Source organism: Qipengyuania polymorpha, from assembly GCF_019711435.1.
GTDB classification, from domain to species: domain Bacteria; phylum Pseudomonadota; class Alphaproteobacteria; order Sphingomonadales; family Sphingomonadaceae; genus Qipengyuania; species Qipengyuania polymorpha.
The window spans coordinates 110,918-220,932 of the sequence record NZ_JAIGNK010000002.1; the positions used below are offsets into that span (position 1 = coordinate 110,918).

A 110,015-nucleotide genomic window follows, 5' to 3' on the forward strand; every position below is an offset into this window, starting at 1 on the left:
CGACCAGCGCCTCGCTGAGGGCACGCACCCTCGCATAGTTGTCCGCAAGTGCGCCTGCGGTGACGTGCTGACTGGCGTGGAGACCACCCATCGCCCTGCTCTCCCCTTACGGTCGCCTCGGACCGGCAACCGCCAGGTATCATGGCGCATTCGGGTGACAGTTTAAAGGCCGAGCGGCGAAAAAAGGCTTATCCTATCAAATGTTAGGCCTCAGGCGGCCTGCGCCACCCTGTTCCGCCCACCGCGTTTGGCCTCGTAGAGCGCGGCATCAGCGCGTGCGAAGAGGATGAGCGAGGCATCGCCCGCCTCGATTTCGGCGTGACCTGCGCTGATGGTGATGGAGGGTATCGGCGCGCTGTGCGTGCCTGCCTCGATCGCCCAGCGCAGGCGCTCCGCCGCGCGCAGGGCCGCCTCGCTTTTGCAGTCGGGCAGGATCCAGAGGAATTCCTCGCCCCCGATGCGGCCGACGATGTCGAACTCGCGCGCCTGCCGCGTGGCAATGTCGCCGACCATGGCGATAACCTTGTCGCCGACCGGGTGGCCGTGGCGGTCGTTCACCTGCTTGAAATGGTCGATGTCGAAGACGATGACCGAGAGCGGCTTCTCGTCACGCCGCGCTTCCATCACCGCGCGGTCCAGCTCGGCCATGGTGTAGCGCCGGTTGGCAAGGCCGGTGAGCGCATCGGTATTGGCTTCGCGCTGCGCCTGCGCTGCACGTTCCAGCGCCTCGTCGCGGTCGCGGCGCAGCGCATAGGTTTCGGACACGTCCTTCACGACCATGAAGACCTGCTCGCGAACGCCTTCCGCCGAGAACACGTTGCGCGCCCTCGCCCTGAGGATGTGCAGGCCCTCACCCCGCTCGGCGACTTCAAATTCGATGGCGAAGGGTTCCCGGTCTTGCGCGTGAGCATCGAGCACCGTTTCGATTTGCTCCATCCCCTCGGGCATGATGCGTTCGAGGATATCCTCGCGGGGCGGCGTGCCCGGCGGGAGGCCGGCGAGGTGGCACATCTCCTCCGACCACAAATGCCGGCGTGGCTCGATTTCGATGCACCAGCGGCCATATCCCGCGAGCCCCTCCGCGGTTTCGAGCTGGTCCACGCTGCGACTGAGCTTCGCCGCATCTTCACGGATTTGCCGCGTCGTCAGCCGGTTGCTCATGCAGTTTCCCGCCAGCAGCGCAAAGGCACTGGCGAGCAGGAGGGCGCTCATGACGGGACCGGGGCTGAACATTGCCATCACCGCCAGCAGGCCGGACAAAGCCCAGACTCCCAGCGACAGGGATCGCTTCGATGACAAAGGGACGTGACGCACAAGGCTCTCCTGCTCTGAGGAGAGTTCTGCCAGCCACGCGGAAAGGAACCGTCGCCGGGAGGCTCCGGCCAATTACCTAGGCGGCGTCGGCCTGCATCTGCGAATGCTCGGCATTCAGCGTCTCGGCGATGAGGAAGGCCAACTCCAGCGATTGCGCGGCGTTGAGGCGCGGGTCGCAATGGGTGTGATAGCGGTCCTTCAGCGCCTCGTCGGTGATGGCGACAGCGCCGCCGACGCATTCGGTTACGTCCTGCCCGGTCATCTCGACATGGATGCCGCCCGGATGCGTGCCCTCGGCGCGGTGGACCGCGAAGAAGCCCTTCACTTCCGACAGGATGCGGTCGAAGGGCCGCGTCTTGTAACCGCTCTCGGATTTGACGACATTGCCGTGCATCGGGTCGCAGCTCCAGACAACCGGGTGCCCTTCGGCCTTCACCGCCCGCACGAGGCGCGGCAGGCCTTCTTCGACCTTGTCATGCCCGAAGCGGCTGATGAGCGTGATGCGCCCCGGCTCGCGCGAAGGATTGAGCGTGTCGAGCAGATTGAGCATCGCATCGGTCTCGAGGCTGGGCCCGCACTTCATGCCCAGCGGATTGCCGATGCCGCGCGCGAATTCGACATGCGCGCTGCCTTCGAAACGGGTGCGGTCGCCAATCCAGACCATGTGCGCGCTGGTGTCGTACCAGTCGCCCGTCAGGCTGTCGCGGCGGGTCAGCGCCTGCTCGTAGGGGAGCAGCAGCGCCTCGTGGCTGGTGTAGAAACTGGTGCCCTGCAGCTGCGGCACGGTCGCCGGGTCGATACCGCAGGCTTCCATGAAATCGAGCGCTTCGCCGATGCGGTCCGCCGTCTCGGCAAACTTGTCCGCCCAGGGGCTACGGCCCATGAAGTCGAGCGTCCACTGGTGGACCTGCCGCAGGTTCGCATAGCCGCCGCCGGCAAAGGCGCGCAGCAGGTTCAATGTGGCCGAGGCCTGGAAATAGGCGCGGACCATGCGCTGCGGATCGTTGTGCCGGGCGGCAGCGTCGAATTCTATGCCGTTGACGTTGTCGCCGAAGTAGCTCGGCAGCGTCACATCGCCCTGCGTTTCGGTGTCGGAGCTGCGCGGCTTGGCGAACTGGCCCGCCATGCGGCCGACCTTCACCACCGGCTTCTTGCTGGCGAAGGTCATCACAACCGCCATCTGCAGCAGCACGCGGAAGGTGTCGCGGATGTTGTTCGGGTGGAACTCGGCGAAACTCTCGGCGCAATCACCGCCCTGCAGCAGGAAGGCATTGCCGGCTGCGACCTCGGCAAGGTCGGCTTTGAGCGCCCGCGCCTCGCCCGCGAAGACGAGCGGCGGATGGCTGGCGAGTGCGCTCGTCGCTTCGTCCAGCGCATCGGCGCTTTCATAGCGCGGCAGGTGCTTCGCTTCGAAACCTTGCCAGCTATCGGGTGCCCATTCGCGTGCCATCATTCGTCCATTCAATTATCATTCGGCCGACAAGCCAAGCCGACGCGCCCTTTTCGCGCAAGCAGCATAAACTTGGCCAGTGCAAAAAGGCGATTGCCCTGATCGGATTAGCGCCCCGACTGCGCACTCTGCCTTGATGCAGTCGCAAGGGTCTGCCCCTCTGGGATGACCGCCATGCGCCAACTCGGCTTGCCGCCGAAATATTCGCGCGCCAGCGCCAGCATGGTCTCGGGCGTAGTCACCGAATAATCGTTCAGGAAACCGCGCAATGCCCGCATCCGCCGCGGGTCCTTCGTCGAGCCCTGCAGTTCGAGCAGCAGGAAGTAATTGCTCGTCGCCACCCGCTCGTAGCGATTGCGCAGCGGCTCGGTCGCACGGGCGAGTTCGTCGGCAGTCGGCGGGGTCTCGGTCAGCTCGCGGGCAATCTGCTCGGCCTTGGCAAACAGCACCGGCACGTCCTTGGGTTGCATCTGCGCGAAGCCGAGGATGGTGCCGCCGCTATCGACGTCCATCGGCCAGTCGAGCTGCACGTTGGGCGCATAGCTTGCGCCAGTCTCCAGCCGCATCGCGTCCATCAGCCGGTTGTTGAAGACTTCGGTCAGGATGGTGAGCTGGCGCGACTTGCGCGTGCCGCCCATCCCGCCTCCGACGGGCCATGCGAAGACCGCAGCCGCCTGGTTGGCATCACCCTTGTGATAGCGGACCACGGTCTCGCTATCGTCCGAGATATTCCACTCACGGGCGAGAACTTCGGGTGAAAGGACACCGCGATCAGGCAGAGCGCCGAAAGTGCGCGAGAGCGCTTCGATGGCTTCCTCGCGATCGAAATCACCGAAGACGAGCACTTCGACCGGACCCTTGGTCAGGATGGGCTCCCACACCTCGCGGAAACCCTCGAGCGTTACGCTATCGAGCGCTTCGGGCGTCGAGGTCTTGAACACCGGATTGCGGTCGTAGAGCAGGTATTCAAGGTCGCGCGTCAGCACGCCTCCCGGCTGCGAGGCATAGCTTTGGTAGGCAAGCTCCGCAGCCGCTTTGGCGCGCACGAAGGGGGCCCTGTCCCAGCGCGGCATGCCAAGCTTGGCGGCGAAGAGGTACAGCTGGTCGGCAAGGTCCTGCTTGCGTGTCATGGCATCGAAGGAGAACACGCCCTCGCCAATATCGAAATCGAAACCCAGCTTGCGCCCCGTCGCTACGCGGTCGAGTTCCTCGGCACCGAGTTCGCCCAGTCCCGACGAGACCAGCGCCGCCTCGCCCAACGCGATATAGGGCGCATCTTCTGCATCGAAGGCACGCATACCCGCACCGAAGCGGACCTTTACAGCAACACGGCCGGGTTCATGGTCGTTGGCGAGCACCAGCGCCGTGACGCCGTTGGCGAATTCGATACGCTCGACATCGCCGATGGCATGCGGCTCACGCGCGACGATATCTCCGGGCGTCCCGATGGCCGGAAGGTCGGCGAAGTCGATAGTCTGCGCCGCAAGGCGCGCATTGGCGTCGGCCTCGACGGGAGCCAGCATCGCCGTCCGCAGTTCCGCTTCGGTCGCGTCCCCGGCATCGGGCGTGATGTAGGTTGCGCGGATGACATTGCCGCTGAACAGCTTGCGGGTTTCTTCGAGCACCATTTGGGGCGTGGCTTTCGCGCGCATCGAGTTGAACACCATGAGGAAGGTCTCGGGGGCCGCGATGGCCTCCCGGATATCGACCGCGCCGACCAGCTCGTCTGCGTAAATGGCGCCTGCGCGATTGACGCGCTGCTCGACCATGTTGGTGTAGGCGACTTCCATTCCGGCAAGCTCGCGATCCATTTCCTCCTGCGTCGGGGGATTGGTAACGGCATCGGCGATGACGGCGCGCACTTCGGCGAGCGCGCTTTCCCAGTCCTCGGTCAAAGGCACGAAGTTGACGATAGTTGCATGGGTCGAGCGGCTGATCTTGGCTTCGCTGACGTTCGCTTCGAGCAGGTTCCCGCCCGCACGCGCCTTGGCCTCGAGCCGGCGGTCGATGAGCTGGAGCGCAAGTGTCTCGCGCAGCCTGCCCTCGTTGTAGACGATGGTATCGTCGACCTGCCTCCACGGGCGGAAATAGCCGTAGGTGAAGAAGCGCTGCCATGTCGGCTCGACGATCACCGCGACATCGCCGACCGGATTGGCAGGGTCGGCCCCTGCCGGGGCCAGCGGGTCGCCGAACGCGGGGGCAGGCGCTGCCTTGCCCTCGACGGTCCAGCCGGAGAAATATTTCTCGACCATGGTGGCGAACAACACGGGGTCGAGGTCGCCGACGACCGAGACGACCGTGTTTTCCGGTCGATACCAGCGGTCGTAGAAGGCCTGGACCGAGGCGCCGTCGGCTGCCTGCAGGCTGTCTTCGGTGCCGATGATGATGCGCTCTGCCAGTCGCTGTCCAGCGAACAGGGTCTGCATCCTCTGCTCGGTCACGCGCTCGGCAATCCCGCCTCGCTCGCGCTTTTCGGCCAGCACGATAGGCACTTCGGCGCGGACATTGGCGTCGGACAGCACGGGCTCGCGCACCATGCCCGACAGCAGCTTCATGCTCTCGTCGAGCTTGGCGACATCGACCTCGGGAAGGTCGAGCTTGTAGACCGTATGCGTCGGGCTGGTCTCGGCATTGGTATCGCTGCCGAAGGTCGCACCGAGACGCTGCCATGCGTAAATCGCCTCGGACTGGCCAAGGTACTTGCTCTCGCGGAACAGCAGGTGTTCGAGCAGGTGCGCATAGCCCAGCTCGTCATCGTTCTCGTAAAGCGAGCCGGCATCGATGCGCACACGGATCGAGACCTGACCCGGAGGAACGCCGTTATGGCGAACGCCGTAGCGAATGCCGTTGTCGAGCTTGCCGAACAGCCACTCCTCGTCGCGCGGGACATCGCTGTTCTCGTAGATCCACGGGGTCTCGCCTTCGGCCTGGAGCGATTGCGGGCGCGGAAGGGGAACGACCGCGACTTGGACATCGTCCGCCGATGCTGCGTCCTGCGCGGTGAGGCCCTGCGGTGCGAGCAGCGCGAGCGGGAGACAAAGAGCGAGACGCCAGACGGCGCGCGTGGAAACTGTCATGGCGCGGGATATAGGAGCAGGGGGTGTGAAGCGCCAGTGAATGGGCCGGTAAATCAAGGCGTAGTTTTCGTGCCTTGTGTGCGAGACGCCCCGCTCCTACATCGCGGCCCATGTTCATCGAGACCGAAACCACGCCCAATCCCTCCAGCCTCAAGTTCCTCCCCGGCCGCCCGGTCATGGACCAGGGAACGCGCGAATTCGCTTCTCCCGAAGCTGCAGAGGCGAGCCCGCTTGCGCAGGCCATTTTCGACACCGGCGAGGCGACCAACGTCTTTTTCGGCGGCGACTTCGTCACCGTGACCGCGGCGCCCGGCGTCAACTGGTCGGATCTGAAGCCGCTGGTGCTTTCCATCCTGCTCGACCACTTCGTATCCGAAGCCCCGCTGTTTGCGCCGGGTACTGCAGGCGGCATCTCGGTGCCGGGCGAGAACGAGATGATGGTCGAAGAAAGCGCCGACGACGCCGACATCATCACCCAGATCAACGAACTCCTCGAAACGCGCGTCCGCCCGGCGGTTGCCGGCGATGGCGGCGATATCCAGTATCGCGGCTACAAGGACGGGGTGGTCTATCTCCAGATGCAGGGCGCATGCGCCGGCTGCCCCTCCTCCTCCGCCACGCTGAAGCACGGCATCGAAGGCCTGCTGAAACATTACGTGCCCGAGGTCGTTGAGGTCCGCGAAGCCTGAATTCCAAGCCAATCTCCAAGGATTTTGCATGACCAAGCAGTTCCACGATCAATCCCTTTCCGCCGATGCCCTCGACCAGGTTTTCCGCGAGGCGCGCAGCTACAATGGCTGGCACGACAAGGAGGTGACCGAGGAACAGATCGAGGCGATTTACGAGCTGCTGAAGATGGGGCCGACCTCGGCCAATATGCAGCCGGGTCGTTTCGTGTGGTGCAAATCGCAAGAATCCCGCGACAAGCTCGCCGAATTCGCATCGGAGGGGAACAAGGAAAAGATCAAGACCGCGCCGGTGGTGGTCATCATCGGTTACGACATCGATTTCCACGAGGAACTGCCCTGGCTCTTCCCGCACACCGACGCCAAGAGCTGGTTCGAAGGCGACGAGGAAGGCCGAAAGGAAGGTGCCAAGCGCAACTCGGCGCTACAGGGTGCTTACCTGATGATTGCCGCCCGCGCGCTGGGCCTCGATTGCGGTCCGATGTCGGGTGTCGACCTCGACAAGATTACCGAGCATTTCTTCGCCGACAGTCCGCGCCACCGCGCCGACTGGGTCTGCGCCATCGGCTATGGCGACAAGGAAACCATCTTCGGCCGCAGCCCGCGCCCCGATTTCGACAAGTTCAATCGCATCGACTGACTTGATGCAGGCGCGGTGGTGAGGCAGGGCGCATTGCGATGCGCCTGCTAGCCATAGAAACCGCCACCGAAGCCTGCAGCGTCGCCCTGTTCGAGGACGGGGCGCTGCTCGACGCGCGCCATGTCGAACTGGGCCGCGGCCATGCCGAGCGGCTTGTCCCGATGATTGGTGAACTGCCCGACCGGGGGCGCGCCGACGAGATACGCGTATCGCTCGGCCCGGGAAGCTTTACCGGAGTGCGCATCGGCCTCGCCGCAGCGCGCGCGCTGGGACTCGCATGGCAAGCGCAGGTGCGCGGCTATCCGACGCTCGCGCTCATCGCCGCCATGGCCCGAGAAACAGCGGCCGGGGATATCGGCGTGTGCATGAATGGCGGGCATGGCGAATGGTTCGTGCAAAGCTATGCTAGAGACGGAATGCCGAGCAGCGAGCTTGCGTCTCTCCGCCCGGAAGAGGCGGTGAATTCGCTCGGACAGCCAACCATCGCCGGTGATCGTGCCGAGCAGTTCGCAGAGAAAATCGGCGGGAGCGTAGTACCACTCCCCATGCTTGCGGACGCACGCCATGTGCCCGCCATCCCCGAGGCGCTCCTGGCCGACAACCTCTCTCCCATTTACGGCCGCGCGCCGGACGCCAAGGCTCCTGCCAAGTGAACGACGTCGACCGGCTCATGGACGTCATGGAAGCGAGCTTCGACCCGCATTACCGCGAGGCCTGGACCCGGCGGCAGGTGGAAGACTCGCTCGCCCTGCCCTCCACCTACATGCTGCTCGTCGGCGAAGACGGGACGCCTCCTGCAGAGGGCGTGGACGCGGCAGGCTTCGCCCTTGCGCGACAGGCCCTCGACGAAATCGAACTGCTTCTCATAGCCGTGCGCCCCGAACTGCGCGGCAAGGGTCTGGGCCGCGCGTTACTTCGCCAGTTCTTCGACAGCGCCCGCGAGAGAGCCGCGGTAAAGGTCTTCCTTGAAATGCGCGCCAATAATTCGGCCGAAAAACTCTATCGGGCCGAAGGTTTCACTCAAATCGGCCAGCGCCGGGACTATTATCGCACCATAACAGGTCACTCACTCGACGCGCTGACCTTCGCTCGCGAGGTCTGAGCGGCCCTATTTCCACTGGAAGTTGTAAGCATGCGACAGAATTGGCGGAAATTTACAATTTAGAGTAGACTTTATCAAATGACGTACATATCCCGCCCTAAAAGGTGGAGTTTGCTCAATGGAAGAATTCGAAACCGATATGACCGAGACGCTGATTACGCTAACCTCGGATATTGTCGCGGCCCACGTTTCCAATAACAGCGTTGCCGTCGATGACGTACCTGCGCTGATTTCCAATGTTTATTCAGCCCTTTCCGGCCTCGGTGGTGGTGGTGCGACCGAGGAAGCGCGGCCAGACCCCGCCGTTTCGGTGCGCGCGTCTGTCAAGAAGGACCACATCATCTGCCTCGACTGCGGCAAGAAGATGAAAATGCTCAAGCGTCACCTGTCGACCGAACACGACATGACGCCTGATGAATACCGCCAGCGCTGGGACTTGCCCTCGGATTATCCGATGGTCGCCCCCGAATATGCCGACACGCGCCGCGATCTTGCCAAGAAAATCGGCCTTGGTCGCAAGCCCGGCCAGAAGCGCGGACGCAAGAAAGCCTCGTAACGCCAAGCTGCTGAGAATTATCTCGAGAATACACAAGCGGCAAAAGCCCTTCGGTTCGCCTTGAGATAGACGCCCCGGCCCGATAAGGGTGCGGGGCGTCACTCATTTGGGAAGATGAATTGCACCAGCGTATCGACCTCGAACAGCTCTGCGCCGACAAGGGCCTGAGGATTACCGAACAGCGCCGCGTCATCGCGCGCGTGTTGTCCGAAGCCGACGACCATCCCGATGTGGAAATGGTTCACGAGCGCGCGAACAAGATCGATCCGGGCATTTCCATCGCCACGGTTTACCGCACCGTCCGCCTGTTCGAGGAAGCCGGCATTCTCGACCGCCACGATTTCGGTGATGGCCGGGCCCGTTACGAGGCGGCACCCGAAGCGCATCATGACCATCTCATCGATGTCGAAAGCGGCAAGGTGGTCGAATTCGTCGACCCCGAACTCGAAGCGCTGCAAAAGCAGATTGCCGAGAAGCTGGGCTATCGCCTCGTCGACCACCGCATGGAACTCTATGGCGTCCGGCTCGACCGCGAGAGCTGAGCGAAGGCTCGCCAAATACACCGCCAGGCGACTGGCGGCGGCACGGGGCGAGAATGTCCCGCTGACAATTGCGGGCTGGGTCCGCTTCGTCCTGCGCACCATCGGCATCCTCGTGCTGCTGCTGATCTTCGTGCCGCTGCATTATGCCTTTCGCATCTTCGCCTACGGCTCGCCCTTCCCCATGCTGTTCCTGCGCTACACCGCGCGGGTCATCGGCGCGCGGGTCAAGGTGGTCGGCACACCGCTACGCCGCGATGTCTTCTTCATCGCCAATCACATCTCATGGATCGACATCCTGGCAATGGCAGGCGCCAGCGGGACGGCCTTCGTCGCCAAGTGGGAACTGAGCCAGGTCCCGGTCATCGGCTGGCTGTGCAGCCTCAACCGCACCGTGTTCGTGAAACGCGAACACCGCATGGGCGTGGCCGAGCAGATCAACGCGCTGAAAGAGGCGCTGAAGGACAACTGGTCGGTGACGGTGTTCCCCGAAGGCACGGTGACCGACGGCCATTCGCTCCTTCCCTTCAAATCTTCCATGCTGTCGGTGCTCGAACCGCCCCCGCCCGGTGTCATGGTCCAGCCCGTTGTGCTCGACTATGGCGAAAATTCGGAAGAAATCGCCTGGGTAGGTGAGGAAAGCGGCCTGCATAACGCCATGCGCGTGCTCGCGCGTCGCGGCACTTTCCGGCTGACGATCACCTATCTCGAGCCCTTCTGCCCCGACGTGCACCGTGGCCGCAAGGCAATCGCGGCCAAGGCGCGCGAGGAGATAGAGGAGCAATTGCTGAACAACCTCGGAAAGCCGTTGCGCGACTATCAGCATGTGGTGGATGCGGTCCGTTACACACCGCCAGCGAGGGATGCCGAGGGTTAGAGCCCGGCCTTGACCAGCCAGTCGTGGAACAGCCGCACGGGGCGTTCTTCCAGCGCGGTCGGCTTGCATACGAACCAGTAGCTGTAGGGGCTCTCGACCTCGACCCCGAAGAGATTGGTAAGGCGATTGTCGGAAGCGCGCTTCAAATGGTCGTCATGCATGATGGCGATGCCGAGGCCCTGCGCGGCTGCTTCGAGCATGAGCTGTCCTGAATCGTAATGGTCGATCGCAGCAGGTTCGAGGTCATGCAGCGAAAGCTCGTCCTTCCACGCGCGAAAGCTTTCGGGAAGCTCGTTGTGGATTAGGAAGGTCTGCTTGGAGAGCACGGTCTCGTCGGGCTGGCCGCCGATCTTTGCCGCCAGTTCCTTGCTGGCGATCGCGTGGACCATGTTGAAATCGAGCCGCACGGCATGAAGCCCGCTCGCAGGCCCGCGCGAAAGGATGATCGCCGCGTCCAGCGTGTCGCCCACGCGGTCCTCGAGGTGCGGTCCGGTGTCGATATCGATGTGGAGGAGCGGGTGGCGAGCACGCAATTCGCCCAGCTTGGGAAACAGGCGCTGGCTGCCGAACAGCGGCAGCACGCCAAGATGCAGGCGCAGGACAGAAAGGTTTTCCGACTGGCTCTCCACCGCCCTCGCCAGCGCTTCGAGCTGGGGGTTCACGGCTTCGTAGAACGCATGCCCGTCGTCAGTGAGTTGCATCGCCTGCCGCGCACGCGTGAAGAGCTTCTTGCCAACGAAGTCTTCCAGATTGCCGATGCGGCGGGACAGTGCCGAGGGGCTTAGCCCCAGTTCGTCGGCAGCCGCCCGCGCGGAGCCAAGCCGCACGGTGCGGACGAAGGCTTCGAGGGCGCGGAGAGGAGGAAGTCGGCGAGTGGCCATGGCTCTGGCCTATTCACCAAACCCGCCCCTGTCGAGGGTCAATGTTCGCTTTCATGCAACTGACGCACCAAGCCAAGCCAATGTGTCTCGACTTCGCTCGACACGAACGGAGCGTGTGCAAGTCCCGTTCGTATCGAGCGAGGTCGAGATACGCACGCGCTAGGCTTCCGCTTGCGCGTCTTCCGGTGCGTGGAGGCGAAGGCGAGTCACGTGCGTTTCGTCGCCATCGGTCACCTCGATGCGCCAGCCGCTCGGATGTTCGAGCACCTTGCCCACCGGCGGGACCTGTTCGGCCAGGACGAAGGCCAGACCGCCCAGCGTATCGACCGCTTCCTCCACCTCGGCGAGGCGCGGGTCTATCTTGTCGGCCACATCGTCGAGCTCGGCACGCGCGTCGCAATCCCACATGCCCTCGCCGATGGAGGCAATCCAGATTTCGGGCGCGTCGTCGTGCTCGTCCTCGATTTCACCGACGATTTCCTCGACCAGGTCCTCGATGGTGATGATGCCATCGGTCCCCGAAAATTCGTCGAGCACTATCGCAAGATGCATGCGCTGCGAGCGCATGTCGGCCAGCACGTCGAGCGCGTTGCGCGTCTGCGGCACGTAGAGCGGCTGGCGCATGAGCACCGTCCAATCGGCAGGCGGGGTCTTCTTCTCCGCAAGGAAGGGGAAGATATCCTTGATGTGGATCATGCCGATGACATCGTCGAGCTGGCCGCGATAGACCGGCATGCGCGAGTGGCCGTGCTCGGAGAAAGTGGCAACCACCTCGTCCCAGGTCGCATCGGCATCCATGGCGATAATCTCGCCGCGCGGAACCGCGACATCGTCGGCATCATGCTCGCTGAAATGCAGCAAATTGCGCAGCATCTGGCGCTCGACACCCGAGAGATCGCCCTTGGCGGTGTCCTCGGTGTCTGCGGAGCCGTTCTCGCCCTCGTGTTCGTCGATGGCTTCTTCGAGCTGGGCGCGCAGGCTCCGCTCGCCACCTTCGGCGTCGAACAGTTTCCGAATCGCGGGCCAGAGCCCGCTGCTACTCTCCGCGTCTCCGGCGGGGGGTGAAGTGTTGGCCATGGGCCGGGTCGTAAACTCCAAATGCGCCTCGAAATGAGGCTAAGCGCGGTCCCCATATGGGTCCGCTATACCCAAGATTGCAAGCGCTTCGATTTCGAGCTTCTCCATCGCTGCGGCCTGTTCGTCGGAATCGACATGGTCATGCCCTGCAAGATGCAGGAATCCGTGAACGAGCAAGTGCGCGGTATGGTCCCGCAAACTCACACCCTTCTCGGCGGCCTCGCGCTGGCAGGTCTCGCAGGCGAGCGCGATATCACCCAGCATTTCGGGCGGGCCGTCCGCCTCCAGCGCGAGCAAATCCTCGCGTTCGAGCATGGGGAAGGAGAGCACATTCGTCGGCTTGTCCTTGCCCCGCCATTCCTTGTTGAGCTCGTGCACCTGCTCGTCATTGGTAAAGACGATGCTGGTCATCAACCGCGCATTTGCAAGCCCGGTTTCTACCGTGGACACCGCCTGCCGGGCCTCGTCAGCCAAGGCCTCCCAAGTGCCCTCGTCGGGCCAGCCATCAATGTCTATGTCCAGTTGCACTCAGACCCCATAGCGATAAATTTCGAGCACGCCCCAGAAATTGCTGACCGCGTGGATCAGGATGACCGGAAGCAGCTTGCGGTCGAATGCGATGTAGAGCGCGCCCATCATCAGCGCGAAGATACCCGTGGACACCCCGCCGGCAAGGTCCTGGTACAAATGTCCCACCCCGAATGCGACGCTGGACAGGAGAATAAGCGGAACCGCCGCTTTCATACCGAACAGCCTTGTCCCCCAACCGACGAAAAAGCCGCGAAAGGCGATTTCCTCGACCACGCCACCGAACAGCATGGCCACGATGAGCAATTCGATGAAAGCACCGTCATTGCCCTCGACATCGGCGAATTGCGACAGGTCGATGGTGGTGCCGGTGATTGCCTCGGCAAACCCGTCCATGAGCGGGTTCAGAGCTAGCCCCACGAAGCTACCCACGAGCAGCCCTATGGCCAGCGTCACCCATATGTTGCGATAGACCATGCTGAACACGGCTTCGCGCGCGGAGCGGCTCAGCCAGAGGATAAGCGCAGTGCCGCCAAGCCAGAGCGGAGCGGTAAGGTCGCTCGGCAGCAGCAGCGGAACTGCCGGGAGCAGCACGAGCGTCTTCTGCGCCCAGTCTGGCAATTTCCCAATCGCGTCGAATGCCAGCTTCATCGTAAATCCCTGAAATGGTGAGGCTTAGACGCGTGGCATGCGGGCTCGACGAGACCAGAGCTTCTCGACCAACGGCATATTGAGTTAGGCGGAAGGTCCCTCGTAAGCCTCGACGATACGGCCCACGATCGGGTGGCGCACCACGTCGGCCGCGGTGAAGCGGATGGTGCCGAAGCCTTCGGTTCCCTCCAGCTTGCCGACCGCATCGGCGAGGCCGCTCATGCCGTCGCCGCCGGGGATGTCGACCTGCCGCGGGTCGCCGCAGATGACCATGCGGCTGTTCTGGCCGAAACGGGTGAGGAACATCTTCATCTGCTCGCGCGTGGTGTTCTGCGCCTCGTCGAGGATGACGAAGGCATCGGCCAGCGTACGGCCGCGCATGAAGGCAATGGGGGCAATCTCGATTTCGCCCGAGGCGAGCCGCCGCTCGACCTGTTCGGGCGGCATGCAGTCGTAAAGCGCGTCGTAGAGCGGGCGCAGATAGGGGTCGACCTTGTCCTTCATGTCACCGGGCAGGAAGCCCAGCTTTTCGCCCGCTTCCACCGCAGGACGGGACAGGATGAGGCGCTGGACACTGCCATTGATGAGCTGCGCGACCGCCTGCGCCACGGCGAGATAGGTCTTGCCGGTACCTGCGGGCCCGAGCGCGAAAATGATGTCGTCGCGCACGAGACTGCGCATGTAGGTCGCCTGCATGGCGCTGCGCGGCACGATGGTCTTGCGCCGCGTGCGGATCATGATCGGCGGGCCTTCGGGCTTGCCGTCCATGATGCCGTCGAGTGTCGGTTCGTTCGACATGGCAATCAGCGATTCGATGGCACCCGCGTCGAGGTCCTGACCCAGTGCGAGGCGGTCGTACATCTCGTTGAGCACGTCACGCGCGCGGGCCACGCTGTCTTCCGGGCCTTCGATGTGGATGGCGTTGCCGCGGGCGGAGATGAACACGCCCAGCCGGTTTTCGACCTGCACCAGATTGGCATCGAACTGTCCGAAAAGCGCGCCGAGCAAGCTCTGGTTTTCGAAGTTCACATCGACCTGCGCGCGGCGAACCTCGCGCTGGGGTGCGGGCGGTTTGGTCAGGGCCGGGTCGGCCTGCCGGACTGGTTTGCGAGCCATCTGCTCCTTTCGCATTAGCTGTCGAGTCGGAAGGTTACTCTTCAACGCGTATCGCGCAAGAAGGGGGCCATGTGATGGCGGTGGAAAGTCACGGAAGCGTAATCAGGCCGCGACCGTTTCCTTCAGTTCCCCTGCCAGCGAGTTTGGCCCCGCCTCGACCAGTTCGGCCTGCACAAGGTCGCCGATTGCGGCATCGCCTTCGAACCACACGCTCTGGAGCCAGGGCGACTTGCCGAGCCATTGACCTGCATGCTTGCCCTTGCGTTCGACGAGGACTTCGCACGTTTTTCCGACGCTCGCCTGATTGAAGGCCAGCTGGTCGCGGTTAAGCGCGGCCTGGAGGCGCTGAAGGCGTTCGTCCATGACCTCTTTCGCGACCTGACCGTCCATCGTCGCAGCGGGCGTGCCGGGGCGCGGGCTATACTTGAAGCTGAAGGCTTGGGCGTATTTGACCTCGTCCACCAGCGCGAGGGTTTCCTCGAACTCGGCATCGGTCTCGCCGGGGAAGCCGACGATGAAATCGCCCGAGAGCGCAAGGTCGGGCCTTGCGTCACGAAAGCGTTCGAGCAGCTTGAGGTAGCTCTCCGCAGTGTGGCTGCGGTTCATGGCCTTGAGGACACGGTCGCTGCCTGCCTGCACCGGCAGGTGGAGGAAGGGCATGAGCTTGCCCACCTCGCCATGCGCGGCGATCAGGTCGTCGTCCATGTCGGCCGGGTGGCTGGTGGTGTAGCGGATGCGCGCGAGGCCATCGACCTTGGCAAGATCGCGGATCAGGCCCGCTAGGCCTACGCGATGGCCCTTCTCGTCCTCGCCGCCCCAAGCCGAGACGTTCTGGCCGAGCAGCGTGATTTCCTTCGCGCCAGCGTCGACCAGCTTCTTCGCTTCGGTCACGAGGTCCGCATAAGGACGGCTGATTTCCGCGCCGCGGGTATAGGGCACCACGCAATAGGTGCAGAACTTGTCGCAGCCTTCCTGCACGGTGAGGAAGCTCGCCGGATTGGTGCGGCGGCGCTCGGGCAATGCGGCGAACTTGGCGATTGCCGGCATGTCGGTATCGGTCGCCCGCTCGCCCTTCACGGCCTTGTCGAGCATCTCCGGCAGGCGGTGATAGGCCTGCGGGCCGACGACCATGCTGACCGCCGGAGAGCGCTTCATGATTTCCTCGCCCTCGGCCTGCGCGACGCAGCCCGCGACCGCGATCAGCGGCTCCTTGCCGGCCTCGCGCCCCGCCTTGGTCAGGCGGCCGATGTCCGAATAGACCTTCTCCGCAGCCTTCTCGCGAATGTGACAGGTGTTGAGCACGACGAGGTCGGCTTCCTCGCCTTCGGGCGCGGGCACGATGCCCTGCTCGCCCAGCATCTCGGCCATGCGCTCGCCATCATAGACGTTCATCTGGCAGCCGAAGCTCTTGACCCTGTAGGTCTTGGGGGTGGTGGTTGGTTTCATTCTTCGTCTATGGTCGGGAGATACAGATCTACGTCTACGCCAAGGTCTTCCAGCGCCAGGAAATGCCATGGAAAAGGTTCGGTATGCTCTTCATACCAGACATCCTGAAACGCTCTAATGACATCCCTCTGTGGCACAAGAAGCGTCACGTCGTCAGGAGTGAACTTGAGCTGATCTGTTTTGACCCTCCATTCTCTTTCCCAAGTATAATCAATGGAACGGTTGGTTCCGATGAAGAACCTGACATGCAGATGCTTTTTGTCGTCAGGAAGCTTTTCGTAATCGGGATCTGGCTGGTAGATTACCGGCCTTCCACCAGCCTTGAAGATGAATCGCTTTGAAAAAATGAAGCCGTACGGTCGATACTTGAACTGCTTCTTTTCATGCCCGAGAATAAATGGAAGCTTCGAGACTGGCGCTTCTGAAAAGCAGACGCACTGATGCTGGCCTTTGATAAAGCCAGTGCCACCACGAAGGCGTCTCTCGTTGACAATCTTTTCGAATGTAAATGCTGCATCGTCCCCCTTAGTGAGGTGAACTAGCTTATTCGAGAGATCGTCTCGTATTACGGAATCAGCCAACAGTCGCCTTCACGATCTTGCCCGGGTTTGCCGGCGGCTCGCCCTTGGGCAGCGCGTCGACGTGTTCCATGCCGCTCTCGACCTGGCCCCAGACGGTGTACTGGCCGTCGAGGAATTCCGCATCGTCGAAGCAGATGAAGAACTGGCTGTTGGCGCTGTCGGGCACCTGGGTGCGGGCCATCGAGCAGGTGCCGCGGGTGTGCGGTTCGCTGTTGAATTCGGCCTTGAGGTCGGGCTTGTCGCTGCCGCCCATGCCGGTGCCGGTCGGATCGCCGCCCTGCGCCATGAAGCCGGGGATCACGCGGTGGAAGACCACGCCGTCGTAGAAACCCTCGCCCGCCAGCGTCGTGATACGCTCGACATGGCCGGGTGCAAGGTCGGGGCGCAGCTTGATCACCACGTCCTTGTTTTCGCCGTCGCCGGTGTCGAGGGTGAAGGTGAGTTTGTCGGCCATGCGGCGAATCTCCAGTATCTGGTTTGAACTTACGCCGGCCCACATAGGTCGGCAGCCCGCATATGGCTAGGCCGCCGACCCTTGGGGGAAGCAGCTAGCCGCCCTGCCCCATATGCGCGTTCATCTGCTCGACGTTCTCGCGAACCTCCTGCAGCAGCCCGTCGAGCGCCGCGCGGTCACGCAGTACGCCGCCCTGTATGACCGCCTCGATTGTGGTCGTGTGTTCGATGGCCGCCAGCGGGTCGGCACGAAGCAGCACGAGGTCGGCGACCTTGCCTTCCGAAATACCGCCCAGCTCATCGCTGCGGCCAAGGTACTCGGCAGGCACGCTGGTCGCCGCCTGCAACGCTTCCATCGGGGTTAGCCCCGCATCGACGAGGAAACCGAGCTCGTCGTGCAGGCTGAAGCCGGGGAAGACCATCGTGTCGTTGGCATCGGTGCCCGCCATGATTTTCACCCCTGCCTCATGCGCCATGCCGGTGGTGGTGAGGCCGAGCTTGAAGAAATCCTCGAGGTCGGCGGTCTGCTCGGGCGAGGCCTGAGCGGTGCGGTCGAGGTCGCGGGTCCAGTCTGCCACCTGAAGGTCCAGCAGGTACCGGAGGCGCGGGTCGTCGCGGTAGCTCTCCTCGCCCGCGCGGTAGTCCATCTCGCGGGTGAGATGTGTGGGGACGTACCAGACGTCGTTCGCCACCATCGCCTCGATATGCGGCGCGCATAGCGCCTCGTCGAAGGTGTCTCTAACGCCTGCAGGACGCTTCGAGCGGTCGGGCCAGGGAATGTCCTCGCCGCGCACCTTGCGCATGATCTGGTCGCGGAAGCCCTCGCCGAATGTCGAGCAATCGAGCGGCAGGTCGCGCGCGTGCTCGATCGTGTCCATGCCCATGCCCGCCACATCGGCGATGCTGAACATCATCGGGATGTGGCCGCCGACGCGGACGCCGCGCTCCTCCGCCTCGGCCATCAGGCCGGTGAAGGCATCGGGGTGCATTTCCTGCGAGACCTTGATGAGATCGGGACCGCGTTCGGCGAGGCCTGCCACGGTGGCGCGTCCATCATCGGCATCGAAGGGTGCGTAGAGCACTTGCCCCTCGCTTGCGTTGGGCGGACGGTTGCTGTCGACCTTGAAGGTGGACAGTACCAGCAGCCGCGGCCCGACCATCTCGCCGGCCTCGATTTTCGCCGCGCTCTCGCGCATCTCGCCAAGGCACATGTAGACCGTGCCAGGGGAGACGCAGTCACTCCCCATTTCGCGCACGCCGGTGACACCATTGGCGGTCATCAGCTTGAGCGAATTCTCGTGAACGGGCCGGATGCTGGTGTGGACGTGCATGTCCATCAGTCCGGGAATAAGGAACTTGCCCGAACCATCCACCGTGGCCGCAGCCTCGAATTCGCCCGCGCCCGAAGCGACAACCGCCACGATGCGCCCCTCGTCGATAACGACATCGCGGCCTTCGCTGCGGGTTTGCGTCTGCGTGTCGATGACCGTGACGTCTTCGATGACCAGGTCGACCTCCTTCGCCAGCGCGCCGGTCGAAACCGACGCCAGCAAGGCAAGCCCAAGTCCAAGGGTGCGCGCGTGCATTGTGTTCTCTCCTCCCGATTGAATGCAGCGACGACCTACGTGTGTTGCTGAGTTAATACAATACATTTCTTCACGAAACTTGCTTTTCCGCCCATCGCTTATAGAGCCGCGAACATGGCGGAGGACGAGCGCACCCTCGATGGCGATGATACGGCTCTGGCGGATACGCCGGAGGAAGGCGCGCGCCCGGACGACCGCATCGACGACGCGCGCATGGACGAGGAAAACACGCTGAAGCGCGAGTTCGTCCGCTCGGTCGAGGATGCGCTCGATGCGGGCGCGAGCGGCGAGCTCTACGACCTTGTCGAACCGCTCCACCCCGCCGACGTCGCCGACTTGCTCGAACTCTTCGACAAGGACGACCGCCACCGCCTCGCCACCGAAATCACCGATTTGATGACTTCGGAAGTCGTTGCCGAACTCAACGACTACGTGCGCGAGGAGATGATGGAGGCGCTGCCCGCCGATGCGGTGGCGCAGATTGCCGAGCAGCTGGAAACCGACGACGCCGTCCAGCTTATCGAGGATTTGGACGAGGACGACCAGAAGGCCATCCTCGCCGAGCTCGACCCCGAAGACCGCATCGCCATCCAGACCGCGCTCTCCTACCCGGAAGAGACCGCAGGCCGCCTGATGAGCCGCGACTTCGTGGCGGTGCCCGAACACATCACGGTCGGCGACCTCATCGATTTCCTGCGTGACGGGCGCGACTTGCCCGACGATTTCTTCGAAGTCTTCGTCATCGACCAGCGCATGCATCCGGTCGGCACCTGCCAACTTTCCTGGATCCTGCGCACGCCGCGCGACGTGCAGCTGGGCGACGTGATGAAGCGCGACCAGACGCTGGTCCCCGCCATGCTCGACCAGGAAGAGGTCGGGCTGATGTTCCAGAAGTACAACCTCATCAGCGCTGCCGTAATCGACGAGGACGGAAGGCTGGTCGGCCAGATGACGGTCGACGACATCGTCCACATCATCGCCGAAGAAGCGGGCGAGGACGCCCTGCTGATGTCCGGCGCGGGCGAAGGCGACATCAACGAGCCTATCCGCGAGGCCTATTCCAGCCGCGTGCGCTGGCTGGTCGCAAACCTCGGCACGGCGCTGGTCGCCAGCCTCATCATTGCCTTGTTCGGTGCGGCGATCGAGCAGCTTGTTGCGCTCGCCGTCCTCATGCCCATCGTCGCCAGCATCGGCGGCAATGCAGGCACGCAGACCATGGCAGTGACCGTGCGCGCCATCGCGATGAACCAGCTGACCAGCTCGAACACGGGCCGCATATTGTGGCGCGAATTCCGCGTGGCGATGCTCAACGGCGTGACTATCGCTGTGCTTATCGGACTGGCGACCGCGGTCATCTTCACCCCGCTGCTGGGCGCGGTGATTGCGCTCGCCATGGTCATCAACGTGGCGACTGCGGGACTTGCCGGCGTGCTGGTTCCGGTCGCCTTCGAACGGCTCGACCAGGACCCTGCCGTGGCGAGCAGCGTCTTCGTGACAATGATTACCGATTCGATGGGCTTCTTCGCCTTCCTCGGCCTTGCCGTGGCGATGCAGGTGGTTTGACTTGAGGATGCTGGGAAAGGCCCTACATCCGGTCCCATGCCGCTCCACCTGACCAAGATCGCTTTCGGCGCGCAGAGCTTCGGCGATATCGAAAGCTGGTATGCGCAGCGGCGCAGCCCCAACCTCACGACGCGCTATCGCCCGACCAGGTGGGAAGAGTGCATCGGCGGCTCGCTCTACTGGATCCACCAGCACAGCATTGTCGCACGCAGCGAAATTCTCGGTTTCAGCGAGACTTCGACCGGGCGCTGGTCGATCGACCTCAAACCCGAACTCGTCCGCGTCCATCCCCGCCCCAAGCGCGCCCACCAGGGCTGGCGCTACCTCAAGGGCGACCCCCCGCGCGATCTCGAGCCGGGTGAGGACATCGGCGATGTTTTGCCCGGAAAGCTTGCGGGCAAGCTTGAACGCCTCGGCCTCATCTGACTGCGCGGCGCGGAACCCTCTTCTCCACATACCGTTGTGCAATCATCGACTTATCCGCGGAGAGTGGTCGGTCCGCACATTGAGGAGAGAGACAATGAAAAAGCTGCTTATGGTCGCCCTCGGCGGAACCGCATTCCTGCTTTCGGCCTGCAACACGGTGCAAGGCCTTGGCGAAGACGTCGAGTCGGTCGGCGAATGCGCTGACGGTATCGAAGGCAACTGCTGACACGCCGATTACGCAAGGACACGACAAAAGGGCGCTGCTCCGACAAGGAGTGGCGCCCTTTGTCTTTGCAGCAGAGAAGCCGAGCCTCAGCCGCGATGAATGGCGGAACATGGGCGCGCCCTAGTCCGTTGATAAGGCAAAGGAGATTTACCCATGCCCGAACGCCAGTCCATGCACCCCGACAATGAACTCATCGACGAGATGACCGAATACCCCACGCCTTCGCAGCAGAGCGCATCGGGTGGCGAGGTGAACCGCCAGGTCGGCAGCCGCGCAGAACTCAATCGCGCCTTCGACCCCGACAATCGCGAACCGGAAATCGGCTCCGATAATCCGGCACAGGATGCCATGAAGGGCGAAAAGACCCGTCAGGCCATGCAGGACAGCCGCTCGAGCTAAGCTGCCCCAAATATGAATTGTTATCGATAGCCCCGCCCTTCCCGGTGGGGCTATTGCTATCTGCCGCTTGGAGCTTCGTTTTGAAGCTGGCGGAGGATACGAAACAGGAGCCACATTGCTGTGGCCCCTGCCATCCGCAGTGACCTCGAATCCCGCAGTCATCGAGGCCCTTGCGAAGGAAATTCCGGTGCGCGGATCAACCCATGATGGTGATTGCTCCACTCACGACCGTGAGCGTCGTGACACTTGCAGCTACGATTGCGAGGACTTTGCCGAACATTTTCATTCTCCTGGTTTGGATGGCTGGGTGCCGATGAAAATGTTCTACGCCTCCCCTCCACGCTCTTCCTGAGATGGTGGTGGAAAGATTCTGGAAAGATTCTGTGAGAGTGCCTGCAAGGCGGGCGCGAAAGGCAATTGTGACTGCCTAGCTGGCTTGGGGAGTCCTCTCCGCCACCCGCCTGAGCGCATTCACATAGGCCTCGGGGGGTTGTGCGCCGGGAACCATGAACCGGCCCTCGATAATCATCGCAGGCACGCCGGTTATGTTCATTTCCATCGCGGCACGTTCCTCGACACGAGTCTTGCGGGCCAATTCCTCGCTGTCGAGCGCGGCTGCGGCGGCGCTGCGGTCGAGGCCGGTCTCTTCCGCGACGTCGAGCAGGACCTCGCGCTCGCCAATGCGGCGGCGGTGGTTGAAGTGGGCTTCGAACAGCGCGAGCTTGAGCCGGGTCTGCGCCTCGGCCCCGTGTTCTTCCAGCGCCCAAGTGAGCAGGCGGTGCGCGGCGAAGGTGTTCCACATCATGGCGTCTGGTGCGGGATCCTCACCCTCGTAATCGAGTGAAACGCCAGCCGCCTCGGCAGCCTCGCGCATGCGGCCCTGCACTTCCTTCGACTGTTCGATGGTGCGCCCGTATTTGCGCGCGATATGCGCGGTGCGCTCCTCGCCGTCTGCAGGCATGTCCGGATTCAGTTCGAAGGCGTGCCAGCGGATGTCCGCCTCGATTTCGCCCTCGAGGCTTTCCAGCGCCTGTGACAGATTGCCCCAACCTACGAGGCACCAAGGGCACATGACATCGGACCAGATATCGATCGAAAGTCTGCGCGGCGCGGTCATCTGTGAATCCACCAATGCATCAGGTGATGCGCAATAGCATGCGGCGGCGGTGCTCGGAACGGGCCATCGCCGGCAAGCGCGGCTTTGACTTCATCTCGCGCATACCAGTTGATTTCGGCCATTTCGGTCTCGTCGATCGTCAGCCTGTCATCGTCCGCATAGCTGTGACAGCCGATCATCAACTGGCTCGGGAACGGCCATGGCTGGCTGGCGACATAGGACACGTCGCGCACCTTCACACCGCTTTCCTCCAGCACTTCGCGGGCCACCGCTTCCTCGATGCTTTCGCCCGGTTCCACGAAGCCTGCGAGCGCGGAAAAGCTGCCTTCCGGCCACCCAAGGCCTCGCCCGAGCATCAGCTTGCCATCATATTCGACCAGCATGATGGTGACGGGGTCGGTGCGGGGGAAATGGCTCGTCCCGCAAGCCGTACAATCGCGCTGCCAGCCGCCTTTGGCGAGCTTGGTATCGCCGCCGCATTGCGCGCAGAACCGGTGCCGGGCGTGCCAGTCCACGATGCTGCGCGCCCCGCCGTAGAGCGCAAGGTCATCGGGCGCGAGTGTGGCCATGAGCGACCACAACTGCGGGTTCGCCATGCGCGGGCTGGCGTCGCCACGTTGGGGCACGGCGGCGAAGCAGGCTTTGCCGCTCTCGCTTTCCGAATAGTCGAGGCCGAGGAACACCAGCTCGGCATCCTCCGACGCATCGGCGAGCGTGCCCCAAGCGAGACGATTGGTCTCGTCCAGCGCGGGCATCAGCCCATCGAGCACGAGCAGCCGCGCCTTCCAGTTCATGTATCCCGCCAGCCGCTCCGGATCGGCGCGGACATGGTCGGCGCGATCGAGCCTCGAACCTGTGAACGAGAGTGCGATGGCTCAGGCCCCCGCCATGCTGGCGAGGTCGGCGCGCACAGCGTCGGGGAAAGCCGAATGGATGGGATAGGCTTCGGACGGCATGTATTGCGTCATCAGCGTGCCGCGCAGGCCCGCCTTGTAGTTGACGAAGCCCACGGTTCCCGCAGCCCCGCCCCAGCCATAGGCACCGTCGGTCACCCGTCCGCCCGCGCCGAAGCCCTGGCCTTCGACCCATGTGCCCTTGGTGACGGCCGTTTCGGGCAGCAGGTTCGAAGTGCCGACACGCACCGCCAGCTCACCCATCACGCGGCGGCCGTCGATTTTCCCGTAGCCGAGCAGCATGCGCAGGAACCGGTCGTAGTCGTAAGCCGAGGACACCAGCCCCGCCCCGCCGAATGGGAAAGCCGGATCGTCGAGATAGACGCTCGAACGCGCCGGATCGATCGGGAAGGGCGTGCCTGCCGGGATCCCGAAGGAGCCGTCCGAAATTACGTAATTCGTCGTAAAGCGGTCCACCTCACTCGACGGCAGCCGGAAGTAGGTGCTGTTCATGCCGGTCGGCTCAAAGATGGCACTTCGCAGAAACTCGTCGAACGGCATACCGCTGGCGACTTCGATCACGCGCCCCAGCAAGTCGAGGCTGACCGAGTAGCTCCACTTCGCGCCCGGCTGGAGGACCAGCGGCATCTGCGCGAGGTTGTTGGCGAACTTGTCGAGGCCCCTGATGGCCTCGTCGCGGCCCAGCCCCGGGAGGGGCATGCGGCTGACCTGGCCGGGCGAAATGCCGTATTTCGCGTACTGGTCGCGGATCGGGCCCTTCTGGACGATGGAATAGCCGAAACCCGCTGTATGGGTGAGCAGGTGGCGAATTGTGATGGGCCGCTCTGCCGGAACAAGGTCCGTTACCGAACCGTCATATGTTTTCTGCACCTTCATATTGGAGAAGGCGGGAAGCACTTCTGCTAGCGGCTGGTCGAGCCCCAGCTTGCCGTCGTCGATGAGCATCATCGTGGCCATGCCGGTGACGGGCTTGGTCATCGAATAGATGCGGTAGAGGCTGTCGGCATCGGCGCGCGGAGCGCCTTGGGCAAAGGAGAGGTTGCCGCGCGCGATATAGACCGGGTCGTTCATGCCCCAGCCCAGTGCGGCGACCATGTTGGCCACCTTCCGCTCGCCGACATATTCGTCGACCATCGCGCCGACATTGGTCCAGCCGACACCCGGCATGCCCTGTGCCAGGGCAGCACGACCCATCGGCAGGCCCGAAAGCGCCGCACCTGCGGCAAGAAATGCGCCGCCGCGAAGCAGCGAACGGCGGGAAAATTCGGGACTGTCGAATTCACGATAGGCCATCGGCAAGTCTCTCCAATCAGGTTCGGCTGCGTTAGATGCGGATTTGAAACTGAACGGTCAATTGCGAAGTGGGAGGTCTTGCATCCCGCCGGTGCCTTACCCATATAGGACACATGCTGAATCTACTTTCCTTCCTCTTCGGAATCGTTTCGCTCGTCATCGTCATTCCGGCGACCATCCCCTTGCTCGGCTGGGCCAACTGGCTCGCGCTGCCGCTGATCGCCATCGGCGTGGTACTGGGGCAGTTGTCGTCGAGCAATTCGGGGCGGAACTTCAACCTGATCGTTCTGCTGATTGCAGCCGTCAGGCTGACGCTGGGCGGCGGTGTGATCTAGGCCAGCGCCAGCCGCGCGGCTTTGGCAAACAGTGTAGGCAGACCTGCCTCGTCGATAGTGGCAGTGGGCCACCATAGCCCCGCGCCCGGCGGCGGCGCGTCGACGAACAGACGCTCGACCGACAATTCGATGGTGAAGTGCGTGAATGTGTGGCGCACCAGCCCCAACGGCTGCCAGGCGCCGTCGACCGGGTAATTATCCGCACCATCACCTCTTGCCGACCAGCCGTCATCGGGCAGCGCGCGCATGCCGCCGAGCATGCCCTTGCCATCGCGCCGCACTAACCAGACCGAACCGTCGTGTTCCAACCAAAAGGCCCGCCCCTGCCGCACGGGTTTGGCTTTCTTGGGAGCCTTTACCGGCAGCGCCGCGGGGTCGCCTTCCGCCCTCGCCCGGCAGTCGTTCGCCAGCGGGCACAGCAAGCATTTTGGCTCGCGCGCCGTGCAAATGGAAGAGCCCAGATCCATCATCGCCTGCGCAAAATCACCCGCGCGCTCTTCGGGTGTAATCGTGTCGGCACAGGTGCGGATCGCCTTGCGAACGCCGGGCAGCGGGTCGGTCAGGTTGAACAATCGCGTCACCACCCGCTCGACATTGGCATCGACCACCACCGCGCGCCGCCCGAAGGCAATCGCCGCCACCGCTGCGGCAGTATAAGCGCCCAGCCCCGGCAGTTCACGCAAGCCCTCTTCGGTATCGGGAAAAGCGCCAAGCTCGGCCACCGCCCGCGCCGCTTTCACCAAATTGCGCGCCCGCGAGTAATATCCCAGACCCGCCCATGCCGCCATCACGTCCTCTTCAGGAGCGGCGGCGAGTTGTTCCACTGTCGGCCAGCGCAGGGTGAAGGCCTCGAAATAAGGCTTCACCGCCGCCACCGTGGTCTGCTGGAGCATTACCTCCGACAGCCATACGCGATAAGGCTCGGGCGCAGGCTCCGCCGGCCGCGCCCGCCACGGCAAATCGCGCGCATGGGCATCGTACCACTGAAGCAATTTATCGGAGACTATGGCGGCCACGCCCCGCCTATGGCATGAGCGCCCGCACAATGGGAAGCGACAAGACAGACAACCAGAAGGGCAAGCCGGCCCCACGCAGCGCAGCGGTAGGCCGCAAGAAAGCATTCAAGCCGTATGAACGCCCGCGTGGTGGCGGGGCGAAGGCCATTTCGGACCTCATGCCGCAAATCGGTCGTCCGGCCTTCCGCCGCTTTGGCTTCGTGCAGAGCAGTGTCGTAAGCCGCTGGCCCGAAATCGTCGGCGAAACGCACGCCCGTGTCTGTACGCCCGAAATGATCCGCTTCCCCCCCGGTGAGAAGTCGGAAGGCATCCTCGAACTCGTCGTCCTGCCCGCCCATGCGCCGCTCATCCAGCAAGTGCTGCCCGAGATTACCGAGCGGGTGAACCGCTTCTTCGGTTACAAGGCGGTGGCGCGCATCAAGCTCCGGCAAGGTGCGGTTAAGCCGCCGGAAGACAGGAACAAGGCGAAAGCGCCGCCGTCGCTCAAGCCGATTCCGATGGAATTGGGTGACAGCCTGCGCGATATTGGTGACCCGGAACTGCGCACCGTGCTGGAATCGCTCGCACGCAGCTTCGGTGACGAAGACGACAGGAAAGACTGAACAGTGGCTCGCATCACCCGTTTTACCCGCCCCTTCCTCTTCGCAGCGGCCTCCGTGCTCGCCGTCGGCGCGACCGCGCAGGACACCAAGGAACTGGCGCCAGAGAAGAAGGCCGTCTGGTCCAACAGCATAATGGCGACCGATGGCGGCCACCGCATCGGCAATCCCGAAGCCGAGGTGAAACTGGTCGAATTCATGAGCTACACCTGCTCGCACTGCGCCGCTTTCGCGCGCACGGGCGACGGGGCCATCAAGCTGCTCTACGTGCCCACCGGGAAGGTGAGCTACGAAATCCGTCACCTCATCCGCGACCCCGTCGACATGACCGCGGCGCTGTCGGCGCAGTGCGGCGACCCGGCAAAGTTCATGGGCAATCACGAAGCGCTCATCCTCAAGCATGACGAGTGGATGGCAATCGCGCGCAAGGCCACGCAGGCGCAGAAGGCACGCTGGAACTTCGGCAGCTTCGGCAGCCGCGCACAGGCCATCGCCAGCGACCTCGGCTTTTACGACATCATGGAGGGCCGCGGCTACTCGCGCAGCCAGCTCGACCAGTGCCTGACGGACGAGGCCAAGGCGCGCGAAATCGCCAGCCAGAGCAGCGCCGATGTCCAGAAGTTCGGGCTCCAGGGCACCCCCACCTTCATCATGAGCGGCCAGAAGCTCGAAGCGCACGACTGGCCGACCCTCCAGCCGTATCTCGACAGATTCTTCCGCCAGCCGCGCTGATTGCCGCCCCTGACGCGTTTTAGCGGGGGATAGCCCTGTGGACACGCCTTAGGGTGTGCTTCACCTTCGCGCCCGCATGACATAGCCTTTCCGGCTCACAGACGAGGATTGAAATGACCCTTAGCCTTCGATTTGCCCTGCTTGCCCCGCTGACCCTGATGGCCGCCGCCTGTGGTGGCGGAGCGGAAGAAGCCGACACCGCCTCGCTCGAAGGCGAAGCGATTGCGCCCATCGAAGCGCCCGAAGGAACCAGCTGGGCGGACCAGGTCACCGTCACCGAGTATGACGGCTATCTCAAGGGTAACCCCGACGCGCCGCTCAAGCTGGTCGAGTATGCCTCGCTGACCTGCCCGACATGCGCGCGCTTCGCAGTCGAGGGCGACGATGCCCTGACCGAAAATTACATCAACACCGGGGTCGTCAGCTTCGAACTGCGCAACCAGATCCACGGCCCGCATGACTTGGCACTGGCAACCCTGGTTCGTTGCAGCACTCCCGAGGCGGTACACCCGCTGTCGAAGCAGGTCTTCGCCAACCAGCAGCAGGTGCTGCAGGGCGTGTTCGACAATGGCGAGGCTATCCAGCAATCGCTCAACCTCCCGCCCGAGCGCCGTATGGTCCAGCTGGCCGAAATCGCCGGTTTCTATGATTTCTTCGCCGCACGCGGTATTTCCGAAGACCAGGCACGCACCTGCCTCGCCGATGCCGAGGCCTACGAGACCATTGCCAACAACTCGACCACCCAGTCGGAAGAGTTCAACGTGACCGGCACGCCGACCTTCTTTCTTAACGGCAACCGGGTCGAGGCCAATCTCTGGGCCCAGCTCGAACCCATCCTCCAGCGCGCCGGCGCGAGGTAAGGCCGGAAGGGGGGCGGACAGACGATGCTCATCAAACAGCTCAGGTTGAGCGGTTTCAAGAGCTTCGTCGAGCCCTCCACGCTGCGTATCGAACCCGGGCTGACGGGCGTCGTCGGCCCCAACGGTTGCGGCAAGTCCAACCTGCTCGAAGCCATCCGCTGGGTGATGGGCGAGAACTCGCCAAAGTCCATGCGCTCGGGTGGGATGGAAGACGTCATCTTCGCAGGCACCGCCAGCCGCCCTCCCCGCGATTTTGCCGAGGTTGTCCTTTCCGCCGAGGACGGTGACGGCGACGAGCTGGAAGTCGTGCGCCGTATCGAACGCGGCGCGGGTTCGGCCTACCGCGTCAACGGCAAGGACGTACGCGCCAAGGACGTGGCGCTGACCTTCGCCGATGCGGCCACCGGCGCGCACAGCCCCGCGCTGGTGAGCCAGGGCAAGATTGCGCAGGTCATCGCCGCCAAGCCGGTCGAACGCCGCATGATGCTGGAAGAAGCTGCGGGTATCGCAGGGCTCCACGTCCGCCGCCGCGATGCCGAGAGCAAGCTGCGCTCGACCGAGAAAAACCTCGAACGGCTCGAAGACTTGATGGCGGGCCTCGACAGCCAGATTGCCTCGCTGAGGCGACAGGCCAAGCAGGCCGAACGCTATCGCAAGCTTTCCGACGAGATAAAGACCGCCGAGGCACGGCTCGTCTTCGCCCGCTGGCGCGATGCTGCCGCCGCGGCGGATGAAGCGAAGAAAGCCGCCGCTGATGCCGATGCGCGCGTGGCAGCAGCGCAAAAGGCCGCAGACGAAGCACAGAAGGCGCAGCGCGAGGCCGCCGAAAAGCTCGCCGAAGCGCGCGAGGAGCAGGCTGACCGCCGCGACGATGCAAGCGCACATGGCCACCGCATGGCCGCGCTCACCAGCCAGCTCGAGGCTGCCGAACAGCGCCTTGCCGACCTCGACCGCCAGAAGACGCGCCTCGAAGAAGACCGCGGCGATGCCGACCGCATGACCAAGGATGCGGCCGAAGCGCTGGCGCGGCTCGAAAAGGAACTGGCCGCCAGCGAAAAGACGCTCGCCGCAGACGAGGAACGCCGTCCGAAGCTGGTGGCGCAGAGCGAGGATGCCGAACGCGCCAGCCGCACCGCCGAACTCGCACTGGCGAAGGCCACCGCCGACAATGCCGGTGTCGAAGCGGAATGGCGCGTGGTCGAAGCCGAGGTCAACCAGGCCAAGGCGCGGCTCGAAAGGGTCGAGGCCGAAGGTCGCCGCATTGCCGAACAACGCGAGGCGCTTGCCGCCGAGGACGTCGACGGCGAGGTCGAAAACGCCCGCGATGCGGCGCACGAGGCGACTGCCGAAATCGCAGCAAAGCGTACGACCATCGAAGAGATGCAGGCTCGCAAGGCCGATTTGCAGACCCAGCGCGACGAAGCCGCCAGCGCCTATTCCGCCGCCAAGGCCGAGTTGTCGGGTGTGAGCCGCGAATACGACGCGCTCAAACGCGACCGTGAGGCACGCGAACGCGCTGCCGCCAAGCGGTCGGGCCGCAAGCAGGCGCTCGACGGGGTCCGCGCGGCAAAGGGCTACGAACGCGCAGTCGCCGCCGCACTCGGCCGCGACGGTAAGGCTCTTATCGGCTCACCCGAGGAAGGAAGCGACGGGCGCTACTGGACCGGGGCCAAGGAACCGAAAAAGGTCGCCGACAGCCTCGCCGACCATGTGGCGAAGTGTCCCGAGGAATTGCGCGCACGCCTCGCCCTCGTCCACGTGGTGAAACGCGACGATGGCCGCGCGCTCGGGCCGGGCGAGAACCTCGTCACCATGGACGGGTTGTTGCGCCGCTGGGATGGCCTCGTCGTGCGCGGCGAAGGCGCGGCGGAAGCGGCGCGGCTCGAAGCCGAGAACCGTTTCGCCGAACTCGATACGCTGGTCCCCAAGCTGAAGGCTGCGGTAGATGAGGCGGAGCACCAGCAGGCTCAAGCCAGCGCGACCCTGTCCGAGCTCCAGCGCAACCTCGTGGCGGCAGAGCGCGAATTGTCCTCGGCCATAGAAACCGAGCGTCAGGCCCTGCGCGCACTCGACCAGGCGGAAGCGGCTCGCGAGCGCGTTGCGGCGCGCCTCGAAGAATTAGCCCAAGCGGAAACGGAACACGGCGATGTGGTCGGCGGGGCGAAGTCCGACCTCGCCGCCGCCGAAGCGAAACGCGATGCCCTGCCCGACCCCGAAGCGGGCCGCGCCTCGCTAGAAGCCGCACGCGCGAAGAACGAGGCCGCCCGCTCGATGCTGCAGGCCCGCGCTGCCGAGCTGGCCGCACATGACCAGTCACTCGCCGTCGCGCGCGAACGCACCGCCGCCCAGCGCAGCGACATGGCCAATTGGCAGGCGCGCTCTGGAGAGGCCGCCCGCCGCCTTTCCGACATGGCCCGCCGCTTCGAGGAAATCGCCGAAGAGCGCGCCGTCTTCGCCGCCAAGCCCGAGGGCCTGATGCGCGAAATCGAACAGGGCGATACAGTGCGCGAGCGTCTGGGCGCCGAACTTGCCGATGCCGAAAAAGCTGTCGCTGCCGCAAGTGAACTGGCGCAAACCGCCGACCGCGCTTACACCGCTGCCAACGAAAACCTCGCCGAAGCGCGCGAGAACCGCGCCGGCCTATCCGCTCGTGCGGAAAACCAGGACAGCCGCCGCATCGAGATGGCGCGCATCTCGGGCGAGCGCTTCCAGTCCCCTCCCCCGCTGCTGCCGGGCAAGTTCGAGTTCGAAGAAGACAGCGTCAAGGCCGCCGAAGCGGAAACCGAAGAGATGGAGCGCCTCACCGCCAGCCGCGAGCGCATCGGCCCGGTCAACCTCGTCGCTGCGGAAGAACTCGAGAAAATCGAAGCCGAGCACGGCACCAACGCCGCCGAGCAGGAGGAACTGCGCGAGGCGGTCAACCGGCTGCGCGGCTCCATCGGCAATCTGAACCGCGAGGGCCGCGAACGACTGCGCGAGGCGTTCGAGCAGGTCAACGGCCACTTCATGCGTCTCTTCACCCGCCTGTTCGAGGGCGGCGAAGCGCATCTCGCGCTCATCGACAGCGACGACCCATTGGAAGCCGGCCTCGAAATCTTCGCCCAGCCGCCGGGCAAGCGTCTCCAGTCGCTCACCCTGCTGTCGGGCGGCGAACAGGCGCTGACCGCCACCGCGCTGATATTCGCACTCTTCCTCACCAACCCGGCCCCCATCTGCGTGCTGGACGAAGTCGACGCGCCGCTCGACGACGCCAATATCGACCGCTTCTGCGACCTGTTGGAAGCGATGGTGAAGGAAACCGACACCCGCTACCTCATCGTCACCCACAACGCCGTGACCATGAGCCGCATGCACCGCCTCTTCGGCGTGACGATGATCGAAAAGGGCGTCAGCCGATTGGTCAGCGTCGACCTAGGCGCGGCAGAAGAATTGCTGGCGGCGGAATAGGTGTCATCGCCCGATATTTACGACCCGACCTACGTCCGCGACGTATTCGACCGTTGTGCGGACCAGTACATCGCCTTCAGCAACGTCTGCTCGCTAGGCTTTACGCAGATCTGGCGTAGCCAATGCGCTGAAATGCTCGATCTTCTGCCCGAGCACCAGCAAGGTTATGATTTCATGGCTGGCACGGGTGAAGTGTGGCCCCACCTTTTGGCAAAATGGCCGCAAGTCACCTCGATCCACGCTGTCGATATTTCCTCCGGCATGCACCAGAAGGCCATGAAACGTCTTCACGCCATGCGCGCGCATAAAATCGAGTTCAGGGAAGACGATGTGCTTCAAAGCGGGTTGCCGGACGAAAGCGCCGAATTCGTGATATCCACTTTCGGTCTCAAGACTTTCAAACCGGAACAGCACGAGCGCCTCGCCAAGCTGACCGAGCGAGTGCTGAGACCCGGCGGCCGCTTCGCCTACATCGAGGCCTCGGACCCCACGGACTGGTGGCTGAGACCGCTCTACCGCTTTCATCTCGACACCATATTGCCGCAGGTGGAGAGGTTTCTTCTCAAGGGAGCGCAGGACTTTGCCATGATCGGCGAATATTCGGCCAATTTCGGGAACGCGCGAGAGTTTGCGCGGATGCTGGGAGATACGGGCCTGAATACCGAATATCGCGAGTTCTTTTTTGGCTGTGCGAGCGGCGTTTGTGGCTCGAAACCATGTTAGCCCGACACCGCTTTTCCCAAGTTCATCGAAGCAATGGCTGTAGGTCATCCTATAGCATTTCTCGCGCAGTTCCACTTGTCGGCCTTCCTTTGGCATTAGCGGCTATGGCGCTGCCGGCGCATGCAGAACCGATGCCGATGAGTGACGTCGAGCAGCAACAGCCTGCGCTCCCTCCCATCCTCCCCCTGAAGGAACGCGCAGCCCTCGTCGACGAAATGCTGGAAGAACGGCTCGACACCCTCATGCCTGCCATCATGCGCGAGGCGGGTATCGACATGTGGCTGCTGATGTCGCGCGAGTATTTCGAAGAGCCGGTGCTCGCCACCATGCTCGATGCCGAGAGCTTCCACGCGCGGCGGCGGACGATCCTCATCTTTTTCGACCCCGGTGAGGGTCAACCAATCGAGCGACTGACGGTCAGCCATTATGGGCTCGCGGGCCTCTTCGACCCGGCGTGGCTGCCCGAGGAACAGCCCGACCAGTGGCAGGCGGTTGCCGACATCATCGAGAGCCGCGACCCGGCGCAAATCGCCATCAACTTCTCCGACAGCACACGCTTCGGCGATGGCATGACGCTGAGCCAGTATCGCGCGATGACAGCGGCACTTCCCGCGCATCTCGAAGAACGAATCGTCAGCGGAGAAGGCCTTTCCGTCCGCTGGCTCGAGAGCCGCACGACGCGCGAGCTCGCCATCTATCCCGGCATCGTCCGCATCGCCCACGCCATCATTGGAGAGGCGTTCTCCCGAAAAGTCATCACGCCGGGGGTGACCACCGCCGAGGACGTGCAATGGTGGTACCGAGAGAAACTCGCCAGCCTCGGCATTGCTCCGTGGTTCCATCCCTCGGTCGGCATCCAGCGACAGGGCGCCGATGGCATGCTGTCGGGCGATACGATTATCGAGCCCGGCGACCTGCTCTGGACCGATTTCGGCATTACCTATTTGCGCCTCAACACCGATACGCAGCACCTCGCCTATGTCCTGAAGCCCGGCGAGACCGAAGCGCCCGAGGGGCTGCGCGAAGGATTGAGGCGCACCAATCGCGTGGGCGATATCCTCACGGCATCATTCCACGCAGGCGAGAGCGGGAACGCCATCCTCGCAAGGGCGCGTGAGGCAGCTCTGGCTGAGGGGCTCGACCCGTCGATTTACAGCCACCCCATCGGTTTCCATGGCCATGGAGCCGGCACAGCCATCGGATTCTGGGACAACCAGGAGGCCGACCCGCGCGGCGAGTACCCCGTGCTGGCAGGCACGACATGGTCTATCGAATTCACCAATTACCACGAGGTCCCCGAATGGGGCGGCCAGCGCGTCGATTTCCGCAGCGAGGAGGATGCATGGTTCGACGGCGAAACCGTCCGCTATCTTGACGGACGGCAGACCGAGCTGACGCTGATACCGCCGGAATAGGAGCCTAGGCCGAGAGCGCGGCTCTCAGCGTATCGCGGATGGACTTGAGCTGGGGCAGGATGTCATGGCTGGGAGTTCCCTCAGCCGGAGCCTGCGCCACCGCCTGTTGGTCCGGCACGCCCCGCAGCGCGGCCTTGGCGCCTTTCAGCGTATATCCTTCGCGGTTCACAAGCTGGTCGATACGCTCGACCAGCGCCACGTCGTCGGGGCGATAGTAGCGGCGGCCACCGCTGCGCTTCAAAGGCTTCAATTGCGGGAATTGCTGTTCCCAGTAGCGCAGCACATGAGTCTTGATGCCGGTTGCCGTGGCAACCTCGCCAATCGTGCGCAGCGCGCCTTCTTCCTTGTGGTCGCTAAAATCAGCCATGCAGGCACACTAGGCACCAACACCGGCCGATGGCAATTCTCAGCTGTGAGCTATCCGCTCTTTAAGCAGCTGACTGGCGCGGAAAGTCATCACGCGGCGCGGCGTAATCGGCACTTCGACGCCCGTCTTGGGATTACGGCCGATGCGTTCTTTCTTGTCGCGCAGGACGAAGCTGCCGAAGCCGGAAATCTTGACGTTTTCACCGCGGGCGAGCGCATCGCACATCTTGCCGAGGATTTCTTCGACAAGGTCGAGCGATTCGGAGCGGCTCAGCCCCATCTTGCGATTGATTGTTTCGGCGAGGTCCGCGCGGGTCAGCGTGCCCACGCTGCGCATCATATCCATTTCAAGTCCTTCCCCAGACGCGACCCTGGGTTCCAGCGATTCTCGCAACGTATTGTATTTGGCCGATTCCCGCAATGGAGCAGCGCTACTTTTCTAACAAAAGTTATAGCCGCGCGAGGCTGGCACCCCAGGTGAAGCCGCCGCCCATGGCTTCGAACATCACGAGGTCGCCGGACTTGATGCGCCCGTCCTTGCGCGCGACATCGAAGGCCAGCGGGACCGAGGCCGCCGAAGTGTTGGCGTGCTGGTCCACCGTGACCACCACCTTCTCAGGCGGCAGGCCGAGCTTGCGCGCGGTCGCATCGAGGATGCGGGCATTGGCCTGGTGCGGCACCACCCAGTCGATGTCCTCCGCCGTGACCGATGCGTCGCTCAGCACTTCGCCGAGCACCTCGGCAAGGTTCACCACGGCGTGACGGAAAACCTCGCGGCCCTTCATGCGCAGCTTGCCGACCTCGCCCGTGGTCGAGGGGCCGCCGTCGACATAGAGCAAGTCCTTGTGTTCGCCGTCGGCATGCAGCTTGGTGGCGAGGATGCCGGGGCCGTCCTCTGCCACATCCTGCGCTTCGAGCACAACCGCGCCGGCACCATCGCCGAAGAGCACGCAGGTAGTGCGGTCTTCCCAGTCGAGGATGCGGCTGAAGGTCTCCGCGCCGATCACCAGCGCCTTCTTCGCCATGCCTGTGCGCAGCAGCGATTCCGCCGTGCCGAGGGCATAGAGGAACCCCGAGCAAACGGCTGCGACGTCGAATGCCACGCCGCCGCGGCATCCGAGCGCCTGCTGGACCTGTGTTGCAGTGGCCGGAAAGGTATGGTCGGGGGTTGCCGTAGCGAGAATGATAAGGCCGATGTCGGCAGCATCCACGCCCGCATCTGCTAGCGCCTTGCGTGCAGCATCGGTTGCGAGGCTGGAAGTGGTTTCACCCTCGCCCGCGATATAGCGCTGGCGGATACCGGTACGCTCGACAATCCACTCGTCGGTCGTGTCAACGCGGGCTTCGAGATCGGCGTTGGTAACGCAGTCTTTCGGAAGCGCACTACCGCTGCCCGTGATGACCGCACGAATCATTTCGCGCCCAGGCTTTCGGTGTCGATGGCGCCCAAATCCTTGGCGATGCGATTGGTGATGTCGTCCTCCAGCAGGCGTGCGGCGACTTCGACCGCGTTTGCAACGCCCTTGGCATTGGCGCTGCCATGGCTCTTCACCACCACGCCATTGAGGCCGAGGAAGACCGCGCCATTGTGGTTGTTGGGGTCGAGATGGTGCTTCAGCAACTCTGTCGCAGGGCGCGACACGAGGAAGCCCACCTTCGAACGGATAGACGAAGAGAAGGCGCGCTTCAGCAGGTCGGTCACGAACCGCGCCGCGCCTTCGATGGCCTTCAGCGCGATATTGCCCGAGAATCCGTCGCATACGACCACATCGCATTCGCCGCGATTGATCTTGTCGGCCTCGACATAGCCTTCGAACTGCATGGCAAGGCCATCCGCAGCGCGCAATCGGTCGGCGGCGGCCTGAATATCCTCGGTGCCCTTGGTTTCCTCGGTGCCGATGTTGAGCAGGCGCACGCGCGGGCGTTCGTTACCGGTCACGATGCGCGAATAGGCCGCGCCCATAACGGCAAACTGCACAAGGTTGCGCGCATCGCATTCGCGGTTCGCGCCAAGGTCGAGCATGATGACGTCGTTGTCGCCGAGCGTCGGCAGCAGCGCCGCGAGCGCAGGCCGGTCGAGGCCGGGCATGGTGCGCAGCGCGAGCTTGCTCATCGCCATCAGCGCGCCGGTGTTGCCGGCAGACACGGCAGCGCCCGCCTCGCCGCGCTTCACCGCATCGACCGCGAGGCCCATGCTGGTGGTCTTGGCTCGGCGCAGCGCGCGCGAAGGCTTCTCGTCGCCAGCGACCACGTCCTCGCAATGGAGGATTTCGCTGGCTTCGGCCATGCCGGGATGGGTTTCGAGAGCCGCCTTGATGCGGGTCTCGTCGCCGACCAGCAGGAACTTGAATCGATCGTGGCGCCGACGCGCGAGCGCGGCGCCCTCGATCATCGTGCGAACGCCTTCGTCCCCGCCCATCGCATCAATGGCGATACGCGGCAAACTCATGACACTCTCCGAATCAAGCGGTTAGGTCTTAGAGACCTTCGGGCGCGAGCACTTCGCGGCCGTTGTAGTAACCGCAATGCGGGCACAGGTTGTGCGGACGCTTCAGTTCGCCACAGTTCGAGCACTCGTGATGAGCTTCGACCTTGAGCGAATCATGTGCACGACGGTTGCCGCGACGGTGGGGCGATACTTTTCTCTTGGGGACGGCCATCTCGGCACCTGTTCCTCAAACAATTTCAGTCAATTTCGGTGGCCGCCCTAGGGGAACGTCCGACATCGCACAAGAGCGCGGTGACAGCTAAATTCCCGACCGTGACGGTGAAGGCGCGCGCTATAGCGATTTTTCAGCGCGATGCAAGCGAAGCGGAGGATAATCCGCTCGAGCAGATTGCCGCTCCTTCCGGTGCACCCTAGCCTCCTCGCATAGGGTCCGCAAACGGGAGAGTTTCACATGGGTATCATCCTGCCGGTCACGCTGACCGCAGCCGCTGCAGCCGCCATCATCAATCTCTGGCTGTCCATTCGCGTCGGCCAGATGCGGCTGAAGCACAAGATCTCGATCGGCGACGACGGCGCAGGCGGCCCCTTGACCGCTCGCATGCGCGCGCAGCTCAACTTCGTCGAAAATACCGCCTTCTTCCTCGTGCTGGTCGCGGCCATCGAATTGTCCGGCAAGGGCGAACCCTGGCTGGCGTGGGTCGTCGCTGTCTACATGCTTGGCCGTATCGCCCACGGTCTCGGCATGGACGGAGGCGCGCTCGGCAAGGGACGCTCCATCGGCGTCATTATTACCATGCTGACCCTGCTCGGCCTCGCCATCGCGGCGGTGCTGATTACGCTGGGCGTGCTCTAAAATCGCGGGAGCCGCGAGGCCGGATTGACGAAATCGATCGTCCGGCCTCCCGGGTGCGAAAATGGGGACGGAACGTCCGGGAACGGGTGGGTAGCGCAAGGTCTGCTTTTGGATATCTCGCTTGTCAGGATGGTCAGGCGGTAATCATCTTGAACAGCTTGGGGGTCTGCAGCCCGGCCTTCTGGATTTCGGCGACCAGCACATCGGAAAGGCAGATCAGCCACTCGCCAAACCTGCGCTCCCGCCAGAAGTGCGCGTTGCCGTAGACTCCCTGTGCGAAGGCAAGATCAGGGATCCGATTCTTGGCCCCGGACTCGATTTGCAGCTTGCCGCCGGAATTCGGAATCTCTGAAACGGGTTGGTCCCTGCTCTTCTCCGGCACGAAACTGTCGAAATACTGGCCTATCACAAGAATGTGGTATGGCCTCGGGAATTTCTGGCCTTTCGGCATCCTGATTTCGATCGGATAGAACTGGTGGACCCCCGGCTCATATGTCTCGAGAAGTTCCATGAAATCGGTGTCGATAGCCGCAATGCGGTCGTTCAGGCTGATGAAGGATGCCAGCGAGTTGTACGTCTTCACCGTGTCGAACGACGATGGTAACTCATGGTCCAGAACGGGAGTCAGCGGCGGATGTTCAGGTCGGGGACTCGCCCTCGTTCCCCATTCGCTCCTGAATTTGTCGACGACAAAACCCTCGTAGAATTGCATCGCGTCCAGCGGGTCCATCGGCGCATCAAAAAGCGCCTTTTGGACGTCCGCCGGTTGTTTGTGGAAGTGTCCCATCAGGCGACCTGGCCAATGTCCGCCCTCAAATTGCCCGTCGGGAAAGAATTCGCCCAAGCCTCTGGGCTGGCCCATACCCCACACCATGATTGCGTCCCCCTCGGCGCTGTTGCGTCCCGCTCACCTACGCACAGAGTATTGCCTGGATGTTAAGCGCAGGGAAGTGCAATCGCGCCACAACTTCGTCCGCAATGGTGTCCGTTTCCGGGTCTTTGGCGGCTGGTCCGCTTTTGGACCGTACCCTCAAATTGCTGCCCTCTTGAAATTGCGCTCAAAGCCTAGGCCAGCGCCGCGTCGCTGACGAAGGCGTTGGTCTTGCGCTCCTGACCGAAGGTGCTGGTCGGGCCGTGGCCGGGGATGAAGGTCACATCGTCCCCCAGCGGCCAGAGCTTCTTGGTGATCGCATCGATGAGGTCCTGGTGGTTGCCCATCGGGAAATCGGTGCGCCCGATGCTCCCCTGGAACAGCACGTCGCCGACCACGGCAAATTTGCTCGGGCGGTGGAAGAAAACGACGTGACCGGGGGTGTGGCCGGGGCAATGGATGACCTCCAGCGTCAACTCGCCCACTGTCACCGTGTCGCCATCCTCCAGCCAGCGATCGGGTTCGAAGACCTGACCGTTCACACCGTAGCGCGCACCATCCTCGTCGAGGCGGCTGATCCAGAAGCGGTCGGCCTCTTGCGGGCCTTCGATGCGCAGGCCCAGTTCCTTGGCGAGAATTCCCGCCTCGCCGCAATGGTCGATATGGCCGTGGGTGATGAGGATTTTTTCCAGCTCGACCCCGGTTTGCTTTACCGCCGCCTTGAGCTTCTCGAGATCACCGCCCGGATCGATCAGCGCGCCCTTGTTGGTGGCGGTGCACCAGACCAGCGAGCAATTCTGCTGGAGCGGGGTCACCGGCACGATGCCGGCTTTCATCGGGGGCGTGGCGGGCGTAGCGATTGTTTCGGTCATGCGCGTGGAGATGCGTTGCTTCTTGATTCGAAACAAGGGTTGCTGGCAAAGCCCTTGCAGTCGCAGAAATCCGAGGAGACCCCCATATGCGAAATTACCCGCTTGCCGTCGCCATGCTGATGGGTCTCGCTGGATGCCAGACGGCGGATATGGCGCCCGAAACTCCGGACCTGGCCGAGGGACATCGAGAGGTCCCGATATATGTCGAGGCGATTTGTGCCGATTGCCACGCAGTGACGGCCGATACGATTTCACTCAACCCGCAGGCACCCGGCTTTGCCGATATCGCCAACAGCCCCGGTGTGACACACGATACGCTGGTCACCTTCCTCTCCGACGCGCACAATTACCCGCTGCAGATGGATGTCGACCTCGACGAGGAGGATATCGAGGTCATCGCCGATTACATCGTCACGCTGCAATCGGACGATTACCACAAGACCCCGTCGTAAACGCTCCTAGCGCGTCTGGAAGTCGACGATGCGGCCATCCTCGCGGAAAACGCAGGTAAACTCGTCGCGGTCGTAGTCGCGCGTCTCGATGCGTCCGTATACGAAGACATAATCGCGCCCCTGCTGGTCGACGCGCTCGACATTCACGCGCCCGAAGCGCGAGGCTTCGCGGCCGCAGGCCTCGACGGCAGCGCGCTCGAAATCGCCGCGTGCATCGTAGCCATAGTTGTTGCCGCCACCTAGGATGTCGCCAAGCAGGCCGCCATTGCCATAGCTGGCACAGCCGCCGAGCATGACGGTGCCGGCAAGCGCTGCGGGGATAAGGGCTCTATGCATGTACTCTCTCCTCTGCCCCCGGGCATGCCGGTCTTCATGCGGGGTGTTGGAAGAGATACGGGCGCAGCAACCGATTGTTCCTGCGGTGGAAAGCTTCATCGATTATGCGTTTAAGGCGTCCACCAGGACTTCATCTCGTCATACACATTGTCACGCATCCAGCGATGCGGGTCGGCGACGTAATGCGCATTCCCAACTCTGCCCTCGCACAAGACGCGCTCGAGATGGGTCGGAATCCCCATGATTTTCGGACGACCATGGCGACCGGGACTTGCCGGAGTGAAATCATCCCGCACCGGATGGCGGGTAAAGCGCGGATCACCTGCTGGATCGACAACCCGGCGACGTCCGGCTTCGCTAATCGTGATCGACCGTATCTGGACCTCACTCGTGCCGCACCATAAACGGTATTGCCTACGGCCCTCGATAAGATTTCCGTTATGCAAATTGTATCCGAGATCCACGACTTCGACCTCGATCGGACTCGTTCCCTTTTCGAGGCTCGGAATGTGGATGAATTTGCCTCGCATGGTGCCATCCAGATGCAGCCATTCGCCGGCCTCTTTTTCGGCAGGAACACACGCCGCAAGCACAACCAATGCCGCAGTTACGAAGCTGAACAGTTTTCGGGTCACACCCTCCCTCCTTTCCATACCACGCGGCCGACAATCTCCACCTCGCCGCGCCCGAGTTCGATCGGGGCATAGGCCTTGTTAGCGCTGATGAGGGTGATGCGGCCCGGGGCGCTGGCCTGCACCTGCTTTACGTGGAGCGTGTCGCCTATGCGCACGACATGGATGCCCTCGCCGCTGCGCTTGTGGCGGTCGACGAATATCTCGTCACCGCTGCGCAACGTCGGCTCCATGCTGTCGCCCTCGACGCGGATGGCGGTGAGGTCGGCGCCCTCCAGTCCCATTTCGCGCAACCAGCGGCGCGAGAAGCGGAAGGCGTCGAAGGATATTTCCTCGGCTGAGAAGGCACCCGGACCTGCGGAAGCGTCCAGTGCGAGCCGCGGGACTTCGATGAAATCTCCTGATTCGCGCGCCGGTCGAACATCGGGGTCGGCACCCAACTCCACTTCGTCCACGCCGAAGAATTCCGCCAGCCTACGCCGGTCGGCCTCCTCCAGCTTGCGCGGGCTACCCTTGCGCACAAATTGCTGCAAGTAGCTGGGATTACGTCCCAACATGGCAGAAAGCGAGGCGAGACTCGTGCGTGCCTGCTCGGTCAATTCGACCAGTCTTGCGCGCTCGGGGCTCATGTCTGCCATGCCTCAATCCTTCCTCGGCCCTTTATTCGCCACGCCGAAAACCGGTAGCGAAAGAGGACCCATGCGAGAAAATTCCTATAGCATAGGATTTTTCCTAGACAAGTAGGATTTTGAGTGGAACGAATCGAGAACGCGGCGAGCGATTCGCCAATCGGACCAAGCCAAGGGGAGCACCGAAATGCTAATCCGTTCCATCGAAAAATTCCTGCGGGCGCACGATATGCCGCCAACGAAATTCGGCCGCCTCGCCGCGCACGACCCGCGCTTCGTGCTCGACCTGCGCATGGGCCGCGAACCGCGCAGCCAGACCGAGGCGCGCATCCGCGGGTTCATGTCGGGCTTCGAAGCCGCCCGCACCGATGCCTGCCGGGAGATTGCCCATGTCCGGTGAAGGAAAGCCCCCTCGCCCGCCGCGCGCACGCCGCTCTGCCGGTGACAAGCTGCGCACCGCGCTGATGGTGCTGTCCGAGCATCAGGGTCAGGTCATCACCCACACCGAGAAGGCCTGGGCCAGCATCACCTTCGCCGGCACGCGGCACAGCGTTTCGCTTCTCTTCGCGGGCGAGGATGCGGTTTGCGCAGGCGAACGCTTCATCGCCGCACTCCCCGAGCACGAATTCGCCATCCCCGGCCAACTGGTTGCCGACGCAGGTATCGTTGAGGTCGAACATCGCCTTTCCCCCAGCCCCCGGCTGGTCTTGCAATGCGACTTGCTGCTGCTCGAGGATGCCTGACTAATAGCCCGCGGCAAGGTTCATTTGCGGGCTCACCGGCTCACCCCCGTTCCAGCGTTCGAGGTTCTCGATGAACCGGTCGGCCGAGCGCTGGAACATCTTGGTCTGCGCGCGTCCCGAGAGATGCATGGTGACCTGCGCATTATCGAGGCTCCACAGCGGATGATCCTCAGGCAGCGGCTCGGGATCGGTGACATCAAGCAGAGCGGCCTCGATGGTCTTGGCTTCAAGTGCCGCGACAAGGTCGTCCTGCTTCACGACGTCGCCGCGCGCGATATTCACCAGCACGGCGTTGGGACGCATGGCGGCTAGTTCGATTTCGCCGATCATGTGGCGAGTCTCGTCGGTTGATGGCACGGCGAGAATGACCCAGTCGAACTCGCCCAGTTTCTCGCGCCATTCGCCGGGCCGAAGCGCGCCCTCGCCGCCCGAGCGGCGGACCGGGGTCACGGTCATGTCGAACGCCTCGAGACGCGTCTTGATCAGGCTGCCGATGGCGCCGAGGCCCAACATCAGCACCCGTTCGCCCGCAAGTTCGCGCTTGCCGGGGCTGTCGAGCAGCCATTCCTTGCGCTCCTGCGCGCGAACGACTTCGCGATAGCCCTTGGCGTGCGCAAGCATCAGCATGACGACATATTCGGCGATGGTGATGGCGTTGATGCCGACCCCATTCGTGACCGTCACGCCGCGTTCCGCAAGCAGGTCGAGCGGCATGAAATCGAGGCCAGCGTAGATCGAATTGAGCCATCTGAGGTTCGTCGCGGCGGTCGCGATTTCGGCCATCGGCTCCTTCTCATTGAGGTCGAACCAGCCGATCTCCGCCTCCGGAGCGAACTCCAGCGCCTGCTCCTTGGTCATGAACCACATGGGCTCGACCCAGTCGGGCAGGCGCGGCTCCACCAGCGGGCGGATCAGGGCGGACATCACGGCTTTGGTCATGCGGGGGACTCTCCTTGTCGAGTCCCTAGCCGTTCGTGTCGAGCGAAGTCGAGACACGTTGTGCGACCGCTTCTCGACTTCGCTCGAAGCGAATGGAAGCTGTTAGACCAGCTTCCACTCCCAGCCGAGCGGATCGCCGTCCATCACCTCGACGCCCTTGGCGGCAAGGCTGGCGCGGATGGCATCGCTAGTGGCGTAATCCTTCTCCACCTTTGCTTCCTTGCGGCGGAGGATTTCGGCTTCGATTTCGACCTCGGTTATTTCCGCCGATTTCGGGCGAATACGGAGGGCTTCGCGGGTCAGGCCGAAAAGGTCGAGACCCAGCACGCGGTCCATGTCCTCGACCACGGCACGTTTCACGCCGCCATCGACCTTCTTGACCGCCAGCGCCTCTTCCAGCGCGACCAGCGCGACGGAGGTGTTGAGGTCGTCGGAAATGGCGGCGGCGAATTTCTCGCGCATTGGGGCGAACTTCTGGTGCGAGGGGTCGCCAGTCAGTTCGTCCTTCAGCCGCTCGACCTGCATGACGATGCGCTTCAGGCGTGTTAGCGCGGCCTGCAAGCCCTCCCAGCTGAACTCCAGCTCGCTGCGGTAATGTGCCTGCAGGCACATCATGCGGTAGGCGAGCGGGTGGTAGCCCTTGTCGATAAGCAGTTGCAGGCGCAGGAATTCGCCCGCGCTCTTCGACATCTTGCCGCTGCGTTCGACGAGGAAGTTGTTGTGCATCCAGATGCGCGCGCCGCTGTTCTCGGCCTCGCCAAGCCCGCCCGTGCAGCAATGCGCCTGGTTTTGCGCGATCTCGTTCGGGTGGTGGATCTCGCGGTGGTCGATGCCGCCGGTGTGGATGTCGAAGGGGAAGCCAAGCAGCTTGCCGCCCATCACCGAGCATTCGAGGTGCCAGCCCGGCGCGCCCTTGCCCCACGGGGAATCCCATTCCATTTGCCGCGTCTCGCCAGCCGGGGTCTTGCGCCAGATCGCGAAATCGGCGGCGTTGCGCTTGCCCTCGACCGTGTCGATCCGGCCTTCGCCCTCTTCGGTGACGGCGCGGGCTAACTTGCCGTAATCCTCGATAGTCGAGACGTCGAAGTAGAGCCCGCTCTCAAGCTCGTAGCAGTGCTTGTCCGCGATGCCCTTCGCGAAGTCGATCATTTCGTCGATGTAATCGGTGGCGACCGACCACTTGGCCGGCTGGCGGATGTTCAGCGCCTTCACATCGGCCCAATAGGCTTCGGTATAATGCTTCGCGATGTCCCAGATCGACTGCGCCTTCTCCGCAGCCATCTTCTCCATCTTGTCCTCGCCCTCGTCGGCATCGTCGGTGAGATGGCCGACGTCGGTGATGTTAATTATGTGAGTGAGGTCGTAGCCCTTCCAGCTCAGCGTACGGCCGAGCACGTCGGCGAAGACATAGGCGCGCATATTGCCGATGTGAGGGTAATTGTAGACCGTCGGCCCGCAGGTATAGACGCGCGCCTCGCCCGGATGGACGGGGGTGAAGGTCTCGGTCTCGCGGGTAAGCGAGTTGAACAGCTTGAGCGGCGTTTCGGTCATGCGCGCGGCCTTGCCAATCGCGGCCCGCCTGCGCAAGAGTGCGCGCAATGTCGCACCGCCTATCATTGCCTATCCTGGCCCTCGCCTCCCTGCTCGCAATTTCTGCCTGTTCGCAAGATCCGAGCTTGCATGTCGGCGTTGCCGCCGATCGTTGCGTGGTCAGCCACGAGGGCGAAACCTATGACGGAAACTGCCGCGCCGACGGGGAACCGGCCATAGGCCTCGGCATGGTACGTTCCGACCAGAGCGAGTTCGTGCCGGGCATCATCGCCGTGACGCTCACGCAAACTGCTCCCGGATTGGGCGAGGTTTACGCGCTCGGGCAGACAGGAAATGAAATCTATTTGGGGTCCGTTCAGCAGGAAGCGAGCGAGCCGGCCTGCTGGAAGGGCAGCAACCTACGTATCTGCCGCTACTGAGAGATCAGTTCCAGCCTTCCCAGCGCACGGACTCGTCCAGCGGGGCGCGTTTCACGTCGAAATTGTTCACCGGCGCCTCTGCATCGCGGTAGCCGATGGCCATGCCGCAGAAGAAGATGTGGTCATCGGGAATATCGACAACCTCGCGGATTTGCGGGGAATAGACCGCCCAGGCTTCCTGGAAACAACAGTCGAGCCCCTCCTCGCGCAGCAGCAGGGCGATGGTCTGGAGCCACATGCCGATATCGCTCCACTGCGGCGGTCCCATGTATTTGGGCGTGTGGACCAGCATCAGCACCGGCGCCCCGAAGGCGCGGAAATTCTCGGCGAACCACATGAGGCGCTTGCCCTTCTCCTCGCGGCTGATGCCGAGCGCGCCGTAAAGGTCCTCGCCCACGCCGAAGCGGCGATCCTCATAGGCTCCGTCGAGCTCGGGCGGGTAGATATGGTACTCGGGCTTGTGCGCCTCGCGCCCCTTGGGAAATTCCTGCGCAATCCGCGCGAACAGCGCCTGCATCGGCTCACCGGTAAGGATGATGCCATGCCACGGCTGCGTATTCCCGCCCGAAGGCGCCCGCTGCGCTTTTTCGAGCACGCGAGTGAGCATGTCGCGGTCGACGGGCTGGTCGGTGAATTTGCGGATCGAGCGGCGAGACCGGACGGCTTCTGTCGGGGTCACTTCGTTTCCTGCTTTTTCGGTTGGCTCGTCCAATAGGGCAGATCAAAATACTCGGCTTCCGCATCCTTAGGTGGTGGGCCAACCTCACTATAGAAGCCCTCTTCCCAACCGGCGGCTAAGCCAAATCGTATCTCATCGATTTCGAAACCCTCCGGATAATCCTTGAAACCAGGTTTCGACACCAGCTTGGAAACGACCTGCTCAGCTTCCTCGCGTGATTTATAGAATCCAATTACCAGCTCGGTATTATCACGATGCTCATATTCGCGCTCATAATAGACCTGAAAAATAGACTTCAAATCACTCACCCCTCCACCTCGAACAATCCCGCAAGTTGCTCGATAATCGTCCCGCCGAGCTGTTCCACGTCCATGATCGTCACCGAACGCTTGTAGTAGCGAGTCACGTCATGGCCGATGCCGATGGCGGCGAGCTGGACGGGGCTTTGCTTCTCGATCCACTCGATCACCTTGCGCAGGTGTCCTTCGAGATAGCCTGCCTGGTTCACCGATAGCGTGCTGTCGTCGACCGGTGCGCCATCCGAAATCACCAGCAGGATGCGGCGGTCTTCGGGGCGGGCGAGCAGGCGGGTGTGCGCCCAGAGCAGCGCTTCGCCGTCGATGTTTTCCTTCAGCAGCCCCTCGCGCATCATCAGGCCGAGATTCCGGCGCGCGCGGCGCCACGGCTCGTCGGCCTTCTTGTAGATGATGTGGCGCAAATCGTTGAGGCGGCCCGGGTCGGCAGGGCGACCGTCGGCGAGCCACGCCTCGCGGCTCTGCCCGCCCTTCCACGCGCGGGTTGTGAAGCCCAGGATTTCGGTCTTCACGCCGCAGCGTTCGAGCGTGCGCGCCATGATGTCGGCGCTGATTGCTGCAATGGAAATCGGCCGCCCGCGCATCGAGCCCGAATTGTCGATGAGGAGCGTAACCACCGTGTCCTTGAACTCGGTATCGCGCTCCATCTTGTAGGACAGCGCATGGCCGGGGCTGACGACGACACGGGTCAAGCGCGCGGCGTCGAGCAAGCCCTCTTCCTGGTCGAAATCCCAGCTGCGGTTCTGCTGCGCCATGAGGCGGCGCTGGAGGCGGTTGGCGAGCCGTGTGACGATACCCTGCAGGCCCGCCAACTGGCTGTCGAGATAGGCGCGGAGCCGGTCGAGTTCCTCATGGTCGCACAGCTCGGGCGCTTCGATGATCTCGTCGAACTTGTCGGTATAGGCGCGGTAGTCGAAATCTTCGGGAAGGTCGGTCCACGGGCGGTTCGGGCGGACGGGCTGCATGCCCTCGCCGTCTTCGTCCGACGGGTCGCCATCGGACATTTCCTGCTCGCCCTCGACATCCTGCTCGGCATCGCCATCGGCCTCGCCGTCGACGACCTCGCCGCGCGCATCGCTTTCCTGCGGCTTGGCCTCGCCCTCGTCTTCCTCGTCGGAATCCTGGTCCTCTTCGGGTGCCTCGCCGTCCTCGTCCTCGCCATCGTCGCGGCCCTCGTCCTTGGGCGTGTCGGGCAGCGTGAGTTCGAGATGCCGAAGCATATCGAGCGTGAGGTCTTGGAAAGCGCGCTGGTCGTCCAATGCGCCCGCGAGGTCTTCCATGTCGGTGCCGATGCGAGACTGGATTTCCTCGCGAACCATGTCGACACCGGGCTTGGCGCGATCAGGAATCGCCTCGCCCGTCAACGCCTCGCGCAGCATCAGCGAGAGCGCGGTCGGCAGCGGCACATCCTTCGCCGATTCCGCGCGCCCGATCGGGTCGCTCGCCGTGCGCAGTTCCACCGCGGCGCCCAGATTGCCTTTCATGCCCGAATAGTTGTTCGAGCCGAGTGCTTCATAGCGCGTGCGTTCGATGGCATCGTAACAAGCGCGCGCGATGGGTTCGGGCGGCGCGCCCTTGGCGTGCATCGCCTCGTTATGGTGACGCAGCTTCAAGGCAAAGCTGTCGGCGAATCCCCGCGCTTCCCGCGCCTGGTCGGGCGGCAAGTTGCGACCGGGCAGCGGAACGCGGAAATTCTTGCCCGACTGGGCCGGACTGTCCGCGCTCCACGCAACCTCCACCTCCGGCTCGCGCGCGATGGCGCGGGCCGTGCCGGTCAGGGCCTGCTTGAACAGGTCGAGGGGAGTCTGGTCTGCCACGCTTGCCTAGTTAGGAAGTCGGAATCGTCTGACCAGTCTTTTCCCAGTCGGCGACGAAACCCTCGATGCCCTTGTCGGTCAGGACGTGCTTGAACAGGCCCTTGATGACGGCGGGCGGCATGGTGGCGACATCGGCGCCGATGCGCGCGCTCTGCAGCACGTGGACCGGATTGCGGATGCTGGCGACGAGGATTTCCGTGCCGAAATCGTAATTGTCGTAGATACGGCGGATATCGGCGATAAGCTCCATGCCGTCGAAGCCGTTATCGTCATGACGGCCCACAAAGGGTGACACGAAAGTCGCGCCGGCCTTTGCAGCGAGCAGAGCTTGGTTGGCCGAGAAGCACAGCGTCACGTTCACCTGTGTGCCGTCTGCAGTCAGCTTCTTGCAGGTCTTGAGGCCGTCAATCGTCAGCGGGACCTTGATGCAGACATTGTCCGCGATCTTCCGCAGTGTCTCGGCTTCCTTCATCATCGTCTCATGATCGAGCGCGACGACTTCGGCGCTGACCGGGCCATCGACGAGATCGCAGATTTCCTTCGTCACTTCCATGAAGTCACGGCCCGACTTCGCGATCAGCGAGGGGTTGGTGGTGACGCCATCGAGCAGGCCGGTGTCGGCCATTTCCTTGATGTCGGCGATGTCTGCGGTGTCGACGAAGAATTTCATGTGGGTGCGCTCCGGCAGGGGATGGATGTTCGCTATCGCTGCAAGGGCATGGCGCGCAGCGAGTCAAGGCTGTTGGCGAGGCTCTCCCACACATCGGGCGCGTCGTCACGCTCGACGAGGTAGTGGCGAATGCCCTGTCGGCGCGCCTCGGCGAGGATGGCGGGGAAGGCCAGCGTGCCGCTCCCGACATCGGCCATGCTGCCGTCGGCGGCGTAGTCTTTCAGGTGCAGGTGGGTGATGCGCCCCTCGTTCTCGCGCAGGAATTCGAGCGGGTCCTGCCCGCCTTTCTGCGCCCAGTAGGTGTCGAGTTCGAATGCAATCAGCGGGTCGAACTCGGCCAGCATCAGGTCGATGGGGCGCACGCCGTCGACAGCGACAAACTCGAGATCGTGCGGGTGATAGGCGAAGGCGAGACCCTGCGCTTTTGCCTCGCGCGCGGCGATATTGAGATAGCCAATCCATTCGCTCCACTGGGCCAGCGTCTGCCGCTCTTCAGGCGGTATCCATGCGAGCATGATGGTGTCGGCGCAGGCGGCCTTTGCCGAGGCGACTGCGGCTGCAGGGTCGTCGCGCAGTTGCCGCCAATCGGCATGGACGGCTGCTACATCGAGGCCGAGACTTTGTGTCTCCTCGCAAAGACGCTCTTGCGGGACAGAATACGTCCCGACGTACTCGACGCTGTCGAAACCCGCCTGCTTTACCTGCCGGAGCGTGCCCAGCGGATCGGCGGCCATCTGTTCGCGCAGGTGGTAGAGCTGGACGCCATATTCTCGCTCGGCTGCCGGGGCGTCCGGCACGCTGGTGCAGGCTGCGAGGAGCATGGCGAGCGACGGGACAGCGAATCTCATCGCCCGACCATGCCAGTTTTCTTCAGAGACGCGAACCGGCTCCGAACACGCCGATGATGAGCGGGTCGCGGGTCGATTGCGGGTCGCGGCGGATGGCGGCCTCTTCCACGCCGATTTCGCGCCAGATGGTGTCGTCGAGATTGGTAGCGAAGCGGGTGGTGGCGTTGGTGAAGCTCACGCCGGTAAGCGCAGAGACCAGCTGTCCGACCAGCGGCTCGCTCGCCACGCGCATGGCATTGCCGAGCTCGGGGACCATAGCCTCTATTAGCGAAGTGCCCATCGAGCCGCGCAAGAAGGCCGTCGCCGCAGTCGGGCCGCCGTTGACGAGGTCGATGGCGTTGCGGATGCCGATGGTGCGCACGGCTTCGGTCACCAGCGGGGCGGCACGTTCGGCACCCTCGTAGGCCACATCGGCCATCGCATCCTGCAGCCGGTTCTTGAAGATGGCAGAGGTGAGGATGCTCGAAAGGATATCGCCGCGCGTGCCGAGCAGATTGTTGAGGCCAAGTGTCGCCACCTGCTGGTCCCAGAAGCCGCCAGCGTTGAGCATCCGCGAAAAGGCGCGGTCGCTGGAGAGGAACAGGATGCGCTGGACCGCATCGACCATGCTGAAGCCGGGGATGCCGGTGCAGCCCGACAGCGCAAGGCCTGCGCCGCCAAGGCCTAATCCGCCGAGGAAAGCCCTGCGTCCGGTGGGTTTCACGAGAATATCGGTCATTATTGCACTCCTCACAAAGTCCCACCCTTGTTTCGTCATGGGTAGCCGCTCCATATGAGCCGCCAGATGAACCGTGTCCGCTGCCTCGTCCTCAATGCCGCGCTCGGCCCGCTGGATTACAAAGTGCCGGACGGCATGGCGGTCGAGCTGGGCCAGGTGGTCGAATGCCCGCTTGGCCCGCGCACCGTCATCGGTATCGTCTGGGAGGCTGAACGGCTGCCCGGCACAGACGTTCCGGCAGAGAAACTGCGCGCGCTCAGGGGCTTGTACCCGATACCGGCCCTGCCCGCACCGCTGCGCCGCCTCATCGAATGGACCGCCGACTACTACGTCGCCTCGCTCGCCAGCGTCGCGCGGATGGCGCTGTCGTCTGGCGGCGCGCTCAAGGGACCGGCGAGCATCACCGAATATCGCCTCACCGGCGGCATGCCCGAGCGGATGACACCGCAGCGGCTGGCGGCGATGGAGGCGCTGGAAGGCGAGCAGGCGACCATACGCGAGCTGGCGGGCATTGCTGGCGTGTCGGAAGGCGTCCTGCGCGGGCTGGTGAACCAGGGTGTGCTCGAGCCGGTCGAGGTCGATTGCGACCGGCCCTATGACGAGGCGCGGCCCGACTATGCGCAAGTCGAACTGAGCGAACAGCAGCGCGAAGCTTCGGACATCTTCTCTACCGCCGTCCGGAACGCGAAATTCGCGCCCTTCCTGCTCGACGGGGTGACCGGCTCGGGCAAGACCGAGACCTATTTCGAGCCCGTCGCCGAGGCGCTCAGGATGGGGCGGCAGGTGCTGGTCCTGCTCCCCGAAATCGCGCTGACCGAAAACTTCCTCCACCGCTTCGAGGAGCGCTTCGGGACCAAGCCCGTGCTGTGGCACTCCTCGCTCAAATCGACCGAGCGTCGCCGTGCGTGGCGGGCGGTGGCTAGTGGCAGCGCGCAGGTGGTGGTGGGCGCACGCTCGGCGCTGTTCCTGCCCTTCGCCAAGCTTGGCCTCATCGTCGTCGACGAGGCGCATGAGACCAGTTTCAAGCAGGAGGACGGCGTGCGCTACAACGCGCGCGACGTCGCCGTGATGCGCGCGCATTTCGAGGGCTTTCCCATCATCCTCGCCAGCGCCACCCCCGCGCTCGAAAGCCTGCAAATGGCCGAGAGCGGGATTTACGAGAAGGTCGACCTACCCAGCCGCTTCGGCGGCGCGCAATTGCCTACCATCGACACTATTGACCTCACGCAAGAGAAGCCGCCGCACGGCATGTGGCTCGCGCAAAGGCTGGTCGACGGGATTGCCGAGCGATTGGAGCGCGGCGAGCAATCGCTGCTGTTTCTCAACCGCCGCGGCTATGCCCCGTTGACGCTCTGCCGGAACTGCGGCTTCCGCTACCAATGCCCCAACTGCAGCGCTTGGCTGGTCGAGCACCGCTTCACCCGCCGCCTCGCATGCCACCATTGCGGGCACGAGGCCCCCAGCCCCGCCCAGTGCAAGGAATGCGGCGAGCCAGATTGCCTCGTCGCCTGCGGTCCGGGCGTCGAGCGTATCGCTGACGAGGTGGCCGAGCGGCTCCCCGATGCTCGTGTCTTCGTGGCGACTTCCGACACGCTCAACTCGCCCGGCCGCGCGGCGGAGTTCATTGCAGCCGTCGATGCGGGCGAAATCGACGTCATCGTCGGGACGCAACTTGTCACCAAGGGTTTCCACTTTCCCGAACTGACGCTGGTCGGCGTGGTCGATGCCGACCTCGGTCTCGAAGGCGGCGACTTGCGCGCAGGCGAGCGCACCTACCAGCAAGTCGCACAGGTGGCGGGCCGTGCGGGACGCGGTGCGAAGCCGGGCGAGGTCCTCATCCAGACCCGCCACCCCGAAGCCAGCGTCATCGCCGCGCTCGCCGCCGGAGACCGCGACGCCTTTTACAGCGCCGAAACCGAAATGCGCCGCGACGCGGGCGCCCCGCCCTTCGGCCGCTGGGCCTCGATTATCGTCTCATCCGAGGACGAGGCCGAGGCCCGCGAAGCCGCCCGCCGCATCGGCGATACCCGCCCCGATGTCGCCGATTGCATGATACTCGGCCCCGCGCCCGCGCCCATGGCGCAGCTGCGCGGTCGCTACCGCTACCGCCTGCTGATGAACGCGCGCCGTAGCGTCCAATTGCAAGATGTCATCCGCCGCTGGCTCGGGAGGATCGACCATCCACCCGGCGTGCGCGTCGCAATCGACGTCGACCCCTACAGCTTTGTTTGATTCCACCGTCGGTTTTTGTATCGTCGGTTCATAGGGGATTCGGAATGTGGCCGCCAAGTGGCCACTTCGTGACAATTGGGGTCTGCACCATGTTCAAAATTTCAGGATTACTTGCCGCGGCTGCGGCGCTCGTCGCTTCGCCTGCAATGGCGGCCGACTGGTACGTTGCCGAAACCGAACACTTCGTCATCTATTCGGAAGACGGCCAGGAAGAGACCGAGGATTTCGCCCGCGACCTCGAACGTCTCGACGAAGTGCTGCGCATCGTCAGCGGTGTCGGCAATGACGACAAATACCTGCCCGATTCGGCCAAGGTCACCGTGTTCCGCTACGGCGAGACCAAGGACATGGCCACGCTCGCCGGTGAACCGGGAAGCGGCATCGGCGGCTTCTTCATTCCGCGCGCATCGGGCAGCTATGCCTTCGTGCCGCGCGAGGCCAACAAGCGCCGTGCGCGCAGCAACTTCCGCCGCCGCGAAGGACTGGGCCTCGAACCGAAGGCCGTGCTCTACCACGAATACGTACATTACTTCATGTTCCAGCACCGTAACGCGCCCTACCCGGCGTGGTATCGCGAAGGCTTCGCTGAAATCTTCTCGACCGTCGAAGCCGATGGTGACGAATTCGTCGTCGGCGACGTGCCGACCTGGCGCAGCATCGGCATCATGGCGCTCGATATCGATGTCGAAGCGATGATGGCCCCGACGCGCAGCAATGGCGGCTACAATGTCGCGCGGACCTATGGTCACGGCTGGCTGCTTTCGAGCTACCTTAACTTCACTCCCGAGCGTCGCCCGCAGATTACAGAATATGTCCGCCTGCTCGCCACCGGCACCGACCGCCTCGAAGCCGCCAAGCAGGCTTTCGGCGACCTCGACCAGCTCGAGAAGGAGCTGAACGAATACCGCCGCAGCGCAGCGCTCATCATGCGCGGCCGCTACATCAACACCGAACCGCCCAAGGTGGACATCCGCCGCCTCGGCGAGGACGAGGAAGCGGTGATCGACCTGATGATCGAATCCAAGGTCGGTGTCGACGAGAAGGAAGCTGCCCGCCAGCTTCCGAAAGCTCGCAAGCTTGTCGCGCAATATCCCGACAGCATCCCGGTACTGATGGCGGCTGCCGAAGTCGAATTCGACAACAAGAATTACGACGAGGCGGACGCGCTGGCGAAGAAGGTGCAGGCCCTCGACCCCAAGTCGAGCGATGCACTGATCCAGCAGGGCAACGTTGCTTTCATGCAGGCTTACGACAATCCGGAGAAAATGGTCGAAGCGCGCAAGCTGTTCGTCGCCGCGAACCAGCTCGAGCCCGATCATCCGATCCCGCTCTACCACTATTACCTGACCTTCCTGCTGGCCGGTGACGAGGTGGATTCGGGCGCGGAAGCAGCTCTTGAAAGCGCCTATGAATATGCCCCCTTCGACCCGGGTGTTCGCGTTGCGCTGGCGCATATGTTCCTGAAGCAGGACCGTGTCGACATCACCAGCGCGCTGCTCAGCCCGCTGATCCAGCAGGCAAGCGGTTCGAAGTTCGCCCGCTGCTTATCGTCCGAGCTGGAGCAGGCCGAGGAAGGCGAGAAGGCTCCGCTGCTCGAACGCCTCATGCCCGAACATCCCCGTGCCGACGAGGACAAGGACGAGGACGAGGATGAAGACGAGTTCGCCGGCTGCGGCGAGGAAGACGAGGACGAAGACTAAGCTCTTCGCTCACATCCAAGGCACATTTGGCGGGGCCGGGCATTGTCACAAGCAATGTCCGGCCCCACCGATTCTCCCGTCCTCGTACCCATCCTCGGCGACCAGCTGACCCGCAATCTCGCCAGCCTGCGCGGGCGGACCAAGGACGACACCGTCATCCTGATGATGGAGGTCTGGGACGAGGCGACTTACGTGAAACACCACAAGCAGAAGATCGTCCTCATCTTCTCGGCCATGCGGCATTTCGCCGAGGAACTGCGCGATGCGGGCTGGACAGTCGACTACGTCAGGCTTGATGACGAGGACAATGCGGGCAGTTTTACGGGCGAAGTCGCGCGGGCCATCGAGGAGCATTTACCGCGGCTGGTCAGCGTGGTCGAGGCGGGCGAATGGCGCGTGCGGCAGGACATGGACCAGTGGGCGGACAAGTTCGCCTGCGAGATCGAAATCCTGCGCGACGACCGTTTCATCTGCACCCAGGCCGAATTCGACGAGTGGGCCGAAGACCGCGACACGCTTCGCATGGAATATTTCTACCGCGAGATGCGCCGCAAGACCGATCTATTGATGGACGGCAACAAGCCCGAAGGCGGCGAGTGGAATTACGACAGCGAAAACCGCAAGCCGCCCAAGGATGGCCTTTCCGCCCCCGAGCGGCCCAAGTTCGAGCCGGATGACGTAACGCAGGAATGTATCGACTTGGTCGAGAGGCGTTTCGGCGACCATTTCGGGTCTCTCGAAACCTTCCGCTGGCCCGTTACCCGAGACGAAGCCGAGGAAGCAGCCGACGCCTTCTTCGCCGAGCGCATTGAGTGCTTCGGCCCCTATCAGGACGCCATGGTTGCAGGCGAGGACGACCTCTTCCACTCGATGCTCTCGACCAGCATCAACCTCGGCCTGCTCGACCCACTCGAACTCTGCCAGCGCGCGGAGAAGGCTTATAAGGACGGCAAGGCGCCCCTCAATTCGGTCGAAGGCTTCATCCGGCAAATCATCGGCTGGCGCGAATATGTGCGCGGGTTCTACTGGCACCAGATGCCGTACCTCCAGAAGGCCAATGCGCTCAATGCCCAGCGTGGCCTGCCCGAATTCTACTGGACCGGCGAGACCGACATGGCCTGCCTCGCCGACTGCATCCGCTCGACTCGCGACAACGCCCATGCCCACCACATCCAGCGGCTGATGGTGCTCGGCAATTTCGTGCTGCTGGCTGGCGTGAACCCGCGCGAGGTGCAGGACTGGTACCTCGTCGTCTACGCCGATGCCTATGAGTGGGTCGAACTGCCCAATGTGGCCGCAATGATCCTCTACGCCGACGGCGGCAAGCTAGCCTCGAAACCCTATGCGGCCAGCGGAAACTACATCAACAAGATGAGCGATTACTGCTCCGGCTGCAAATACTCGCCTTCCAAGAAAACCGGCGAAGGCGCCTGCCCGTTCAACCCGCTCTACTGGCACTTCATGCACCGCCACCGCGAGCGGCTGGAAAAGAACCACCGCATCGGGCGAATCTACTCGACCTGGGACCGGATGGGCGAGGAGAAGCAGGCGGAATATCTGGAGAGCGCCGAGGCGTTTTTGGATACGCTGGAGCCAGCCGCAAGCGGGTGGGCGCGAGCGCCCCGGGAATAGCATCCCGAGGCGCCGCTAATTGTCCTGCTTAAAGGTTGGCAATCCGGCGCTGGTGCCGTTCGATCGCGATCAGCAGAAAGAAGAACATCAACGCGAGAAATAGTCCGGCAAACCAGACTGCATTTCCTAGACCGGACCATCCTTCGGCATTAGCTGCCATTCGACGCTCGCGTTCGGCCATCGCGTCCGACGAGTTCTCTTGGCGCCGCGCGCTCAGTGTACCGAGGTAATTGTCCTGATACGCGGCGAAAAGCTGCTGGTAAGTCAGGACACCCTTGGGCGGCTCCATGCGTACAATCGTGTCTGTGTACGGGACAGAACGATAGTCATACGAATAGCACTCATCGAAGTAGCTGCTGTAATAGGAGCAGTACCGCTCCCGCCGGGTCTTTCGTACCTTTTCCTCCCTGCGAACCTTCGGCGAATCGCGATATTTCTCGAGCCGCTCAATGCTTGCCGGAAGGGTTGATACTTCGCGCATCATAGCAAGAAGCCCGTCGTAATCCGCTTCATCGAGAGAGGGTCCGAACCCAACCTCCATCTCGTCTTCCATTGAGCCGCTCATGCCCGCCAGGTAAAGTTCGACAAACTCGTCCTTAGACAGTTTATCGTCATCCTTGTGCGCGAACGCCTCGAACTTCTCTCGGAAGAGTTGATGATACTGCTCAGCGAAATTATCGAACGCAGTTACGTTGGGCTTGAGCGCATCACCTTCCACCACAGGCGCTTCGAGTTCACCAAGGTCGATGTCGACAACCTCAGCCGCTGTTATCTCTACCGGCTCGACTTCAACTGCCGACGCGTCTTGCGAAATCCTGTAGGCAGAAGAGACAAGCAGCCAGACTATCCAAGCCAGAATAACCGTTGCGACGATGAGCGCCGCGCCCCGCAGCACCTCGAGGTAAACCTTTTCCGTTCGACTCAACCAGTCGCGAAACCGATCCATCCGCGTCGGTTCTTCCGGCCAGTCGTCGATTTCGATTTCCACATTACTATTCATATAACCCCCTTGTTTTCCGCCCTGACTTTTCGAGACAGGTATTGGAAAGAGGAGTCAATCCGACGAGCGTTTCGTGATTGTGGATTTAAGAACATTATTCGGCGCGAAAGCAGATTTTATAGCCTTTGGAATTTTGAACAGAGTTTTGACCTAAGTCTTAGGCTCCTTCTCACACCTTCGATAGTTTCGCGGTCAGTCGTCCTGCTCGCGCCGGAGCAATTCTGCCTTGATCTCGGTCCCGTAGGCATAGCCGCCAAGCCCGCCGTCTGCGGCGATCACGCGGTGGCAGGGGATGAGGACCGCGATGTTGTTCGCGCCGTTCGCTCCGCCGACCGCGCGGCTGGCCGTGGGATTGCCGAGCATGGCGGCCTGTTCGCCATAGCTGCGCGTCTCGCCCGCCGGGATCTGGCGCAGGGCGTCCCAGCAACGTTGCTGGAAGGCCGTGCCCTTCACGTCGAGCGGGATGTCCGCGCTGGTGGCATTGGCGGGGTTCTCGACGGCAGCGGTGACCCGCGCGAACAACTCGCGGAAGTCCTCGCCAGCTTCGACCAGTTCGGCCTTGGGGAAACGGGCGCGCAATTCTTCCTCTCCCTCGTTGAAGGAGAGGCAGCACACGCCCTTGTCCGTCGCCGCGACCAGCATGTCGCCCAGCGTGGTCTCGACCACGGCCCAGTGCACCGTCCGGCCCTTTCCGCCATCCTTCCAGTCGCCCGCACTCATCCCGCTGCCTCTCCTGTCCTCGTAAAAGCGCGAGGGTGCGCCATAGCCTGCCTCGTAGATTGCATCGGTCACGCTGCCACCCTCGCCCAGCGCCTGCTCTGCCCGTTCGCGGCGCAAGGCGCGCTGGTAGGCGGCGGGAGAAAGGCCCACGGCGCGCGTGAAGATGCGCTGGAAATGTGTGGGCGAGTAATCGGTGAGCTGCCCGAGCCTTTCGAGCGAAACCGTCTCCTCCGCCTCGCGCAAGAGCTTGAGCGCCGCCATGACGGCACCTTCCTCGCGGCTCTGCTGGTCGGGCGCGCAGCGCTTGCAGGCGCGCAGGCCTGCTTCCTCGGCCGCCTCGCATGTCGCATAGAACTGCACATTTTCGCGCTTGGGCGCGCGCGCCGGGCACGAGGGGCGGCAATAAATACCGGTTGAATGCACACCCGTCACGAAGACCCCATCGAAGCGGCGGTCCTTCGCCAGCGCGATGCGCCAGCGGTCATCGTCGGTGAGTTGCGGCTTGGTAGTCATCGTCTTTCAACCTCTATCGCCTAGCAGCGTCATTGCAAAAGCCACATTTGCCCGCATCCCGAAGCTTGCGGTCAATGTCGGGCAGCCGCTAAGGGGGGCGCGGATGGGACGTATATTCTCGATTTTCGCAGCGCTCCTCGCGTTCCTGGCCCCTGCGGTTGCGCAGGCCGACCCTGCCGATATCGACGCAGCGGCGCGCGGCGTGGTGCGCGTGGTCATCATCGGCAATGACGACGACGAGATTTTTCCCGTCAGCCACGGCACCGGCTTCGCCGTCACGCAGGACCTCATCGTCACCAATGCCCATGTCGTACGCGACGCGATGGGCGACCCGGACTTGCGCATCGGCATCGTGCCCAGCGGCGGCGGCGATGCCGTCTATGGCCAGCTGGTGGCAGTCAATTCGCGCATCGACCTTGCGCTGGTCCGTCTCACCGGCAGCCTCCGCCTCCCGCCGCTCGCGCTTGCCGGACGGGCGATTGCCAAGGACGCGCGGGTGGTCAGCGTCGGCTATCCGATGAATGTCGACCGCGCTCAGGGCCTCGACCTGTCCGACATCTTCCAGTCGATGTCGCCCGTTACCAGCCCCGGCTTCGTTTCGGGCGAGCGTCCCAGCCGGAGCTTCGACACCGTGCTCCACACCGCGCCCATCGCGCGCGGCAATTCGGGCGGCCCGCTGGTCGACAGTTGCGGCCGCGTGGTCGGCGTGAACAGCTTTGGGGCGGACAATGAAGGCGGCGATGCGGAATTCTTCTTCGCCGTCTCGAACCGCGAACTGGTCCCTTTCCTGCGCGCCAATGATGTCGAGCCGAAAATCAACGGCAATGAGTGCCGCAGCCTCGCCGAGCTCGACGATGCAGAGCGCGAACGGCTAGAGCGCGAACAGATGGAGGCACTGCGCGACCTCGCCCAGCGTGCCGAGGAAACCCGCGCCAAGCGCGAACGGGCGCTGCTCGAGGCGCAGCTCGGCGTTTCGCAGGATCGCGAGGACCGGATGGCACTCGCCTTCGTGCTTTTGCTGGCCGCTTTCGCCATCGGTCTTTGGGCTTGGAGCCGTCATGAACGCTTCGATGCCGAGGCCGAGGATGCAGAATTGCGTCGCCGCAAAATCAACATCGCTTTCGGTTTTGCCGGCTTCCTAGTGGTGGTGGCGCTTCTCTCTTTCCTCACTCGCCCCGGCCTCGACGAAATCGACCGCCGAGTGGCAGGGGCGATGCAAGGCGATGGCGGCACAGAAACCGGGAACTCGCCGACGACAGGGACACAAGGCGATGCAAAGCTCACCTGCCGCCTCCTGCCCGAGCGCAGCCGCATCACCAGCGCCGAAGCGCCCGACATCGAATTCGAATGGACCGCCGAGGGCTGCGTCAACGAGCGCACACAATATGGCTATGCCTCGGGCATCTGGTCGCGCGTGTTCGTGCCGAACTCGGAAGACGCCGTTTCGGTCAACAGCTTCGACCCCGACCGCCGCATCTTCCGTTCCGAGCGCTACCTGCTTTCGCGCAGCGCGATGAACGAAGCCCGTTCGGCCCGCAGCGAATACTCTGCTCCCACCTGCGGTGCAGATGGTGCGGCCAGCAAGCTGGGCGATTTGCAGGGCGAAGTTTTGAGCCAGCTTCCGAAGGACCCGAACGAGCGGCTGGTCTACCAGTGCGAGCCTGCTACCTGACCTTGGGCTAGCTCACGCCGCCAGCGCCTCGCCCGTCAGCGTGATCCGGTGCATTTCGCGGGCGTAACCCTGATAGTCGTTCATCGCGTAGTGCCAGGTGGTGCGGTTGTCCCAGATGGCGACCGTACCGGGAGCCCACTCGACGCGGCACTGGAATTCCGGATTCATGGCGTGGGTGAAGAGTTCCATCAGCAAGGGCATGCTTTCCTGGCGCGTCATGCCGGCGAAGTGGATGGTGAAGCCCGGATTGACGTAGAGCAGTTTCTGCCCCGTCTGCGGATGGCGGATGACGACCGGGTGGGTTGCACCGGTCTTCAATTCCTGTCCGCGCAACGCTGAGCCCTGGTCGGTCTTCGCATAGGCGCCTTCGGGCGAATAGATATGGTCGGCGGTATGGAAGGCTTCCATCCCTTCGAGCCGCCGCTTCATTTCCTCGGGCAGGCTCTCATAGGCCGCGCCCATATGCGCCCACAGCGTGTCGCCGCCCGACGGCGGCAAGGTTCTCGCGACGAGGATGGAGCCCATCGCCGGTATCTGGTCATAGGAATGGTCGGTGTGCCACCCGCCGCCGATATTGGTGGTCTGGTCCTCGGTCTTGCGCACGACGGCAATCTCGGGATGCTCGTCGGTCAGCGGGAAATAATTGTTGATGTCGATCCCGCCCCAGCGCCGCGCGAAAGCAATGTGCTCTTCCGGGCTGAAAGTCTGGTCACGGAAGACCGCCACGCCGTGCCTATATATAAGGTCGCGAATGGCACCGAGTTCATCGCCCTGCGCTTCGGCCAGCGTGACACCCTTCACCTCGACCCCGCAATGCGGTGAAAGTGGTTCGGTCTGCATGGGCTCTCTCCTCCGGACGCAAGGTTACGCCTCAAAACCCAAGAGTCCAATGATTGTCTGACTGACTCGGGTTGCCTTGCCGCACCCCCTTTGCTAGGCGCGCGCCAACCTTGCCGGAGCGACTCATTTTCGCTCGCCAACGGCATGGCCGTATAGAACCCTTTTCCGACCCTAGAGGACGAGAGACGCGTGGAAATTTCCGCCGGTATCAAGGCTAGCCTTGCTGGACGTTACGCTTCGGCCCTGTTCGATCTTGCCAGCGAGGCAGGGACCGTGACCGCGGTCGAATCGGACATGGACAAGCTCGAAGCTGGTCTGGCCGAATCGCCCGAGCTCAAGATGCTCACCACCAACCCGCGCGTGACCCGCAGCCAGGCCGAAAAGGCCCTGTGGGGCGTTTCGGCCATCATGGGCCTGTCGGAACTGACGCAGAACTTCCTCGGCACGCTGGCGCAGAACCGCCGCCTCGGCCAGCTGTCCGGCATCATCCGCGCTTTCCGCGCGATTGCCGCTGCCCAGCGCGGTGAAGTTGCAGCCGAAGTCACCAGCGCCCACGCGCTGACCGACGCGCAGCTCGCCGACCTCAAGGCCAAGCTGACGGCCCGCGAAGGCCGCACTGTCAAACTTTCCACGAAGGTCGACCCCGATTTGCTCGGCGGCCTCGTCGTCACCATCGGATCGAAGCGCATTGATGGCTCGATCCGCACCCGTCTCAATTCGCTCTCCCAGGCCATGAAGGCTTAAAGGAAAACACTCATGGATATCCGCGCCGCAGAAATCTCCAAGGTCATCAAGGACCAGATCGCCAATTTCGGTAGCGAAGCCGAAGTCAGCGAAGTCGGTTCCGTTCTCTCGGTTGGTGACGGCATCGCCCGCATCCACGGTCTCGACAAGGTCCAGGCCGGCGAGATGATCGAATTCTCCAACGGCACGCAGGGCATGGCCCTCAACCTCGAAGCCGACAACGTGGGTGCCGTTATCTTCGGCTCCGACACCGACATCGCCGAAGGCGACACGGTCAAGCGTACCGGCACCATCGTGGACGTTCCCGTCGGCAAGGGCCTCCTCGGCCGCGTCGTCGACGCTCTCGGCAACCCGATCGACGGCAAGGGCCCGATCGAATCGACCGAGCGTCGCCGCGTCGAAGTGAAGGCGCCGGGCATCATCCCGCGTGAATCGGTTTCCGAACCCGTGCAGTCGGGCCTCAAGGCCATCGACGCTCTCGTTCCCGTCGGCCGCGGCCAGCGCGAACTGATCATCGGTGACCGCCAGACCGGTAAGTCGGCTGTCGCGATCGACACCTTCATCAACCAGAAGGAACTCAACGCAGGCGACGACGAGTTCAAGAAGCTCTACTGCGTCTACGTCGCTGTCGGCCAGAAGCGTTCGACCGTTGCGCAGATCGTGAAGCAGCTCGAAGAAAACGGCGCCATGGAATACTCCATCGTCGTCGCCGCAACCGCTTCGGAGCCCGCTCCGCTGCAGTATCTCGCACCCTACACCGGCTGCGCGATGGGCGAATTCTTCCGCGACAACGGCATGCACGCCGTAATCGTGTACGACGACCTTTCGAAGCAGGCCGTTGCCTATCGTCAGATGTCGCTGCTGCTCCGTCGTCCTCCGGGCCGCGAAGCGTACCCGGGTGACGTTTTCTATCTCCACAGCCGCCTCCTCGAGCGCGCTGCGAAGATGAACGGCGACAATGGCGGCGGTTCGCTGACCGCACTGCCGATCATCGAAACGCAGGCAGGCGACGTGTCGGCCTACATCCCGACCAACGTGATCTCGATCACCGACGGCCAGATCTTCCTCGAAACCGACCTGTTCTACCAGGGTATCCGTCCGGCTATTAACGTCGGTCTTTCGGTTAGCCGTGTGGGCGGTGCCGCCCAGACCAAGGCGATGAAGAAGGTCTCGGGCTCGATGAAGCTCGACCTCGCCCAGTACCGCGAAATGGCTGCCTTCGCGCAGTTCGGCTCGGACCTCGACGCCGCGACGCAGAAGCTGCTCAACCGCGGTGCACGCCTGACCGAGCTGCTCAAGCAGCCGCAGTTCTCGCCGATGCCGTTTGAAGAGCAGACCGTTTCGATCTTCGCCGGCACCAACGGTTACCTCGACGATATCGCCGTGGACCGTGTGAACGACTACGAAGAGCAGATGCTGAGCTACATGCGCTCGGAACATGCCGGCGTGCTCGAAGAGATCCGCACCAGCGGCAAGTTCGAAGACGACACCAAGAACAAGGTCGTCGACGCGCTGAAGACCTTCGCCAAGCAGTTCGCCTAAGTCCTACGAGCCTAACAGGGAGCCGTCATGGCCTCGCTTAAAGAACTCAAGGGCCGGATCAACTCGGTCAAGTCGACCCAGAAGATCACCAAGGCCAAGCAGATGGTCGCTGCGGCCAAGCTGCGCCGTGCGCAGGCTGCCGCCGAAGCCGCACGCCCCTATGCCGAACGGCTGTCGGGCGTGATGGCCAGCCTCGCCAGCAAGGTGAGCGGCGACAGCGCGCCGAAGCTGCTTGCGGGCACCGGATCGGACAAGCGCCACCTGCTGGTGGTCGTGAATACCGACAAGGGCCTGTGCGGCGGTCTCAACGCCAATATCGTCAAGGCTGCCAAGGCCAAGGCGAAGTCGCTTATCGCCGAGGGCAAGGACGTGTCCTTCTACCTCGTCGGCAAGAAGGGCCGTGCGCCCATCAAGCGCGACTATGCCGACCGCATCGAAAAGCACTTCGACACCTCGGAAGTCCGCAACCCGGGCTTCGAAGAGGCAGAGCAGATTGCCGACGACCTGATCGAGCGTTTCGAGAAGGGCGAGTTCGATGTCGCCCACCTCGTCTACCCCGTGTTCAAGTCGGCCCTCGCGCAGGACCCGACTGTCGACCAGCTCATCCCCGTGCCCGCCCCCGAAGGCGATGCAACCGGCGGTGACGCAGTCGTGGAATACGAGCCGGGCGAAGAGGAAATTCTCGAAGACCTGCTGCCGCGTTACGTGAAGACCCAGGTCTTCGGTTCGCTGCTGGAACGCGAGGCTTCCGAACAGGGCGCTTCGATGACCGCGATGGACAACGCCACGCGCAATGCGGGCGACCTCATCAACAAGCTGACGATCCAGTACAACCGCAGCCGCCAGGCCGCCATCACCACCGAGCTGATCGAAATCATCGCCGGTGCGGAAGCTCTCTAAAGGACGACCAAACGTGAAGAATTTCGCCCTCCTCCTCCCGGTTGCCCTCCTCGCCGCCTGCGGTGAAGAGCCCGCACCCGAGCCGGCCCCGACCGAGGTCGCGACGCCCGAGCCGGTGAGCACCCTACCCGCTCCCGACCAGGCACTGTTCAAGACGACCTTCGCCGAAACCTGCGAAGGCGCCGAACCGGTCAACAACGCCGTGTGCCGCCGTGCAATGGGCGCCAACAGCGTCACTTGCGAATTCGGCCTCGGCGAAGACGAATACCTGCGCCACAAAGCCAAGCTCGTCGCCAACGAAGCAAGCGACGGGTGGATGCTCGACAACGCAGACGCCCTTTGTGCCGAACACGGCGCCCACCACGTAGAATCCTGAGCCAGTAGGAACCCTCATCATGGCCACCGCACCCAAGCTTAACCAGAGCCCCAACGGCACCATCGCCCAGGTCATCGGCGCCGTCGTCGACGTTGCCTTCGAAGGCGAACTGCCCCCGATCCTCACCGCGCTCGAAACGAAGAACGGCGACACCACGCTGGTCCTCGAAGTCGCGCAGCACCTCGGTGAAAGCACCGTCCGCACCATCGCAATGGACGGCACCGACGGTCTCGTCCGCGGCCAGGAAGTCGTGAACACCGGCGCGCAGATCTCGGTCCCCGTGGGTCCGAAGACGCTTGGCCGCATCATGAACGTCGTCGGCGCGCCGATCGACGAACGCGGCCCCATCGGTGCCGAAAGCACCAGCCCGATTCACGCGGAAGCCCCGCTCTTCGTCGACCAGTCGACCGAAGCGGCCATCCTCGTCACCGGCATCAAGGTCATCGACCTCCTCGCGCCTTACGCAAAGGGCGGCAAGATCGGCCTGTTCGGCGGCGCCGGAGTGGGCAAGACCGTGCTCATCCAGGAACTCATCAACAACATCGCGAAGGGCCACGGCGGCGTGTCCGTCTTCGCCGGTGTGGGTGAGCGTACCCGTGAAGGTAACGACCTTTACCACGAATTCCTCGACGCAGGCGTTATCGCCAAGAACGAGAATGGCGAAGCCATCTCCGAAGGTTCGAAGGTTGCCCTCGTCTTCGGTCAGATGAACGAGCCTCCGGGCGCACGTGCACGCGTCGCTCTCTCGGGCCTGACCATGGCGGAATACTTCCGCGACGTCGAAGGCCAGGACGTTCTGTTCTTCGTCGACAACATCTTCCGCTTCACCCAGGCGGGTTCGGAAGTGTCGGCTCTGCTCGGCCGTATTCCTTCGGCCGTGGGCTACCAGCCGACCCTGTCGACCGACATGGGTAACCTGCAGGAACGCATCACCTCGACCACCAAGGGTTCGATTACCTCGGTCCAGGCCATTTACGTTCCCGCCGACGACCTTACCGACCCGGCTCCGGCAACCTCGTTCGCCCACTTGGACGCAACGACCACGCTGAACCGCGCGATTTCGGAACTGGGCATCTACCCGGCCGTCGACCCGCTCGACTCCACCAGCCGCGTTCTCGAACCGCGCGTTGTCGGTGAAGAGCACTACAACACCGCCCGCCGCGTCCAGGAAACCCTGCAGAAGTACAAGAGCCTGCAGGACATCATCGCCATTCTCGGCATGGACGAGCTTTCGGAAGAAGATAAGCTCACCGTGGCGCGCGCCCGCAAGATCCAGAAGTTCCTCAGCCAGCCGTTCCACGTGGCCGAGGTCTTCACCAACATCCCGGGCCAGTTCGTCCAGCTCGAAGACACCGTGAAGTCGTTCAAGGCTGTCGTCGACGGCGAATACGACCACCTGCCGGAAGCTGCCTTCTACATGGTTGGCGGCATCGACCAGGTCGTCGAAAAGGCCAAGAAGCTGGCCGAGGACGCCTAAGACAATGGCCCTCCACTTCGAACTCGTCACGCCGGCCAAGCTGGTCCGTTCCGAAGACGTCCACATGGTGGTCGTCCCCGGTGCGGAAGGCGAATTCGGCGTGCTGGAGGGCCATGCGCCCTTCATGTCGACCATCCGCGACGGCGAAGTCCAGGTCTACAAGACCGAAGGCGGCGCTCCGGAAACCATCGAAGTCCGCGGCGGCTTTGCCGAAGTCGGCGAGAATGGTTTGACGGTCCTTGCGGAACACGTCGAAGGCTGAACGCCTCGCACAACCGATTGAACAAGGGCGGCCCCAACGGGTCGCCCTTTTTCGTTCGACCAACTGCTTGATAAGATGGTCGAACGCCCTTGCCCTTCTCTTGCCCTCCCGCAACACTGCATCAGTTTTGGGAAGAGGGACGCTATCTCATGAAATTGGTATCGACTGCGGCGCTCGGCGCTGCTCTGGCATTGGGCATGACGACTATGGCAACTGCACAGGACGGCATTCCCGGCCCTGAGGAAGACCCCTACATCTGGCTGGAGGAAGCGCGCAGCGACGAAGCGCTCGACTGGGTGCGGGCTGAGAACAACCGCACCATGGCGCATATGGCGCAGGATCCGCGCTTCGACGAGCTGACCGCCGAGGCGCTCGCCATCCTCGATGCCGAGGACCGCGTGCCCTATGTCTCCATCCGCAAGGACGGTCTCTACAATTTCTGGCAGGACAAGCAGAACCCCAAGGGCATCCTGCGCCGTACCACGCTCGACAGCTACAAGACCGACAATCCGGTTTGGGAAACCATCCTCGACGTCGACGCGCTCGCCGCTGCGGAGGGCAAGGAATGGGTCTACAAGGGCAGTTCCTGCCTCCCGCCCGACCAGCGCCTGTGCATGATTGCGCTCTCGGACGGGGGCGAGGATGCCACCATCCTGCGCGAATTCGACATGACCACGAAGCAGTTCGTGGAAGGCGGCTTCGTCATCGAAGAAAAGAGCCAGGGCGGCGTCCAGTGGCTCGATGAAGACACGCTGCTGGTCAGCCGCGACTTCGGTGGCGGCACCATCACCGAAAGCGAATACCCCTTCACTACGCGCGTCTGGAAGCGCGGCACGCCGCTTTCCGAAGCGACCGAGCTGTTCCGTGGTCAGGCGAGCGATGTCTGGGCGGGCGCAGGCCTCATCCGCGACAACAAGGGCGTGGTCCATGGCCGCACAGCCTTCCGCGCCATCAGCTTCCACGAGAGCATCAACTACGTCTGGCACGATGGCGAGTGGCTCGAACTCGACATGCCGAAGAAGGCCAGCATCGGCGGCATCGTCGATGGCCACCTGACTTTCTCCACCGATGTCGACTGGGAAACGCAGGGACAGACCTTCCCCGCCGACTCGCTGATTGCGGTCGATCTCGAGGAGTTCAAGCGCGACCCCAATGGCGCGAAAAAGACCCTCGTCTGGGCTCCTGCCGAGCGCCAGACCAAGCGCGGCGGCGGTGCGACCGCGAACAGCGCCTATATGGCCATCCTCGACAATGTCGTTGGCAAGGTCGTGAAAATCGATTTCGAAGACGGCGCATGGGTCCAGCGTGAAGTCGCGCTGCCCGACAATGCGACGCTCAGCGTTCAGACCACCTCGTCCGAAACCGACGAAATCATGTTCACCTCGACCGATTTCCTCACGCCCAGCACGCTGTGGTATTCGGACGGGACCGGCGACCCTGAGGTCCTCAAGACCTCGCCCAGCTATTTCGACAGCACCGGCATGGAAGTCGAACAGTTCGAGGCGACCAGTCCCGACGGCGCGAAAATCCCCTACTTCCTCGTAAAGCCCAAGGGCATGGAGATGGACGGCACCACGCCGACCCTGCTCTATGGCTATGGCGGCTTCCAGGTCTCGCAGCTACCGAGCTACCGCTCGCTGACCGGCAAGATGTGGCTCGAGAAAGGCGGCGCCTTCATCCTCGCCAACCTGCGCGGCGGCGGCGAATTCGGCCCCGGCTGGCACCAGAGCGCCATTCGCGAGAACAAGCAGCGCACCTGGGACGACTTCATCGCAGTCGGCAAGGACGCGGTCGCTCGCGGCATAACCAATCCGGGACGGCTCGGCATCCAAGGCGGTTCGCAAGGCGGCCTTCTGGTCGGCACCGCCTTCACGCAGGCTCCCGAGGCCTTCGACGCGGCCATCGTCGCCATCCCGCTGTTCGACATGCTGCGCTATCACCTCATCGGCCGCGGTGCTTCGTGGATCGGCGAATATGGCGATCCGCGCATCCCCGAACAGCGCGCGTGGATCGAAGGCTATTCGCCCTACCAGAAGATTGTCGAGGGCGTGGACTACCCCGCCCCCTTCCTCTGGGCCTCGACCGCCGACGACCGCACGCACCCCGCGCACGCCCGGAAAGCTGCTGCCAAGCTCAAGGAACTCGGCCAGGATTACTGGTATTACGAGGACATGACCGGCGGCCACTCGGGCGGTGTCGACAACGAGCAGCGCGCCAAGCTGCAGGCCTTGCAGATGGTCTATTTGATGCAGCGCCTGATGGACGATAACGAGAGCGAATAAGCGCGTTCTCTTCGCAACACGAAAGGGCGGTCCGCGCGGGCCGCTCTTTTGCTATCGGCTGCGGCGAACCGGGGCGTTGAAGTCGGGCGGCTTGTCCGCAATCCAGCGAAGGAATCTCGCCAGTTCCTCGTTTTCGAGGAGCCGCGGCCGGTCATCCCCGAACCGCGAAAGTTCCGCATTGGTGAAGATCTTGTGCACGGTCTTGTGGCAGATGGGATGGACGGGGACCGTCTCGCGCCCCTTCTTGGATTTCGGCACCGGGTGATGCTGCTGCACGCGCCGACCCAGCGGGCGCGCGCACAGCCAACATGTGGGCGCCTCTTCGCTCAGCCCTTCTTCTCCGCGGCCTTCTTCTTTTTCATCGTGTCATGGAAGCGGTCGGCCCAACCCGGCTTCACCATCTGCTCGGCGCGGACCATGCGCAATTCTCCTGCCGCGACATCGCGGCTGACAGCGCTGCCGGCAGCGACAATCGCGTCCGCGCCGATTTCGACCGGTGCAATAAGCGCGCTGTTGGAGCCGATGAAGGCGCGCTCGCCAATTGTGGTCTGGTGCTTGAAATAGCCGTCGTAATTGCAGGTGATGGTGCCTGCTCCGATATTCGCGCCCGCACCGACCGTGGCATCGCCGAGATAGGTCAGGTGGTTGGCCTTGGAGCCTTCTCCCAGCACCGCCTTTTTCATCTCGACGAAATTGCCGACCTTGCTGGTCTTTTCCATCACCGCTCCGGGGCGCAGACGCGCATAGGGGCCGACTTCGCAATCCTCGCCGACATGCGCCCCTTCGAGGTGGCTGAAGGCGCGGATGCGCGCGCCGCGTTCGACCTTCACGCCGGGGCCGAAGACGACATTGGGCTCGATGGTCACATCGGTGGCGAGCTCGGTGTCGTAGCTGAAGAAGACCGTATCGGGGGCCTTGAGCGTGACGCCGTTCTCCAGCGCTTCCTCGCGGCGGAGTTCCTGCCACTGGCGCTCTGCCGCGGCGAGTTCCTTGCGCGAATTGATGCCGAGCACTTCCTCGGGCTTTTCCGCCACCACGGCAGCGCAGGTGCGCCCGTCGGCCACCGCCACGTTGACGATGTCGGGCAGGTAATACTCGCCCTGCGCATTGTTGTTGTCGACGCGCTGGAGGAGGTCGAACAAGTCGCCGCTTTTGGCCGCCATCAGGCCCGAGTTGCACAGGCGTGTGGCGCGTTCGGCCTCGTTGGCGTCCTTGAATTCGACCATTTTCTCGATGGTCATGTCGGCATGGGTGATGACCCGGCCATATTGGAGCGCATCGTCTGGCTCGAAGCCGAGCACCACCACGGCAGGTTCGTCGGCCGCGCGCAGACGCTCGAGCATTTCGATCATGGTCACGGCGGTGATAAAAGGCGCATCGCCCAGCAGCATGATGACATCGCCGTCGAAGCCCTCGAGCGCTTCCTTCGCCTGCGCCACCGCATGGCCCGTGCCGAGCTGCGGTTCCTGCACCACGCAGGTCGCACGGTCGGAAACCTGGTCGATGACCTGCTGGCGCTCGTCACCCACGATGACGATGGTCTTCGCGGGCTGGACGATGGCGACCTGCGCCATCAGATGCTCGATAATCGGGCGCCCGGCGATGTTGTGGAGCACCTTGTGCATCCCGCTCTTGAGGCGCGAGCCCTTGCCGGCTGCGAGGATGACGACGGCGAAATCTCTGCTTTTGTTCATGGAAAGGGGCCATGCCACCAATCGCTTGCAGTTTGAAGAACCATCCTGCAGTTCGAGCCTAATGGCTGATTTTCCCTTCGATATCGTCGCCTTCGACCTCGACGGCACACTGCTCGAAACGCATCGGGACCTGGGCACGGCAGTCAATCACGCGCTGGCACTGGGCGGTTTTGCCAAGGTCCCCATCGAAAGCGCGACCGACCTCATCGGCGGCGGGGCGAAAATCATGCTCAAGCAGGCCGTCGATGCGCAAGGCGGGCTGGCCCATGAGGAGTTCCGCAAGCTCTACAAGGCGATGCTCACCTATTACGGCGAGAATTACGCGGTCCACACAAGGCCCTACCCGCACGCGGTGGAGGTGCTGGACGAACTGGCCGCGCTGGGCGTGACCGTGGGCGTGGTGACCAACAAGTTCGAGCAATTCGCGCGCGGCATCTTAAGCGAACTGGGACTTGCCCAACGCTTCGCCTTCGTTATCGGCGGCGACAGCCTCGGCAAGGGACCCGACGGCAAGCACATCGCCAAGCCCGCGCCCGACCCCATCCTGAAGGCGCGCGAGATGGGCGGCGGTGGCCGCACGGTCTTCGTCGGCGACAGCAGCTACGACATGAAGGCCGCACGCGCGGCGGGCGTTCCGGTGGTTTCGGCGTGCTATGGCTATTGCGACGGCACGGCGGAGGAACTTGGCGCCGACGCAGCGATTGATTCGCTGGAAGGGCTTATCCCTGCCCTTCTTCGCCTCTAGGCGCGCATCCTGACCCTACGGCATCGCGCTTCGCCGCGCCCCCTGTTGCAAGTGCGAAGGGAAAGTGGCAGTCCGCGACATCAATTGACCTTTACGTAAACGACAAACAACCAAGAGCAGGAGCCCCCACATGACCATCGACTTCAAGGACAAGGTAGCCATCGTCACCGGCGCAGGCGGGGGCCTGGGCCGCGAATATGCGCTCGAACTCGCCCGCCGCGGCGCGAAGGTCGTCGTCAACGACCTCGGCGGTGCGCGCGACGGCACCGGCCACTCCGACATGGCCCTCGAGGTCGTCGAGGAAATCGAGAAGATGGGCGGCGAAGCCATGTCGAACGGCGGCAGCGTCACCGAATACGAGCAGGTGGAAAAGATGGTCGCCGACGCCAAGCAGAAGTTCGGCGGCGTGCACATCGTCATCAACAACGCTGGCGTGCTGCGCGACAAGACCTTCGCCAAGATGACGATGGACGACTTCGAATTCGTCGTCGACGTGCACCTCAACGGGTCGGCCAATGTCAGCAAGGCCGTGTGGGAAACCATGCGCGAGCAGGCCTATGGCCGCATCCTGATGACCGCTTCCTCGACCGGCCTCTTCGGCAATTTCGGCCAGGCGAACTACGGCGCAGCCAAGCTCGGCCTTGCCGGCCTGACCAAGACGCTGCAGCTTGAAGGCGCGAAATACGGCATCAAGGTCAACACGCTGTCGCCCGTCGCCGGCACGCGCATGACCGAAGATCTCTTCCCCGAAGAAGCCTTCAAGCTGTTCGACCCAGTCAACGTGGTCCCCGCTGCGCTCTTCCTCGTCAGCGAAGATGCGCCGACCAATGCCATCGTCGGCGCAGGCGCAGGCGGCTATCACTCGGCATGGACGGTCATGAACGACGCCGTCTGGCTGCCCGATGGCGAGCGGACGGTCGAAGGTTTTGCCGCCAACTGGGACAAGATTTCCGAGTTCTCGAACCTCAAGGCTCCGCAGTCGGGTTCGGAACAGTCGGGCGCCATCCTCACCGCGATGCAGAAGGTCACGGGCACCGGCCCCTCCTCCGCACGCGGCTGATTTCGGCAGCAATATCAGGAAGCCCCGGTTCGCATTGCCGAGCCGGGGCTTTTCCTTGCCCTCGCGAGGCGTATTGACGTATTAATACACTAGGTCTATGCCTCACCCATCCATCAATGGGGAGAAATGGCAATGTATAGCCAGGAAGACCTGAATTCGGCAGTCGCGGCGGGGGCAATCACCTCCGATGCCGCCAATGCCCTGCGCGCCCATGTCGCCGCTTCGCGCGACGCGGTGCCCGCCGATGCGGAGCATTTCCGCCTCATCACCGGTTTCAACGACATCTTCGTCAGCATCGGGGCGGTTATCCTGCTGATGGCGATGGCGGCCATCGGTGATGCCTTCTGGAGCAACAACAACGGCCCCTCGCCCGTCAGCGCTGCGCTGGTCGCGGGCACGGCATGGATGCTGGCCGAGTTCTTCACCGCCAAGAAACGCATGGCGCTGCCGAGTATCATCCTGCTGCTGGCCTTCGTAGGCGGCACTTTCATGACCTTCATCGGCCTGATTGTTGCAGCCTTCGACGGTGCGAATTCGCCTGCCGATACGGTCGGCGTGCTGCTGATTGCGCTCTCCGGCCTGCTGACCGCGGGTGCGGCATGGCTGCACTGGCGCCGCTTCATGGTCCCCATCACGATTGCAGCCGGAACAGCGGCAATTGCCGGGACGGTCATCGCGCTCATCGTGGCGGCCATCGGTCCCAAGAACCCGAACATGGAGACCATCATCCTCAGCCTCGTCTTCGTGGCTGGTCTCGTCATCTTCGCCTTCGCCATGCGCTGGGACATGAGCGACCCGCGCCGCGAAACGCGCCGCAGCGACGTGGCCTTCTGGCTGCACCTTCTCGCAGCGCCGATGATTGCCCACCCGATTTTCGCCCTGATCGGCGTTATCGAAGGCGACAATATCGGTGTCGGGGCAGCCGTCGGTGTGCTGGCGGTCTATGTCGTGTTCGGCCTCGTGGCGCTGGCTGTCGACCGCCGCGCGCTGCTGGTCTCGGCGCTGGCCTATGTTCTAATTGCGCTGACCTTCCTCTTCCGCGAATTCGGCGCGGTTGAGCTGAATTTCGCGCTGACCGCGCTGGTCATCGGCTCGGCTCTGCTGACGCTGAGCGCGCTGTGGACGCCCATTCGCCGCAGCGTGGTGAAAGGCCTCCCGACCGACTTCCAGGCACGGCTTCCCGCCACCGCCTGACAATCGGACCACCGAGGGAAAGGGGCTCGCCAGCATGGCGGGCCCCTTTTTCGTGTCAGTCCTCGACCGCTTTCAGGAGGCGGCGTTCGATGGGCGCCATGACCCCGGCGAGTTCATGCCCGCGCTTGAGGACTTGCCCGTGCTCGCCGAACAGCGTCCACATGCCTTGCTTGCTGCGCAATGACGGGCGTTTCTCCAACCGCGCCTGCGGGCGTTCGGCATGACGCACGAAGGCGGCGAAGGTGGCGGTGTCCTTGGTGAAATCCATCGCATAGTCGCGCCACTGCCCGGCAGCGACCATCCGGCCATAGACATCGAGTATCTTGGTCAGTTCCTCGCGGGAAAACCCGACCTGGTTGGGCTTGCGGCCCGGGAAAGCTACGACATTGACGCCGCCCTGCGTGACCATCAGTCGGCGGTACCGCTGCGCTGCTGCGGTTCACGTTCGGCGCGCAGTTCATCGAGTTCGCTGCGCAGCGCCTTCAATTCGCTCTCGAGCTTTTCGACGCAGTCGCGCCCGACCTCGCGCGCGCTTTCGCACGGGTCGTCGCAGGGCGTGCCGTAGGGCATGAATTCCTTCATCCACTCTTCGGCCGGAACCAGCGTGCTGCGTGCCTTGAGGCCAATCATGGTCGCGCCTTCGGGCACTTCGTCGGTCACCACCGCATTCGCGCCGATACGTGCGCGGCGGCCCACGGTGATGGGGCCGATGACCTGCGCGCCCGAGCCGATGATGACTTCATCCTCGATCGTGGGATGACGCTTGCCGCCCACGCCGTTGGTCGGGTTGGTCCCGCCCAGCGTCACGCACTGATAGATGGTGACATTGTCGCCGATCTGCGCGGTCTCGCCGATGACGGTGAATCCGTGGTCGATGAAGAAGTTCTTCCCGATTTTCGCACCCGGATGGATGTCGATACCGGTCACCATCCGGCTCCAGTGATTGACCAGTCGGGCGAGGAAGAAGAGGTCCGCCTCGAACAGCCAGTGCGCCATGCGGTGATAGGCCAGCGCCCAGACACCCGGGTAAAGCAGCACTTCCCAGCGGCTGCGCGGCGCGGGGTCGCGCGCCTTGATCGAGTCCAGATAGGCTATCAGTCCTTCCAGCATGGGCCCGATTCTCTCACTTGTCGCAGTTCAAAGCAAGCGCGCCTGCTCGGGGCCTTGGACCGCCTCGAGCGCGTCGCGCCAGATGGACATGGTGGCAGGCGCCATCCGTTCAAGGCTGAGCCGGTCGATTTCGGCGACAATCCGTTCGATCGCGGCATGGCTGCGCTCCATGCGCGGGATGAGGTAAGCGGGCGCCCCCTCGCCCAGCGCAAGGCCGCGCTGGGCGGCATGGCTGAGCATCAATTCCGCGGCCATGTCATCGTCCGGCGCGCCGATTTCGAGCTGGAGCGCGGCGCCCATACGGCTGCGCAAATCGGGCAGCTCGATATCCCAGCCCTCGGCCCCGACGGTCAGCAATAGCGGGTAGCCGTCTTCTCTTGCGCGGTTCCACGCATGGAAAATCTCGGTCTCGTCCTTGCTATCGGCATCGTCGATGGCACCGCCGCCCGTGTGCGAGCCGAACCAGCGCGCAAACAGCGATTTGCCCGAGCGTGGAGGCCCGGCAAGGATAGCGCAGCCGTAGGGCCAGTCCTGCGTAGCCGCCAGCGCCTCGGCCACGCGCATATTCGCATCGCCGATGACGATACTTGCGGGTCCCTGCGGCCCGGCATGGTCAAGAGGAAGCGCAATCTGCGTCATATCGGCAGCTCGACCAGGGTGATTAGCGGCTGATAACGAGCGCTGTCGAGGTCTGCTGTACGGTGAAGCCCTTGGCGCGCAGCGCATCGGCAAGCTGGCCGATGGAGCCCGCATAGCTGACGGTCATCACCGAAGTCCCGCCAATCGCGGTCGAGCGGACGCCTGTCGAGCGTACGCCGTTCGTGCCGCGTACATCGGCGAGAATGGCACCGAAGGCCGCTGCATCGGGCGAGGCGAACTGCACCGTGTAGAGCGCAACCGAACCTTCGGGCGGCGGACGGTTGATGGGCGCGGAGCTGATGGCACCGCCGCTGGCCTCGGTAGGCTCGGCTGCCGCGGCTTCCTGCGCCTCGTCTTGGCGACGCAACGCACGGCCAAGGTCGACCAGTCGCTGGATGGCCGGATTGAGGTCGCCCTGCTTGATGTTGAGCGTGGGGTCGGGCTTGATGACGCCGCTGCCCAGCGCAACCTGGAAAGTCGCATCGAAGCGGCGCACCGCCCGCGAGAGCATCGCGGGAAGCTCTTCGGGGCTTTCCGCGGTCATGGTGAAGCTGTCGAGGAACTCGTTGTCCGGCCCGTGGCGCGCGGTGAAAGTGCCTTCGATGGGGCCGCCGGGGTAGGTGTAGCGCAGGTTCGCAATCGGCACGAGCACGTCGGCCGCGCCGAATTCGTCAAGGATATTGCTCCACCACACGCGGCTGCGGCGGGTGGTCTGGCCATAGGTCAGCAGCAGCGATTCGCCGCCCGAACCTTGCGGGCGCACGTAGTTCACGCGGCTCTGGCCGGCCTGGAATTCCGCCCATGCGCGCTGCCACGGGTTGCGCTGCTCGTACATTAGCTGCGTTCCCGCGGAGACGGTCACGGGCAGCACCAGCATCGGCGCGCTGCGCGCCGCGCGGCCTTCCTCGCCAAGATAGGCCGAGGCCCGCTGGCGGTCGAAAATCACGCCCAGCGTGGCGACATAGCGTTTCGGCCCCAGCCGCTCTCGCTCGATGACTATGGCCGAGACCAGTCCGGCGATACGCGATTCGGGCAATTTCGGCCCGTCGAGCTTCTCCCACGCCTTCACCTGCGCCTCGCGCCATGCCTCTTCGCGCGCCTTCACGCCGCTTTCGGCGCTCACGTCGACCTCGATATCGGAGACCTGGATGTCGCGCGATGCGGCCACCGCCGCGATACCGCGGTCGCCGCCGACCTGCGCCTGCGCCAGCCATCCCGCTCCGCCTGCAAGGGCGATGCCGGTGGCGATGAGGGCCAGTCGTTTACGGCCGGGTTGAGAAATTTGCGTGCCCATGGGGTGTCTGCCGCGCCTTTTGCCCAAAGCATTCGGGAAATCCAAGCGGGAATGCTGGAAATTCGCTGCGATATGCGCGAAAGGCGCTGGCATGAGCAGCGACACGCCTTCCTACACCTACGAACAGGCCGGGGTTTCCATCGACGCCGGCAACCGGCTGGTGAAAGCCATCGGACCACTCGTGAAAGCCACCATGCGTCCCGGAACGGACGGCGAAATCGGCGGCTTCGGCGGGTTCTTCGATCCCAAGGCAGCCGGTTACAAGGACCCGCTGCTAGTCGCAGGCAACGACGGTGTCGGCACCAAGCTGAAGCTCGCCATCGATACGGACCGCCACGACACGGTTGGCATCGACCTCGTCGCCATGTGCGTGAACGACCTTATCGTGCAGGGCGCAGAGCCGCTTTTCTTCCTCGACTATTTCGCCACCGGCAAGCTGGAGAATGGCGTTGCCGAGCGTGTCATTGCGGGCATCGCCGAGGGCTGCAAAGAAGCCGGATGCGCGCTTATCGGCGGCGAGACGGCCGAAATGCCCGGCATGTATGCGGCGGGCGATTACGACCTCGCCGGTTTCTGTGTCGGCGCCGTCGAGCGCGGCGAGCAGCTGACCGGCGAGCGCGTGGCGCCCGGCCACATCCTGCTCGGCCTCGCAAGTTCGGGCGTGCATTCGAACGGTTTCTCGCTCGTTCGCCGGCTTGCCGAAGACAAGGGCTGGAAGCTCGACCGCCCTGCCCTGTTCGACCAAGACAAATTGCTCATCGAAACGCTGCTCGAGCCGACCCGCATCTATGTGAAGACGCTCCTCCCGCTTGTGCGCGACGGGCTCATCGACGCGATGGCGCATATCACCGGAGGCGGCCTGCTCGAGAACATCCCGCGCGTGCTGCCCGAAGGCGCGCATGCCGAAGTCGAGGCAGACGGCTGGGACCAGCCCGGCCTTATGGCCTTCCTGCAGGCGCAGGGAAATATCGAGCCCGGCGAGATGGCCCGCACCTTCAACTGCGGCGTCGGCATGGTGCTGGCTGTTGCCCCCTCCAAGGTCGAACTCGTCCGCAGCCGTCTCGAAGACGCTGGCGAGCAGGTCCTCGCCGTCGGCCGCATCGTGGAAGGCGACAAGGGCTGCACCGTGCGCGGGTCGCAAGGGACCTGGTCTGCCAAGGACGACTGGGAGGCGGTCCACCTTGGCTGAGAAGGCGAAGGTCGCGATCTTCATTTCCGGGCGCGGCAGCAACATGGCCGCGCTGCTCTATGCAGCGAATTTGCCAGAGGCCGCCTATGAAGTAGTACTCGTCGCCGCCAACGACCCGATGGCCGAGGGGCTGGCGCTCGCCGCCGCCGAGGGCATCCATACCTTCGCCCTCTCGCACAAGGGCATGCAGCGCGCCGAGCATGATGCGGCGATGGAGCAGGCAGCGCGCGAGGCCGGAGCGGAGTATATCGTCCTTGCGGGCTACATGCGCATCCTGACCGACGATTTCGCGAAGCGCTGGGAAGGCCGGATGCTCAACATCCATCCCTCGCTGCTGCCGAACTACCCCGGCCTCGATACCCACCAGCGCGCCATCGATGCAGGCGACAGCCACGGCGGGGTCTCGGTCCATCTCGTGACTCCCGAACTCGACGCAGGCGAAGTGCTCGGCCAGATGCGGGTCGCCATCCGCAAAGGCGAGACTGCCGACAGCCTCGCCGAGCGTGTCCGCTTCGCCGAACACCAGCTCTACCCGCGCGTGCTGAACGACTATCTGGAGCGGGCGCGATGAGAGGCCGCATAACACCCTACCTCTTCTTCCTCGTCGCCGTCATCGCACTTGCCATGGTTGCCTTTGACGATGACCAGAGCTGGCAGACCGAGGAGGTCGACATGCTCGATGCCGTGCTGGTGACGGCAGGCGTGCTTATTGGCGCGCATCTGCTGCGCAAGCTGGCCGAAACGCTCTACGCGCGCTGGAAAGATCGGCAGGGGTGACGCCGTCCCGACCCCATCCCTTTACCCGGTCGAAATTCGCAGAACGGGCCGAGCACCTGATTGCAACAATCTGGACACGCGGTTGGGACGAGAAACCGCCGCTCGAACCCGATTACCTTTGGGGTGTGGGGTCGACAGGATATTCACGCGAGGACGAGGTTTCGCTGCGCAGCGAGGAGGATGTCGCGGACTTCCGGCTGCGGCTGGAGAGGCTCTGCTCCTCGCTAGCCGATGCCAACCTCAACGCGCTCGGCCACACGATGGCCTATGGCCAGTTGAAGAGCGCCATCCGCACCCGCCATGCGCTCGGCAGGTTATGGCGCGAAGAGCCAGGCTCGGCATCGACGCCGCTCGCCCCGCCCATCATCGTGCTCGGCCAGATGCGTAGCGGCACCACGCGGGTCCAGCGCCTGCTGGCTGCCGACCCGCAGTTTTCCGGGACGCGCTTTTGCGACAGCCACAACCCGGTCCCGTCACGCCCTGACCTGCGTCCAATGAAGGCCCGCGCGGCCCTGTTCATGGCGCGCCGCGTCAACCCCTGGCTCGACACGGTCCATCCCTTCGGCGCGACGCGGACCGACGAGGAAATCGGCTGGCTTGCCGCTGCGCTCTCGCCTGCCGCCTTCGAAGCACAATGGCGCATTCCCGCCTATCTCGCCTTCAGCGAAGCGCGCGATGCCGGCCCGGTCTACCGCGAGTTTGCCCGCATCCTGCGCACCGACGCGGCTTTCCACGACACTGCGGAGCGGCCACGCGTCCTCAAATGCCCGCAATTTGCCGAGGATCTTCCCGCCCTCCTCGCACAATTCCCCGACGCTCGCATCGTCCACTGCCGCCGCGACACCGATGATGTCCTCGCCAGCAGCATATCGATGGTCGCCAGCCAGATGGCGTTCCAGAGCGACGAGCACGACCTCTCGGCGCTGGAGCGGGAATGGCGGCGCAAGGTAGCGCTACGCGAGGAGCGGATGACCTCGGCGCTCGACACATTCACCGGGCCTGTGGCCGTGGTCGATTTCGCACGATTGAATGCAGATTGGCGCGATGCGATTGCCGAAACCTACGCCGTTCTTGGGGTGAAATTCACCGGCGATGTAGAAAGCGCGATGAGGAAAGAGCGCGCCGCTTCACGCGACGATGCGCACAGGCACCATAAGGCCCAGATGCTGAACTTCGCGAACTAGGCGTCGATCTCCTGGCCGCTGCGCGTGATTTCGATTTCGGAAATCAGCGGCCCATTGAAACCCACGCGCCACATGGTCGGGCCGCCGACTTCGGGCACCGGGCTGTCCAGACGCCCACGGACGAGTACCTCGTCATTGTGATGGATGATGTCGTCGAGCGCGATGACAGCGCGGGCCGGCTCGCGGAAACCGCGGTCTTTCTCGATGAAGGCATCGCGTCCCTCGGTCCGGCCGCCGCGGACATTGAAGACGACGATATCGTCGGCGAGCAATTCGCCCGCCCGGCCGTAGTCGAGCGAGTTGAGGGCTGCGGCGAGATCTCGCACAGCCTTTTCCCGCTTCCCACGCGGCCTTGGTAACAGGGACCCGAAAACCATAACGGGCGCATCTTTAGCAAAAGATGCGCCCGTTAGCTAACTCATTTGTTTGTTTGCGAAAATTTCGCAAACGGCTGGAATCAGCCGACGATTTCGTCTTCGTTGAAGAAGAAGTCGATTTCGATCTTGGCGTTCTCGTCGCTGTCCGAACCGTGGACCGAGTTTGCTTCGATGCTTTCTGCATAGGTCTTGCGAATGGTGCCTTCGTCGGCATCGGCCGGGTTGGTGGCGCCCATCACGTCGCGGTTCGCCTTCACGGCGTTTTCGCCTTCGAGAACCTGCACGACGACCGGACCCGAGATCATGAAGTCGACCAGTTCACCGAAGAAGGGGCGTTCCTTGTGGACCGCGTAGAAGCCTTCGGCCTGTTCGCGGGTCATGTGGATGCGCTTCGAAGCGACGACGCGCAGGCCGGCGTCTTCGAGCATCTTGGTGACGGCGCCGGTCAGGTTGCGGCGGGTGGCATCGGGCTTGATGATCGAAAAGGTGCGGGTAACCGCCATGATAGTGTTCCTTGCGAAATGTCTTTTTTGAGGGGAGAGAGTTCTCGCGCGCGCCCCTAGCGCCAAGGAGGCGGCGGGGCAAGAATTAGTCGAAGCCGCGTGCCACGGTCAGCTGGCCCTCGGTGAGGGCCGAAACGCGGGTAACCTGCAGGGCGAAGCGCATCTCCTTCTGACGGTTTTCGCCGCCGAGCGTGGTGGTTGCGCCGCCCGAGACTTCGATATCGGGTTCGATGCCGGCCTTGCTGGCCTGTGCGCGATAGAATTTCACCACCTCGTCCCGCGTGTCCTCGGTCGTGAATTCGACCGTCACGAAGGCACCCTCTCCCTGCTCGACCCGCGTGGTGTTGGTGATGTCCGCGCCGGGATAGGCGGTGAAAGGTTCGGGAAAACGCGCTTCCACCTTCTCGCCCGCGCGCATCGTGGTCGTCACTCCGGCAGCGTCGGTATGGGTGGCGCGCACCTCGCCGCTTGCAGGGTCGATGTCGTAGGAGCCGACGGGTTCGCCCATCTCTTCAGCGGTATCGGCTTCGCTCTCGTCATCCACCTTCTTACAGGCGGTGAGAGCGAGGGCGGGGATCAGGAACAGTGAAAGCGCAAATCTCATGCCCATTCGACGGGCGAAAGCTGTTCAAGTTCCTAGGGAATTCAGCGACCCTCGCGCCAGCCGCCTTCGGGGGTCTGCTTGAAGATGCGATTGTCGATGTCGTCCCGCGCGGCAAGTTCGCGCCAAAGGCCACGTGCAGCTTCGGTCGCGTCAGCGTCGAACAGCAACATGGTGCGGTCGAACTTGGCTGCTTCCTCGCGCCACTGCCCGTCGGCGAGGATCGCCATGCGGGCTTCGTTCTGTGCGGCGCAATCTTCGGCGATGAGGATGGGCTGGCGCGCTGCATGCGGCCCGTCAGCGGGACCATGGGCGAGGAAGCTGCCTCCGCCCTGCTGCCACAGCGTCTTGGAGACATGCTCGCGCAGTCCTTCATCGGCGGCGACCACAACCAGCCGCTCGCCCGCCTGCAAGACTCTGCGGGCGAGCTTGGCCACGGTCACATCGACCGGGTCCTTGCTTAGCTGGTAAAAATCGACGCGGATTGGAGGCTCTCCCTACTCGCTCTGCTCACCGGACTTATTCCGCCTGCACCGCTCCGAGCAATAGCGCACATTGTCCCAGTCGCGCGCCCATTTCTTGCGCCAGGCGAAGCTGAGGCCGCACGTCGCGCAGACCTTCGTCGGAAGGTCCGCCTTGCGCCTCATCTTCGCCATGGTGCTGCTGTCGCCTCAGCCTTCCGCCGTGTCGGAAACGAGACGGTCGATGAGACGCACGCCGTAACCTGTCGCGCCCTTGCCCCAGGTGCGGCCGGGCTTGTCCGACCACGCCATGCCGGCGATGTCGATATGCGCCCAGGGCGTATCGTCGGCGATGAAGCGCTGGAGGAACTGGGCCGCCGTTATCGAGCCTGCGCCCTTGCCGCCGATGTTCTTCATGTCGGCAATGGGGCTGTCGATCAGCTTGTCGTAGGCCTTGCCCAGCGGCATGCGCCAGACCTTGTCGCCCACGGCCTCGCCAGCGTCGGCAAGGTCCTTCGAAAGCTGGTCGTTATTCGAGAACAGACCTGCATATTCATTGCCGAGCGAGATGATGATCGCGCCGGTAAGCGTGGCGAAATCGACCACGCGGCTGGGCTGGAATTCCTGCTGGGTCCAGTGCAACGCATCGGCCAGCACGAGGCGGCCTTCGGCATCGGTGTTGAGGATTTCGATGGTCTGTCCGCTCATCGAAGTCACCACGTCGCCGGGGCGCTGGGCATTGCCGTCGGGCATGTTCTCGACGAGGCCCATCACGCCGACCACGTTGGCCTTGGCCTTGCGCTTCACCAGCGCGAGCATGCCGCCCGCAACCGCACCTGCGCCGCCCATGTCCCACTTCATGTCTTCCATGCCGGGTCCGGGCTTGATCGAGATGCCGCCGGTGTCGAAGGTCACGCCCTTGCCGACGAAGGCTGTCGGGGCTTCGCTGCCGCCGCCATTCCAGCGGATGGCGAGGATGCGCGATTCACGCGAGGAACCCTGTCCGACGCCGAGCAGAGAGCCCATGCCGAGCTTGGTCATCTCATCCTCGTCGAGCACGATGAGTTCCGCACCCGTACCCTCGAAACGCTCCTTGCAGCGCTCGACGAAGCTTTCGGGATAGATGATGTTGGCAGGCTCGGTGACGAGTTCGCGGGTGAATTCCACACCCTCTGCCAGCGCCTCGGTATCGGCCCATGCAGCTTCGATACCCTCGGGCGCGCCGACGACGGTGACGCTTTCGAGCGTGACCTTCTGTTCGTCCTTCAGCTTGGTGCGATAGATATCATAACGCCAGTTGCGCAGGCGCAGGCCGAGGAGGACATGCGCCGCCTCCTGTGCCGACAGGCCGCTCTCCGTAAGGTCGAGCACCATGTCCTTGTCGCCGGTCGACTGGAACTTGCCGGTCAGCGCAGCGCCAGCCTTTTCGAGGTTCGCAAGGCGCGCTTCATCGTTGCGGTCGCCAGCGCCTGCAATCGCGAGACGGGCCACTTCGCCGCCGTCTTCCACGAAACCGTCGAAGGTCTGGCCGGCATTGCCCTTGAAGCGTGCGGCTTCTGCCCCGGCGCGCATGGCGGCGTTGGTGGCGGAAGGAAGCTTGCCCTTGTCGACCACATGCGCAATGAGGCGCGCGCCTTGCGGACGGGACTGGCTGAACTGGATTTTCATGGATTCTCCCGAATTCTCAATTGACGGGCCCAAGCCCAAATCGTGGGCAGCCCGGATGAACGCGATTGCGATTAGGCGTGGCCGGTGCGATAGGCAAGCCATGCACCGGGCCCGCGCAAACACCTCACATGATGCCGTGCACCTGTTGGGGACCGCGAGCGCGGCCCTTGCCCTGGTGGCCGGAGCGCCCGTTATGGCGCAGGATGGCGCTGCGACCGGAGCAGGCACCGTCGAGCAGCCAGAAGGCGAGGATCCGAGCGACTTGCCAGCGCCGCCCGAGGGTATTCGGGACCCCGTCGTCATCGCGGCCGAGGGCGATTTGCCGCCCGTCGTGCCCGAGTATAACGAGGCGGGTGAGCGCCAGATTTCCTTTGCCGCCGATGTCCTGAGCTACGATTCCGATGCCGACGTCACCACGGCGGAAGGCAATGTCATCCTGCAGTCCGGCGACCGCTCGCTGCGCGCCGATTCGGTCAGCTGGAGCCAGCGCACCGGGGTCATCCTTGCCAGCGGCAATGTCCGCTTCGTCGACGAGAACGGCAACCAGCTCTACACCGAGCAGGTCGAGCTGACCGACGAATTCGAGGCGGGCGCGATGGAGGATTTGCTCCTCGCCCTGCGCGCCGGTGGCCGGCTTGCGGCTAACAAGGGCGTGCGCGAGAGCGACGGCACCATCCTGCTCGAAGAGGCCGCCTACAGCGCCTGCGCCGTGACCACGCCCGACGGCTGCGACAAGGACCCGAGCTGGCGCATCACCGCCGATCGCGTGACCTACGACCCGTTCGAAGCCAAGGTGAAGTTCAAGGGCGCATACCTTGAACTGTTCGGCGCGCGGCTCATCCCGATGCCCGGCCTTTCGGTGCGCACCGATGATGGCGGCGTGTCGGGCTTCCTCGTCCCCGACATCCGTATATCGGAAAGCAACGGGGTCGAGGTCTCGGGCAGCTATTACCTGCGCATGGCCGACAACAAGGATCTCACCCTTTCGGCCTACCTGTTTTCCAAAACCACGCCGATGGTCTCGGCCCAGTGGCGGCAACTGACCGACAAGGGCGCATACCAGATCACCGGTTACGCCACGCACAGCCGCCGCATTTCCGACTTCACCGGGCTGACCAATGCGACCGAAGCCGATCCGCGCGGTTACGTTTTCGCCAATGGCAGGTTCCAGTTCGACCCCAACTGGAGTCTTACCGGTTCCGTTCGTCTCGCAAGCGACAAGACCTTCCTCCGCCGCTACGACATCAGCCGCGACGACCGGTTGCGCTCGACCATAAATCTCGAACGCATCGATGCCGACAGCTATTTCTCGCTGGCCGGCTGGGCCACCCAGACCTTGCGCCTCAACCAGGAGCAGGAGCGCGTCCCCATCGCCCTGCCCGTGCTGGATTACCGCAAGAGGCTGACCGACCCGCTGGCGGGCGGACAGCTTGAATTGCAGCTCAACAGCCTCGCTATCATCCGCAAGCTGGGGCAGGAAACCGAACGCGCCTTCGCCAAGGCCGAGTGGAGCAAGAAGCGCATTACGGGCATGGGGCAGGTCTTTACCCTGACCGGCCTGGTGCGCGGGGATGTCTACCATTCTGACGGCAATTTGCTGAACCCGACACCGTCCTATCGCGGAAACGAGGGCTGGGAAACGCGCGGCGTGGCGCTGGGCGCGGTCGATGTCGAATGGCCCTTCGTCGGCGAATTGTTCGGCGGCGAACAGGTTTTCACCCCGCGCGTACAATTCGTGGTGACGCCCGAAATCAAGAACCTCGCCATTCCCAACGAGGATGCGCGCGCCATCGACCTCGAGGATTCCAACCTCTTCGCGCTCAACCGCTTCCCCGGCTACGACCGGATCGAAGACGGCGCGCGCGTGACCTATGGCTTCGACTGGAAGCTGCGCCGTCCGGGGCTGGAGCTGTTCACCACACTCGGCCAGTCTTACCGGCTCGACAGCGACCGCGACATCTTGCCCGACGGGACCGGTCTTTCGGAAAAGGTGAGCGACTTCGTCGGCCGTACAGAGGTGCGCTACCGCGATTTCGTCAAGCTCGCGCACCGCTACCGGCTGGACAAGGACAATCTTGCCATCCGCCGCAACGAATTCGATGCGACAATCGGCACCAGCCGCACCTATGCCGAGGTCGGATACCTGCGGCTCAACCGCAATATCGATACGGTGGAGGACCTGCAGGACCGCGAGGAATTGCGTGCCGCCGTTCGTGTGGCCTTCGCCAATTACTGGTCGGTCTTCGGTTCGGGCGTCTTCAACCTGACCGATCGCGAGGAAGACCCGACCCTGTCGAGCGACGGCTTCCAGCCGATCCGCACCCGCCTCGGTGTTGCTTACCAAGACGATTGCCTCGAACTGGGCGCGACATGGCGCCGCGACTACGTTTCGGCGGGCGATGCGCGCAGGGGGGATACCTTCCAGCTTTATTTCAGCCTGAAGAATCTGGGCTTTCGTTGAGGGGGGCGTGTTGGCAGCGCGGGACAAACGCGCTATCCGCCGCGCCGCAATCAGCTACGGTTAAGCCACGATAAGGCACAGCCGGGCTCATCCGGGCGCGATCAGCGCCGCAAGGGAATTTATACGCGTGAACGCACATATCGCATCGAAACTGCTCGGCCTGACCGCTGCCATCGGCCTTACGGCTTCTGCTCCTGCCCTTCATGCGCAGGGGGCTCCGGTCGAAGCGAACCCGCTCGGCCTGCCTGAACAGCCGACCATGCTGGCGAATCCCGATTCCAACGTGCGGCGCGCGACGGCGGTCGTTAACGGCTATGTCATCACCGGCACCGACCTCGACCAGCGCGTGGCCCTGTTGGTCAATGCAAACGAGCGCGAGATTTCTCCCAAGGAAATGCAGCGCGTGCGCGCCCAGGTCCTGCGCAACCTCATCGACGAGACGCTGCAGATCCAGGCTGCCGAAGCCGAAGAAATCGTCATCTCCGATGCCGAGGTGAACCAGACCTACGCCCGCGTTGCGGCGCAGAACGGCCAGCTGCCCGAAGACATGAAAACCCAGCTTGCCTCGATCGGTTCGTCCGAAGCCTCGCTCAAGCGCCAGATTCGCGGCGAACTCGCCTGGCAGCGCCTGCTGCGCCAGAAGGTTGCCTACTTCGTCAATGTCTCTGCCGAAGAGGTCAACGAAGTGATGCGCCGGTTGAACGAATCGAAGGGCACGGATGAATACTGGATCTGGGAGATCTATCTCTCGGCCAACCAGGAAAACCAGGCCGCGGTCGAAGCCAACGCAAAGAAGATTGTCGAGCAGCTCCAGCAGGGCGGCAGCTTCGTCGCCTATGCCCGCCAGTTCTCCGAAGCATCGACGGCAGCCGTCGGCGGTGACCTTGGCTGGATCCACCTTCCGCAACTGAAGGACGCGCAGCTTGAAACGGTGGTTTCGGGAATGACCGCCGGCCAGCTCGTCGGTCCGATCAAGATTCCGGGCGGCTACTGGATCGTTTACCTGCGCGACAAGCGCCAGGTGCTGATGGCCGACCCACGCGATGCCATGCTCAGCCTAAAGCAGATCCAGATCACCTTCGATCCTTCGGCGTCGCAGGAAGCCAACCAGGCCAAGCTCCAGACCTTCATCGAAGGTGTGAAGGGCATGCGCGGCTGTGGCAGCGCCGACGAGATTGCTGCCTCGCTCGATGCAAGCGTGGTGAATAACGATTCGATCCGCGCTCGTGCCCTGCCCGAGCAGCTGCAGAACGTCATGCTCAACCTGCAGGTCGGCGAAGCCACACCGCCCTTCGGCGGTGTCGAGGAAGGCGTGCGCGTGCTGATGCTGTGCGGCCGCGACGATCCGGAAGCGGCCGGAGGCCCGAGCTTCGACGAAGTCATGGCGCAGATCGAAGACGAGCGCATCGCCAAGGCAGCCCAGCGCTACCTGCGCGACCTGCGCAACGACGCCTACATCGAATACAATTGAGCGCGCTCTCCCGCCCATTGGCACGCCCCCTCGCCGTATCGCTGGGCGATCCGGCGGGTATTGGGCCCGAAATCATCACTCAGGCCTGGGTAGACCGGGCTGTCGAAAAGCTGCCTGCATTCTTCGTGGTGGGGGGCGCGCAGGTGCTCGCCGAGGCCGCCAAGGCGCGCGGATTGCACGTCGAGATCGAACGCATTGCTGCGCCTGAGCAGGCGATGGAGGTCTTCAGGACCGCCATCCCCGTGCTCGGAAGCGATGATGCGGCTTATACGCCCGGCCAGCCCGACCAATCGGGCGCGCACCTTGCCTTGCATTCGCTGGTCGACGGCGCGGGACGCACGGCGCTGGGCGAGGCTGCCGCGCTGGTCACCGCGCCCATTTCGAAGACCGACCTTGCGATGGTCGGCTTCACCCAGCCGGGCCAGACCGAATTCCTTGCCGATGCCTGCGGGAAAGAGCGCGAGGACGCGGTGATGATGCTTGCCGGCCCATCGCTGCGCGCCGTGCCGCTGACCGTGCATTGCGCGCTGGAGGAGGTGTCGGGCAGGCTAACCAAGGACCTCATCCTCCACCGCGCGCGCATCGTGAACGAGGCCCTCAAGCGCGACTTCGGCATTGAGAAGCCCCGCATCGCTGTGTGCGGCCTCAACCCGCATGCGGGCGAGAACGGACGCTTTGGCGACGAGGAACAGCGGGTCATCACCCCTGCGGTCGACCAGCTCGAAGCCGAGGGTCTCGACATCACCGGCCCGCATCCGGGCGATGCGCTGTTCACGCCGCGCGCGCGCAAGAAATACGACGTCGCGCTGGCGATGTATCACGATCAGGCGCTCATTCCGCTGAAAGCGCTCGATTTCGACGAGGGCGTCAATGTCACGCTCGGCCTGCCGATTGTCCGCACCAGTCCCGACCACGGCACCGCCTTCGACATCGCGGGCAAGGGCAAGGCCGATGCTGGCGCGATGATTGCCGCTTTGCGCATGGCCGGAGAGATGGCGGCGCGGCGTCAGGCGAATTGATTTCCCGTTCGTGTCGAGCGAAGTCGAGACACGCTGGCGCAAACGGTTCTCGACTTCGCTCGAACCGAACGGATAGAGGGATGTGATGAGCACCCTTCCCCCCCTCAGAGAAGTTATCGCCCGCCATGGCCTGTCGGCCAGCAAGGCGCTGGGCCAGAACTTCCTTTTCGACGAACAATTGCTCGACCGCATCGCGGCGCTGCCCGGCAGTCTCGAAGGCCGCCGCGTGCTTGAAATCGGCCCCGGCCCAGGCGGTCTGACCCGTGCTCTCTTGCGTGCGGGCGCGCAGGTCACCGCCATCGAAATGGACCAGCGCTGCCTTCCCGCGCTTGCAGAACTGGGCGAGGCTTTCCCCGGCAAGCTCGAAGTCATCCAGGGTGATGCGCTCAAGCTCGACCATGACGAAATCATGGGCAGCGAACCATACGCCATCCTCTCCAACCTGCCCTATAATGTCGGCACCGCGCTGTTCACGCGATGGATGGGTGGGGAGGAATGGCCGCCGCTCTGGACCTCGCTCACGCTGATGTTCCAGCAGGAAGTCGCCCAGCGCATCGTCGCCAAGCCGGGCGTGTCCGCCTACGGACGCTTGGCAGTCCTTGCCCAATGGCGCGGCGCAGCGAAGCTGGCAATGAAGGTCCACCGCAGCGCCTTCACGCCGCCGCCCAAGGTCATGAGCGCCATCGTCCATGTGGAACCGGCCGCCATGCCGGAAGGCGTGTCGGCCAAGGTCCTCGAACGCGTGACCGAAGCCGCTTTCGGCCAGCGCCGCAAGATGCTCCGCCAGAGCCTCAAAGGCATGCCCGGCGCGGTCGAGGCGCTGGAAGGCATCGGCATCGACCCGCAACGCCGCGCCGAAACGCTGGAAGTGTCCGATTTTGTCGCGCTGGCCCGCGCGCTCAGCTAGGGTCTGGGCCTAACCTAGCCGCGCGCGCTCTTGCTGCGCGAGCTTGCGCAGCAATTGGGCGGCAATGTCGAGCGTCTGCAGTTCTTCCGACAGGCGCATCACCAGTTCCGGGTCGTCGGCAAGGTTATCGGCCAGATCGTCGAGCGATCCTGCTACGCGGTGCATGTCGTCGGCGGTGATATAGCTGTTGTGCAGCGGCGCATTGCTTTCGCGCACCGGACCGCGCTCGCGCATCTCTTCCATGATGCGCTTGAAGGCGTTGTCGACCGATTGCTGCGCCTCGGCATCGGGGAACCAGTCCTCGACCACGGTGCGCTGGCTGAAGGACACGCCCGCCTGCTCGCCGCTGCGCCAGACGATCTTGCCCGGTACGGATAGCGCGCCGCGCCGCAGTTCGACCTCGTAGCCGACCAGCGGCAGCGTCTCGCCTTCGATCAGCGCACCGATGGGCGACATATTGCACAGGCGCACGACACCTGCGCCCGGCTGCGAGTGCACACTCGCGCGCACGTGCAAGTCGACGCGTTCTTCTCGGCGTTGCTGGTGAACTTCGGCGGACAAGCCGGGCGACCTTTCAATTGGTATTGAAAGCCGGTCCTAGCCGCAAAGCTTTACCATATGCTTGATGGCGCGTTCAGCATCTTGCCTTCTTCGCCAGGCGCCACTGGTGCAGCAGCGGCTCGGTATAGCCGCTGGGCTGCTCGACGCCCTTGAAAATCAGGTCCTTGGCCGCGCTAAACGCCGCACCGTCAGGATTCTCGAGCAGCGGCTCATACAAGGGGTCACCAGCGTTCTGCCCGTCCACCTTGGCCGCCATTCGGCTGAGCGAATCGAGCACTTGGGCCTCGGAGATGACCCCGTGGAGCAGCCAGTTGGCGATATGCTGGCTGGAGATACGCAGCGTTGCGCGGTCCTCCATCAGGCCGACGTCGTTGATGTCGGGGACCTTGGAACAGCCCACGCCCTGGTCGACCCAGCGCACCACATAGCCGAGCAGGCCCTGGCAGTTGTTGTCGAGTTCCTCGCGGATTTCGTCCTCGGACCAGTTCGTGCCCTCGGCAAGCGGGATCGTGAGCAATTCGTCGAGCTTCGCCGCATCGCCCAGACCCTTCTGGATCTCGAAGACGTCCTCGCGGTGATAGTGGATGGCGTGGAGCGTCGCCGCCGTCGGGCTCGGCACCCATGCGGTGTTGGCCCCGGCGCGAAGATGCCCGATTTTCTCCAGCATCATCTGGCCCATCAAATCGGGCGCGGCCCACATGCCCTTGCCGATTTGCGCGCGCCCCGAGAGGCCATGCGCGAGGCCGATGCCGACATTGCGCGCCTCGTAAGCTTTCAGCCATGCGCTGCCCTTCATCTCGCCCTTGCGCTTCATCGGACCGGCCTGCATCGAGGTATGGATCTCGTCGCCGGTGCGGTCGAGGAAGCCGGTGTTGATGAAGACGATGCGGTCCTTCACCGCGTGGATACAGGCGGCAAGGTTTGCTGAGGTGCGGCGCTCCTCGTCCATCACGCCGACCTTGATGGTATGGCGCGGCAGGCCCAGCAAATCCTCGACCGCATCGAAGAGGTCGTTGGTGAAGGCGCATTCCTCCGGCCCGTGCATCTTGGGCTTCACGATGTAGATGCTGCCCATCTTGCTGTTGCCATACTTGCCCAGCCCAGCGACATCCTGCGCTGAAATCGCGCTGGTCATCACGGCATCGAGAATGCCCTCGGGAATTTCCTTTCCATCCCAGCGCATCGCCGGATTGGTCATCAGGTGGCCGACATTGCGCACGAACATCAGGCTGCGGCCGGGGAGAGAGAATTCGGTGCCGTCGGGAGCCGAGTAGCGCCGGTCTTCGGCCAGGGCCCGCGTCACCGTCTTCCCGCCCTTGTCGAAGCTCTCCGACAGATCGCCACGAATGATCCCGAGCCAGTTGCGGTAGGCGGTGAGCTTGTCCTCTGCATCGACCGCGGCGACCGAATCCTCGCAATCGGCGATGGTGGTCAGTGCTGCCTCGAGATTGATGTCGGCGATGTTCGCCGGGTCCGTCCTGCCGACCGGATGATCGGAATCGAAGACCACCTCGATATGGAGCCCGTTATTCTCGAAGAGGCATGTCTTGTCGTTGCACCCGACACACTGCGCGGGATTGGCAAGCGGGATGCCGTCCTCCTTCACATTCGTGAGGTCGGCCCATTTCTTACCGTCTGCCAGCGGGACAGCCTCGTCCATGAAGCGCTTTGCTTCGGCGATCACCGCCAAGCCGCGTTCCTCGTCATATCCGCCCGGCCTTGCAGGCGGGGCATCGAGCGCATCGGTGCCGTAGAAAGCGTCGTAGAGGCTGCCCCAGCGCGCATTCGCCGCATTCAGCAGGAAGCGCGCATTGAGGATAGGCACGACCAGCTGCGGGCCTGCCATGGTGGCAATTTCGGGGTCGACGTTCTCGGTTCTGATGGTGAACTCGCCCGGCTCGGGGACGAGGTATCCGATGTCTTCCAGGAACGCGCGATAGGCGTCCGCGTCATGCGGCTGGCCCTTGCGCTCATTATGCCATGCGTCGATTTTCGCCTGCAAATCCTCGCGCTTTTGCAGCAGCGCAGCATTGCGCGGTGCGAAATCGCCCAGCAGCGCGGCAAAGCCCTGCCAGAAGGCATCCGCATCCTTGCCCAGCGGGGGCAGGACGTCGCTCTCGACGAATGTGGCAAGCTCCCGGTCGACCTCGATACCGGCGCGCGTCACGTAATTGCTCATGGAACTCCTCTGCGGTGTCTATACACTTCACGATGTGGACCCGGGGAGGAGTGCCTACGCTATGGCGAGAGCGGTTGACGATTGCAAGCGGTGGGGTGGACTTGATTGCGCGCACGGCTAAGGACGTTACCGATGAAACCGGATACGAATGCAGAGGCCCTCCTAGACGCCATCGACGCGGACACGATGCTGCGCGAGGTGCAGGACTGGGCCGCCATCAACACCGGCACGGCGAATATCGAGGGGCTGGCAAAGATGGCAGGCGTGCTCGCCGATGCCTTCTCGGCGCTGCCCGGCGATGTCGAGCTGGTCGACCCGGCCAAGGTTACCGCGATTTCGGCCGAGGGCCGCGAATTCGAGAAACCGCATGGCCAGCACATGGTCCTGCGTGTCCGTCCGGAGGCAGAGCGTCGCTTCGTTCTGACCGGACACATGGACACCGTCTTCCCCGTCGACCACCCCTTCCAGGAGGTGAAGTGGCTCGACGACGAGACCATCAACGGCCCCGGCACCGCCGACATGAAGGGCGGTCTCAACATCATCCTCCACACGCTCAAGACTTTCGAGACCATCGAAGGCTCGGACCGCGTCGGCTATGACGTGATGATAAATTCGGACGAGGAAACCGGCAGCCTCGCCAGCCGCGGCCTGATCGAGGAACTGGCGCGCGGCAAATACGCCGCGCTGACTTATGAGCCCAGCGCCCTGCCCGATGGCACGCTCGCCCATGCGCGCGGCGGAACGGGCAATTATTCCATCACCATAACGGGGCGCAGCGCGCATGCGGGCCGCAACCCGCACGAGGGCCGCAATGCCATCGTCGCTGCCTCCGACCTCGTCCTGCGCATCAAGGCGCTGGAGGCCGAGGACATCACGGTGAACCCTGCCAAGATCGAGGGTGGCGCGGCCAACAATGTCGTGCCCGACCTCGCCATCCTGCGCTTCAACATCCGCCCCAAGTCGACCGACGCGATGAACCGCTTCGACGGCGAACTCGACGCCATCCTGCGCCTTATCGAGGCCGAGCACGAAGTCGGTATCCACCGCCACGGCGGCGTCACCCGTCCGCCCAAGCCCGTCGATGACAAGGCCCAGCGCCTGTTCGACCTCGTCAAGGCATGCGGCGCCGAACTCGGCCAGAACATCGGCTGGAAAAGCACTGGCGGCGTATGCGACGGCAACAACATCGCTGCCACAGGCGTGCCCGTGGTCGACACCATGGGCGTGCGCGGTGGCGCCATCCATTCACCCGACGAATTCATGATTGTCCCTTCGCTGCGGGAACGCGCCGCCCTGAGCGCGCTGGTCCTCTCGAAGCTATCCACCGGAGACCATTTGTGAGCTTCCGCCTGCGCGCCGCGCATATCGACGACCTCGAACACCTTTATGAAATGGCCAAGCTGACCGGCGGCGGGTTTACCAACCTGCCCGCCGACAAGGCCGCGCTGACCAAGAAGCTCGAACGCGCCGACGAGGCTTTCTCGCGCACCGGGGACGAGTTGGGCGATGACGTCTTCACGCTGGTGCTGGAAAACACCGAGACCAAGCAGGTGCGCGGCACGTGCCAGCTGTTCAGCCAGGTCGGCCAGCAATGGCCGTTCTACAGTTATCGCCTCAACACGCTGACGCAGCACAGCCAGGAACTCGACCGCACCGTGCGCGCCGAACTTCTGAGCCTCGTCACCGACCTTGAAGGTTCGTCCGAAGTCGGCGGACTCTTCCTCCACCCGGGCGAGCGCGCAGGCGGGCTCGGCCTGCTCCTCGCACGCAGCCGCTATCTCTTCATCGCGATGCACCGCGCGCGCTTTGCCGACCGCATCCTTGCCGAACTGCGCGGCGTCATCGACGATCGCGGCGGCTCGCCGTTCTGGGACGGTGTTGCGGGCCGCTTCTTCGGCATGACCTTCCAGGAGGCCGACTATTTCAACGCCACCAACGGCAACCAGTTCATCGCCGACCTGATGCCCAAGCACCCGGTCTATGTCGAAATGCTGAGCGACGAAGCGCGCAAGGTCATCGGCGTGCCGCATCCCACGGGCCGCGCGGCCATGCGCATGCTCGAAAACGAGGGCTTCGCCTACGAAGGCTATGTCGACATTTTCGACGGTGGCCCGACCATGACTGCACGTACCGACCAGGTGAAGAGCATCCGCGATGCACGCCCCGCCAATGTCGTCGCGACCGACCTCGACATCGGTGAACGGGCGCTGGTGGCAAGCGGTCACCTCGACACATTCCGCTCCGCCTATGGCATGCGCGAAATGGTCGAAGGTGGCGGCATCGCGATAGACGAGATTTGCGCCCGGACACTGGGTGTCGAGCCCGGCGATACGGTCTGGAGCGTTGCGCGCTAGACAAATGCCCGCCGTTCGTGTCGAGCGAAGTCGAGACACGTTGGCCAGGCGCGAGGTTGCCGTATCTCGACTTCGCTCGATACGAACGGAATGAATATGCTTCAGGAAATCAACTTCGACGGCATCGTCGGCCCGAGCCACAATTACGCCGGCCTCAGCCTCGGCAATATCGCCAGTGCGAGCCACAAGGGCGACACCTCCTATCCGCGCGCAGCAGCCTTGCAGGGTCTCGCCAAGATGCGCTCGAACATGGCGCTGGGTCTTGCGCAGGGTTTCCTCCTGCCGCTGCCCCGCCCCAATGGCGACCTCATCCGCGGCCTCGCGATCGACGAGACCGCACCGCGTCAGCTGCTTGCCGCAGCATGGTCGGCGTCGAGCATGTGGACCGCCAATGCCGCTACCGTCAGCCCCGCGCCCGACACGGCAGACGGGCGTTGCCACCTCACTCCTGCCAATCTCGTCACCATGCCGCACCGCGCGCAGGAGTGGCAGGACACGCAGGCGCAGCTCGCCGTGGCGTTCGGCGACGAGCAGCACTTCACCGTCCACGATGCCATCCTTCCCGCTTTCGGAGACGAGGGCGCAGCCAATCACATGCGCTTTTGCGAAGACCATGGCTCGGCAGGTGTCGAGGTTTTCGTCTGGGGCAAGCAGGGCGGGAAGTTCCCCGCGCGCCAGCACGAACAGGCCAGCCGCGCCATCGCGCGCCTCCACGGGCTCGACCCGGCCAAATGCGTTTTCATCGAACAGAACCCCGAGGCTATCGAGGCGGGCGCCTTCCACAACGATGTAGTCTCCGTGGCAAATGAGCGCGTGCTCTTCACGCACGAACGCGCCTTCGCCGACCAGAAAGGCGCTTACGAGGCCATCCGCGAGGCCTTCCCTGCGCTGGAAGTGGTCGAAGTGCCCGAAAGCGCGGTCAGCCTCGAAGAAGCCATCAGCACCTATCTGTTCAACGCCCAGCTTCTCACCCTGCCGAGCGGCGAAATGGCGCTGGTTGTGCCGAGCGAATGCCAGGAAAGCGCGAGTGTCTGGGCCTATTGCGAGAGCATGCTCGCCAGCAATGGCCCCATCCGCAAGGTCATCCCCGTCGACGTAAAGCAGTCGATGGCCAATGGCGGCGGCCCCGCCTGCCTGCGGCTGCGCGTCGTGGCGGACCCGGCCACGGTCGACCAGCGCTTCATGCTCGACGAGGCCAAGGCCGACCGCATCGAGGCAGTCGTCGCCGAAATGTGGCCCGAAACCATCGACCCGCAAGACCTCGGCAGCGATTCTCTGGCCAATCGCGTCATCGAAGCGCGCGAGGCTCTGCTGACTGTCCTATCCTTGGACACTCTCGCCTAAAACGGGTGCACAAAAGTTAACCGCCTCGACTCATCGTCGGGCGTTCTTACACTCGGCTCCAAGTTAACCACGCGACTCGGCAGGAACGTGTCTCTGGCACGCCCGTTGCATGAGTAGAGGTTAAGAAACAGGAGCATAGCGCCACCCATGTGGACCAAGGTGAAAAGGCTGTTCGTGATCAAGACGCGCTGGGAAGCGTATCTGATCATCTACGCCCTCGCCCTTGGCGCGATGACCCGCGGGGCGGACTATACCGTCCAGTATCCCGGATGGCCGGGTTATCTCCTGATGGCGGCTACCGCAGGCGCGGTGTTCCTCGGCGGTGCGAAGATACTGGATGCCATTAGGTATGAGCAGGAGGCGAAGGCTGCGGGCGCCCCGGGCGACTCTCCTCAGGGATGACAAAGACTTCTCAAAAGCTCTTTCATCGCATTGGAATTGCATTTACCCCAGAAACTAGCACTGGCTGGGGGTGCCTATTGCTCACGATTATTCTCATCCTAGCGATAGTCTTCATCGCCGAAGCGCCGGAAACTTCTGCGATACGCTTTCTTGCAGGGGCCCTTGCCGCCGCAATTTTCATCATGTTCTTGAGATTCGCTAGGAAGCATAGCTGAAATAAAGGTGGGGGGTTTCTGTTGCTAGCTACCCTAGACCTTCGTTTTAGGGACGAGGACCGTCGCGCCTTGGCGATCTTGGCTCTCTCGATCTGACGAAGGTGGGGGTTTCTGTTGCTAGCTACCCCCGGAGCCCCGGAATCCGCTTCTGTTGCCCGGTGGGTCCAACCGCGCTTTAGCTTTGTAAATTCAGGCCGTTAGGCCGTCAAATTACGCTGCGAGAGCGAGTGCTTCGTTATCGTTGGCACTTGTGTGTTGTGAACAGTTTTACGGGTTACTCAGCCCGGACGAAAACACCGTCTTTCAGCACACGTCGATCCTGGTTCGGCCCCGTCAAAAACCGCAGCATCTACCGCGGGTTATGGTGGAGCCGCCGGGTACTGCCCCCGGGTCCGTTGTACCTATTACACGGCGCAATTTATCGCCATATCCGGCTCGCGCCGGCAGGTCCCATATAGCGATCAATCGCTTAATGTGAAGTGTATCCCCTCGCGAAACCGCAAGGGGACATTTCACCCCATCGGCCCTTCTTCGGGCGCATAGTCCGGACGCGCGGCGCGCAGTTCGTCGCGGATTTCCTTGAGGATATCGAGCTCGGTCGGACCCGAGGGTGCTGCCTCTTCCTTTTCCTCGAACTCTTCCATCACCTTCTTAGCGTAGCGAACCAGCAAGAAAATGATGAAGGCCAGGATCACGAAATTGATCACCGCGGTCATGAAGCTGCCGTAACCGATCATCGCAGCCCCCGCTTCCTGCAGCGCGGCATAATCGTCGAGCGGGCCGTCATAGCCTTCAGGCGTGTCGAGCAGGATGAAATAGCGGCTGAAATCCACCCCGCCGAAAATCGCGCCGATGACGGGCATGATAATCTCGTCGGTCAGCGATTTGACGATCGCCCCGAAGGCCGCGCCGATAATGACGGCGACCGCCAGATCCATGACGTTACCCTTGGCGATGAAAGCCTTGAAATCCTTGAGCACGCTTAGTCCCTCCACTGACCCGGTTGTTCGTGTCGCTTTAGTGGCATGACAATTATGCGCTCTCAAGCCTGCTTCGCTTGAAACCCGTGTCCGCCGTGCTATCTCGATAAGACAGTTTGCCAGTTTGGCCGTTCAAGGGGAATTTCCGACATGAACCGTATCTTCGCCATCCGCACCTTCCTGCTCGGCGCCTTCGCGCTCGCGCTGTCGGCCTGCGGCATCAACTCGGTCCCGACCAAGGAAGAAGCCGCCAAGGCCGAATGGGCCAATGTGCAGAGCGCCTACCAGCGCCGCGCCGACCTCATCCCCAACCTCGTGTCGACCGTCCGCGCAGCGGCATCTTCGGAAGAGGAAATCCTCACGCAGGTCATCCAGGCACGCGCTTCGGCGACGCAGACCACGCTCAACGCCGACGACCTCGGCGATGCGGAGAAGTTCCGCCAGTTCGAACAGGCGCAGGGCAATCTCGGCAGCGCCTTGAGCCGCCTGATGGTGGTCGTGGAGAAGTACCCCGAACTGCAGAGCCAGCAGCGCTTCGCCGACCTGATGGTCGCGCTCGAAGGCACCGAGAACCGCATCGACAACGCGCGCACCAAGTATAACGAGGCCGTGCGCGATTATAACACCACCATCCGCACCTTCCCCGACACCATCGGCGCGAACATCATCCATGGGGCAGAGCCGATGGAAACCTTCCAGGCCGAAGCAGGCTCCGAAACTGCGCCCGATGTCGATTTCGGTGACATGGACACGAGCGGCGCAGCCAACTGACCAGAGAGGTTTCACCACACGTGAAACGCTTCATCACCATGCTGGCGCTGATCCTGGCGGCCCTCGTGTCGCCAGCCTCGGCGCAGGATTACCCCGCGCGCCCTGATGGCCCTGTTTATGACGCGGCGGAGCTTATTCCGCCTGCCGAAGAAGCGCGCCTCGTGGAAAAGCTCACCAGCTATAACCGCGAGACGGGGCGGGCCATTGTCGTCGCTACCGAAGCAACGACAGGTGGCTATGACACGCAGACTTATTCGCGCGGTCTGGCCGAAACATGGGGTATCGGGGGTGAAGAGACCGAACAGGGCGTGCTCCTTTATATCGCGCGCGACGACCGGCAGATGTGGATTTCAACCGCCCGCGGGGCCCAGGGCACACTGACCGATATCTCGGCCGGGCGCATCGTGCGCAACACCTTGCGTCCCGCCTTTCGCGAGGGCGATTTTGCGGGCGGCATCGACCGCGCGGTCGACCAGATGATCGAGCGGCTCGACATGGATCCGGCAGAAGCGGCTGCCATCGCCGAGGCCGAGGCTGCGGCAGAGCGCAATCGCAGCAGCGAAGGCGGCTTCCCCATCGGCGGGCTTATCTGGTTCGCCTTCATCTTCTTTTTCTTCATCCTGCCCATGCTGCGCGGTGGCGGACGCAGGCGTCGCTACAAGCGCGGCCCCTGGGGCGACACCGCGCGCGACATCATCCTGTGGGAGGCCGGCAAGGCCATTGCCCGCGGCATCGACGGCGGCAGTCGCGGTGGCGGCTGGGGCGGTGGCGGCTTCGGTGGCGGAGGCGGCGGTTTCGGCGGCTTCGGCGGCGGAGGCGGCGGCTTCAACGGCGGCGGCGCGGGAGGCGGCTGGTAATGGGTTACCTTAGCGAAGAGAAACACGCTCTCGTCACGGCAGCCGTGGCGGAAGCGGAGCTGAAAACATCCGGCGAAATCGTCACCGTCTTGGCCGACCGGTCGGATGGTTACACCGACGTTATTCTCGTATGGGCAGCTGCGCTCGCATTCTCGGCGATGAGCCTGTTTGCAGCATTCCCCGAGCCTTTCCTCGAGTTTTGGGACAGCCTTTCGGGCGGCTGGGGAACCGACTGGACGACCGGGGGCCTCGCCACGGTCACCATCCTGCTGGGCCTGCTGGCATTCGCGCTGACGTGGGCATGCTTCTCGCATCCGGTCCTCCGCTACCGGGTCATCCCGTCGCCGGTGAAGGAAGCGCGCGCGCATGAGGCGGCCATACGCCACTTCAAGGTCGGGGCCGAGCGCCGCACGCATGGACGCACGGGCGTACTGCTGTATCTCTCGATGCGCGAACACCGCGCGGAAATCGTCGCGGACGAGGCGATTGCCACCCGTGTCCCGGCAGAAATCTGGGGCGAGGCGATGGTCGACATGCTCGCCGAGGTCAGCCGTGGCCGCATCGCCGAAGGTCTCGCGGCGGGCGTGCGCGATGTGGGCAAGGTGCTGGCCGAGCACTTCCCGCGCGATGCGGATGACCAGAACGAATTGCCCGACCGGCTTATCGAGGTCTGACCATGGCCGTTCCTGACCACGACGCGCCCGAAGAAGTGATGTGGCAAGGCCGTTTCGTTACGGCGAAAAAACGCGGACGCTGGGAATATGTCTCGCGCAGCCGCGGCATCCGCGCGGCCGTCATCCTCGCAGTGGACGAAGACGACCACGTCCTGCTGGTCGAGCAGTACCGCGTCCCGCTGGGCCGCAATTGCATCGAACTGCCCGCCGGCCTCATCGGCGACGATGACGGGGCGGAGGACGAAAACCCCCTCGCCGCGGCGGGGCGCGAGCTGGAGGAGGAAACCGGCTACCGCGCCGACACGCTCGAGGACATGGGCTGCTTCTATTCCTCCCCCGGCATGGTGAGCGAGGCCTTCACCCTTGTACGCGCGCGCGGTCTCACCAAGATCGGCGAAGGCGGCGGAGTCGAGGGCGAGAACATCACCGTCCACCGTATCCCCTTGTCGGGACTGCAGGAATTTCTCGACACAAAACGCGATGAAGGTTGCGGCGTGGACGTGCGTATGCTCCTCCTGCTGGGACAAGCCATTATTGAGGGAGAAGAGGCATGACAGGCAGGCGCAAGGGTCGCTGCGAAGGGAAGCTGGCGCTGGTTACCGGCGCCGCCCAAGGCCTGGGCGCGGCCCATGCCCGCAGGCTCGCCGAAGAAGGCGCGCGCGTCCTGTGCACCGACATCAATGGCGACGGGGCCGAAGCCACCGCGGCGCGCATTGTCGAGGAAGTGGGCTCGGGCCATGCCCATGGCATCCAGCACGATGTAACCGATCCCGATGCCTGGGAGCGGGTTGTCGATGCGGCCGAGCGCGAACTGGGCGGTCTGAACGTGCTGGTGAACAATGCGGGCATAGGCGTCGCCGGAAATATCGAGACCTGCGATTTCGACGACTGGAAGCGCTGCTTCGCGGTCAATGTCGATTCCATTTTCCACGGCTGCCAGAAGGCCCTGCCGCTGATGCGCGAGCATGCGCCCGGCTCCATCATCAACATCTCCAGTATCGCCGGCCTCATCGCCAGCGACACCATGCCGGCCTACAATTCGAGCAAGGCGGCGGTGTGGATGCTGTCGAAATCCATCGCGCTCCATTGTGCGAAGAACAACATGGATATCCGCTGCAACTCGGTGCATCCGACCTTTGTCGACACCCCCATCCTCGACGGGACGGCGAAGTCGCATAATCTCGACAAGGATGTGCTGATGGAAAAGCTCGCCCGGCAAATCCCCCTGCGCAAGGTTGGGGAACCGGACGATATCGCGAATGCGGTGGTTTATCTCGCCAGTGACGAGAGCAAGTTCATGACCGGTGCGGAGCTCAAGCTCGACGGCGGTATCTCGGCCATGTGACGTGCGGCGGGCGCATTGCCTGCCGACAGGAAAGTCCGACCCTTCTCGCCCGATCCCGGACCCTCATGTCCGGGATGGCCGCTCGAAGGATCGAACTCAGTCCGCAATCAGTCCGATTGCGAGGTAGATGAGCGCCGCGGTGCCGAAGCTCAGGAATGCGCCGACCACGAAGCCGAGGCGGACCCAGGTGCTGTCGATACCGGTGTAGCGGCTGATACCCGAACACACACCCATCAGCTTGCCGCGCGAATGATCGAGACGGAAGCCCTTGGCAGGCTTTACGGCGTGATCGTTCTCACGAAACTTCAGCTGGCTCATGCGAGGACTCCATTGGGCGATGCGGGGATGATGGCCGTGGCGAAGAAGACGGCCGAGACGGCGAGCGAGAAAACGGCTGCGAGGACCTTTCCTCCATATTTGTCGGTGTCGAACATATTTCCTTTCCTTTGCGAGTAATATGCGCTGCGCTGCCGTGTCAGGCGATGAGGCCGGCGGGCGAAGCGGGGACGATGGCCATGGCCATCAGGAGGGCCGAAGCGCCGATAGCGAAAACCGAAGCGAAGGCCTTGTTGTGGGCGAAGTCGAAAGCGAACATTGTGTCTAATTCCCTTGAACCTTGGTCACTCCGCCGGACCATCCAGCGGACACCAACGGCATTGCAACGGGTGTGCCAAACTCGAAAAATGGCGGAATTCTGCGGATTGAAGTTTAACATCTGACACCACCGACGTTCATCAATCCGAAAGGTTGGGAAATTTCACCAACTTTTGGATACGGTATTTCGGCTGGCTAGTCGCGCACCCGCACGCTACCGCTTTTTGCCTCCATGCTGGACCGCATTTCCCTCACCCGTTTCCGCAACCACGAGGCCACCGAACTGGGAGGGACCTCGCGTTTCAACCTGCTCGTGGGCGAGAACGGGGCGGGCAAGACGAACGTACTCGAGGCACTGTCACTCCTCTCTCCCGGTCGCGGGCTGCGACGCGCGGCGCTGGCCGACATGGTCCAGCACGGCGCTGACGAGGGCTTCGGCATCGGTGCCAGCCTCGGTGCAGGCGAGGAAGAGCCTGTCCGCCTCGCCACCTATTCCGAGAGCGGCCATCCCGGCCGCCGCAAGGTCCGCATCAACGGGGCTGAGAGCACTGCCACCGCGCTTGGCGAATGGATTGCGCTCACCTGGCTGACCCCGGCGATGGACGGTCTTTTCACCGGCCCCGCCGCCGACCGCCGCCGCTTCGTCGACCGCATGGCGCTGGCACTCGACCCCTCTCATGCCGCCCATGCCGCGCGCTACGAAGCCGCCTTGCGTGAACGCAACCGCCTGCTCTCCGACGACCGCCCGCCCGAAAGCGGCTGGCTCGACGCCATCGAAACGCAGATGGTCGAGCATGGCGGCAGGCTGATTGCCGGGCGCGCCAGTTTGGTCGATACGCTGATGGCGCGCATTGCACATATGCCGAGCGAGCCGTTCGCCCGGCCTGCCCTCACCTATGCGCCCGGCGGCGCCGATACGCCCGAAGCGCTGTCGCAGGCATTGTTCGACGGCCGCCAGCGCGACCGTGCGGCGCAGCGCACGCTCGTCGGCCCGCATCGCGACGAACTGGAAGTGGTCCACGCCGCCAAGCGCGTGCCCGCTGCACAAAGCTCAACCGGCGAACAGAAAGCCATGCTGGTGGCCATCACCCTCGCCCATGCCGCACTGGCCGCGCAGGGCCGCGCAGGCGTCTTGCTGCTCGACGAAGTGGCCGCCCATCTCGACCCCGTGCGCCGGGCGGCGTTGTTCGACCAGTTAGCCGCCAGCGGAGCGCAGGTCTGGATGACCGGAACCGAAGTCGGCCCCTTCGACAGCATTGCCGATGACGCGGCCATCTGGCGCGTCTCGGGCGGGGCCGTAGAGCGCGCTTAGTTTTCGGGCAGGGCCGCCTGCACCTCGTCCAGCGTATCGGCGACCAGAGCGTCAATGCCTTCAGCCGTCGGGTGGATACGGTCGGACTGGAACAGCGCTGGCTTCTCGTAAATGCTCTCCAGCCAGAACGGCACGAGGTCGGCCCCGTATTCGCTAGCAAGCTCGCCATAAAGCGCGTCGAAGCGCTGCTGGTATTCGGGACCGTAATTGGGCGGTGCGCGCATGCCCATCAGCAGGACGGGAATGTCGCGCCCCTGCAGTTCCTCGAGCATCGCCTCGAAATTGGCGCGTGTGTCGGAAGGACTGAGCCCCCGCAACATGTCGTTGCCGCCAAGCTCCAGCATGACGAGGTCGGGCTTCACCTGCTGCTGGTCGAGCACGAAGGCGAGCCGCTGGCGACCGGCCGCGCTGGTATCGCCCGACACGCCCGCATCGATCACGCGCGCGTTCAGGCCTTCCTGCCGTAGCGCCCGCTCCAAACGCTCGGGATAGCCCTCGTGCTCGGCGAGATTGTACCCCGCGAACAGGCTGTCCCCGAAAGCGAGGATACGGACCTCTTCACCCTCGACCGCGATATCTTCTGGCGCTGATGAAGCCGTTTCTTCCGCCTCGGGAGCAAGCGCCTCCCCCGCCTCGCTCCCGCATCCCGCCAGTGCGAGGGCGATTACAGACATCGACAAACTCATGAGACGCATCGGCGGACTTCCTTGTGTGGACATTCGCCATCTGCCATCGCAGCCGCGTGACCACTTCTCAAGATGCGATTTGCGCGCGCGATTTGCGCCTCACCCTCGGCTCCTCCGAAGCACCGGTGGAAATCCTCAAAGGGCTCGACCTCACCATTGCGGCGGGCGAGACCGTGGCGCTGCTCGGCCCATCGGGTTCGGGCAAGAGCTCGCTTATGGCGGTGCTTTCGGGCCTCGAACGCGCGACCAGCGGGACCTTGCAGGTCGCGGGGCAGGACTTTGCCGCGCTCAACGAAGACGAACTCGCCCGCGCGCGTCGCGGACGCATCGGTATCGTGCTCCAGGCTTTCCACCTCCTGCCCACCATGACTGCTTTGGAGAACGTCGCGACGCCGATGGAACTGGCAGGCGAAAGTGATGCGCAGGACCGCGCCCGCACCGAGCTTGAGGCAGTCGGTCTTGGCCACCGCCTCGACCACTACCCGCAGCAGCTTTCAGGCGGCGAGCAACAGCGCGTTGCCATCGCCCGCGCGATTGCAGCCCGTCCCGACATCATCTTCGCTGACGAACCCACCGGCAATCTCGACGCGGCAACGGGGCACGAAATCGTCGAACTGCTGTTCAGGCGCCGCGAGGAAACCGGTGCGACACTGCTCGTCATCACCCACGACCCCGAACTTGCCGACCACTGCGAACGGGTGCTGACGCTGGGCGACGGCAGGATTGCGAGCGATACCGCCAAATGAGCTGGGCCACCGCCTGGAAAATCGCCCGCCGCGACCTCAACGCGCGGTTCAAGGGGTTGCGGCTGCTGCTGGTGTGCATCTTCCTCGGCACGGCGGCATTGGCGGCCATCGGCTCGCTGACCGCCGCTATCGAACGCGAATTGGCGGCCAACGGACAGGCCTTCCTCGGCGGCGATGTTCAAATCGAACTTTGGCAGCGTGGTCTCAACGAGGAGGAGCGCGGCGCACTGGAAGAACTTGGCACAGTATCGTCAGGCACACGGTTGCAGGCGATGGCGCGCAAGGACGACATTGCCGCGCCGGTCGAACTCAAGGCCGTCGACACCGCATACCCGCTCTACGGCACGCTGGTGCTCGATGGCGGACGCGAGGCGGGAGCGCCGACGGGCAATGAGGCCTATCTAGCGCCCGGGGCGGCCGACCGGCTTGGCGTGTCAGAGGGCAACGCGTTTCTCATCGGCACCGAGACCCTTACCGTCGGCGGCATCATCGAGGACGAGCCAGACCGCCTCGGCGAGGGCTTCCAGCTCGGCCCGACCATCATCGTGGCCGAGGACCTGCCAGCGCGCGCAGGCCTGCTCGCACCCGGCGCGATGTACCAGTCCAAGACGCGTGTCGCGCTCTCAGAGCAACGCGCGCCCGAGCAGGTCGCCGTGGACCTGATGGAGCAATTCCCCGATGCGGGCTTCGACATCGACACAGCCGACCGCGCAGCGCCGGGCACCGATCGCTTCGTCGAGCGCATGAGCGAATTCCTGACGCTGGTTGGTCTCGCCGCCTTGGTCATTGCAGGCATCGGTATTGGCGGAGGCGTCTCGTCCTATCTCGATGCGCGGAGGCAATCGGTCGCCACGTTGAAGGTTTTGGGAGCCGACAGCCGCGACATCGCGCGCGTCTACGCTCTGCAGATTTTCGCTGCCTCTGCGGTGGGGAGCCTCGCAGGACTGGCGGTCGGCGTGGCCGTCGTGCCCATTCTCGCGAGCGCTCTCGATGGGCTGCTCCCGGTCAACGCGGGTTTCGTCTTCGACCCCGGCGCGTTGCTGCTCGCAGCAAGCTACGGGCTGCTGGTGGCGCTGGTCTTCGCTGCCCCGCCGCTGATGCGAGCACGCCACTTCCCTGCCATGGCCCTGATGCGGGCTCGGGTGGCCCCTCTCGCGCGCGACAAGTCGGCAGTGCTGGTTGTCATCGTGGGCCTTGCCGCCATCGTCGCGCTGGCCCTGCTCACCTCGACACGCCCCATGCTGGCTGGCGGCTTCCTTGCCGGAGCCGCAGTCGTGCTCGGTCTGCTCGCACTGCTCGGCTGGCTCATCCGCAAGGGAGCGGCAGCCCTACCCCGCCCGCAAAGCCCCATCGCGCGCGCTGCATTGGCCAATATCCACCGGCCCGGTTCGAGCACCAGCGCACTGGTGACGGCGCTTGGCTTCGGCCTCGCTGCCTTCGTGCTCCTCGCGGCCATCCAGAGCAGCATCGACGGCAACATCGAGAGCCGCGTGCCCGAGCAGGCACCCGACTATTTCGTGCTCGACGTGCCGCGCGACCGCGAGGCCGACTTCCGCACGCTGGTGGAAGAAACCGATGCCGATGCGCAGGTTCGCTCGGTCGCGGCCCTACGAGGCGCAGTGCTGGCTTTCGGGCCCAAAGGCGACCTCACGCGCACCTCCACACTCGAGGAAATTCCCGACGGCGCATGGGCGCTGCGCGGCGAACGCGGGCTGACCTATTCCGAGGATGTGCCCGAAGGAAATGCGCTCACCGGCGGCGAATGGTGGGGCCCGATGTACGAGGGAGAACCGCTTGTCTCGGTCGACGAGGAATTCGCCAAATCTGCGGGCCTCGAAATCGGCGACAAGCTGGTCTTCGGCGTGCTGGGTGCGGAAATCGAGACGCGCATCGCCAACACGCGCCGCATCGACTGGGAGAGCATGGGCTTCAACTACGTATTCGTGCTCAGCCCCAATGCCTTGCGCGACACGCCGCACAACCTTGCTGCCACCATCGAATTGTCGGACGGCACGCCCACCGGACCGCTGCTGCAATCGCTGGTCCGCGAGTTTCCCTCCACCTCGGTCATCGAGGTCGGCGGCGTGTTGCAGCAGGCGCGCACCATCCTCGAACAGGTCGGCCTTGCCACTCTGGCCGCGGCGAGTGTCGCGGTGCTGGCGGGGCTCGCCGTCCTGCTGGGCGCTATCGCAGCCGCGCGCGCCTCGCGGACCTATGACACGGTCGTCCTTCGCGTACTGGGCGCGGACCGCAAGCAGGTGCTGACGATGCAATTGGCGGAATACGCCTTCCTTGCCGGAGCACTGGCGCTGGTTGCTCTGGGCCTCGGCACGCTCACGGCGTGGTTGGTGGTAACACAGCTTTTCGAGTTCGACTGGCTGCCCGACTGGGGACAGGTCCTCGCCGTGCTGGGATTGGGTCTCGCCGTCGTGCTGGCCTTTGCCGTGGGTGGTTCGCTGCCCCTGCTGCGCGCCAAGCCTGCGCAGGCGCTGAGGGCGCTCTAGTCCCGATTGACCCGCGCCGCCGGCAGCGGGATGCCGTCGCTCTGGCGTTTGAGCTTGAGTTCGCCAGGCACATCCTCGCGGCCCTTTGGGTCAGGCCCGAAACGGTTTTCGTAAGGTTGCCCGTCCTGCACATACCAGATGATTGCCCAAATGGTCCCGATGTAGGGAATGAGGATGATGAGATACCACCATCCCGACTTGCCGAGATCGTGCAGTCGCCGGATGGCGAGCGCGAGATGGACCCACCCGAGAAAGACGAACAGCGGCCCGCCAACATAGAGAAGCAAATCGTTTGCGCTCTCACTCATGGGAGGAAGCGCGTCGAAAAGGCTGCTGCCCTCCGCGCCCTCGGCGAGGGGAAACAGGAGATTGGCCACAGTCGCCATGCCGATCCACAGCACCAGCAGGGCCAGCGTGAAGACCCAGTATTCGCGGCGCCGCGAACGACCACGGAAATCGGTCAGGCGTTTGATGGGAAGGACGAGATATTCGAGCATGAACGCGCACCCTGGACATGAAAAAGGGAGGCCTTCCAGCCTCCCTTCCCGTTAGTGTCTGCCGAAGCCTGGGACAACTGCCGCCTGCCTCGGCAGGCAGCAGGCCCTGTCAGGCATCAACGATAGGAGACGCCGCTGGTCTCCGAGCCGTAGTCGCCGATGTCGGTGCTATCGCGGCCCTTCGGATCGGGGCCGTAGGAATTCGGACCATGCGTACCTTCGAGCAGCATGAAGATGAGCACGATCAGGCCGCCAACGAACGGCACGAAAGCGAGGAGAACCATCCAGCCGCTTTTGTCTTGGTCATGGAAACGGCGGACCTGCACGGCAAGGCTCGGGATGAACAGGGCAGCTGCGACAATCATGAAAAGCAGACCAGCGGCACCCGAGAACAGGCCGGTCTCGTCGGCTCCAAGACCGGCAATCATTACCGTTCCCAGCACGCCGAAAACGATCATCGTGAACAGGAAGAACATCCAGTATTCCATCCGGCGCGAACGGCCAGAGAAGTCGAAATACCGCTTAAGCGGCATGATCATGTATTCCATTATAGTTCCCCTCCAAGGATTATTTCCGACTTCCTTTTTGCCTGACTTGATTAAGTTTTCATAACGAAAAAGGGGGCCAAAAGGCCCCCTTCCCCATATATTTCGTCTCTCTTGGAGAAATTAGAACTTGAACTTGGCGGCCACACCGTAGGTGCGCGGCTGGTTCGGGTAGCCCGAAATTGCCTCGCCCTGCGCCACGGCCGGGAAGAACGTCGTAATGTAACGGTCGTCCAGCAGGTTGCGGCCCCATACGGTCAGTTCGAGCCCGTTCGCCATCGCATAGGTCGCCGAGGCATTCATGCTGTTGACTTCGCGGGTATAGAACTGCGCGATGGCAAGCGCCGGTCCGTAGTCCGGATTGGCGGGGTCGGAATCGTCGATGAAGTTCGGGAAGCCATCGAGTGCCGGCACCTGCGACTGGTAGGAGAAATCACCGGCGAGGATGAACCGGTCACCCGCGTCGTTGATTTCCTTGTTCCAGACCGCGCCGAACACGGCCGACAACTCGGGAACACCGGCCACCGGACGACCGCTCAGATCGCCGACCGCCGAGCCTTCGAAGCTGTCGTAGACTGCATCGAGATAGGTCATGGCGACATTCAGCGTCAGCGAGTCGGTAGGACGCACGTTACCGTCGAATTCGACCCCGAAGGTTTCCTGCTTGCCGGCATTGCTCAGCACGAAGGAAGAGCCGACGAAGGTGTTGGCCTGGAAATCATCGATCGTCTGCTGGAAGACCGTGAGATTGGCCGCAGCGTAGTCCCAATTACCCTTGATGCCGATTTCGTAGACTTCCGAATTCTCGGCTTCTGCAAAACGGGTACCGGGGCGCAGGTTGTTGACGGCAAGGCCTTGCGACACCAGCGAAGCGAAGTCGCCCGGAAGCGGACGGCTGTCACGCGACAGGTTGAAGCTGGGCGCCTTGTAGCCGGTTGCCCAGCTGGCATAAACGTTGAGCGTCGGCGACAGTTCGTAGGCCAGACGCGCGTTCCAGCTCCAGTCGTCGTCATTGGTTGCGCAGTCTTCAACCGCATTCGGGCAGTTCTGCAGCGGGGGCAGGAACTGGAACTCGCGCAATCCCAGCAACGGGTTCACCGCAGGGTTGGTGTCGTTCGCATCCGCGAATGCCTGTGCCGGGCCTGCAATCAGGGCCTGGAAGGTCGGCAGGCCGATCACGCCGATAAGCGCATTGATCTGGTCTGCAGTGGCAAGCGTTCCGGCGGGAAGACCAAGCGCCTGGCCGGCACCGAGGGCTACACCCTGCTGGTAGATGGCCGTGTTGCCCGACGCCACAAGATCGACATTCGAGAACACGTCGGTGCTCTGCGAATTCGTGACGATCTGCTTCTTGTCCTTGGTGTAGTTGGCACCAAGCGTCAGGACGAGGTTGTCGACGATCTCGAAGTCGATGTTACCGAAGATCGAGTAGGCTTCGTTGTCCTGCACGATGTTGTTGAAGAAGCCCTGTCCCTCGGCGAAGAACTGGCCGGTGTAATCCGCACCATTGAGCGCGCCGAGCGTGGCTTCGAGAGTGCCGATCGACTGGCAGGTCGGTGCCCCGACGAAACAGCCAGTGGCGGACTGGAAGCCGAGGTCGGCAAAGGTGCGGAAGTCCGAACCGTAGACGATCTGGTCGGAGGTATCGACACGCTCGTCGAAATAGTAACCACCGAGCAGGAAGTTGAACGGGCCGTCGAAATCGGACGAGAAGCGCAGTTCCTGCGTAAAGGTGTCGATGTCCGCCTGGCCGATGTTGGCGCCGGTCGCCAGCGATGCGCTGGTGAAGTCGACATCCTGGTCGGCCGAGAGGCTCGTTTCGCGGTATGCGGTAATCGAGGTCGCGGTCACCGCACCGAATTCGTAGTCCAGCTGGCCCGAAACGCCCTTGTTCTTGATGCGGTTCACCGGGTCCACGTCGGTGAAGATCACGTCACCATCGGGATTGTCCTGGAAATCGTTGATCTGCCCCCCGATGAAAGGCGACTGGATCAGGCCGGTTTCGGCCGAGGGCAGCACATTGACCACGCCGCAGCAACGCTCTTCGATTTCGTCGTAATCGGCGATGATGCGTGCCTGGAGCGGGCCGCCGTTGTCGAACAGCAGCTGGCCGCGCGTGAACCAGCGGTTGCGGTCGTTCACGTCTTCGCCGTTGAAGCCGTTGGTCAGGAAGCCATCGCGGTTATTCCAGCCGGCGCCTGCGCTGAAGGCGATGCTGTCACTGATCGGGCCGGTGACGTAACCCTTGACGACCTTGGCATCGTAATTGCCATAGCTCGCCTCGACCATGCCGTTGAATTCGAATTCCGGCTTCTTGGTGACGATCGAGATGACGCCAGCGCTGGCGTTCTTGCCGAACAGGGTCGACTGCGGACCGCGCAGGACTTCGACGCGCTGGATGTCGGGAAGGTCCGAAATCTGCGAAATGGCGCGGCTGCGATAGACACCGTCGACGAACATGGCGACCGACGGCTCGAGACCGATGTTGTTGCCGTCCGTGCCGAAGCCGCGGACAGAGTAGCTCGTGGCAAAGGCACTCTGGTTCTGGCTCACGCGCAGCGAAGGAACCACGGTGGCGAGGTCGGCGATGTCGCGGATCTGAGCGCGCTCGATGGTCTCGGCAGTGGTCACGCTGACGGCGACGGGAACTTCCTGCAGCGTCTGTTCGCGCTTGGTCGCGGTGACCACGATGACGTTAGGATCGGGGCTCTCGGCCTGTTCTTCGGCATCATCGTACTGGGCGGCCTGTTCCTGGCCTTCTTCCTGCGCTGCAGCGACGGAAGGTATGGCAAGGGCGGCAGTGCCGACCAGAAGGGCGGAACGAACGGCCGCGCTGCGACCGGAAGCAGTAAATTTCATATTATGACGTCCTCTCAAACGATACGTATTTTGGTCTGACAAGCAGTCCCCAAACCACGCAGACGTATGCGGAATTATTTGGAGCGTCGTTGCCACTCAAGTGTTTAGCGCGCGCCATACACAGGCGAACGCAATGTGTGCCTTTTGAGTCACACCTGCGAAAGCCCGTTCACCCCGCTTGCCGCATTGCACCATATCGTCTAGGGGCGCGCACGAATTGGCGATGGCGCGAGGCGCCCGCCCCGTTTACGAAAGCTACAGATTATGTCCCGCGACCTTCGCAACGTGGCGATCATCGCCCACGTCGACCATGGCAAGACCACCCTCGTCGACCAGCTCTTCCGCCAGTCCGGCACCTTCCGCGAGAACCAGCGCGTCGAAGAACGCGCGATGGATTCGAACGACCTCGAAAAAGAGCGCGGCATCACGATTCTCGCCAAGTGCACCAGCGTCGAATGGAACGGCACGCGCATCAACATCGTCGACACGCCCGGCCACGCCGACTTCGGCGCCGAGGTTGAGCGTATCCTCAGCATGGTCGACGGCGTGATCCTGCTGGTC

The 110,015-nt window shown here is 63.5% G+C and carries 117 protein-coding genes, 1 other RNA gene and 1 pseudogene (2 of these 119 running past the window's edge); 58 read left to right on the plus strand and 61 right to left on the minus strand.

Annotation, left to right across the window (positions count from 1 at the left end; all coding sequences use genetic code 11):
- From egtB to K3152_RS05885, 4 genes are all read right to left on the minus strand, one after another.
- Positions 1–91, minus strand: partial view of an ergothioneine biosynthesis protein EgtB gene (gene egtB, locus K3152_RS05870; RefSeq protein WP_221573200.1) — the 5' portion only. 1,160 nt of this gene lie to the left of the window's left edge; 91 of the gene's 1,251 nt are visible here — the first part of the coding sequence; the start codon lies at positions 89–91; the stop codon falls past the left edge of the window.
- 119 nt (positions 92–210) lie between these two features.
- Positions 211–1,260: a GGDEF domain-containing protein gene (locus tag K3152_RS05875; RefSeq protein ID WP_221573201.1), complete on the minus strand. Its 1,050-nt coding sequence runs from the start codon at positions 1,258–1,260 to the stop codon at positions 211–213.
- A gap of 130 nt (positions 1,261–1,390) precedes the next feature.
- Positions 1,391–2,764 carry a class II 3-deoxy-7-phosphoheptulonate synthase gene (locus K3152_RS05880; protein WP_221573694.1) on the minus strand — a complete coding sequence of 458 codons (1,374 nt, stop codon included), beginning with the start codon at positions 2,762–2,764 and terminating at the stop codon, positions 1,391–1,393.
- Between the two features lie 107 nt (positions 2,765–2,871).
- Positions 2,872–5,841: a M16 family metallopeptidase gene (locus tag K3152_RS05885; RefSeq protein WP_221573202.1), complete on the minus strand. Its 2,970-nt coding sequence runs from the start codon at positions 5,839–5,841 to the stop codon at positions 2,872–2,874.
- Positions 5,842–5,951: 110 nt separating this feature from the next.
- Here K3152_RS05885 and K3152_RS05890 point away from each other — a divergent pair, with 110 nt between their 5' ends.
- From K3152_RS05890 to K3152_RS05920, 7 genes are all read left to right on the plus strand, one after another.
- Entirely contained in the window at positions 5,952–6,530 is a 579-nt protein-coding gene (locus K3152_RS05890) for a NifU family protein (RefSeq protein WP_221573203.1), read from the plus strand.
- 28 nt (positions 6,531–6,558) lie between these two features.
- Positions 6,559–7,167: a malonic semialdehyde reductase gene (locus K3152_RS05895; RefSeq protein ID WP_221573204.1), complete on the plus strand. Its 609-nt coding sequence runs from the start codon at positions 6,559–6,561 to the stop codon at positions 7,165–7,167.
- Positions 7,168–7,205: 38 nt separating this feature from the next.
- Positions 7,206–7,820, plus strand: a complete 615-nt coding sequence (tsaB, locus tag K3152_RS05900; RefSeq protein WP_221573205.1) for a tRNA (adenosine(37)-N6)-threonylcarbamoyltransferase complex dimerization subunit type 1 TsaB — start codon at positions 7,206–7,208, stop codon at positions 7,818–7,820.
- Positions 7,817–8,269: a GNAT family N-acetyltransferase gene (locus tag K3152_RS05905; protein ID WP_345719768.1), complete on the plus strand. Its 453-nt coding sequence runs from the start codon at positions 7,817–7,819 to the stop codon at positions 8,267–8,269. The genes tsaB and K3152_RS05905 overlap by 4 nt, the downstream gene beginning before the upstream one ends.
- A 118-nt stretch (positions 8,270–8,387) precedes the next feature.
- On the plus strand, positions 8,388–8,825 hold the full coding sequence (locus K3152_RS05910; RefSeq protein ID WP_221573206.1) for a Ros/MucR family transcriptional regulator: 438 nt from the start codon (positions 8,388–8,390) through the stop codon (positions 8,823–8,825).
- A 119-nt stretch (positions 8,826–8,944) separates the two neighbouring features.
- Positions 8,945–9,367, plus strand: coding sequence for a Fur family transcriptional regulator (locus K3152_RS05915; RefSeq protein ID WP_040965852.1), 423 nt, complete (start codon positions 8,945–8,947; stop codon positions 9,365–9,367).
- Positions 9,339–10,241: a lysophospholipid acyltransferase family protein gene (locus K3152_RS05920; protein WP_221573207.1), complete on the plus strand. Its 903-nt coding sequence runs from the start codon at positions 9,339–9,341 to the stop codon at positions 10,239–10,241. Before K3152_RS05915 ends, K3152_RS05920 begins: the two co-directional genes overlap by 29 nt.
- Here K3152_RS05920 and K3152_RS05925 read toward each other — a convergent pair.
- The 9 genes from K3152_RS05925 to K3152_RS05965 form a co-directional block, all read right to left on the minus strand.
- Positions 10,238–11,122 (minus strand): LysR substrate-binding domain-containing protein, encoded by an 885-nt coding sequence (locus tag K3152_RS05925; RefSeq protein WP_221573208.1) that lies wholly within the window; start codon positions 11,120–11,122, stop codon positions 10,238–10,240. The genes K3152_RS05920 and K3152_RS05925 overlap by 4 nt on opposite strands.
- A 159-nt stretch (positions 11,123–11,281) precedes the next feature.
- A complete protein-coding gene (locus K3152_RS05930) occupies positions 11,282–12,199 on the minus strand; it encodes a hemolysin family protein (protein WP_221573209.1) in 918 nt (305 codons plus the stop codon).
- Positions 12,200–12,238: 39 nt separating this feature from the next.
- Positions 12,239–12,727: an rRNA maturation RNase YbeY gene (gene ybeY, locus K3152_RS05935; RefSeq protein ID WP_221573210.1), complete on the minus strand. Its 489-nt coding sequence runs from the start codon at positions 12,725–12,727 to the stop codon at positions 12,239–12,241.
- Positions 12,728–13,378 (minus strand): CPBP family intramembrane glutamic endopeptidase, encoded by a 651-nt coding sequence (locus tag K3152_RS05940; protein WP_221573211.1) that lies wholly within the window; start codon positions 13,376–13,378, stop codon positions 12,728–12,730.
- A gap of 84 nt (positions 13,379–13,462) precedes the next feature.
- Positions 13,463–14,494 carry a PhoH family protein gene (locus K3152_RS05945; RefSeq protein ID WP_221573212.1) on the minus strand — a complete coding sequence of 344 codons (1,032 nt, stop codon included), beginning with the start codon at positions 14,492–14,494 and terminating at the stop codon, positions 13,463–13,465.
- A gap of 102 nt (positions 14,495–14,596) precedes the next feature.
- Positions 14,597–15,940: a tRNA (N6-isopentenyl adenosine(37)-C2)-methylthiotransferase MiaB gene (miaB, locus tag K3152_RS05950; protein ID WP_221573213.1), complete on the minus strand. Its 1,344-nt coding sequence runs from the start codon at positions 15,938–15,940 to the stop codon at positions 14,597–14,599.
- Positions 15,937–16,521: a hypothetical protein gene (locus tag K3152_RS05955; protein ID WP_221573214.1), complete on the minus strand. Its 585-nt coding sequence runs from the start codon at positions 16,519–16,521 to the stop codon at positions 15,937–15,939. Before K3152_RS05955 ends, miaB begins: the two co-directional genes overlap by 4 nt.
- A complete protein-coding gene (locus K3152_RS05960; protein WP_040965841.1) occupies positions 16,514–16,975 on the minus strand; it encodes a peptidylprolyl isomerase in 462 nt (153 codons plus the stop codon). Before K3152_RS05960 ends, K3152_RS05955 begins: the two co-directional genes overlap by 8 nt.
- Positions 16,976–17,069: 94 nt before the next feature.
- Entirely contained in the window at positions 17,070–18,560 is a 1,491-nt protein-coding gene (locus tag K3152_RS05965; RefSeq protein WP_221573215.1) for an amidohydrolase family protein, read from the minus strand.
- 114 nt (positions 18,561–18,674) lie between these two features.
- On the opposite strand from K3152_RS05965, the gene mgtE reads away from it, so the two are divergent.
- The 4 genes from mgtE to K3152_RS05985 all read left to right on the plus strand — a co-directional run bounded on the left by mgtE (position 18,675) and on the right by K3152_RS05985 (position 21,174).
- A complete protein-coding gene (gene mgtE / locus K3152_RS05970; protein WP_221573216.1) occupies positions 18,675–20,123 on the plus strand; it encodes a magnesium transporter in 1,449 nt (482 codons plus the stop codon).
- Between the two features lie 36 nt (positions 20,124–20,159).
- Entirely contained in the window at positions 20,160–20,549 is a 390-nt protein-coding gene (locus K3152_RS05975; RefSeq protein ID WP_221573217.1) for a DUF1489 family protein, read from the plus strand.
- Positions 20,550–20,643: 94 nt separating this feature from the next.
- Positions 20,644–20,775, plus strand: a complete 132-nt coding sequence (locus tag K3152_RS05980) for an entericidin EcnA/B family protein (RefSeq protein WP_221573218.1) — start codon at positions 20,644–20,646, stop codon at positions 20,773–20,775.
- A 153-nt stretch (positions 20,776–20,928) separates the two neighbouring features.
- A complete protein-coding gene (locus K3152_RS05985; RefSeq protein WP_221573219.1) occupies positions 20,929–21,174 on the plus strand; it encodes a hypothetical protein in 246 nt (81 codons plus the stop codon).
- Between the two features lie 427 nt (positions 21,175–21,601).
- Here K3152_RS05985 and K3152_RS05990 read toward each other — a convergent pair whose 3' ends face one another.
- The 3 genes from K3152_RS05990 to K3152_RS06000 all read right to left on the minus strand — a co-directional run bounded on the left by K3152_RS05990 (position 21,602) and on the right by K3152_RS06000 (position 24,498).
- Positions 21,602–22,291, minus strand: a complete 690-nt coding sequence (locus K3152_RS05990) for a DsbA family oxidoreductase (RefSeq protein WP_221573220.1) — start codon at positions 22,289–22,291, stop codon at positions 21,602–21,604.
- A complete protein-coding gene (gene nudC, locus K3152_RS05995; protein WP_247713244.1) occupies positions 22,288–23,085 on the minus strand; it encodes an NAD(+) diphosphatase in 798 nt (265 codons plus the stop codon). The genes K3152_RS05990 and nudC overlap by 4 nt, the downstream gene beginning before the upstream one ends.
- 81 nt (positions 23,086–23,166) lie before the next feature.
- Positions 23,167–24,498: a serine hydrolase domain-containing protein gene (locus tag K3152_RS06000; RefSeq protein ID WP_221573221.1), complete on the minus strand. Its 1,332-nt coding sequence runs from the start codon at positions 24,496–24,498 to the stop codon at positions 23,167–23,169.
- Between the two features lie 113 nt (positions 24,499–24,611).
- Between K3152_RS06000 and K3152_RS06005 the strand changes: the two genes are divergently transcribed.
- Positions 24,612–24,833: a hypothetical protein gene (locus K3152_RS06005; RefSeq protein ID WP_221573222.1), complete on the plus strand. Its 222-nt coding sequence runs from the start codon at positions 24,612–24,614 to the stop codon at positions 24,831–24,833.
- On the opposite strand, the gene mutY is transcribed toward K3152_RS06005, so the two are convergent.
- The gene (gene mutY / locus K3152_RS06010) at positions 24,830–25,849 is read right to left on the minus strand and encodes an A/G-specific adenine glycosylase (protein ID WP_345719769.1); all 1,020 of its coding nucleotides are present in this window, start codon (positions 25,847–25,849) and stop codon (positions 24,830–24,832) included. The two genes, K3152_RS06005 and mutY, sit on opposite strands and share 4 nt — an antisense overlap.
- Before the next feature lie 14 nt (positions 25,850–25,863).
- Between mutY and K3152_RS06015 the strand changes: the two genes are divergently transcribed.
- The 6 genes from K3152_RS06015 (at position 25,864) to K3152_RS06040 (ending at position 33,625) form a co-directional block, all read left to right on the plus strand.
- Positions 25,864–26,451 (plus strand): DUF721 domain-containing protein, encoded by a 588-nt coding sequence (locus K3152_RS06015; RefSeq protein ID WP_221573224.1) that lies wholly within the window; start codon positions 25,864–25,866, stop codon positions 26,449–26,451.
- 3 nt (positions 26,452–26,454) lie between these two features.
- Positions 26,455–27,180 carry a thioredoxin domain-containing protein gene (locus K3152_RS06020; RefSeq protein ID WP_221573225.1) on the plus strand — a complete coding sequence of 242 codons (726 nt, stop codon included), beginning with the start codon at positions 26,455–26,457 and terminating at the stop codon, positions 27,178–27,180.
- Between the two features lie 113 nt (positions 27,181–27,293).
- A complete protein-coding gene (locus K3152_RS06025) occupies positions 27,294–28,040 on the plus strand; it encodes a DsbA family protein (protein WP_221573226.1) in 747 nt (248 codons plus the stop codon).
- 24 nt (positions 28,041–28,064) lie between these two features.
- The gene (locus tag K3152_RS06030; RefSeq protein WP_221573227.1) at positions 28,065–31,487 is read left to right on the plus strand and encodes an AAA family ATPase; all 3,423 of its coding nucleotides are present in this window, start codon (positions 28,065–28,067) and stop codon (positions 31,485–31,487) included.
- On the plus strand, positions 31,488–32,210 hold the full coding sequence (locus K3152_RS06035; protein WP_221573228.1) for a class I SAM-dependent methyltransferase: 723 nt from the start codon (positions 31,488–31,490) through the stop codon (positions 32,208–32,210).
- A gap of 104 nt (positions 32,211–32,314) precedes the next feature.
- Positions 32,315–33,625, plus strand: a complete 1,311-nt coding sequence (locus K3152_RS06040; RefSeq protein WP_247713246.1) for a M24 family metallopeptidase — start codon at positions 32,315–32,317, stop codon at positions 33,623–33,625.
- Positions 33,626–33,629: 4 nt separating this feature from the next.
- Here K3152_RS06040 and K3152_RS06045 read toward each other — a convergent pair whose 3' ends face one another.
- The 5 genes from K3152_RS06045 to rpmF form a co-directional block, all read right to left on the minus strand.
- The gene (locus tag K3152_RS06045) at positions 33,630–33,992 is read right to left on the minus strand and encodes a MerR family transcriptional regulator (protein ID WP_221573230.1); all 363 of its coding nucleotides are present in this window, start codon (positions 33,990–33,992) and stop codon (positions 33,630–33,632) included.
- A 39-nt stretch (positions 33,993–34,031) separates the two neighbouring features.
- Positions 34,032–34,331 (minus strand): integration host factor subunit alpha, encoded by a 300-nt coding sequence (locus K3152_RS06050; RefSeq protein ID WP_221573697.1) that lies wholly within the window; start codon positions 34,329–34,331, stop codon positions 34,032–34,034.
- 109 nt (positions 34,332–34,440) lie between these two features.
- A complete protein-coding gene (locus K3152_RS06055; RefSeq protein WP_221573231.1) occupies positions 34,441–35,406 on the minus strand; it encodes a beta-ketoacyl-ACP synthase III in 966 nt (321 codons plus the stop codon).
- The gene (plsX, locus tag K3152_RS06060; RefSeq protein WP_221573232.1) at positions 35,403–36,440 is read right to left on the minus strand and encodes a phosphate acyltransferase PlsX; all 1,038 of its coding nucleotides are present in this window, start codon (positions 36,438–36,440) and stop codon (positions 35,403–35,405) included. Before plsX ends, K3152_RS06055 begins: the two co-directional genes overlap by 4 nt.
- Positions 36,441–36,468: 28 nt before the next feature.
- Positions 36,469–36,651, minus strand: coding sequence for a 50S ribosomal protein L32 (gene rpmF, locus K3152_RS06065; protein WP_040965823.1), 183 nt, complete (start codon positions 36,649–36,651; stop codon positions 36,469–36,471).
- A gap of 240 nt (positions 36,652–36,891) precedes the next feature.
- Here rpmF and K3152_RS06070 point away from each other — a divergent pair, with 240 nt between their 5' ends.
- A complete protein-coding gene (locus tag K3152_RS06070; RefSeq protein ID WP_221573233.1) occupies positions 36,892–37,293 on the plus strand; it encodes an MAPEG family protein in 402 nt (133 codons plus the stop codon).
- 133 nt (positions 37,294–37,426) lie between these two features.
- Here K3152_RS06070 and K3152_RS06075 read toward each other — a convergent pair whose 3' ends face one another.
- Complete coding sequence (locus K3152_RS06075) at positions 37,427–38,167, minus strand: imm11 family protein (protein ID WP_221573234.1); 741 nt, start codon at positions 38,165–38,167, stop codon at positions 37,427–37,429.
- Between the two features lie 191 nt (positions 38,168–38,358).
- Positions 38,359–39,000 carry an MBL fold metallo-hydrolase gene (locus K3152_RS06080; RefSeq protein WP_221573698.1) on the minus strand — a complete coding sequence of 214 codons (642 nt, stop codon included), beginning with the start codon at positions 38,998–39,000 and terminating at the stop codon, positions 38,359–38,361.
- Positions 39,001–39,122: 122 nt separating this feature from the next.
- Here K3152_RS06080 and K3152_RS06085 point away from each other — a divergent pair, with 122 nt between their 5' ends.
- On the plus strand, positions 39,123–39,488 hold the full coding sequence (locus tag K3152_RS06085) for a hypothetical protein (protein ID WP_221573235.1): 366 nt from the start codon (positions 39,123–39,125) through the stop codon (positions 39,486–39,488).
- Between the two features lie 6 nt (positions 39,489–39,494).
- On the opposite strand, the gene K3152_RS06090 is transcribed toward K3152_RS06085, so the two are convergent.
- The 3 genes from K3152_RS06090 to K3152_RS06100 form a co-directional block, all read right to left on the minus strand.
- Complete coding sequence (locus tag K3152_RS06090; RefSeq protein WP_247713247.1) at positions 39,495–39,824, minus strand: hypothetical protein; 330 nt, start codon at positions 39,822–39,824, stop codon at positions 39,495–39,497.
- Positions 39,825–39,934: 110 nt separating this feature from the next.
- Positions 39,935–40,459, minus strand: a complete 525-nt coding sequence (locus K3152_RS06095) for a hypothetical protein (protein ID WP_221573236.1) — start codon at positions 40,457–40,459, stop codon at positions 39,935–39,937.
- The gene (locus tag K3152_RS06100; protein WP_221573237.1) at positions 40,456–41,094 is read right to left on the minus strand and encodes a S24 family peptidase; all 639 of its coding nucleotides are present in this window, start codon (positions 41,092–41,094) and stop codon (positions 40,456–40,458) included. The genes K3152_RS06095 and K3152_RS06100 overlap by 4 nt, the downstream gene beginning before the upstream one ends.
- A gap of 178 nt (positions 41,095–41,272) precedes the next feature.
- Here K3152_RS06100 and K3152_RS06105 point away from each other — a divergent pair, with 178 nt between their 5' ends.
- Both K3152_RS06105 and K3152_RS06110 read left to right on the plus strand, forming a co-directional pair.
- Positions 41,273–41,485, plus strand: coding sequence for a hypothetical protein (locus tag K3152_RS06105; protein ID WP_221573238.1), 213 nt, complete (start codon positions 41,273–41,275; stop codon positions 41,483–41,485).
- Positions 41,475–41,828, plus strand: coding sequence for a hypothetical protein (locus K3152_RS06110; protein ID WP_247713248.1), 354 nt, complete (start codon positions 41,475–41,477; stop codon positions 41,826–41,828). Before K3152_RS06105 ends, K3152_RS06110 begins: the two co-directional genes overlap by 11 nt.
- On the opposite strand, the gene K3152_RS06115 is transcribed toward K3152_RS06110, so the two are convergent.
- Positions 41,829–42,767, minus strand: a complete 939-nt coding sequence (locus K3152_RS06115; RefSeq protein ID WP_221573239.1) for a D-2-hydroxyacid dehydrogenase — start codon at positions 42,765–42,767, stop codon at positions 41,829–41,831.
- A 102-nt stretch (positions 42,768–42,869) separates the two neighbouring features.
- Positions 42,870–44,318, minus strand: a complete 1,449-nt coding sequence (gene cysS / locus K3152_RS06120) for a cysteine--tRNA ligase (RefSeq protein WP_221573240.1) — start codon at positions 44,316–44,318, stop codon at positions 42,870–42,872.
- Positions 44,319–44,365: 47 nt separating this feature from the next.
- On the opposite strand from cysS, the gene K3152_RS06125 reads away from it, so the two are divergent.
- Positions 44,366–44,737: a hypothetical protein gene (locus tag K3152_RS06125; protein WP_221573241.1), complete on the plus strand. Its 372-nt coding sequence runs from the start codon at positions 44,366–44,368 to the stop codon at positions 44,735–44,737.
- A 4-nt stretch (positions 44,738–44,741) separates the two neighbouring features.
- Here the strand turns inward: K3152_RS06125 and K3152_RS06130 are convergent, their stop codons facing one another.
- The 6 genes from K3152_RS06130 to K3152_RS06155 are packed head-to-tail and all read right to left on the minus strand — an operon-like array spanning position 44,742 to position 49,783.
- On the minus strand, positions 44,742–45,416 hold the full coding sequence (locus K3152_RS06130) for a nitroreductase (protein WP_221573242.1): 675 nt from the start codon (positions 45,414–45,416) through the stop codon (positions 44,742–44,744).
- Positions 45,413–45,724, minus strand: a complete 312-nt coding sequence (locus tag K3152_RS06135; RefSeq protein ID WP_221573243.1) for a hypothetical protein — start codon at positions 45,722–45,724, stop codon at positions 45,413–45,415. The genes K3152_RS06130 and K3152_RS06135 overlap by 4 nt, the downstream gene beginning before the upstream one ends.
- Positions 45,721–47,547, minus strand: coding sequence for a cobaltochelatase subunit CobT (cobT, locus tag K3152_RS06140; RefSeq protein ID WP_221573244.1), 1,827 nt, complete (start codon positions 47,545–47,547; stop codon positions 45,721–45,723). The genes K3152_RS06135 and cobT overlap by 4 nt, the downstream gene beginning before the upstream one ends.
- 10 nt (positions 47,548–47,557) lie before the next feature.
- Positions 47,558–48,217, minus strand: coding sequence for a fructose-6-phosphate aldolase (gene fsa, locus K3152_RS06145; protein ID WP_221573245.1), 660 nt, complete (start codon positions 48,215–48,217; stop codon positions 47,558–47,560).
- 32 nt (positions 48,218–48,249) lie between these two features.
- The gene (locus K3152_RS06150; protein ID WP_221573246.1) at positions 48,250–49,065 is read right to left on the minus strand and encodes a sugar phosphate isomerase/epimerase family protein; all 816 of its coding nucleotides are present in this window, start codon (positions 49,063–49,065) and stop codon (positions 48,250–48,252) included.
- 22 nt (positions 49,066–49,087) lie between these two features.
- The gene (locus tag K3152_RS06155) at positions 49,088–49,783 is read right to left on the minus strand and encodes a DUF4197 domain-containing protein (protein ID WP_221573247.1); all 696 of its coding nucleotides are present in this window, start codon (positions 49,781–49,783) and stop codon (positions 49,088–49,090) included.
- 66 nt (positions 49,784–49,849) lie between these two features.
- Here K3152_RS06155 and K3152_RS06160 point away from each other — a divergent pair, with 66 nt between their 5' ends.
- The 3 genes from K3152_RS06160 to K3152_RS06170 all read left to right on the plus strand — a co-directional run bounded on the left by K3152_RS06160 (position 49,850) and on the right by K3152_RS06170 (position 55,347).
- A complete protein-coding gene (locus K3152_RS06160) occupies positions 49,850–52,015 on the plus strand; it encodes a primosomal protein N' (protein ID WP_221573701.1) in 2,166 nt (721 codons plus the stop codon).
- An 89-nt stretch (positions 52,016–52,104) separates the two neighbouring features.
- Positions 52,105–53,715, plus strand: a complete 1,611-nt coding sequence (locus K3152_RS06165; RefSeq protein ID WP_221573248.1) for a tetratricopeptide repeat protein — start codon at positions 52,105–52,107, stop codon at positions 53,713–53,715.
- A gap of 54 nt (positions 53,716–53,769) precedes the next feature.
- The gene (locus tag K3152_RS06170; RefSeq protein ID WP_221573249.1) at positions 53,770–55,347 is read left to right on the plus strand and encodes a cryptochrome/photolyase family protein; all 1,578 of its coding nucleotides are present in this window, start codon (positions 53,770–53,772) and stop codon (positions 55,345–55,347) included.
- Positions 55,348–55,375: 28 nt separating this feature from the next.
- Here K3152_RS06170 and K3152_RS06175 read toward each other — a convergent pair whose 3' ends face one another.
- Positions 55,376–56,335: a hypothetical protein gene (locus K3152_RS06175; protein ID WP_221573250.1), complete on the minus strand. Its 960-nt coding sequence runs from the start codon at positions 56,333–56,335 to the stop codon at positions 55,376–55,378.
- A 204-nt stretch (positions 56,336–56,539) separates the two neighbouring features.
- Positions 56,540–57,580 carry a bifunctional transcriptional activator/DNA repair enzyme AdaA gene (locus tag K3152_RS06180; RefSeq protein WP_221573251.1) on the minus strand — a complete coding sequence of 347 codons (1,041 nt, stop codon included), beginning with the start codon at positions 57,578–57,580 and terminating at the stop codon, positions 56,540–56,542.
- Positions 57,581–57,683: 103 nt separating this feature from the next.
- Between K3152_RS06180 and K3152_RS06185 the strand changes: the two genes are divergently transcribed.
- Positions 57,684–59,252 (plus strand): S1 family peptidase, encoded by a 1,569-nt coding sequence (locus K3152_RS06185; protein ID WP_221573252.1) that lies wholly within the window; start codon positions 57,684–57,686, stop codon positions 59,250–59,252.
- A gap of 12 nt (positions 59,253–59,264) precedes the next feature.
- On the opposite strand, the gene K3152_RS06190 is transcribed toward K3152_RS06185, so the two are convergent.
- A complete protein-coding gene (locus K3152_RS06190) occupies positions 59,265–60,092 on the minus strand; it encodes a TauD/TfdA dioxygenase family protein (RefSeq protein ID WP_221573253.1) in 828 nt (275 codons plus the stop codon).
- 189 nt (positions 60,093–60,281) lie between these two features.
- Between K3152_RS06190 and K3152_RS06195 the strand changes: the two genes are divergently transcribed.
- From K3152_RS06195 to K3152_RS06225, 7 genes are all read left to right on the plus strand, one after another.
- Positions 60,282–60,836 (plus strand): F0F1 ATP synthase subunit delta, encoded by a 555-nt coding sequence (locus K3152_RS06195; RefSeq protein ID WP_221573254.1) that lies wholly within the window; start codon positions 60,282–60,284, stop codon positions 60,834–60,836.
- A 12-nt stretch (positions 60,837–60,848) separates the two neighbouring features.
- Positions 60,849–62,378 (plus strand): F0F1 ATP synthase subunit alpha, encoded by a 1,530-nt coding sequence (atpA, locus tag K3152_RS06200; RefSeq protein ID WP_221573255.1) that lies wholly within the window; start codon positions 60,849–60,851, stop codon positions 62,376–62,378.
- 27 nt (positions 62,379–62,405) lie between these two features.
- Positions 62,406–63,278 carry a F0F1 ATP synthase subunit gamma gene (locus K3152_RS06205; protein WP_221573256.1) on the plus strand — a complete coding sequence of 291 codons (873 nt, stop codon included), beginning with the start codon at positions 62,406–62,408 and terminating at the stop codon, positions 63,276–63,278.
- Positions 63,279–63,291: 13 nt separating this feature from the next.
- Positions 63,292–63,654: a hypothetical protein gene (locus K3152_RS06210; protein ID WP_247713250.1), complete on the plus strand. Its 363-nt coding sequence runs from the start codon at positions 63,292–63,294 to the stop codon at positions 63,652–63,654.
- 19 nt (positions 63,655–63,673) lie between these two features.
- The gene (gene atpD, locus K3152_RS06215; RefSeq protein ID WP_221573258.1) at positions 63,674–65,131 is read left to right on the plus strand and encodes a F0F1 ATP synthase subunit beta; all 1,458 of its coding nucleotides are present in this window, start codon (positions 63,674–63,676) and stop codon (positions 65,129–65,131) included.
- A gap of 4 nt (positions 65,132–65,135) precedes the next feature.
- Entirely contained in the window at positions 65,136–65,393 is a 258-nt protein-coding gene (locus tag K3152_RS06220) for an ATP synthase F1 subunit epsilon (protein ID WP_040965793.1), read from the plus strand.
- A 149-nt stretch (positions 65,394–65,542) separates the two neighbouring features.
- Positions 65,543–67,675, plus strand: a complete 2,133-nt coding sequence (locus K3152_RS06225; RefSeq protein WP_221573259.1) for a prolyl oligopeptidase family serine peptidase — start codon at positions 65,543–65,545, stop codon at positions 67,673–67,675.
- Between the two features lie 51 nt (positions 67,676–67,726).
- Here the strand turns inward: K3152_RS06225 and K3152_RS06230 are convergent, their stop codons facing one another.
- Positions 67,727–67,951, minus strand: coding sequence for a hypothetical protein (locus tag K3152_RS06230; RefSeq protein WP_345719770.1), 225 nt, complete (start codon positions 67,949–67,951; stop codon positions 67,727–67,729).
- 50 nt (positions 67,952–68,001) lie between these two features.
- Positions 68,002–69,369, minus strand: coding sequence for a bifunctional UDP-N-acetylglucosamine diphosphorylase/glucosamine-1-phosphate N-acetyltransferase GlmU (gene glmU, locus K3152_RS06235; RefSeq protein ID WP_221573260.1), 1,368 nt, complete (start codon positions 69,367–69,369; stop codon positions 68,002–68,004).
- A 61-nt stretch (positions 69,370–69,430) separates the two neighbouring features.
- On the opposite strand from glmU, the gene K3152_RS06240 reads away from it, so the two are divergent.
- From K3152_RS06240 to K3152_RS06250, 3 genes are all read left to right on the plus strand, one after another.
- Positions 69,431–70,114, plus strand: a complete 684-nt coding sequence (locus tag K3152_RS06240; protein ID WP_221573261.1) for an HAD-IA family hydrolase — start codon at positions 69,431–69,433, stop codon at positions 70,112–70,114.
- Between the two features lie 130 nt (positions 70,115–70,244).
- Positions 70,245–71,174, plus strand: a complete 930-nt coding sequence (locus K3152_RS06245) for an SDR family NAD(P)-dependent oxidoreductase (RefSeq protein WP_221573262.1) — start codon at positions 70,245–70,247, stop codon at positions 71,172–71,174.
- A gap of 132 nt (positions 71,175–71,306) precedes the next feature.
- A complete protein-coding gene (locus K3152_RS06250) occupies positions 71,307–72,368 on the plus strand; it encodes a hypothetical protein (protein ID WP_221573703.1) in 1,062 nt (353 codons plus the stop codon).
- A gap of 55 nt (positions 72,369–72,423) precedes the next feature.
- On the opposite strand, the gene K3152_RS06255 is transcribed toward K3152_RS06250, so the two are convergent.
- From K3152_RS06255 to K3152_RS06270, 4 genes are read right to left on the minus strand one after another with little or no spacing between them, the layout of a single operon-like run.
- Positions 72,424–72,777 (minus strand): DUF2794 domain-containing protein, encoded by a 354-nt coding sequence (locus tag K3152_RS06255; RefSeq protein ID WP_221573263.1) that lies wholly within the window; start codon positions 72,775–72,777, stop codon positions 72,424–72,426.
- Positions 72,777–73,478: a serine O-acetyltransferase EpsC gene (epsC, locus tag K3152_RS06260; RefSeq protein WP_221573264.1), complete on the minus strand. Its 702-nt coding sequence runs from the start codon at positions 73,476–73,478 to the stop codon at positions 72,777–72,779. Before epsC ends, K3152_RS06255 begins: the two co-directional genes overlap by 1 nt.
- Positions 73,479–73,505: 27 nt before the next feature.
- Positions 73,506–74,117, minus strand: a complete 612-nt coding sequence (locus tag K3152_RS06265) for a P-loop NTPase family protein (RefSeq protein ID WP_221573265.1) — start codon at positions 74,115–74,117, stop codon at positions 73,506–73,508.
- 22 nt (positions 74,118–74,139) lie between these two features.
- Positions 74,140–75,411 (minus strand): heavy-metal-associated domain-containing protein, encoded by a 1,272-nt coding sequence (locus K3152_RS06270; protein WP_221573266.1) that lies wholly within the window; start codon positions 75,409–75,411, stop codon positions 74,140–74,142.
- Positions 75,412–75,502: 91 nt separating this feature from the next.
- Here K3152_RS06270 and purM point away from each other — a divergent pair, with 91 nt between their 5' ends.
- The 4 genes and pseudogenes from purM to K3152_RS06290 all read left to right on the plus strand — a co-directional run bounded on the left by purM (position 75,503) and on the right by K3152_RS06290 (position 78,561).
- On the plus strand, positions 75,503–76,600 hold the full coding sequence (gene purM / locus K3152_RS06275) for a phosphoribosylformylglycinamidine cyclo-ligase (protein ID WP_221573267.1): 1,098 nt from the start codon (positions 75,503–75,505) through the stop codon (positions 76,598–76,600).
- Positions 76,593–77,168, plus strand: a pseudogene (gene purN, locus K3152_RS06280) (phosphoribosylglycinamide formyltransferase); the annotation flags it as partial. The gene purM and the pseudogene purN, both read left to right, overlap by 8 nt.
- Positions 77,168–77,377: a hypothetical protein gene (locus K3152_RS06285; protein ID WP_221573268.1), complete on the plus strand. Its 210-nt coding sequence runs from the start codon at positions 77,168–77,170 to the stop codon at positions 77,375–77,377. The pseudogene purN and the gene K3152_RS06285, both read left to right, overlap by 1 nt.
- A complete protein-coding gene (locus K3152_RS06290) occupies positions 77,374–78,561 on the plus strand; it encodes a sulfotransferase family protein (protein WP_221573269.1) in 1,188 nt (395 codons plus the stop codon). Before K3152_RS06285 ends, K3152_RS06290 begins: the two co-directional genes overlap by 4 nt.
- Here the strand turns inward: K3152_RS06290 and K3152_RS06295 are convergent.
- The 6 genes from K3152_RS06295 to K3152_RS06320 form a co-directional block, all read right to left on the minus strand.
- Positions 78,558–78,887: a nuclear transport factor 2 family protein gene (locus K3152_RS06295; RefSeq protein ID WP_221573270.1), complete on the minus strand. Its 330-nt coding sequence runs from the start codon at positions 78,885–78,887 to the stop codon at positions 78,558–78,560. The genes K3152_RS06290 and K3152_RS06295 overlap by 4 nt on opposite strands.
- 131 nt (positions 78,888–79,018) lie before the next feature.
- Entirely contained in the window at positions 79,019–79,441 is a 423-nt protein-coding gene (ndk, locus tag K3152_RS06300) for a nucleoside-diphosphate kinase (RefSeq protein ID WP_040965769.1), read from the minus strand.
- Between the two features lie 85 nt (positions 79,442–79,526).
- Entirely contained in the window at positions 79,527–80,045 is a 519-nt protein-coding gene (locus K3152_RS06305) for a hypothetical protein (protein WP_221573271.1), read from the minus strand.
- Positions 80,046–80,086: 41 nt separating this feature from the next.
- On the minus strand, positions 80,087–80,527 hold the full coding sequence (locus K3152_RS06310) for a DNA polymerase III subunit chi (RefSeq protein WP_221573704.1): 441 nt from the start codon (positions 80,525–80,527) through the stop codon (positions 80,087–80,089).
- Positions 80,528–80,539: 12 nt separating this feature from the next.
- Positions 80,540–80,698: a DUF2256 domain-containing protein gene (locus K3152_RS06315; protein WP_221573272.1), complete on the minus strand. Its 159-nt coding sequence runs from the start codon at positions 80,696–80,698 to the stop codon at positions 80,540–80,542.
- Positions 80,699–80,713: 15 nt separating this feature from the next.
- A complete protein-coding gene (locus tag K3152_RS06320) occupies positions 80,714–82,171 on the minus strand; it encodes a leucyl aminopeptidase (RefSeq protein WP_221573273.1) in 1,458 nt (485 codons plus the stop codon).
- A 193-nt stretch (positions 82,172–82,364) separates the two neighbouring features.
- Between K3152_RS06320 and K3152_RS06325 the strand changes: the two genes are divergently transcribed.
- The 4 genes from K3152_RS06325 to rsmA all read left to right on the plus strand — a co-directional run bounded on the left by K3152_RS06325 (position 82,365) and on the right by rsmA (position 88,029).
- Entirely contained in the window at positions 82,365–84,632 is a 2,268-nt protein-coding gene (locus tag K3152_RS06325; RefSeq protein WP_221573274.1) for an LPS-assembly protein LptD, read from the plus strand.
- Positions 84,633–84,759: 127 nt separating this feature from the next.
- Positions 84,760–86,103, plus strand: a complete 1,344-nt coding sequence (locus K3152_RS06330; protein ID WP_221573275.1) for a peptidylprolyl isomerase — start codon at positions 84,760–84,762, stop codon at positions 86,101–86,103.
- Positions 86,100–87,122, plus strand: coding sequence for a 4-hydroxythreonine-4-phosphate dehydrogenase PdxA (gene pdxA / locus K3152_RS06335; protein ID WP_221573276.1), 1,023 nt, complete (start codon positions 86,100–86,102; stop codon positions 87,120–87,122). Before K3152_RS06330 ends, pdxA begins: the two co-directional genes overlap by 4 nt.
- Before the next feature lie 85 nt (positions 87,123–87,207).
- Complete coding sequence (rsmA, locus tag K3152_RS06340; protein WP_221573277.1) at positions 87,208–88,029, plus strand: 16S rRNA (adenine(1518)-N(6)/adenine(1519)-N(6))-dimethyltransferase RsmA; 822 nt, start codon at positions 87,208–87,210, stop codon at positions 88,027–88,029.
- Between the two features lie 9 nt (positions 88,030–88,038).
- On the opposite strand, the gene K3152_RS06345 is transcribed toward rsmA, so the two are convergent.
- Positions 88,039–88,590 (minus strand): PilZ domain-containing protein, encoded by a 552-nt coding sequence (locus K3152_RS06345; protein WP_221573278.1) that lies wholly within the window; start codon positions 88,588–88,590, stop codon positions 88,039–88,041.
- A gap of 73 nt (positions 88,591–88,663) precedes the next feature.
- On the minus strand, positions 88,664–90,769 hold the full coding sequence (locus tag K3152_RS06350) for a malate synthase G (RefSeq protein ID WP_221573279.1): 2,106 nt from the start codon (positions 90,767–90,769) through the stop codon (positions 88,664–88,666).
- A gap of 132 nt (positions 90,770–90,901) precedes the next feature.
- Between K3152_RS06350 and K3152_RS06355 the strand changes: the two genes are divergently transcribed.
- The 4 genes from K3152_RS06355 to K3152_RS06370 all read left to right on the plus strand — a co-directional run bounded on the left by K3152_RS06355 (position 90,902) and on the right by K3152_RS06370 (position 94,869).
- Positions 90,902–92,110, plus strand: a complete 1,209-nt coding sequence (locus K3152_RS06355) for a hydrolase (RefSeq protein ID WP_221573280.1) — start codon at positions 90,902–90,904, stop codon at positions 92,108–92,110.
- Positions 92,107–93,123 carry an arginine N-succinyltransferase gene (locus K3152_RS06360; RefSeq protein WP_221573281.1) on the plus strand — a complete coding sequence of 339 codons (1,017 nt, stop codon included), beginning with the start codon at positions 92,107–92,109 and terminating at the stop codon, positions 93,121–93,123. The genes K3152_RS06355 and K3152_RS06360 overlap by 4 nt, the downstream gene beginning before the upstream one ends.
- Positions 93,124–93,219: 96 nt before the next feature.
- Positions 93,220–94,467 carry an N-succinylarginine dihydrolase gene (locus K3152_RS06365; protein WP_221573282.1) on the plus strand — a complete coding sequence of 416 codons (1,248 nt, stop codon included), beginning with the start codon at positions 93,220–93,222 and terminating at the stop codon, positions 94,465–94,467.
- A 147-nt stretch (positions 94,468–94,614) separates the two neighbouring features.
- Entirely contained in the window at positions 94,615–94,869 is a 255-nt protein-coding gene (locus K3152_RS06370; RefSeq protein WP_221573283.1) for a hypothetical protein, read from the plus strand.
- 352 nt (positions 94,870–95,221) lie between these two features.
- On the opposite strand, the gene ssrA is transcribed toward K3152_RS06370, so the two are convergent.
- Both ssrA and mscL read right to left on the minus strand, forming a co-directional pair.
- Positions 95,222–95,567: a transfer-messenger RNA gene (ssrA, locus tag K3152_RS06375) on the minus strand.
- A 29-nt stretch (positions 95,568–95,596) separates the two neighbouring features.
- Positions 95,597–96,064 (minus strand): large conductance mechanosensitive channel protein MscL, encoded by a 468-nt coding sequence (gene mscL / locus K3152_RS06380; protein WP_221573284.1) that lies wholly within the window; start codon positions 96,062–96,064, stop codon positions 95,597–95,599.
- A gap of 150 nt (positions 96,065–96,214) precedes the next feature.
- Here mscL and K3152_RS06385 point away from each other — a divergent pair, with 150 nt between their 5' ends.
- The 5 genes from K3152_RS06385 to K3152_RS06405 are packed head-to-tail and all read left to right on the plus strand — an operon-like array spanning position 96,215 to position 99,711.
- On the plus strand, positions 96,215–96,835 hold the full coding sequence (locus K3152_RS06385; protein WP_221573285.1) for a LemA family protein: 621 nt from the start codon (positions 96,215–96,217) through the stop codon (positions 96,833–96,835).
- Between the two features lie 20 nt (positions 96,836–96,855).
- On the plus strand, positions 96,856–97,692 hold the full coding sequence (locus K3152_RS06390; RefSeq protein WP_345719771.1) for a TPM domain-containing protein: 837 nt from the start codon (positions 96,856–96,858) through the stop codon (positions 97,690–97,692).
- Complete coding sequence (locus tag K3152_RS06395; RefSeq protein ID WP_221573286.1) at positions 97,692–98,366, plus strand: TPM domain-containing protein; 675 nt, start codon at positions 97,692–97,694, stop codon at positions 98,364–98,366. The genes K3152_RS06390 and K3152_RS06395 overlap by 1 nt, the downstream gene beginning before the upstream one ends.
- 2 nt (positions 98,367–98,368) lie before the next feature.
- Entirely contained in the window at positions 98,369–98,920 is a 552-nt protein-coding gene (locus tag K3152_RS06400; RefSeq protein ID WP_221573287.1) for an NUDIX hydrolase, read from the plus strand.
- A complete protein-coding gene (locus tag K3152_RS06405; protein ID WP_221573288.1) occupies positions 98,917–99,711 on the plus strand; it encodes an SDR family oxidoreductase in 795 nt (264 codons plus the stop codon). The genes K3152_RS06400 and K3152_RS06405 overlap by 4 nt, the downstream gene beginning before the upstream one ends.
- Positions 99,712–99,807: 96 nt before the next feature.
- Here K3152_RS06405 and K3152_RS06410 read toward each other — a convergent pair whose 3' ends face one another.
- The 3 genes from K3152_RS06410 to K3152_RS06420 are packed head-to-tail and all read right to left on the minus strand — an operon-like array spanning position 99,808 to position 100,306.
- Positions 99,808–100,029 carry a PspC domain-containing protein gene (locus tag K3152_RS06410; RefSeq protein WP_221573289.1) on the minus strand — a complete coding sequence of 74 codons (222 nt, stop codon included), beginning with the start codon at positions 100,027–100,029 and terminating at the stop codon, positions 99,808–99,810.
- Positions 100,026–100,145 carry a recombination protein F gene (locus K3152_RS06415; RefSeq protein ID WP_221573290.1) on the minus strand — a complete coding sequence of 40 codons (120 nt, stop codon included), beginning with the start codon at positions 100,143–100,145 and terminating at the stop codon, positions 100,026–100,028. Before K3152_RS06415 ends, K3152_RS06410 begins: the two co-directional genes overlap by 4 nt.
- A gap of 41 nt (positions 100,146–100,186) precedes the next feature.
- The gene (locus K3152_RS06420) at positions 100,187–100,306 is read right to left on the minus strand and encodes a recombination protein F (RefSeq protein ID WP_221573291.1); all 120 of its coding nucleotides are present in this window, start codon (positions 100,304–100,306) and stop codon (positions 100,187–100,189) included.
- A gap of 231 nt (positions 100,307–100,537) precedes the next feature.
- Between K3152_RS06420 and recF the strand changes: the two genes are divergently transcribed.
- Positions 100,538–101,617, plus strand: coding sequence for a DNA replication/repair protein RecF (gene recF / locus K3152_RS06425; RefSeq protein ID WP_221573292.1), 1,080 nt, complete (start codon positions 100,538–100,540; stop codon positions 101,615–101,617).
- Here the strand turns inward: recF and K3152_RS06430 are convergent.
- A complete protein-coding gene (locus K3152_RS06430) occupies positions 101,614–102,291 on the minus strand; it encodes an arylesterase (protein ID WP_221573293.1) in 678 nt (225 codons plus the stop codon). The two genes, recF and K3152_RS06430, sit on opposite strands and share 4 nt — an antisense overlap.
- A 68-nt stretch (positions 102,292–102,359) precedes the next feature.
- Between K3152_RS06430 and K3152_RS06435 the strand changes: the two genes are divergently transcribed.
- Positions 102,360–103,049 (plus strand): ABC transporter ATP-binding protein, encoded by a 690-nt coding sequence (locus tag K3152_RS06435; protein WP_221573294.1) that lies wholly within the window; start codon positions 102,360–102,362, stop codon positions 103,047–103,049.
- Positions 103,046–105,553, plus strand: coding sequence for an ABC transporter permease (locus K3152_RS06440; protein WP_221573295.1), 2,508 nt, complete (start codon positions 103,046–103,048; stop codon positions 105,551–105,553). Before K3152_RS06435 ends, K3152_RS06440 begins: the two co-directional genes overlap by 4 nt.
- On the opposite strand, the gene K3152_RS06445 is transcribed toward K3152_RS06440, so the two are convergent.
- From K3152_RS06445 to K3152_RS06455, 3 genes are all read right to left on the minus strand, one after another.
- Positions 105,550–106,050, minus strand: coding sequence for a DUF805 domain-containing protein (locus K3152_RS06445; protein ID WP_221573296.1), 501 nt, complete (start codon positions 106,048–106,050; stop codon positions 105,550–105,552). The two genes, K3152_RS06440 and K3152_RS06445, sit on opposite strands and share 4 nt — an antisense overlap.
- A 116-nt stretch (positions 106,051–106,166) precedes the next feature.
- Positions 106,167–106,598: a DUF805 domain-containing protein gene (locus K3152_RS06450; RefSeq protein ID WP_221573297.1), complete on the minus strand. Its 432-nt coding sequence runs from the start codon at positions 106,596–106,598 to the stop codon at positions 106,167–106,169.
- Between the two features lie 120 nt (positions 106,599–106,718).
- Positions 106,719–109,454: a TonB-dependent receptor gene (locus tag K3152_RS06455; protein ID WP_221573298.1), complete on the minus strand. Its 2,736-nt coding sequence runs from the start codon at positions 109,452–109,454 to the stop codon at positions 106,719–106,721.
- A 264-nt stretch (positions 109,455–109,718) separates the two neighbouring features.
- Here K3152_RS06455 and typA point away from each other — a divergent pair, with 264 nt between their 5' ends.
- Positions 109,719–110,015: the 5' portion of a translational GTPase TypA gene (gene typA / locus K3152_RS06460; protein WP_221573299.1), read on the plus strand. It continues 1,524 nt past the right edge of the window; 297 of the gene's 1,821 nt are visible here — the first part of the coding sequence; it begins with the start codon at positions 109,719–109,721; its stop codon lies beyond the right edge, outside the window.

What these genes read in the sequence shown, in the direction of transcription:
- K3152_RS05880 (WP_221573694.1), bottom strand. Translation starts at nt 2,764, where the DNA reads ATGGCACGCGAATGGGCACCCGATAGCTGGCAAGGTTTCGAAGCGAAG.
- K3152_RS05885 (WP_221573202.1), bottom strand. Translation starts at nt 5,841, where the DNA reads ATGACAGTTTCCACGCGCGCCGTCTGGCGTCTCGCTCTTTGTCTCCCG.
- K3152_RS05890 (WP_221573203.1), top strand. Translation starts at nt 5,952, where the DNA reads ATGTTCATCGAGACCGAAACCACGCCCAATCCCTCCAGCCTCAAGTTC.
- K3152_RS05895 (WP_221573204.1), top strand. Translation starts at nt 6,559, where the DNA reads ATGACCAAGCAGTTCCACGATCAATCCCTTTCCGCCGATGCCCTCGAC.
- tsaB (WP_221573205.1), top strand. Translation starts at nt 7,206, where the DNA reads ATGCGCCTGCTAGCCATAGAAACCGCCACCGAAGCCTGCAGCGTCGCC.
- K3152_RS05910 (WP_221573206.1), top strand. Translation starts at nt 8,388, where the DNA reads ATGGAAGAATTCGAAACCGATATGACCGAGACGCTGATTACGCTAACC.
- K3152_RS05920 (WP_221573207.1), top strand. Translation starts at nt 9,339, where the DNA reads ATGGCGTCCGGCTCGACCGCGAGAGCTGAGCGAAGGCTCGCCAAATAC.
- K3152_RS05925 (WP_221573208.1), bottom strand. Translation starts at nt 11,122, where the DNA reads ATGGCCACTCGCCGACTTCCTCCTCTCCGCGCCCTCGAAGCCTTCGTC.
- K3152_RS05930 (WP_221573209.1), bottom strand. Translation starts at nt 12,199, where the DNA reads ATGGCCAACACTTCACCCCCCGCCGGAGACGCGGAGAGTAGCAGCGGG.
- K3152_RS05940 (WP_221573211.1), bottom strand. Translation starts at nt 13,378, where the DNA reads ATGAAGCTGGCATTCGACGCGATTGGGAAATTGCCAGACTGGGCGCAG.
- K3152_RS05945 (WP_221573212.1), bottom strand. Translation starts at nt 14,494, where the DNA reads ATGGCTCGCAAACCAGTCCGGCAGGCCGACCCGGCCCTGACCAAACCG.
- miaB (WP_221573213.1), bottom strand. Translation starts at nt 15,940, where the DNA reads ATGAAACCAACCACCACCCCCAAGACCTACAGGGTCAAGAGCTTCGGC.
- K3152_RS05960 (WP_040965841.1), bottom strand. Translation starts at nt 16,975, where the DNA reads ATGGCCGACAAACTCACCTTCACCCTCGACACCGGCGACGGCGAAAAC.
- K3152_RS05965 (WP_221573215.1), bottom strand. Translation starts at nt 18,560, where the DNA reads ATGCACGCGCGCACCCTTGGACTTGGGCTTGCCTTGCTGGCGTCGGTT.
- mgtE (WP_221573216.1), top strand. Translation starts at nt 18,675, where the DNA reads ATGGCGGAGGACGAGCGCACCCTCGATGGCGATGATACGGCTCTGGCG.
- K3152_RS05975 (WP_221573217.1), top strand. Translation starts at nt 20,160, where the DNA reads ATGCCGCTCCACCTGACCAAGATCGCTTTCGGCGCGCAGAGCTTCGGC.
- K3152_RS05980 (WP_221573218.1), top strand. Translation starts at nt 20,644, where the DNA reads ATGAAAAAGCTGCTTATGGTCGCCCTCGGCGGAACCGCATTCCTGCTT.
- K3152_RS05985 (WP_221573219.1), top strand. Translation starts at nt 20,929, where the DNA reads ATGCCCGAACGCCAGTCCATGCACCCCGACAATGAACTCATCGACGAG.
- K3152_RS05990 (WP_221573220.1), bottom strand. Translation starts at nt 22,291, where the DNA reads ATGACCGCGCCGCGCAGACTTTCGATCGATATCTGGTCCGATGTCATG.
- nudC (WP_247713244.1), bottom strand. Translation starts at nt 23,085, where the DNA reads ATGAACTGGAAGGCGCGGCTGCTCGTGCTCGATGGGCTGATGCCCGCG.
- K3152_RS06000 (WP_221573221.1), bottom strand. Translation starts at nt 24,498, where the DNA reads ATGGCCTATCGTGAATTCGACAGTCCCGAATTTTCCCGCCGTTCGCTG.
- K3152_RS06005 (WP_221573222.1), top strand. Translation starts at nt 24,612, where the DNA reads ATGCTGAATCTACTTTCCTTCCTCTTCGGAATCGTTTCGCTCGTCATC.
- K3152_RS06015 (WP_221573224.1), top strand. Translation starts at nt 25,864, where the DNA reads ATGAGCGCCCGCACAATGGGAAGCGACAAGACAGACAACCAGAAGGGC.
- K3152_RS06025 (WP_221573226.1), top strand. Translation starts at nt 27,294, where the DNA reads ATGACCCTTAGCCTTCGATTTGCCCTGCTTGCCCCGCTGACCCTGATG.
- K3152_RS06030 (WP_221573227.1), top strand. Translation starts at nt 28,065, where the DNA reads ATGCTCATCAAACAGCTCAGGTTGAGCGGTTTCAAGAGCTTCGTCGAG.
- K3152_RS06040 (WP_247713246.1), top strand. Translation starts at nt 32,315, where the DNA reads ATGGCGCTGCCGGCGCATGCAGAACCGATGCCGATGAGTGACGTCGAG.
- K3152_RS06045 (WP_221573230.1), bottom strand. Translation starts at nt 33,992, where the DNA reads ATGGCTGATTTTAGCGACCACAAGGAAGAAGGCGCGCTGCGCACGATT.
- K3152_RS06050 (WP_221573697.1), bottom strand. Translation starts at nt 34,331, where the DNA reads ATGATGCGCAGCGTGGGCACGCTGACCCGCGCGGACCTCGCCGAAACA.
- K3152_RS06055 (WP_221573231.1), bottom strand. Translation starts at nt 35,406, where the DNA reads ATGATTCGTGCGGTCATCACGGGCAGCGGTAGTGCGCTTCCGAAAGAC.
- plsX (WP_221573232.1), bottom strand. Translation starts at nt 36,440, where the DNA reads ATGAGTTTGCCGCGTATCGCCATTGATGCGATGGGCGGGGACGAAGGC.
- rpmF (WP_040965823.1), bottom strand. Translation starts at nt 36,651, where the DNA reads ATGGCCGTCCCCAAGAGAAAAGTATCGCCCCACCGTCGCGGCAACCGT.
- K3152_RS06070 (WP_221573233.1), top strand. Translation starts at nt 36,892, where the DNA reads ATGGGTATCATCCTGCCGGTCACGCTGACCGCAGCCGCTGCAGCCGCC.
- K3152_RS06075 (WP_221573234.1), bottom strand. Translation starts at nt 38,167, where the DNA reads ATGGTGTGGGGTATGGGCCAGCCCAGAGGCTTGGGCGAATTCTTTCCC.
- K3152_RS06080 (WP_221573698.1), bottom strand. Translation starts at nt 39,000, where the DNA reads ATGAAAGCCGGCATCGTGCCGGTGACCCCGCTCCAGCAGAATTGCTCG.
- K3152_RS06085 (WP_221573235.1), top strand. Translation starts at nt 39,123, where the DNA reads ATGCGAAATTACCCGCTTGCCGTCGCCATGCTGATGGGTCTCGCTGGA.
- K3152_RS06090 (WP_247713247.1), bottom strand. Translation starts at nt 39,824, where the DNA reads ATGCATAGAGCCCTTATCCCCGCAGCGCTTGCCGGCACCGTCATGCTC.
- K3152_RS06100 (WP_221573237.1), bottom strand. Translation starts at nt 41,094, where the DNA reads ATGGCAGACATGAGCCCCGAGCGCGCAAGACTGGTCGAATTGACCGAG.
- K3152_RS06105 (WP_221573238.1), top strand. Translation starts at nt 41,273, where the DNA reads ATGCTAATCCGTTCCATCGAAAAATTCCTGCGGGCGCACGATATGCCG.
- K3152_RS06110 (WP_247713248.1), top strand. Translation starts at nt 41,475, where the DNA reads ATGTCCGGTGAAGGAAAGCCCCCTCGCCCGCCGCGCGCACGCCGCTCT.
- K3152_RS06115 (WP_221573239.1), bottom strand. Translation starts at nt 42,767, where the DNA reads ATGACCAAAGCCGTGATGTCCGCCCTGATCCGCCCGCTGGTGGAGCCG.
- cysS (WP_221573240.1), bottom strand. Translation starts at nt 44,318, where the DNA reads ATGACCGAAACGCCGCTCAAGCTGTTCAACTCGCTTACCCGCGAGACC.
- K3152_RS06125 (WP_221573241.1), top strand. Translation starts at nt 44,366, where the DNA reads ATGTCGCACCGCCTATCATTGCCTATCCTGGCCCTCGCCTCCCTGCTC.
- fsa (WP_221573245.1), bottom strand. Translation starts at nt 48,217, where the DNA reads ATGAAATTCTTCGTCGACACCGCAGACATCGCCGACATCAAGGAAATG.
- K3152_RS06150 (WP_221573246.1), bottom strand. Translation starts at nt 49,065, where the DNA reads ATGAGATTCGCTGTCCCGTCGCTCGCCATGCTCCTCGCAGCCTGCACC.
- K3152_RS06155 (WP_221573247.1), bottom strand. Translation starts at nt 49,783, where the DNA reads ATGACCGATATTCTCGTGAAACCCACCGGACGCAGGGCTTTCCTCGGC.
- K3152_RS06160 (WP_221573701.1), top strand. Translation starts at nt 49,850, where the DNA reads ATGAACCGTGTCCGCTGCCTCGTCCTCAATGCCGCGCTCGGCCCGCTG.
- K3152_RS06165 (WP_221573248.1), top strand. Translation starts at nt 52,105, where the DNA reads ATGTTCAAAATTTCAGGATTACTTGCCGCGGCTGCGGCGCTCGTCGCT.
- K3152_RS06170 (WP_221573249.1), top strand. Translation starts at nt 53,770, where the DNA reads ATGTCCGGCCCCACCGATTCTCCCGTCCTCGTACCCATCCTCGGCGAC.
- K3152_RS06180 (WP_221573251.1), bottom strand. Translation starts at nt 57,580, where the DNA reads ATGACTACCAAGCCGCAACTCACCGACGATGACCGCTGGCGCATCGCG.
- K3152_RS06185 (WP_221573252.1), top strand. Translation starts at nt 57,684, where the DNA reads ATGGGACGTATATTCTCGATTTTCGCAGCGCTCCTCGCGTTCCTGGCC.
- K3152_RS06190 (WP_221573253.1), bottom strand. Translation starts at nt 60,092, where the DNA reads ATGCAGACCGAACCACTTTCACCGCATTGCGGGGTCGAGGTGAAGGGT.
- atpA (WP_221573255.1), top strand. Translation starts at nt 60,849, where the DNA reads ATGGATATCCGCGCCGCAGAAATCTCCAAGGTCATCAAGGACCAGATC.
- K3152_RS06205 (WP_221573256.1), top strand. Translation starts at nt 62,406, where the DNA reads ATGGCCTCGCTTAAAGAACTCAAGGGCCGGATCAACTCGGTCAAGTCG.
- atpD (WP_221573258.1), top strand. Translation starts at nt 63,674, where the DNA reads ATGGCCACCGCACCCAAGCTTAACCAGAGCCCCAACGGCACCATCGCC.
- K3152_RS06220 (WP_040965793.1), top strand. Translation starts at nt 65,136, where the DNA reads ATGGCCCTCCACTTCGAACTCGTCACGCCGGCCAAGCTGGTCCGTTCC.
- K3152_RS06225 (WP_221573259.1), top strand. Translation starts at nt 65,543, where the DNA reads ATGAAATTGGTATCGACTGCGGCGCTCGGCGCTGCTCTGGCATTGGGC.
- glmU (WP_221573260.1), bottom strand. Translation starts at nt 69,369, where the DNA reads ATGAACAAAAGCAGAGATTTCGCCGTCGTCATCCTCGCAGCCGGCAAG.
- K3152_RS06240 (WP_221573261.1), top strand. Translation starts at nt 69,431, where the DNA reads ATGGCTGATTTTCCCTTCGATATCGTCGCCTTCGACCTCGACGGCACA.
- K3152_RS06245 (WP_221573262.1), top strand. Translation starts at nt 70,245, where the DNA reads ATGACCATCGACTTCAAGGACAAGGTAGCCATCGTCACCGGCGCAGGC.
- K3152_RS06250 (WP_221573703.1), top strand. Translation starts at nt 71,307, where the DNA reads ATGTATAGCCAGGAAGACCTGAATTCGGCAGTCGCGGCGGGGGCAATC.
- K3152_RS06255 (WP_221573263.1), bottom strand. Translation starts at nt 72,777, where the DNA reads ATGGTCACGCAGGGCGGCGTCAATGTCGTAGCTTTCCCGGGCCGCAAG.
- epsC (WP_221573264.1), bottom strand. Translation starts at nt 73,478, where the DNA reads ATGCTGGAAGGACTGATAGCCTATCTGGACTCGATCAAGGCGCGCGAC.
- K3152_RS06265 (WP_221573265.1), bottom strand. Translation starts at nt 74,117, where the DNA reads ATGACGCAGATTGCGCTTCCTCTTGACCATGCCGGGCCGCAGGGACCC.
- K3152_RS06270 (WP_221573266.1), bottom strand. Translation starts at nt 75,411, where the DNA reads ATGGGCACGCAAATTTCTCAACCCGGCCGTAAACGACTGGCCCTCATC.
- purM (WP_221573267.1), top strand. Translation starts at nt 75,503, where the DNA reads ATGAGCAGCGACACGCCTTCCTACACCTACGAACAGGCCGGGGTTTCC.
- K3152_RS06285 (WP_221573268.1), top strand. Translation starts at nt 77,168, where the DNA reads ATGAGAGGCCGCATAACACCCTACCTCTTCTTCCTCGTCGCCGTCATC.
- ndk (WP_040965769.1), bottom strand. Translation starts at nt 79,441, where the DNA reads ATGGCGGTTACCCGCACCTTTTCGATCATCAAGCCCGATGCCACCCGC.
- K3152_RS06305 (WP_221573271.1), bottom strand. Translation starts at nt 80,045, where the DNA reads ATGAGATTTGCGCTTTCACTGTTCCTGATCCCCGCCCTCGCTCTCACC.
- K3152_RS06315 (WP_221573272.1), bottom strand. Translation starts at nt 80,698, where the DNA reads ATGGCGAAGATGAGGCGCAAGGCGGACCTTCCGACGAAGGTCTGCGCG.
- K3152_RS06320 (WP_221573273.1), bottom strand. Translation starts at nt 82,171, where the DNA reads ATGAAAATCCAGTTCAGCCAGTCCCGTCCGCAAGGCGCGCGCCTCATT.
- K3152_RS06325 (WP_221573274.1), top strand. Translation starts at nt 82,365, where the DNA reads ATGGCGCAGGATGGCGCTGCGACCGGAGCAGGCACCGTCGAGCAGCCA.
- rsmA (WP_221573277.1), top strand. Translation starts at nt 87,208, where the DNA reads ATGAGCACCCTTCCCCCCCTCAGAGAAGTTATCGCCCGCCATGGCCTG.
- K3152_RS06350 (WP_221573279.1), bottom strand. Translation starts at nt 90,769, where the DNA reads ATGAGCAATTACGTGACGCGCGCCGGTATCGAGGTCGACCGGGAGCTT.
- K3152_RS06355 (WP_221573280.1), top strand. Translation starts at nt 90,902, where the DNA reads ATGAAACCGGATACGAATGCAGAGGCCCTCCTAGACGCCATCGACGCG.
- K3152_RS06365 (WP_221573282.1), top strand. Translation starts at nt 93,220, where the DNA reads ATGCTTCAGGAAATCAACTTCGACGGCATCGTCGGCCCGAGCCACAAT.
- K3152_RS06370 (WP_221573283.1), top strand. Translation starts at nt 94,615, where the DNA reads ATGTGGACCAAGGTGAAAAGGCTGTTCGTGATCAAGACGCGCTGGGAA.
- K3152_RS06385 (WP_221573285.1), top strand. Translation starts at nt 96,215, where the DNA reads ATGAACCGTATCTTCGCCATCCGCACCTTCCTGCTCGGCGCCTTCGCG.
- K3152_RS06395 (WP_221573286.1), top strand. Translation starts at nt 97,692, where the DNA reads ATGGGTTACCTTAGCGAAGAGAAACACGCTCTCGTCACGGCAGCCGTG.
- K3152_RS06400 (WP_221573287.1), top strand. Translation starts at nt 98,369, where the DNA reads ATGGCCGTTCCTGACCACGACGCGCCCGAAGAAGTGATGTGGCAAGGC.
- K3152_RS06405 (WP_221573288.1), top strand. Translation starts at nt 98,917, where the DNA reads ATGACAGGCAGGCGCAAGGGTCGCTGCGAAGGGAAGCTGGCGCTGGTT.
- K3152_RS06410 (WP_221573289.1), bottom strand. Translation starts at nt 100,029, where the DNA reads ATGAGCCAGCTGAAGTTTCGTGAGAACGATCACGCCGTAAAGCCTGCC.
- K3152_RS06415 (WP_221573290.1), bottom strand. Translation starts at nt 100,145, where the DNA reads ATGTTCGACACCGACAAATATGGAGGAAAGGTCCTCGCAGCCGTTTTC.
- K3152_RS06420 (WP_221573291.1), bottom strand. Translation starts at nt 100,306, where the DNA reads ATGTTCGCTTTCGACTTCGCCCACAACAAGGCCTTCGCTTCGGTTTTC.
- recF (WP_221573292.1), top strand. Translation starts at nt 100,538, where the DNA reads ATGCTGGACCGCATTTCCCTCACCCGTTTCCGCAACCACGAGGCCACC.
- K3152_RS06430 (WP_221573293.1), bottom strand. Translation starts at nt 102,291, where the DNA reads ATGTCTGTAATCGCCCTCGCACTGGCGGGATGCGGGAGCGAGGCGGGG.
- K3152_RS06440 (WP_221573295.1), top strand. Translation starts at nt 103,046, where the DNA reads ATGAGCTGGGCCACCGCCTGGAAAATCGCCCGCCGCGACCTCAACGCG.
- K3152_RS06445 (WP_221573296.1), bottom strand. Translation starts at nt 106,050, where the DNA reads ATGCTCGAATATCTCGTCCTTCCCATCAAACGCCTGACCGATTTCCGT.
- K3152_RS06450 (WP_221573297.1), bottom strand. Translation starts at nt 106,598, where the DNA reads ATGGAATACATGATCATGCCGCTTAAGCGGTATTTCGACTTCTCTGGC.
- K3152_RS06455 (WP_221573298.1), bottom strand. Translation starts at nt 109,454, where the DNA reads ATGAAATTTACTGCTTCCGGTCGCAGCGCGGCCGTTCGTTCCGCCCTT.